This is a genomic window from Micromonospora sp. WMMD1128 (assembly GCF_027497235.1).
Taxonomy (GTDB): domain Bacteria; phylum Actinomycetota; class Actinomycetes; order Mycobacteriales; family Micromonosporaceae; genus Micromonospora.
Map to the genome: position 1 here is coordinate 5874465 of NZ_CP114902.1, position 109946 is coordinate 5984410.

The 109946-nt window shown below is 72.3% G+C and carries 128 protein-coding genes, 3 tRNA genes and 2 pseudogenes (1 of these 133 only partly in view); 41 read left to right on the forward strand and 92 right to left on the reverse strand.

Translation table 11 applies throughout. From position 1 onward, the window contains the following. Positions 1-210: the 5' portion of an HAD hydrolase-like protein gene (locus tag O7602_RS26345; RefSeq protein ID WP_281585295.1), read on the reverse strand. The gene continues 414 nt to the left of window position 1, outside the view; 210 of the gene's 624 nt are visible here — the first part of the coding sequence; its start codon is at positions 208-210; its stop codon lies off the left edge, out of view. Positions 211-247: 37 nt separating this feature from the next. Here O7602_RS26345 and O7602_RS26350 point away from each other — a divergent pair, with 37 nt between their 5' ends. After that, a complete protein-coding gene (locus O7602_RS26350) occupies positions 248-2710 on the forward strand; it encodes a helicase-associated domain-containing protein (RefSeq protein WP_281585296.1) in 2463 nt (820 codons plus the stop codon). A gap of 3 nt (positions 2711-2713) precedes the next feature. Here the strand turns inward: O7602_RS26350 and O7602_RS26355 are convergent, their stop codons facing one another. Together O7602_RS26355 and O7602_RS26360 are read right to left on the reverse strand one after the other, a co-directional pair. Next, positions 2714-2947: a hypothetical protein gene (locus tag O7602_RS26355; RefSeq protein WP_281585297.1), complete on the reverse strand. Its 234-nt coding sequence runs from the start codon at positions 2945-2947 to the stop codon at positions 2714-2716. A 136-nt stretch (positions 2948-3083) separates the two neighbouring features. Next, entirely contained in the window at positions 3084-3959 is an 876-nt protein-coding gene (locus tag O7602_RS26360; protein ID WP_281585298.1) for a L,D-transpeptidase family protein, read from the reverse strand. A 173-nt stretch (positions 3960-4132) separates the two neighbouring features. On the opposite strand from O7602_RS26360, the gene O7602_RS26365 reads away from it, so the two are divergent. The 3 genes from O7602_RS26365 to O7602_RS26375 all read left to right on the forward strand — a co-directional run bounded on the left by O7602_RS26365 (position 4133) and on the right by O7602_RS26375 (position 7220). Further along, entirely contained in the window at positions 4133-5812 is a 1680-nt protein-coding gene (locus O7602_RS26365; RefSeq protein ID WP_281585299.1) for a DNA repair helicase XPB, read from the forward strand. A gap of 78 nt (positions 5813-5890) precedes the next feature. Next, complete coding sequence (locus tag O7602_RS26370; protein ID WP_281585300.1) at positions 5891-6184, forward strand: hypothetical protein; 294 nt, start codon at positions 5891-5893, stop codon at positions 6182-6184. A 322-nt stretch (positions 6185-6506) separates the two neighbouring features. Then, positions 6507-7220, forward strand: a complete 714-nt coding sequence (locus O7602_RS26375) for a DUF3800 domain-containing protein (protein WP_281585301.1) — start codon at positions 6507-6509, stop codon at positions 7218-7220. Positions 7221-7378: 158 nt separating this feature from the next. Here the strand turns inward: O7602_RS26375 and O7602_RS26380 are convergent, their stop codons facing one another. Further along, positions 7379-7588: a winged helix-turn-helix domain-containing protein gene (locus tag O7602_RS26380; protein ID WP_281585302.1), complete on the reverse strand. Its 210-nt coding sequence runs from the start codon at positions 7586-7588 to the stop codon at positions 7379-7381. Between the two features lie 266 nt (positions 7589-7854). Between O7602_RS26380 and O7602_RS26385 the strand changes: the two genes are divergently transcribed. Further along, entirely contained in the window at positions 7855-8130 is a 276-nt protein-coding gene (locus O7602_RS26385) for a DivIVA domain-containing protein (RefSeq protein WP_281585303.1), read from the forward strand. Beyond that, the gene (locus tag O7602_RS26390; RefSeq protein ID WP_281585304.1) at positions 8127-8396 is read left to right on the forward strand and encodes a hypothetical protein; all 270 of its coding nucleotides are present in this window, start codon (positions 8127-8129) and stop codon (positions 8394-8396) included. The genes O7602_RS26385 and O7602_RS26390 overlap by 4 nt, the downstream gene beginning before the upstream one ends. Positions 8397-8657: 261 nt before the next feature. Here the strand turns inward: O7602_RS26390 and O7602_RS26395 are convergent, their stop codons facing one another. Both O7602_RS26395 and O7602_RS26400 read right to left on the reverse strand, forming a co-directional pair. Further along, a complete protein-coding gene (locus O7602_RS26395) occupies positions 8658-9374 on the reverse strand; it encodes a TIGR03089 family protein (RefSeq protein WP_281585305.1) in 717 nt (238 codons plus the stop codon). Between the two features lie 29 nt (positions 9375-9403). After that, a complete protein-coding gene (locus O7602_RS26400) occupies positions 9404-9982 on the reverse strand; it encodes a TetR/AcrR family transcriptional regulator (protein ID WP_281585306.1) in 579 nt (192 codons plus the stop codon). Positions 9983-10070: 88 nt separating this feature from the next. Here O7602_RS26400 and O7602_RS26405 point away from each other — a divergent pair, with 88 nt between their 5' ends. From O7602_RS26405 to O7602_RS26415, 3 genes are all read left to right on the forward strand, one after another. Next, complete coding sequence (locus O7602_RS26405) at positions 10071-10445, forward strand: DUF4267 domain-containing protein (protein ID WP_281585307.1); 375 nt, start codon at positions 10071-10073, stop codon at positions 10443-10445. Between the two features lie 129 nt (positions 10446-10574). After that, a complete protein-coding gene (locus tag O7602_RS26410; protein WP_281585308.1) occupies positions 10575-10739 on the forward strand; it encodes a hypothetical protein in 165 nt (54 codons plus the stop codon). 52 nt (positions 10740-10791) lie between these two features. Beyond that, complete coding sequence (locus O7602_RS26415; protein WP_281585309.1) at positions 10792-11265, forward strand: hypothetical protein; 474 nt, start codon at positions 10792-10794, stop codon at positions 11263-11265. On the opposite strand, the gene ligD (O7602_RS26420) is transcribed toward O7602_RS26415, so the two are convergent. Both ligD (O7602_RS26420) and ligD (O7602_RS26425) read right to left on the reverse strand, forming a co-directional pair. Further along, the gene (gene ligD / locus O7602_RS26420) at positions 11192-12106 is read right to left on the reverse strand and encodes a non-homologous end-joining DNA ligase (RefSeq protein ID WP_281585310.1); all 915 of its coding nucleotides are present in this window, start codon (positions 12104-12106) and stop codon (positions 11192-11194) included. The genes O7602_RS26415 and ligD (O7602_RS26420) overlap by 74 nt on opposite strands. After that, positions 12096-13034, reverse strand: a complete 939-nt coding sequence (ligD, locus tag O7602_RS26425; RefSeq protein WP_281585311.1) for a non-homologous end-joining DNA ligase — start codon at positions 13032-13034, stop codon at positions 12096-12098. The genes ligD (O7602_RS26420) and ligD (O7602_RS26425) overlap by 11 nt, the downstream gene beginning before the upstream one ends. A gap of 87 nt (positions 13035-13121) precedes the next feature. Here ligD (O7602_RS26425) and O7602_RS26430 point away from each other — a divergent pair, with 87 nt between their 5' ends. Next, positions 13122-14135: a Ku protein gene (locus O7602_RS26430; protein ID WP_281585312.1), complete on the forward strand. Its 1014-nt coding sequence runs from the start codon at positions 13122-13124 to the stop codon at positions 14133-14135. 55 nt (positions 14136-14190) lie between these two features. Here the strand turns inward: O7602_RS26430 and O7602_RS26435 are convergent, their stop codons facing one another. After that, a complete protein-coding gene (locus O7602_RS26435) occupies positions 14191-14583 on the reverse strand; it encodes a PPOX class F420-dependent oxidoreductase (protein ID WP_281585313.1) in 393 nt (130 codons plus the stop codon). Between the two features lie 285 nt (positions 14584-14868). Here O7602_RS26435 and O7602_RS26440 point away from each other — a divergent pair, with 285 nt between their 5' ends. From O7602_RS26440 to O7602_RS26450, 3 genes are all read left to right on the forward strand, one after another. Next, positions 14869-15537 (forward strand): FKBP-type peptidyl-prolyl cis-trans isomerase, encoded by a 669-nt coding sequence (locus tag O7602_RS26440; protein WP_281585314.1) that lies wholly within the window; start codon positions 14869-14871, stop codon positions 15535-15537. A gap of 137 nt (positions 15538-15674) precedes the next feature. Then, positions 15675-16523, forward strand: coding sequence for a hypothetical protein (locus O7602_RS26445; protein WP_281590540.1), 849 nt, complete (start codon positions 15675-15677; stop codon positions 16521-16523). Between the two features lie 32 nt (positions 16524-16555). Continuing rightward, on the forward strand, positions 16556-17212 hold the full coding sequence (locus O7602_RS26450; RefSeq protein ID WP_281590541.1) for an HAD family phosphatase: 657 nt from the start codon (positions 16556-16558) through the stop codon (positions 17210-17212). Positions 17213-17222: 10 nt separating this feature from the next. Here O7602_RS26450 and O7602_RS26455 read toward each other — a convergent pair whose 3' ends face one another. After that, positions 17223-17948 (reverse strand): DUF981 domain-containing protein, encoded by a 726-nt coding sequence (locus tag O7602_RS26455; RefSeq protein ID WP_281585315.1) that lies wholly within the window; start codon positions 17946-17948, stop codon positions 17223-17225. 190 nt (positions 17949-18138) lie between these two features. Here O7602_RS26455 and O7602_RS26460 point away from each other — a divergent pair, with 190 nt between their 5' ends. Further along, entirely contained in the window at positions 18139-19152 is a 1014-nt protein-coding gene (locus tag O7602_RS26460) for an NADPH:quinone reductase (protein WP_281585316.1), read from the forward strand. 189 nt (positions 19153-19341) lie between these two features. Here the strand turns inward: O7602_RS26460 and O7602_RS26465 are convergent, their stop codons facing one another. Beyond that, positions 19342-20991 carry a fatty acid--CoA ligase gene (locus O7602_RS26465; RefSeq protein ID WP_281585317.1) on the reverse strand — a complete coding sequence of 550 codons (1650 nt, stop codon included), beginning with the start codon at positions 20989-20991 and terminating at the stop codon, positions 19342-19344. An 85-nt stretch (positions 20992-21076) separates the two neighbouring features. Between O7602_RS26465 and O7602_RS26470 the strand changes: the two genes are divergently transcribed. Then, on the forward strand, positions 21077-21568 hold the full coding sequence (locus O7602_RS26470; RefSeq protein WP_281585318.1) for an NUDIX domain-containing protein: 492 nt from the start codon (positions 21077-21079) through the stop codon (positions 21566-21568). Between the two features lie 7 nt (positions 21569-21575). Here O7602_RS26470 and O7602_RS26475 read toward each other — a convergent pair whose 3' ends face one another. Continuing rightward, the gene (locus tag O7602_RS26475) at positions 21576-23249 is read right to left on the reverse strand and encodes an MDR family MFS transporter (RefSeq protein ID WP_281585319.1); all 1674 of its coding nucleotides are present in this window, start codon (positions 23247-23249) and stop codon (positions 21576-21578) included. A gap of 55 nt (positions 23250-23304) precedes the next feature. After that, on the reverse strand, positions 23305-23862 hold the full coding sequence (locus O7602_RS26480) for a type 1 glutamine amidotransferase domain-containing protein (protein WP_281585320.1): 558 nt from the start codon (positions 23860-23862) through the stop codon (positions 23305-23307). A 140-nt stretch (positions 23863-24002) separates the two neighbouring features. On the opposite strand from O7602_RS26480, the gene rfaE2 reads away from it, so the two are divergent. Together rfaE2 and O7602_RS26490 are read left to right on the forward strand one after the other, a co-directional pair. After that, positions 24003-25781: a D-glycero-beta-D-manno-heptose 1-phosphate adenylyltransferase gene (gene rfaE2, locus O7602_RS26485; protein ID WP_281585321.1), complete on the forward strand. Its 1779-nt coding sequence runs from the start codon at positions 24003-24005 to the stop codon at positions 25779-25781. Further along, positions 25778-26650 (forward strand): glycosyltransferase family A protein, encoded by an 873-nt coding sequence (locus O7602_RS26490; protein ID WP_281585322.1) that lies wholly within the window; start codon positions 25778-25780, stop codon positions 26648-26650. Before rfaE2 ends, O7602_RS26490 begins: the two co-directional genes overlap by 4 nt. Here O7602_RS26490 and O7602_RS26495 read toward each other — a convergent pair. The 3 genes from O7602_RS26495 to O7602_RS26505 are packed head-to-tail and all read right to left on the reverse strand — an operon-like array spanning position 26625 to position 28819. Beyond that, positions 26625-27788, reverse strand: a complete 1164-nt coding sequence (locus tag O7602_RS26495) for a glycosyltransferase family 9 protein (RefSeq protein WP_281585323.1) — start codon at positions 27786-27788, stop codon at positions 26625-26627. The two genes, O7602_RS26490 and O7602_RS26495, sit on opposite strands and share 26 nt — an antisense overlap. Before the next feature lie 6 nt (positions 27789-27794). After that, positions 27795-28322, reverse strand: a complete 528-nt coding sequence (locus O7602_RS26500; RefSeq protein ID WP_281585324.1) for an Hsp20/alpha crystallin family protein — start codon at positions 28320-28322, stop codon at positions 27795-27797. Continuing rightward, complete coding sequence (locus O7602_RS26505) at positions 28319-28819, reverse strand: DUF2231 domain-containing protein (protein WP_281590543.1); 501 nt, start codon at positions 28817-28819, stop codon at positions 28319-28321. The genes O7602_RS26500 and O7602_RS26505 overlap by 4 nt, the downstream gene beginning before the upstream one ends. Positions 28820-29027: 208 nt before the next feature. Here O7602_RS26505 and O7602_RS26510 point away from each other — a divergent pair, with 208 nt between their 5' ends. Together O7602_RS26510 and O7602_RS26515 are read left to right on the forward strand one after the other, a co-directional pair. Then, complete coding sequence (locus tag O7602_RS26510) at positions 29028-29591, forward strand: pyridoxamine 5'-phosphate oxidase family protein (RefSeq protein ID WP_281590545.1); 564 nt, start codon at positions 29028-29030, stop codon at positions 29589-29591. Between the two features lie 72 nt (positions 29592-29663). Then, positions 29664-30110, forward strand: a pseudogene (locus tag O7602_RS26515) (SRPBCC family protein); the annotation flags it as partial. 258 nt (positions 30111-30368) lie between these two features. Here the strand turns inward: O7602_RS26515 and O7602_RS26520 are convergent. Next, positions 30369-31022, reverse strand: coding sequence for a winged helix-turn-helix transcriptional regulator (locus O7602_RS26520; RefSeq protein WP_281585325.1), 654 nt, complete (start codon positions 31020-31022; stop codon positions 30369-30371). Positions 31023-31069: 47 nt separating this feature from the next. Here O7602_RS26520 and O7602_RS26525 point away from each other — a divergent pair, with 47 nt between their 5' ends. Next, complete coding sequence (locus O7602_RS26525; RefSeq protein WP_281585326.1) at positions 31070-31456, forward strand: VOC family protein; 387 nt, start codon at positions 31070-31072, stop codon at positions 31454-31456. Positions 31457-31539: 83 nt separating this feature from the next. Beyond that, positions 31540-32118: a GNAT family N-acetyltransferase gene (locus tag O7602_RS26530; protein WP_281585327.1), complete on the forward strand. Its 579-nt coding sequence runs from the start codon at positions 31540-31542 to the stop codon at positions 32116-32118. 255 nt (positions 32119-32373) lie between these two features. Here O7602_RS26530 and O7602_RS26535 read toward each other — a convergent pair whose 3' ends face one another. The 6 genes from O7602_RS26535 to O7602_RS26560 form a co-directional block, all read right to left on the reverse strand. Beyond that, positions 32374-32727 carry a hypothetical protein gene (locus O7602_RS26535; RefSeq protein ID WP_281585328.1) on the reverse strand — a complete coding sequence of 118 codons (354 nt, stop codon included), beginning with the start codon at positions 32725-32727 and terminating at the stop codon, positions 32374-32376. Between the two features lie 22 nt (positions 32728-32749). Continuing rightward, positions 32750-33106, reverse strand: a complete 357-nt coding sequence (locus tag O7602_RS26540; RefSeq protein ID WP_281585329.1) for a hypothetical protein — start codon at positions 33104-33106, stop codon at positions 32750-32752. A 235-nt stretch (positions 33107-33341) separates the two neighbouring features. Next, a tRNA-Thr gene (locus O7602_RS26545) sits at positions 33342-33417 on the reverse strand. Between the two features lie 106 nt (positions 33418-33523). Beyond that, positions 33524-33811, reverse strand: coding sequence for a hypothetical protein (locus tag O7602_RS26550; RefSeq protein WP_281585330.1), 288 nt, complete (start codon positions 33809-33811; stop codon positions 33524-33526). A gap of 440 nt (positions 33812-34251) precedes the next feature. Beyond that, complete coding sequence (locus O7602_RS26555; RefSeq protein WP_281585331.1) at positions 34252-34665, reverse strand: GntR family transcriptional regulator; 414 nt, start codon at positions 34663-34665, stop codon at positions 34252-34254. Positions 34666-34729: 64 nt separating this feature from the next. Continuing rightward, positions 34730-34963, reverse strand: a complete 234-nt coding sequence (locus tag O7602_RS26560; RefSeq protein ID WP_281585332.1) for a winged helix-turn-helix domain-containing protein — start codon at positions 34961-34963, stop codon at positions 34730-34732. A gap of 209 nt (positions 34964-35172) precedes the next feature. Here O7602_RS26560 and O7602_RS26565 point away from each other — a divergent pair, with 209 nt between their 5' ends. Together O7602_RS26565 and O7602_RS26570 are read left to right on the forward strand one after the other, a co-directional pair. Then, on the forward strand, positions 35173-35373 hold the full coding sequence (locus O7602_RS26565; protein ID WP_281585333.1) for a hypothetical protein: 201 nt from the start codon (positions 35173-35175) through the stop codon (positions 35371-35373). Further along, entirely contained in the window at positions 35361-35549 is a 189-nt protein-coding gene (locus O7602_RS26570) for a hypothetical protein (RefSeq protein ID WP_281585334.1), read from the forward strand. The genes O7602_RS26565 and O7602_RS26570 overlap by 13 nt, the downstream gene beginning before the upstream one ends. A 42-nt stretch (positions 35550-35591) precedes the next feature. On the opposite strand, the gene O7602_RS26575 is transcribed toward O7602_RS26570, so the two are convergent. From O7602_RS26575 to O7602_RS26610, 8 genes are all read right to left on the reverse strand, one after another. Further along, the gene (locus O7602_RS26575; protein WP_281585335.1) at positions 35592-35873 is read right to left on the reverse strand and encodes a hypothetical protein; all 282 of its coding nucleotides are present in this window, start codon (positions 35871-35873) and stop codon (positions 35592-35594) included. A 147-nt stretch (positions 35874-36020) separates the two neighbouring features. Continuing rightward, complete coding sequence (locus O7602_RS26580) at positions 36021-38141, reverse strand: cell division protein FtsK (protein ID WP_281585336.1); 2121 nt, start codon at positions 38139-38141, stop codon at positions 36021-36023. A gap of 3 nt (positions 38142-38144) precedes the next feature. Beyond that, entirely contained in the window at positions 38145-39416 is a 1272-nt protein-coding gene (locus O7602_RS26585) for a hypothetical protein (RefSeq protein ID WP_281585337.1), read from the reverse strand. Next, complete coding sequence (locus O7602_RS26590) at positions 39416-39733, reverse strand: hypothetical protein (protein WP_281585338.1); 318 nt, start codon at positions 39731-39733, stop codon at positions 39416-39418. The genes O7602_RS26585 and O7602_RS26590 overlap by 1 nt, the downstream gene beginning before the upstream one ends. Continuing rightward, positions 39733-39981: a hypothetical protein gene (locus O7602_RS26595; RefSeq protein ID WP_281585339.1), complete on the reverse strand. Its 249-nt coding sequence runs from the start codon at positions 39979-39981 to the stop codon at positions 39733-39735. The genes O7602_RS26590 and O7602_RS26595 overlap by 1 nt, the downstream gene beginning before the upstream one ends. Beyond that, a complete protein-coding gene (locus O7602_RS26600; protein WP_281585340.1) occupies positions 39978-40223 on the reverse strand; it encodes a hypothetical protein in 246 nt (81 codons plus the stop codon). Before O7602_RS26600 ends, O7602_RS26595 begins: the two co-directional genes overlap by 4 nt. Beyond that, on the reverse strand, positions 40220-40381 hold the full coding sequence (locus O7602_RS26605; RefSeq protein ID WP_281585341.1) for a hypothetical protein: 162 nt from the start codon (positions 40379-40381) through the stop codon (positions 40220-40222). The genes O7602_RS26600 and O7602_RS26605 overlap by 4 nt, the downstream gene beginning before the upstream one ends. 77 nt (positions 40382-40458) lie before the next feature. Next, positions 40459-40626 carry a hypothetical protein gene (locus O7602_RS26610; RefSeq protein WP_281585342.1) on the reverse strand — a complete coding sequence of 56 codons (168 nt, stop codon included), beginning with the start codon at positions 40624-40626 and terminating at the stop codon, positions 40459-40461. A 107-nt stretch (positions 40627-40733) separates the two neighbouring features. Between O7602_RS26610 and O7602_RS26615 the strand changes: the two genes are divergently transcribed. From O7602_RS26615 to O7602_RS26625, 3 genes are all read left to right on the forward strand, one after another. Next, positions 40734-40961, forward strand: coding sequence for a hypothetical protein (locus O7602_RS26615; RefSeq protein WP_281585343.1), 228 nt, complete (start codon positions 40734-40736; stop codon positions 40959-40961). 150 nt (positions 40962-41111) lie between these two features. Further along, positions 41112-41333 carry a hypothetical protein gene (locus O7602_RS26620; RefSeq protein ID WP_281585344.1) on the forward strand — a complete coding sequence of 74 codons (222 nt, stop codon included), beginning with the start codon at positions 41112-41114 and terminating at the stop codon, positions 41331-41333. Positions 41334-41406: 73 nt separating this feature from the next. Continuing rightward, positions 41407-41778, forward strand: a complete 372-nt coding sequence (locus O7602_RS26625) for a hypothetical protein (RefSeq protein ID WP_281585345.1) — start codon at positions 41407-41409, stop codon at positions 41776-41778. A gap of 126 nt (positions 41779-41904) precedes the next feature. Here O7602_RS26625 and O7602_RS26630 read toward each other — a convergent pair whose 3' ends face one another. Then, complete coding sequence (locus tag O7602_RS26630; protein WP_281585346.1) at positions 41905-42231, reverse strand: hypothetical protein; 327 nt, start codon at positions 42229-42231, stop codon at positions 41905-41907. A gap of 22 nt (positions 42232-42253) precedes the next feature. On the opposite strand from O7602_RS26630, the gene O7602_RS26635 reads away from it, so the two are divergent. After that, positions 42254-42448 (forward strand): hypothetical protein, encoded by a 195-nt coding sequence (locus O7602_RS26635; RefSeq protein ID WP_281585347.1) that lies wholly within the window; start codon positions 42254-42256, stop codon positions 42446-42448. Here O7602_RS26635 and O7602_RS26640 read toward each other — a convergent pair whose 3' ends face one another. The 12 genes from O7602_RS26640 to O7602_RS26695 form a co-directional block, all read right to left on the reverse strand. Beyond that, positions 42449-42688 carry a hypothetical protein gene (locus tag O7602_RS26640; RefSeq protein ID WP_281585348.1) on the reverse strand — a complete coding sequence of 80 codons (240 nt, stop codon included), beginning with the start codon at positions 42686-42688 and terminating at the stop codon, positions 42449-42451. It lies immediately after the preceding gene. Continuing rightward, entirely contained in the window at positions 42685-42984 is a 300-nt protein-coding gene (locus O7602_RS26645) for a hypothetical protein (RefSeq protein WP_281585349.1), read from the reverse strand. Before O7602_RS26645 ends, O7602_RS26640 begins: the two co-directional genes overlap by 4 nt. 60 nt (positions 42985-43044) lie before the next feature. After that, positions 43045-44628, reverse strand: coding sequence for a hypothetical protein (locus O7602_RS26650; protein ID WP_281585350.1), 1584 nt, complete (start codon positions 44626-44628; stop codon positions 43045-43047). Continuing rightward, the gene (locus O7602_RS26655; protein WP_281585351.1) at positions 44625-45446 is read right to left on the reverse strand and encodes a GDSL-type esterase/lipase family protein; all 822 of its coding nucleotides are present in this window, start codon (positions 45444-45446) and stop codon (positions 44625-44627) included. Before O7602_RS26655 ends, O7602_RS26650 begins: the two co-directional genes overlap by 4 nt. Further along, positions 45443-46093 carry a hypothetical protein gene (locus O7602_RS26660; protein ID WP_281585352.1) on the reverse strand — a complete coding sequence of 217 codons (651 nt, stop codon included), beginning with the start codon at positions 46091-46093 and terminating at the stop codon, positions 45443-45445. Before O7602_RS26660 ends, O7602_RS26655 begins: the two co-directional genes overlap by 4 nt. Before the next feature lie 15 nt (positions 46094-46108). Beyond that, entirely contained in the window at positions 46109-47389 is a 1281-nt protein-coding gene (locus tag O7602_RS26665) for a hypothetical protein (RefSeq protein ID WP_281585353.1), read from the reverse strand. Then, positions 47389-50703, reverse strand: coding sequence for a phage tail tape measure protein (locus O7602_RS26670; protein WP_281585354.1), 3315 nt, complete (start codon positions 50701-50703; stop codon positions 47389-47391). The genes O7602_RS26665 and O7602_RS26670 overlap by 1 nt, the downstream gene beginning before the upstream one ends. A gap of 4 nt (positions 50704-50707) precedes the next feature. Next, positions 50708-50974, reverse strand: coding sequence for a hypothetical protein (locus O7602_RS26675; protein ID WP_281585355.1), 267 nt, complete (start codon positions 50972-50974; stop codon positions 50708-50710). A 104-nt stretch (positions 50975-51078) separates the two neighbouring features. Next, entirely contained in the window at positions 51079-51627 is a 549-nt protein-coding gene (locus tag O7602_RS26680) for a hypothetical protein (protein ID WP_281585356.1), read from the reverse strand. Between the two features lie 73 nt (positions 51628-51700). Then, positions 51701-52180 (reverse strand): hypothetical protein, encoded by a 480-nt coding sequence (locus tag O7602_RS26685; RefSeq protein ID WP_281585357.1) that lies wholly within the window; start codon positions 52178-52180, stop codon positions 51701-51703. A gap of 1 nt (position 52181) precedes the next feature. Further along, positions 52182-52535, reverse strand: a complete 354-nt coding sequence (locus tag O7602_RS26690; RefSeq protein WP_281585358.1) for a hypothetical protein — start codon at positions 52533-52535, stop codon at positions 52182-52184. A gap of 9 nt (positions 52536-52544) precedes the next feature. After that, positions 52545-52820 carry a hypothetical protein gene (locus tag O7602_RS26695; protein WP_281585359.1) on the reverse strand — a complete coding sequence of 92 codons (276 nt, stop codon included), beginning with the start codon at positions 52818-52820 and terminating at the stop codon, positions 52545-52547. Here O7602_RS26695 and O7602_RS26700 point away from each other — a divergent pair. Continuing rightward, positions 52813-53427: a hypothetical protein gene (locus O7602_RS26700; protein WP_281585360.1), complete on the forward strand. Its 615-nt coding sequence runs from the start codon at positions 52813-52815 to the stop codon at positions 53425-53427. The two genes, O7602_RS26695 and O7602_RS26700, sit on opposite strands and share 8 nt — an antisense overlap. Here the strand turns inward: O7602_RS26700 and O7602_RS26705 are convergent. The 14 genes from O7602_RS26705 to O7602_RS26770 form a co-directional block, all read right to left on the reverse strand. Next, positions 53424-53831, reverse strand: coding sequence for a DUF3168 domain-containing protein (locus O7602_RS26705; RefSeq protein WP_281585361.1), 408 nt, complete (start codon positions 53829-53831; stop codon positions 53424-53426). The genes O7602_RS26700 and O7602_RS26705 overlap by 4 nt on opposite strands. Continuing rightward, entirely contained in the window at positions 53828-54220 is a 393-nt protein-coding gene (locus tag O7602_RS26710) for a hypothetical protein (protein ID WP_281585362.1), read from the reverse strand. Before O7602_RS26710 ends, O7602_RS26705 begins: the two co-directional genes overlap by 4 nt. Next, positions 54220-54612, reverse strand: coding sequence for a DUF6093 family protein (locus tag O7602_RS26715; RefSeq protein ID WP_281585363.1), 393 nt, complete (start codon positions 54610-54612; stop codon positions 54220-54222). The genes O7602_RS26710 and O7602_RS26715 overlap by 1 nt, the downstream gene beginning before the upstream one ends. Before the next feature lie 11 nt (positions 54613-54623). Further along, complete coding sequence (locus O7602_RS26720) at positions 54624-55976, reverse strand: hypothetical protein (RefSeq protein WP_281585364.1); 1353 nt, start codon at positions 55974-55976, stop codon at positions 54624-54626. Positions 55977-55996: 20 nt separating this feature from the next. Beyond that, positions 55997-56398 carry a hypothetical protein gene (locus tag O7602_RS26725; protein ID WP_281585365.1) on the reverse strand — a complete coding sequence of 134 codons (402 nt, stop codon included), beginning with the start codon at positions 56396-56398 and terminating at the stop codon, positions 55997-55999. An 86-nt stretch (positions 56399-56484) separates the two neighbouring features. After that, the gene (locus tag O7602_RS26730) at positions 56485-56862 is read right to left on the reverse strand and encodes a hypothetical protein (RefSeq protein ID WP_281585366.1); all 378 of its coding nucleotides are present in this window, start codon (positions 56860-56862) and stop codon (positions 56485-56487) included. A 56-nt stretch (positions 56863-56918) separates the two neighbouring features. Continuing rightward, on the reverse strand, positions 56919-57308 hold the full coding sequence (locus O7602_RS26735; protein ID WP_281585367.1) for a hypothetical protein: 390 nt from the start codon (positions 57306-57308) through the stop codon (positions 56919-56921). After that, positions 57305-58342, reverse strand: a complete 1038-nt coding sequence (locus O7602_RS26740) for a major capsid protein (RefSeq protein WP_281585368.1) — start codon at positions 58340-58342, stop codon at positions 57305-57307. The genes O7602_RS26735 and O7602_RS26740 overlap by 4 nt, the downstream gene beginning before the upstream one ends. A 13-nt stretch (positions 58343-58355) precedes the next feature. Then, complete coding sequence (locus tag O7602_RS26745; protein WP_281585369.1) at positions 58356-58745, reverse strand: head decoration protein; 390 nt, start codon at positions 58743-58745, stop codon at positions 58356-58358. Between the two features lie 12 nt (positions 58746-58757). Then, positions 58758-59498, reverse strand: coding sequence for a hypothetical protein (locus O7602_RS26750; protein ID WP_281585370.1), 741 nt, complete (start codon positions 59496-59498; stop codon positions 58758-58760). 38 nt (positions 59499-59536) lie between these two features. Continuing rightward, the gene (locus O7602_RS26755; RefSeq protein WP_281585371.1) at positions 59537-60019 is read right to left on the reverse strand and encodes a hypothetical protein; all 483 of its coding nucleotides are present in this window, start codon (positions 60017-60019) and stop codon (positions 59537-59539) included. A 579-nt stretch (positions 60020-60598) separates the two neighbouring features. After that, a complete protein-coding gene (locus O7602_RS26760; RefSeq protein WP_281590547.1) occupies positions 60599-62029 on the reverse strand; it encodes a phage portal protein in 1431 nt (476 codons plus the stop codon). A gap of 11 nt (positions 62030-62040) precedes the next feature. Continuing rightward, on the reverse strand, positions 62041-63723 hold the full coding sequence (locus O7602_RS26765) for a hypothetical protein (protein ID WP_281585372.1): 1683 nt from the start codon (positions 63721-63723) through the stop codon (positions 62041-62043). Further along, on the reverse strand, positions 63707-64192 hold the full coding sequence (locus tag O7602_RS26770) for a hypothetical protein (protein ID WP_281585373.1): 486 nt from the start codon (positions 64190-64192) through the stop codon (positions 63707-63709). Before O7602_RS26770 ends, O7602_RS26765 begins: the two co-directional genes overlap by 17 nt. Positions 64193-64429: 237 nt before the next feature. Here O7602_RS26770 and O7602_RS26775 point away from each other — a divergent pair, with 237 nt between their 5' ends. Continuing rightward, positions 64430-64591 (forward strand): hypothetical protein, encoded by a 162-nt coding sequence (locus O7602_RS26775; RefSeq protein WP_281585374.1) that lies wholly within the window; start codon positions 64430-64432, stop codon positions 64589-64591. 35 nt (positions 64592-64626) lie between these two features. Here the strand turns inward: O7602_RS26775 and O7602_RS26780 are convergent, their stop codons facing one another. The 11 genes from O7602_RS26780 to O7602_RS26830 form a co-directional block, all read right to left on the reverse strand. Then, positions 64627-64812, reverse strand: a complete 186-nt coding sequence (locus O7602_RS26780) for a hypothetical protein (RefSeq protein WP_281585375.1) — start codon at positions 64810-64812, stop codon at positions 64627-64629. Positions 64813-65323: 511 nt separating this feature from the next. Further along, positions 65324-65397, reverse strand: a tRNA-Met gene (locus tag O7602_RS26785). A gap of 153 nt (positions 65398-65550) precedes the next feature. After that, entirely contained in the window at positions 65551-65820 is a 270-nt protein-coding gene (locus tag O7602_RS26790) for a hypothetical protein (RefSeq protein WP_281585376.1), read from the reverse strand. Then, positions 65817-66158 carry a DUF6221 family protein gene (locus O7602_RS26795; protein ID WP_281585377.1) on the reverse strand — a complete coding sequence of 114 codons (342 nt, stop codon included), beginning with the start codon at positions 66156-66158 and terminating at the stop codon, positions 65817-65819. The genes O7602_RS26790 and O7602_RS26795 overlap by 4 nt, the downstream gene beginning before the upstream one ends. Next, entirely contained in the window at positions 66155-66679 is a 525-nt protein-coding gene (locus tag O7602_RS26800) for an HNH endonuclease signature motif containing protein (RefSeq protein WP_281585378.1), read from the reverse strand. The genes O7602_RS26795 and O7602_RS26800 overlap by 4 nt, the downstream gene beginning before the upstream one ends. A 199-nt stretch (positions 66680-66878) precedes the next feature. Further along, positions 66879-67244: a hypothetical protein gene (locus tag O7602_RS26805; protein ID WP_281585379.1), complete on the reverse strand. Its 366-nt coding sequence runs from the start codon at positions 67242-67244 to the stop codon at positions 66879-66881. A gap of 34 nt (positions 67245-67278) precedes the next feature. Further along, positions 67279-67653 (reverse strand): hypothetical protein, encoded by a 375-nt coding sequence (locus O7602_RS26810; RefSeq protein ID WP_281585380.1) that lies wholly within the window; start codon positions 67651-67653, stop codon positions 67279-67281. A 25-nt stretch (positions 67654-67678) separates the two neighbouring features. Next, positions 67679-68419, reverse strand: a complete 741-nt coding sequence (locus O7602_RS26815; RefSeq protein ID WP_281585381.1) for a hypothetical protein — start codon at positions 68417-68419, stop codon at positions 67679-67681. Next, entirely contained in the window at positions 68419-68808 is a 390-nt protein-coding gene (locus O7602_RS26820) for a hypothetical protein (RefSeq protein WP_281585382.1), read from the reverse strand. The genes O7602_RS26815 and O7602_RS26820 overlap by 1 nt, the downstream gene beginning before the upstream one ends. Beyond that, entirely contained in the window at positions 68805-68993 is a 189-nt protein-coding gene (locus O7602_RS26825; protein WP_281585383.1) for a hypothetical protein, read from the reverse strand. The genes O7602_RS26820 and O7602_RS26825 overlap by 4 nt, the downstream gene beginning before the upstream one ends. 3 nt (positions 68994-68996) lie before the next feature. Beyond that, entirely contained in the window at positions 68997-69476 is a 480-nt protein-coding gene (locus O7602_RS26830; protein WP_281585384.1) for a hypothetical protein, read from the reverse strand. Between the two features lie 44 nt (positions 69477-69520). Between O7602_RS26830 and O7602_RS26835 the strand changes: the two genes are divergently transcribed. Further along, positions 69521-70534 (forward strand): tyrosine-type recombinase/integrase, encoded by a 1014-nt coding sequence (locus tag O7602_RS26835; protein WP_281585385.1) that lies wholly within the window; start codon positions 69521-69523, stop codon positions 70532-70534. Positions 70535-70601: 67 nt separating this feature from the next. Here the strand turns inward: O7602_RS26835 and O7602_RS26840 are convergent. Beyond that, positions 70602-70678, reverse strand: a tRNA-Thr gene (locus tag O7602_RS26840). Positions 70679-70810: 132 nt separating this feature from the next. On the opposite strand from O7602_RS26840, the gene O7602_RS26845 reads away from it, so the two are divergent. After that, positions 70811-72553, forward strand: a complete 1743-nt coding sequence (locus O7602_RS26845) for a metallophosphoesterase (protein ID WP_281585386.1) — start codon at positions 70811-70813, stop codon at positions 72551-72553. Between the two features lie 77 nt (positions 72554-72630). Here O7602_RS26845 and ricT read toward each other — a convergent pair whose 3' ends face one another. From ricT to tmk, 6 genes are all read right to left on the reverse strand, one after another. Further along, positions 72631-73494: a regulatory iron-sulfur-containing complex subunit RicT gene (ricT, locus tag O7602_RS26850; protein WP_281585387.1), complete on the reverse strand. Its 864-nt coding sequence runs from the start codon at positions 73492-73494 to the stop codon at positions 72631-72633. 261 nt (positions 73495-73755) lie between these two features. Beyond that, positions 73756-74424 (reverse strand): hypothetical protein, encoded by a 669-nt coding sequence (locus O7602_RS26855; RefSeq protein WP_281585388.1) that lies wholly within the window; start codon positions 74422-74424, stop codon positions 73756-73758. Then, on the reverse strand, positions 74424-74729 hold the full coding sequence (locus tag O7602_RS26860) for a hypothetical protein (protein ID WP_281585389.1): 306 nt from the start codon (positions 74727-74729) through the stop codon (positions 74424-74426). The genes O7602_RS26855 and O7602_RS26860 overlap by 1 nt, the downstream gene beginning before the upstream one ends. 2 nt (positions 74730-74731) lie before the next feature. Further along, positions 74732-75061 (reverse strand): YbaB/EbfC family nucleoid-associated protein, encoded by a 330-nt coding sequence (locus O7602_RS26865; RefSeq protein ID WP_281585390.1) that lies wholly within the window; start codon positions 75059-75061, stop codon positions 74732-74734. Positions 75062-75212: 151 nt separating this feature from the next. Next, complete coding sequence (locus O7602_RS26870) at positions 75213-76448, reverse strand: DNA polymerase III subunit delta' (RefSeq protein ID WP_281585391.1); 1236 nt, start codon at positions 76446-76448, stop codon at positions 75213-75215. Beyond that, positions 76445-78511, reverse strand: coding sequence for a dTMP kinase (gene tmk, locus O7602_RS26875; RefSeq protein ID WP_281590549.1), 2067 nt, complete (start codon positions 78509-78511; stop codon positions 76445-76447). Before tmk ends, O7602_RS26870 begins: the two co-directional genes overlap by 4 nt. Before the next feature lie 305 nt (positions 78512-78816). Here tmk and O7602_RS26880 point away from each other — a divergent pair, with 305 nt between their 5' ends. Further along, positions 78817-80025 carry an amino acid deaminase/aldolase gene (locus tag O7602_RS26880; RefSeq protein ID WP_281585392.1) on the forward strand — a complete coding sequence of 403 codons (1209 nt, stop codon included), beginning with the start codon at positions 78817-78819 and terminating at the stop codon, positions 80023-80025. Between the two features lie 53 nt (positions 80026-80078). Here the strand turns inward: O7602_RS26880 and O7602_RS26885 are convergent, their stop codons facing one another. Then, positions 80079-80654, reverse strand: a complete 576-nt coding sequence (locus O7602_RS26885; RefSeq protein WP_281590551.1) for a TetR/AcrR family transcriptional regulator — start codon at positions 80652-80654, stop codon at positions 80079-80081. 228 nt (positions 80655-80882) lie between these two features. Here O7602_RS26885 and O7602_RS26890 point away from each other — a divergent pair, with 228 nt between their 5' ends. Next, a complete protein-coding gene (locus O7602_RS26890; RefSeq protein ID WP_281585393.1) occupies positions 80883-82190 on the forward strand; it encodes a D-arabinono-1,4-lactone oxidase in 1308 nt (435 codons plus the stop codon). A 66-nt stretch (positions 82191-82256) separates the two neighbouring features. Here O7602_RS26890 and O7602_RS26895 read toward each other — a convergent pair whose 3' ends face one another. The 7 genes from O7602_RS26895 to O7602_RS26925 all read right to left on the reverse strand — a co-directional run bounded on the left by O7602_RS26895 (position 82257) and on the right by O7602_RS26925 (position 91159). Continuing rightward, positions 82257-83210 carry a DUF559 domain-containing protein gene (locus tag O7602_RS26895; RefSeq protein WP_281585394.1) on the reverse strand — a complete coding sequence of 318 codons (954 nt, stop codon included), beginning with the start codon at positions 83208-83210 and terminating at the stop codon, positions 82257-82259. Positions 83211-83313: 103 nt separating this feature from the next. Continuing rightward, positions 83314-86148, reverse strand: a complete 2835-nt coding sequence (topA, locus tag O7602_RS26900; RefSeq protein WP_281585395.1) for a type I DNA topoisomerase — start codon at positions 86146-86148, stop codon at positions 83314-83316. Positions 86149-86490: 342 nt separating this feature from the next. Continuing rightward, positions 86491-87099, reverse strand: coding sequence for a hypothetical protein (locus O7602_RS26905; RefSeq protein WP_281585396.1), 609 nt, complete (start codon positions 87097-87099; stop codon positions 86491-86493). Then, positions 87090-87629 (reverse strand): hypothetical protein, encoded by a 540-nt coding sequence (locus tag O7602_RS26910; protein WP_281585397.1) that lies wholly within the window; start codon positions 87627-87629, stop codon positions 87090-87092. Before O7602_RS26910 ends, O7602_RS26905 begins: the two co-directional genes overlap by 10 nt. 96 nt (positions 87630-87725) lie before the next feature. Further along, positions 87726-90077 (reverse strand): sodium-translocating pyrophosphatase, encoded by a 2352-nt coding sequence (locus tag O7602_RS26915; RefSeq protein WP_281585398.1) that lies wholly within the window; start codon positions 90075-90077, stop codon positions 87726-87728. A gap of 294 nt (positions 90078-90371) precedes the next feature. Beyond that, positions 90372-90809 carry an ATP-binding protein gene (locus O7602_RS26920; RefSeq protein ID WP_281585399.1) on the reverse strand — a complete coding sequence of 146 codons (438 nt, stop codon included), beginning with the start codon at positions 90807-90809 and terminating at the stop codon, positions 90372-90374. Continuing rightward, entirely contained in the window at positions 90809-91159 is a 351-nt protein-coding gene (locus O7602_RS26925) for an STAS domain-containing protein (protein ID WP_281585400.1), read from the reverse strand. Before O7602_RS26925 ends, O7602_RS26920 begins: the two co-directional genes overlap by 1 nt. A gap of 134 nt (positions 91160-91293) precedes the next feature. Between O7602_RS26925 and O7602_RS26930 the strand changes: the two are divergent. The 3 genes and pseudogenes from O7602_RS26930 to O7602_RS26940 all read left to right on the forward strand — a co-directional run. Continuing rightward, positions 91294-93603: pseudogene (locus O7602_RS26930) on the forward strand (DEAD/DEAH box helicase); the annotation flags it as partial. A 728-nt stretch (positions 93604-94331) separates the two neighbouring features. After that, complete coding sequence (locus O7602_RS26935; protein WP_281585402.1) at positions 94332-94538, forward strand: hypothetical protein; 207 nt, start codon at positions 94332-94334, stop codon at positions 94536-94538. A gap of 226 nt (positions 94539-94764) precedes the next feature. Continuing rightward, complete coding sequence (locus O7602_RS26940) at positions 94765-95343, forward strand: hypothetical protein (RefSeq protein WP_281585403.1); 579 nt, start codon at positions 94765-94767, stop codon at positions 95341-95343. A gap of 219 nt (positions 95344-95562) precedes the next feature. Here O7602_RS26940 and O7602_RS26945 read toward each other — a convergent pair whose 3' ends face one another. The 7 genes from O7602_RS26945 to ssd all read right to left on the reverse strand — a co-directional run bounded on the left by O7602_RS26945 (position 95563) and on the right by ssd (position 100410). Beyond that, positions 95563-95934 carry an Rv3654c family TadE-like protein gene (locus O7602_RS26945; protein ID WP_281585404.1) on the reverse strand — a complete coding sequence of 124 codons (372 nt, stop codon included), beginning with the start codon at positions 95932-95934 and terminating at the stop codon, positions 95563-95565. After that, a complete protein-coding gene (locus O7602_RS26950) occupies positions 95931-96248 on the reverse strand; it encodes a TadE family type IV pilus minor pilin (RefSeq protein WP_281590553.1) in 318 nt (105 codons plus the stop codon). The genes O7602_RS26945 and O7602_RS26950 overlap by 4 nt, the downstream gene beginning before the upstream one ends. 122 nt (positions 96249-96370) lie before the next feature. After that, positions 96371-96538, reverse strand: coding sequence for a DUF4244 domain-containing protein (locus O7602_RS26955; protein WP_013283643.1), 168 nt, complete (start codon positions 96536-96538; stop codon positions 96371-96373). Positions 96539-96561: 23 nt separating this feature from the next. Beyond that, positions 96562-97290: a type II secretion system F family protein gene (locus O7602_RS26960; RefSeq protein WP_281585405.1), complete on the reverse strand. Its 729-nt coding sequence runs from the start codon at positions 97288-97290 to the stop codon at positions 96562-96564. Then, positions 97290-98102: a hypothetical protein gene (locus tag O7602_RS26965; protein WP_281585406.1), complete on the reverse strand. Its 813-nt coding sequence runs from the start codon at positions 98100-98102 to the stop codon at positions 97290-97292. Before O7602_RS26965 ends, O7602_RS26960 begins: the two co-directional genes overlap by 1 nt. After that, a complete protein-coding gene (locus tag O7602_RS26970) occupies positions 98099-99310 on the reverse strand; it encodes a TadA family conjugal transfer-associated ATPase (protein WP_281585407.1) in 1212 nt (403 codons plus the stop codon). Before O7602_RS26970 ends, O7602_RS26965 begins: the two co-directional genes overlap by 4 nt. Then, complete coding sequence (gene ssd / locus O7602_RS26975; RefSeq protein ID WP_281585408.1) at positions 99307-100410, reverse strand: septum site-determining protein Ssd; 1104 nt, start codon at positions 100408-100410, stop codon at positions 99307-99309. The genes O7602_RS26970 and ssd overlap by 4 nt, the downstream gene beginning before the upstream one ends. Before the next feature lie 339 nt (positions 100411-100749). Here ssd and O7602_RS26980 point away from each other — a divergent pair, with 339 nt between their 5' ends. The 3 genes from O7602_RS26980 (at position 100750) to O7602_RS26990 (ending at position 103635) form a co-directional block, all read left to right on the forward strand. Continuing rightward, entirely contained in the window at positions 100750-101439 is a 690-nt protein-coding gene (locus O7602_RS26980; RefSeq protein ID WP_281585409.1) for a hypothetical protein, read from the forward strand. A gap of 124 nt (positions 101440-101563) precedes the next feature. Then, positions 101564-102451, forward strand: a complete 888-nt coding sequence (locus O7602_RS26985) for a hypothetical protein (RefSeq protein WP_281585410.1) — start codon at positions 101564-101566, stop codon at positions 102449-102451. Between the two features lie 377 nt (positions 102452-102828). Then, positions 102829-103635, forward strand: a complete 807-nt coding sequence (locus tag O7602_RS26990) for an HAD-IB family hydrolase (protein WP_281585411.1) — start codon at positions 102829-102831, stop codon at positions 103633-103635. A 164-nt stretch (positions 103636-103799) separates the two neighbouring features. Here the strand turns inward: O7602_RS26990 and O7602_RS26995 are convergent, their stop codons facing one another. Further along, positions 103800-104546: an oxidoreductase gene (locus O7602_RS26995; RefSeq protein WP_281585412.1), complete on the reverse strand. Its 747-nt coding sequence runs from the start codon at positions 104544-104546 to the stop codon at positions 103800-103802. A 196-nt stretch (positions 104547-104742) separates the two neighbouring features. On the opposite strand from O7602_RS26995, the gene acs reads away from it, so the two are divergent. Together acs and O7602_RS27005 are read left to right on the forward strand one after the other, a co-directional pair. Then, positions 104743-106731, forward strand: coding sequence for an acetate--CoA ligase (gene acs, locus O7602_RS27000; RefSeq protein ID WP_281585413.1), 1989 nt, complete (start codon positions 104743-104745; stop codon positions 106729-106731). Positions 106732-106941: 210 nt separating this feature from the next. Continuing rightward, entirely contained in the window at positions 106942-109734 is a 2793-nt protein-coding gene (locus O7602_RS27005) for an immune inhibitor A domain-containing protein (RefSeq protein ID WP_281585414.1), read from the forward strand. Positions 109735-109946 lie beyond the last annotated feature (212 nt).

Below are 109946 nucleotides of genomic sequence, written 5' to 3' on the forward strand. Positions count from 1 at the left end.
CCGGTAGAGCGTCACCGCCTCCTCGATCCGCTCCGGCGGGAACCAGTGTGCCAGCTCGGTACGCAGCGGCGGGCCCAGCCGGGACACGGCCAGATCCGCGTCCACCGGCACGCCCGTGCGCTCGGTCAACGCCCGGTACGCGGCGGCGATGCCGGGGCGGGAGTCCACCAGGGTCATGTCAAGGTCGAAGCCGACCATCAGCGGAGGCATGCCGAGAACCTACCCAGCGGGCTAGCGTGGTACGACGATGACCACCTCACTCGCCGACCACCTGCGGGCCCTCCCCGACGAGTCCCTGGCCGCCCTGCTCCAGCTGCGACCGGACCTCGTCGTGCCGGTGCCGGCCGATGTGTCCGCCCTCGCCCTGCGCGCCCAGTCCCGGGTCTCCGTGGCCCGGGCGCTCGACGGGCTGGACCAGTTCACCCTCCAGATCCTCGACGCCGCCCGGCTCACCCAGGGCCCCGAGGGCAACACCTCCACCGACGAGATCCTGGCCATGGCCACCGCCGGGCCACACCCGCCCGCCCCGACCGCCATCCGCGCCGCGGTGGACCGGCTCCGGGCGCGGTTCCTGCTCTACGGCCCCGAACACGACCTGCACGTGGTGGGCGGCGTCGACGAGGTCTCCCCGTACCCGGCGGGGCTGGGCCGGCCGGCGGCGGAGCTGGACCCGCGCGCGGCGGCCCTGTGCGCGGACCCGGCGAAGCTGCGGCGGACGCTGCTCGCCGCGCCGCCCTCGGCCCGGGCGGTCCTGGACCGGCTCGCCGCCGGCCCACCGGTCGGCACCGTGGCTCCGGGCGCGCTGGAGGCCCCCGCCACCGGCGACCAGGACGTGCTCCCGCCCGACCTGGTCAACGGTGGCGCGCCCACCGGCTCACCGATCCGCTGGCTGGTCGAGCACCGGCTGCTGGTGCGGATGTCCGGCGGCCCCAACGGCACCGTCGAGCTGCCCCGCGAGGTGGGCCTGGTGCTGCGCCGCGACGCCGGTCCGCTCGGCCCGCTGCGCACCGGGCCGCCCGAGGTCTCCGGCCCGCCCCGGGAGGTCAAGGCCGTGGACTCGGCCGGCGCCGGGCAGACCATGGAGGTGGTCCGGCACACCGAGGCGCTGCTGGAGGCGCTTGTCGCCGAACCGGCCCCGGTGCTGCGCTCCGGCGGCGTCGGGGTACGCGACCTGCGCCGGCTCGCCCGCGGCCTCGGGCTGGACGAGCCGACCACCGCGCTGATCTTCGAGGTGGCGTATGCGGCGGGGCTGACCGGCGAGCTGGAACTGACCGGGTCGGCCACCACCCGGTACGGCGGTGACCAGCAGATCCTGCCCACCGGGGGCTACGAGGTGTGGCGCGCGGCGTCGCTCGCCCAGCGCTGGGAGCAACTCACCCGGGCCTGGCTGGCGATGACCCGCCAGGTGGGCCTGGTCGGCCAGCGGGACGACCGGGACCGCCCGATCTCGGTGCTCTCCCCGGAGGCGGAACGCGCCGGCGCGCCGGCCGCCCGACGCGCCGTGCTCGCCGTGCTGGCCGACCTGCCGCAGGCCACTGCGCCGACCCCGGACGAGGTGCTGGAGCTGCTCGACTGGCGGGCGCCCCGCCGGGCCCGGGGGCGGGAGACCGCCCACCGCGAGGTGCTGGCCGAGGCGGCCCGGCTCGGGGTGACCGGGCTGGGCGCGCTCACCACGTACGGGCGGCTGCTGCTGGCCGAGCTGACCGACGCCGACGAGCGGGGCGACGACCCGCTGGGGTTGCGCTCCGACGCCGAGTCGGGTGACCCGTCGACGGCGGTACGCGCGCTCGACGGGCTGCTGCCCGCTCCGGTCGACCACGTGCTCGTGCAGGCCGACCTGAGCGTGGTGGTGCCCGGCCCGCCCGACCCGGCGCTCGCCGCCGAACTGGACGTGGTGGCCGAGCACGAGTCGGCGGGCGGGGCCAGCGTGCACCGGGTCACCACGGCGAGCATCCGGCGGGCCCTGGACGCCGGCTACACCGCCGACGACCTGCACGCGCTGTTCCGCCGCCGGTCCCGCACCCCGGTCCCGCAGGGGCTGACCTACCTGGTCGACGACGTGGCCCGGAAGCACGGCGGGCTGCGGGTCGGCTCCGCCGGTGGGTACGTGCGCAGCGACGACGAGGCACTGCTCACCGAGGTGCAGGCGGACCGTCGACTGGAGTCGCTGGCGTTCCGCCGGCTGGCCCCGACGGTGCTTGTCACCCCGTACCAGGTCAACCGGATGCTGCTGGCCCTGCGCGACGCCGGGTACGCGCCGGTGCCCGAGGACGCCAGCGGCGCGACGGTGCTGGCCCGGCCGAAGACCCGGCGGGCGCCGGGCCGCAGCCCGGTCACCGGCCGCGCGGTGGACCCGCTGGCCACGCCGAAGCTGCCGATGCCCCGCCTGCTCGGCGTGGTGGAGCAGATCCGCCGGGGCGACATGGCGGCCCGGGTGGCGCGGCGGGCGCCGGCGGTGGTCCGTGGCGCGGCGACCACCGGCCCGACGCCGGCGCACGGGCACGGCGACGCGCTGGTCGTGCTCCAGCAGGCGGTACGGGACAAGGCGCTGGTCTGGGTGGGTTACGTCGACGCGCACGGGGCGACCGCGTCCCGGCTGGTCCGGCCGGTGTCGATCGGCGCCGGCTATCTGCGCGCCGAGGACGACCGCACCGAGATGCTGCACACGTTCGCGCTGCACCGGATCACCGCCGCCGTGCTGGAGGAGTGACCCCTATTCGCCGTTGCGCCGCAGCGTGCCGATCACCGAGACGGCCAGCAGCAGCGCGAACGCCGCACCGGCCGACTCGCCGACCGAGTCGACGAAGCCCTGCCGCTGCACGAGCAGCCCGAACAGGAACCACCCGAACACGCCCACGGCGGCGACCGCGTAACCGACCATCGCCGCTGTGGAGACCTCCTGCTGCGTCCGCTCGTCCTCGGGAAGCACGTCCTGATCGACGGTCATGGCCAGTCCCTCCCCGCCCCGTGGTGGACCCGGCTTCCACAGTGACACCGACCGGACCGCGCGGACAGGGGTTAAAACCCTGATCCGGGTGGTCCGGTCACGGGTAGGGCGGGGCCGGCTGCGGTTTCGGGGCGGCTCAGGTGCCGGGACGGTGACCGATCACCACCACGCGGGTGCCGATCGAGCCCAGCTCCCAGAGGCGTACCGCGTCGCGGTGCAGCAGGTTGACGCAGCCGTGCGAGCCGATCGCGCCGTTGTGCAGGTAGGTGGTGGTCTCGTGGAAGCCGATCCCGCCGTTGAACCGCTGCCAGTAGGGCAGCCACACCTCGTACGGGTTGGACCACTCGCGCAGGTTCCGCCCGGCCACCGAGTAGGTGCCGGCCGGCGTGGCGTACCCGGACATGCCGGTGCGGGTGACGGTCGGGCCCAGCACCACCTTGCCGCCGCGCATCGCCCACACGGTCTGCCGGGTCAGGTCGACGCAGAAGGTGAGCCGGGAACCGGCCCGGCAGCGCGACACGTCGGTGCCGGCCAGCCGCTTCGCCACGTCGTACGTGGTGGGGCCGGCGCGCCCGGAGGCGGGGCTGATGCCGTACCGGCTCTGGAATTTCTTGATCGCGGCGCAGTCGGCGGCGGACTGCGTGCCGTCCACGCTCAGCGTCCCGAAACCGCCCAGCCGACTCAGGTAGCTCTCCACGGCCTTCTGGTGCTCCCCCTGCGGGCACCCGGCGGGCTGGCTCGGGGTGGCCTTCGGCTTCGGCTTCCTGGTCGCGGTCGGTGACCGGGTGGGTTTCGGCGTGGCCGTCCGGCTCGGCTGCGCCGACGGGGACGTCGCCGACCGCTCGGGCGTGGGCGGCGCGCTCGCCCCCGATGCTCCCTCCGTCAGCCCGACCGGCGCGGGGGTGGTGCCCCCGGCGCCCTCCGCCTGCGGATCGAGCGCACACGCGCCGACGCCGACCAGCACGACCACTGCCAGGCCGACGACCCGGGCGAGAAACCGGACACGCTGCATGGGCCCTCCCTGGACAGTTGTCCCGCTTTCTAGACGTGTGGGGTGAGTATGACGTTGCCTGTCCAGCGAGACTTTTTTCCGACCTCGCCGGGCGTGCAACACTTGATGGTCCGCCTTCGGCAGGTCAGCCGCCGTGCGGGCACGGATCCCGGGCGATGCGAGGAGAACGCGGCGTGAGCGGTGGACCACTGATCGTGCAGTCGGACAAGACGCTGCTGCTGGAGATCGACCACCCGGACGCGCAGTCCTGCCGGATGGCCATCGCGCCCTTCGCGGAGCTGGAACGCTCGCCCGAGCACGTGCACACCTATCGGCTGACGCCGCTGGGCCTGTGGAACGCGCGGGCCGCCGGCCACGACGCGGAGGGCGTGGTCGACACCCTGATCAAGTATTCGCGTTATCCGGTGCCGCACGGGCTGCTCGTCGACGTGGCCGAGACGATGGACCGGTACGGCCGGCTCCAGCTCGCCAACGACCCGGCGCACGGGCTGGTGCTGCGCGCCCTGGACCGGGTGGTGCTGATCGAGGTGGCGAAGAGCAAGAAGCTCGCGGGCATGCTCGGCGCGAAGCTCGACGACGACACCATCGCAGTGCACCCGTCCGAGCGGGGCCGGCTCAAGCAGGCGCTGCTGAAGCTGGGCTGGCCGGCGGAGGACCTGGCCGGCTACGTCGACGGCGAGGCGCACCCGATCGAGCTGGCCGAGTCCGGCAAGGACGGGGGCAGGGCGTGGACGCTGCGCTCGTACCAGCGCGAGGCGGTGGAGGCGTTCTGGGCCGGCGGCTCCGGCGTGGTGGTGCTGCCCTGCGGCGCCGGCAAGACGCTCGTCGGCGCGGCGGCGATGGCCGAGGCGAAGGCGACCACGCTGATCCTGGTGACGAACACGGTGGCCGGCCGGCAGTGGAAGCGGGAGCTGATCGCCCGCACGTCGCTGACCGAGGAGGAGATCGGCGAGTATTCGGGCGAGCGCAAGGAGATCCGCCCGGTCACCATCGCCACGTACCAGGTGCTCACCTCGCGGCGCGGCGGCGCGTTCACCCACCTGGACCTGTTCGGCGCCCGCGACTGGGGCCTGGTCGTCTACGACGAGGTGCACCTGCTGCCCGCGCCGATCTTCCGCTTCACCGCGGACCTCCAGGCCCGCCGCCGGCTCGGCCTCACCGCGACGTTGGTACGCGAGGACGGCCGGGAGGGCGACGTGTTCAGCCTGATCGGCCCGAAGCGGTACGACGCGCCGTGGAAGGACATCGAGCAGCAGGGCTGGATCGCGCCGGCGGAGTGCACCGAGGTACGGGTGACGCTCACCGACGCGGAGCGGCTGGCGTACGCGACGGCGGAGGCGGAGGAGCGCTACCGGATGGCCGCGAGCGCCCGCACGAAGCTGCCCGTGGTGCGGGCCCTGGTGGAGCGGCACCCGTCCGAGCAGGTGCTCGTCATCGGCGGCTTCCTGGACCAGTTGCACCAGCTCGGCGAATATCTGGACGCGCCGATCGTGCAGGGTTCCACCACGAACAAGGAACGCGAGCGGCTGTTCGACGCGTTCCGGGCCGGCTCGTTGCGAACCCTGGTGATCTCAAAGGTGGGCAACTTCTCCATCGACCTGCCGGAGGCGGCGGTGGCGATCCAGGTGTCCGGCACGTTCGGGTCGCGGCAGGAGGAGGCGCAGCGGCTGGGCCGGGTGCTCCGCCCGAAGGCCGACGGCCGGCAGGCGCACTTCTACACCGTGGTCTCCCGGGACACCATCGACACCGAGTACGCCGCGCACCGGCAGCGGTTCCTCGCCGAGCAGGGGTACGCGTACACCATCGTGGACGCCGACGACGTCCTCGGCCCGCCGCTGCCGACGGTCGAGTAGCCCGGCTTCCGGTGTTCCCGGCGTCCGTCCACAGTGGCAGAATCGGGCACCGTCACTGGAACACCGGAAGGGGCCCGAGTGAAACGCCGCATCCTGTCCGCACTGACGCTCGCCACCGTCGGCCTTGCCGGCGCGGCCGTGGCGCCCACGCCGGCCTCGGCGAGCGACGCGCCCGGTTTCGTCTGCAACCTCACCCAGAACACCTGGCTGCGGGACCAACCGCACGGCGGCGTGCTGCGCACCCTGACCGCCGGGCGCGGGTTCCGCGCCCACGGGGGCTGGGCCGAGGACAACGACGCCTGGGTGTACGGCCACGGCGCCGAGTACCCGTCGATCGACGGCTGGGTGCCGCTGGGCAACACCACCTGCTGATTCGGGCTGCTGATCAGGGCAGCGGAGGGGACGACCGAGGTGCGAGACGGCCGTCCCCTCCGAGGCGCGTCAGCCGCGAGGTTGCAAAGCTGCGGGTCGATGACGTCGTCGTCTCGACAAAAGCCACGTCAACGGCGTGCGCAGCAGCCCCGACGGCCCGGACGGGGCTGCCTTCCGGTCCCTGCAAACTTGATGGCGTGGATGGCTCAGCGGATGCCGATCAGGCGGCGCCCAGTGTTCGCAGCACTTACTGACGCGCCGCGCATCCAGGTTAGACGGTCAGTTACCGCCCTCTCACCGTTGGGTTGAGTACGCTGCCTCGGTGCTGCTCGGCTATCTCGATGAGTCCTACAGTGCGGATTGGTACTACATGGCTGCCCTGCTGTGTGACGGCACAGGAGCGCAAGCGATCACTACCGCGCTGGACGATGTCATCATCAAAGCCGTCAAGAGCCACGGCGTCGCCGAGGACGCCGAGCTGCACGGATATGAGCTGTTCCAGGGTGAAGGTTGGTGGCAGGATCTTGCTCCCCGCGCCCGGCTCGGTGTCTACAACGACGCGTTCCAGGCGATCGGTCAACATGCAAGAGCGATCATCCTTCGCGGGGTCCATTCCGCAGGGCTGCGGCAGCGATACCTCACACCGGAACCGCCGCACTCGATTGTTCTCCTGCATCTACTGGAGCGGATTGACGACTACGCCAGATCCCAGGGAGAACATGTCCTGGTCATCGCCGACGAGGTCGGTGAACAGGCAAAACACCGGTCAGACATGGCGATGTACCGCAGGTCTGGCACCTGGGGATACCGGGCGAAGAGGCTGACGCAAATCGTTGACACATTGCACTTCGCTCCATCGAGCGCTTCTCGCCTCGTCCAAGCGATCGATCTGGTCACCTTCCTGTACCGCCGCATGGAGTGCCACACGGAGACCACCTTGAGAGCCACCCGGGCCAACGACAACCTGTGGGCGCGCATAGAACCCAAGGTGCGGCATCGCCAGTGCTGGCATCCCGTCGCCCAGCAGCAGCGATAGATGCACGAAGGCCCCGCGTAAGCGGGGCCCAAGGCGGGTTCGGAAGAGAACTTCCTGCACCCATCATAGCGAGCCCCGACGAGGACAGACAGCTTTCCCTGAGTCCGAACCTCGCGCCTCACCCGATGGACGCCCTCTGCCTGATCTTCTACCGGCGCTCAGCTTCGAGGCAGATCGGCGACGAAGACGCCACGGCCGGGACGCCCCACCAGCAGGCCCTGCTCCCGCAGCCGCGCGACGGCTCGGCTGATCGTGGACTGCGACACGTCATAGTCGTCCGCGAGCTTTCGTCCGGAGGGAAGCTGAGAACCCGGCGGATAGGTGCCGTCCTTGATCTTCTTTGACAGGTCAGCGAGCAGCTCATCCATGGTGGGCGGGATAGGCACGTCGGGCCCCTTGCAGTCGGTTGGCCCGGCCAGTATCGATCAAGACGCTCGACAGAGGCAACGCATGTAGCACGGGTGACATAGGTGGGTAGATAACTCGGAGACGTGCTTGACATAGGTGACTCGGTAGCAATACCGTCGCTCTCGGTGATGCGGTGCTGTTGCGGTCGGTTGGCGCCTCTCGTACCGGTCTCGCATCGCCGTCGGGACCCCACGCATCCGCGACCCTCTCGAAGGGCGGTCACCTCGTGCGCAACCTGTTCCGCCGGCCGACCCGCCGGCCCGACGAACCCCCACCGCCGTACCGCTCTCCGCTCCGTCCCGCGCAGGTGCGGGAACGCTGCTTCACCGTGCGCCGGCGCGGGCTCGACCCGGTCGAGACCCGCGCCTTCCTGCACCGCGTCGCCGACGAACTGGCCGTCGCGCAGGCCACCGTGGTCGCGTTGCGGGAGGAGAACGTACGCGTCAAGAACGCGCTCCGCGCCTGGCAGAGCGCCCAGTCGGCGCGGCACCGCTACCGATGACCGAACGTTGGGTGATCCACCTGCCGGTGACCGCGCCGGACCTGCACCGGGCGCGCATCTTCGCGCGTACCGCCGCCCGGGTGCTGGCCCAGATCAGCGCCCGGGTCGAGCCGGGCGGGGTGACCGTGTCAGCGGAGGACGCGCAGTGCGTACGCCATTGGGTCTTCTGCGATCGGCCGTTGACGGACGGCGGTGGGCGATGTGCGCTGCCGGTGGACCACGTCTCGGCGTGCGCCCGACGCGCGCCCTGGCTCCGACGACGCTGATCCATCCGCACCATCAAGTTTCTAGTCAACCGACCGCATACCAACCTCGGGTTGAAGAGAGGGAGGCGCAGATGAGGTACACGGCCACTTGCGTGCGCTCGGGCGGCTGGTGGGCGATCACCGTCCCCGAGGTCACCGGCGTGTTCTCCCAGGCACGGCGTCTCGACCAGGTCGAGGGGATGGCCCGCGAAGCCATCGCTCTGCTCCTCGACGTCGACCTGGGGAGCGCAAGGGTCGAGGTGCGGCCCGAGATGCCCGTCGTCAGAGGCGGTGGGTGTGCGGCGGGGCCGGGTGCGCGGGGTTGGCGTGGATGAGGATCCGGGCGCCGGCGGATAGCGGCGCGAGCAGCCACTTCAACGGCTGCTCGTGCTCGGCCGGGTCGACGAGCAGGCGGTTACCGGCGCGCAGGTCGAGTTGCCCGGCGATCTCCGCGGCCAGTCGCCGCCACGCGCCGAAGCTGGTGCCGTCCGCGGTGGCCGGGTCGGCCGGGTCGACGGCGGTGTAGTCCGGCGGGTCGGCGGGGTGCCGCGACACCTCGGCCGACCAGTCCAGCCAGCCCGCCGGCACCGCGTCGAGCGCGCCGGGGCCGGTGCCGACCAGGTAGCGGTGCGTCCCCTCGGGTACGTCCTCCAGCCAGTCGTCGAGGCGGTCCGGGGTCACGAACACCGCGTCGTAGGGCCGGTCCGCGCCCGGCTCCAGCACCGGCAGCCCGGCCAGCGCCCGGGGCCGGAAGGAGACCGTGAGCCCGACCGACCAGGCCCCGAGCAGCACCGCCGCGGCGCGCCAGTGCGGCGGCAGCAGCACCGCCACCCGGTCGCCGGGGCGTAGCCCGCAGCCGTCGCGCAGCAACCCGGCGCTGCGGGCCGTCCAGGCGCCCAGCTCCGACGCGGTCAGCTCGGCGCGCTCGCCGGTGGCGTCGTCGAGGTAGCTGAGCAACGGCTCGTCGGTGGTGACGGGGGTGGGCGCGGGCGCTGTCATCGGACGTGCTCCTCCCTGGCGGGGTCGCCTCACCCTAGCCGGGCGAATCGGTCCACCAGGAGAGCCAGGCGTCGCTCGTGGTCGGCCCGCCGGAGCCGCCCGTTGCGCATCAGCGTGATCAGGCCGTGCAATCCACTCCAGAACGTCTCGGTGAATGTCCCCAGGTCGTTGTCCCCGGCGAACGGGCGCAGGGTCTCGGCCAGTTGGGCGAAGCCCCGGGCCAGGTCGACCGGGACGTCCTGGGTGGCGAAGGGCAACTCGACGGCGAGGGTGAACATCGCGTCGTAGAGGGCGGGCCGGCGCTCGGCGAACGCGACGTACGCCCGGGCGACGTCGGCCACCGCGCGGCGCGGGTCGGTCGCGGCGGTCCGGACGGCGGTGAGGTCGTCGGCGAGGTCCCCGAAGCCTTCCACGGCGACCGCCGCCATGATGGCGTCCTTGCCCTTGAAGTGGCTGTAGAGGACGGGCTGGCTGTATTCGATCTCGGCGGCGAGCCGGCGGGTGGTGACCGCGTCCCAGCCCTCCGACTCGGCCAGCTCGCGGGCCGTGGCGACGATCGCCCGCTCGCGCTCCGCCCGCTCCCGCTCCCGGCGCGCCTGAATCGACATGACCGAGACTCTAGCACCGCTAGCCAGACTGCCGATGCTCTGCTAGCGTCGCCTTCACATCTAGCAGCGCTAGCTTTTGGAGTCGGTCATGCTCAGCTCCCTCGCCTACGGGCTCGCCATCGTCCTCAACCTGTTCATCGTCTTCATCGGCGCGCGTTTCCTCGTGGCGCCCCGGGCCTCCGCCGCCGGCTACGGCGTCCCGGCGGCGGAGGGCGGAGGCGACCCCGCCTACCTCACGATCAAGGGCGTGCGCGACCTCACCTACGGCCTGGTCGGCCTCGCCCTGATCGCCTTCACCAACGCCGAAGCGGTCGCCTGGTTCATGCTCGTCGTCACGCTGGCCCCGCTCGCCGACACCGTCATCGTGCTCCGGCACGGCGGCACCCGCGCCACCGCCTTCGGCATCCACTTCGCCACCGCCGTGGTCATGCTCCTCGACACCGCCCTGCTGTTCGCCCTCTAGACGCCGGCCGCCCAGCGGCGTCGGCCACCGAAGAGAGCGCCCCCGGGTCCGCGAACGTCGACTTTGGTCGCGGACCCGGGCGGCCGATGGCCGTATCGGCGAGCCGGGCGGCTACGGCACGGTGCGGGCATGACGACCGAACCCCTGCGCCGCCGGCTCCTCCCGGCGATCGCGCTGCTGCTGCTCGCGCCCTGGTCGAGTCGTACCTCGGTGCGGGTCGCCGGTCGCGGCCCTGGCTGGGCCGCCCGGGGCTGGCCGTGGCCGCGCTGCTCTGGCTCGGCGGCAGCCTGCTGATCTTCGCCGACGACGGAGGCCGCAAGGGTTTCAGGCCTCGCCGGTCCAGCTCGTGTTCGCCGCCGGGGTGGCGCTGGCCCTGATCGCCGCCGCCCTGCTGCGCCGCCGTGGCCACGTCGACACCGGTGCCGCGACCGCGCCCCGGCCGGTGTGGGCGGGGCTGCTGGTCGCGGTCGCGTACGCCGGGGCAAGCACCCTGTCGGGCTGGCCGGGGATCGGGGTCGCGCTCGCCCTCGCCGCAGTCACCGCCGTCCTGCTCACGCGCTGGTCCCGGCGGCCCGGCTGGGGACAACTGCACGTACTCGCCGCCGGCTCGGCGAGCGTGCTCGCCGCGGCCGTCTCCGCGTACGACGTGCCGACCTACTCCCCGTCGAGCCCGGCCGCGGACCTGACGGGTGACGTGGCGATCAGCGTGATCGTGCTGCTCCTGGTGGGCGGCGCGTGGTGGCGGATCAGCGGGCGGGCAGCTCGGGACCGCCGTCGAGCAGCGGAGCCAGCAGGTCACCCTGCTTCGCCACCCGCGTGAGCACCTCGGCGGCGGTGTAGGGGCGGGTCGACGGCCGCTTCCCGGCCGCGCCGGCCTCCACCTCGTCCCAGGTCAACGGCGTGGACACGGCCGGCACCGGCTGGGCGCGCAGCGAGTACGGCGCCACAGTCGTCTTCGCCGCGTTGTTCTGACTCCAGTCGATGAAGATCTTGCCGGGGCGCAGGTTCTTCGCCATCTTCGACACGACCAGCTTCGGGTGCGCCTGCTCCAGCTCCCGGGCGACGCCCCGGGCGTAACCGGAGACGACCTCCGCGTCCTGCGTGCCGGCGATCGGGCAGCAGAGTTGCATGCCCTTCTTCCCGGACGTCTTCGGGTAGGCGTCGATGCCGTCAGCGGCCAGCCGGTCACGCATCAGCAACGCCACCTGGCAGCACTGCTTCAACGCGGCCGGGGCGCCCGGGTCCAGGTCGACCACCATCACGTCCGGGTGCGCGCCGATCTTCCACTGCGGCGTGTGCAGCTCCAACGCGGCCAGGTTCGCCAACCAGACCAGGGTGGGCAACTCGTCGCAGACCACGTAGTCGATGGTCTCCCGCCCCTTGCTCGACCCGGGGGCGGGCAGGTTCTCCGTGCGTACCCAACCGGGGGTCGCGGCGGGTGCGTTCTTCTCGAAGAACGAGCCGCCCTCGACGCCGTTGGGAAAGCGGATCCGGGTGAGCGCGCGGTCGCGCAGGTGTGGCAGCAGCACCGGGGCGATCCGGGTGTAGTAGTCGACCACCTCGCCCTTGGTGAAACCCGCCTTCGGGAAGAGCACCTTGTCCAGGTTCGAAAGCTCCAGCGCGCGTCCCTCGACGTCGACCCTGAACCGGTCAGTCGGCATCGTCGACCTCCTCGGGCGGCTTGTCCGGGCGCAGGCGCAGGACCCGCGGAAAGCGCAGCCGGCCGTCCGGGGTGCGCTGGCCGTACTTGACCTCCACCACGACCCGGGGTGATACCCAGATCGCGCCCCGCGCATCCTCGCGCGGCACTCCGGCGGCGAACGGCGAACCGGCGGCACGCAGCGGTTCCAACTCGCGTAGCAGCTCCCGCTCGATCGCCGCGCCGATCCCGCCGCCGACCCGCCCCCGGTAGACCAGCCGCCCGTCCGGCCCCGGCACGCCGACGAGCAGCCCGCCGATCCGGCGCGCGCCGGGCCGCCAACCGCCGACCACGAAGTCGCCGGTTACCTCCAACTTGACCTTCACCCAGTCCGGCGAGCGCACCCCGGGCCGGTAGACGGAGTCGGCCCGCTTGGCCATCACCCCCTCCAGCCCGTGCTCGCCCGCCGCCGCGTAGGTGGCCGGGCCGTCGGTGAAGACCGGCGGCACCGCCCACCGGGCGGCGCCCAACCCGAGCGACTCCAGCGCCGCCCGCCGCTCCCGCCACGGCCGGGGGGTCAGATCCACGCCGTCGAGCCGCAACAGGTCGAAGATCATGTACGTGACGGGTACGGTCGCCGCGAGCCGCGCCGCTTTCGCCGCATTACGCACGTGCATCCGCTCGGCCAGCGCGGTGAACGACGGCTGCCCGTCGGTGAAGAGCACCACCTCGCCGTCGAGCAGCGCGTCGTCGACCTGCTCGGCCAGGTTGAGCAGTTCCGGGTACGCGGTGGTGATCTCGACCCCGGACCGGGCGTAGAAGTGCCGGTCGCCGTGGGAGATGTCGGCGAGCGCGCGGACCCCGTCCCACTTGAACTCGTACGCCCACGCGGCACCCGCCGGGAGCTGCCCGGTCATCGCGAGCATCGGCTTCAACGGCGCGCCGGGCACCTCCTGACTGTAGTTGCACGCCGAAGGGCGTGCGCCTCGTTCGATCGTTTGCGATTCTGGTCTTCAGCCGGGGAGAGGAGCACGGGGATGCGGGCGATCTGGAAGGGAGCGGTGTCGTTCGGCCTGGTGTCGATCGGGGTGAAGGTCTACTCGGCCACCGAGGAGAAGGACATCCGGTTCCATCAGGTGCACCGCGAGGACGGCGGTCGCATCCGGTACAAGCGCACCTGCTCGGTCTGCGGCGAGGAGGTCACCTACGACGACATCGCCAAGGGATACGACATCGGCGGCGGCGAGATGGTCATCCTGACCGACTCCGACTTCGCCGACCTGCCGCTGAGCACCTCGCACGCGATCGACGTGCTGGAGTTCGTGCCGGCCGAGCAGGTCGACCCGATCCTCTACAACAAGGCCTACTTCCTCGAACCGGAGGGCACCGCCACCAAGCCGTACGTGCTGCTGCGCGACGCGCTCACCGACTCGGAGCGGGTCGCGATCGTCAAGGTGGCGCTGCGCCAGCGCGAGCAGTTGGCCACGCTACGGGTCCGTGAGGGCGTGCTGCTGCTCAACACCATGCTCTGGCCGGACGAGATCCGCCAGCCCGACTTCGGCTTCCTCGACGAGGACCTGAAGGTACGCCCGCCGGAGCTGGCGATGGCCAGCTCGTTGATCGACTCGATGGCCGGCGAGTTCGAGCCGGACGCCTTCACCGACGACTACCGGGCCGCGTTGCAGGAGGTCATCGATGCGAAGGTCGAGGGCCGCGAGGTGGTGCAGCCGGAGGAGGAAGAGGCCGCCCCGGCCGCCGCGGTGGACCTGATGGCCGCGCTGAAGGCGTCGGTCGAGCGGGCCCGGGCGGCCCGGGGCGAGGCGCCGTCCGGCGGCGGCGCCGAGCCGACCCCGATCTCGTCGGCCCGCTCGGCGAAGAAGACCGCCGCCAAGAAGACCCCGGCCAAGAAGACCGAGCCGGCGAAGAGGACGCCGGCAAAGAAGACCGCCGAGAAGAAGACCCCGGCCAGGAATACTGCGGCGAAGAAGGCCGAGCCGGCAAAGAAGGCCCCGTCGGCGAAGAAGGCCCCCGCGAAGAAAAAAACCGCCTGAGGTGTAAGGAGGGGCCCCCGCTTAACGCTTCCGGTATAGGCGGGGCCCCTTCTTATCACCCGCGGCCGAGCTTCTCCGTCGGCGTGACGCGGACGATGACACGTTCCTCGCCGGGGCGGCGCCACGGATAGGTGTCCTGGCCGAGATACTTCTTCGCCATCCGGTCGATGTGCTCGTCGGCGCCCTCGGTGACGAACTCGGCGGTGCCCTTGACCCAGAGGGTGCGGAAATCGTCAGCCTTGTCCACCACCGACACCGCGACCACCGGGTTGCGGGCCATGTTCAGGTACTTCTGCCGACCCTTGGCCGTGTTGAACACGATGTGTTCGCCGTCGGTGTCGACCCAGACCGGGGTGACGTGCGGGGTGCCGTCGGACTCGACCGTGGCCACGTGCGCGAGCTGCGGCTCGCCGAGCAGGGCCAGGTCTTCTTCGGTGAGGATCGCCATGGTCGAGACCGTACCGCGACCAGTTGTCGGCCATCGCCGGTTCGCGCCGGCGGCCCTCGGCCAGCGGCCTGACCTCGAGGGGTCTTCCGCGTCGAGGGCGGAGAGGCGCGAACGGTCGGATCGCGAGGTTCGTCACCGATTTCGCGGCGGGGCCCACCGAGGGTTGAGCTGTTAAGAAGGGGCCCCGCCTATACCAAATGCGTTAAGAAGGGCCCCCGCCTTTACTCGGTGTGGGGGTGTGGGCGGGTACCGTGTGCGCGCACCCACCCACTGCAGGGAGTCGACGTGAGCGAGCGTGTGGAGAACCGGTCGGAGGAGCAGGCCGCCCCGGCCACCAAGGCAGGGCGGCGGCTGGCTGCCCAACTGGCCGAGAAGAAGGCCGCCGAGGCGCGACGGCGACGGCAGTCGATGCTTGGCGCCGCCGCCGGTGTGCTCGCCGTGGTGGCCCTGGTCGGCGGCCTGGTCTGGTTGAACAGCGGGGACGACGACAAGCCGGCCACCGCTTCCTCGGCGAGCCCGAGCGCTCCCACCGACCAGGTCGAGCCCACCGCGCCGCCCGCCCCGGAACTGCCCGCCGACATCGACCCGGCGCTGAAGACCAAGCCGACCGTCAAGGCCGGCTCGGGCGAGCTGACCAAGCTGAAGGTCACCACGCTGGTCAAGGGCAAGGGCGCGCCGGTGAAGGCCGGGCAGACGATCACCACGAACTACGTGGGTGTCTTCTACAAGGACGGCAAGCAGTTCGACGCGTCCTGGGACAACGGCCAGCCGGCCACCTTCCCGATCGGCGTCGGTCAGGTCATCAAGGGCTGGGACCAGGGCCTGGTCGGCGTGCCGGTGGGCAGCCGGGTGCAGCTGGACCTCCCGGCCGATCTGGCGTACGGCGACAATGCCGAGGGCGGCCGTCCGGCCGGGCCGCTGCGCTTCGTCGTCGACGTGCTGGCTGCGCAGTAGATCACTCCAGGCTTCCGCCCGGTCACCAAGCGGCAGTAGGTTCGTGTCACCGTGGGCGGTCCACCGCCCACGGTGACCTGTTCACCCACGCGGAGGTGCACGTGGCGGCGCTGGACGACAACGGAACGGCTCGGCAGATGTGGACGCTCTTCGAGCCGGTCCACGCGGTGACCTACTTCCATCCTCGGGCCCGGGCCGCGTTCGAGGCGGTCGGGCTGCGCGGCTACTGGCGTGGCTACTTCGCCGGCCGGGCCGCGCCGCTCGGGCCGGTTGACGCGCCGACGGTGACGGCCGCGTTCTTCAGCTTCGCGCCGCCGATGGTGGCCCGGGCGCTGCCGTCGGTGTGGCAGCTGGCTTCGCCGGAGGAGGCGCTGCGGGCCCGGCTCACCGGGGCGGTGCAGGCGCTCGCCGAGTTCACCTACGAGCTGCCCGAGGCGCACCTGGCCGAGGCCGCCGGTCTGCTGGAGGAGGCGGCCGACCGGGTGGACACCGCCGGGCGGGTGCTCGGCGCGGTCAACGCCGCCCTGCCGCGCGGTGAATACCCGTTGGCCCGGCTCTGGCAGGCCGCCGCCACGCTGCGCGAGCACCGGGGCGACGGGCATGTCGCGGCGCTTGTCGGCACCGGCCTGGACCCGATCGAGGTGGTGGCCTGGCGGTGCCGGGTCGACCAGTCGCGCGAGTTCCACCAGCCGGCCCGGGGCTGGACCGACGAGGAGTGGTCCGCCGCCGAGGAGCGGCTTGTCGACAAGGGTTGGCTGACCGCCGACCGGGGTGCGACCGCGCATGCCACCGCCACGTTCCGGGCCGTGGAGGAGGCCACCGACCGGGCCGCCTCGGGGCCGTGGCGGGAGCTGGGCGCGGAGCGTACCGGGCGGTTGCGGGAGCTGCTCGAACCGATCGCGACCCGCTGTCGCACGATCATCCCGCCGCTGGCCCCGATCGGCCTGCCGGCGCAGCGGTCCACCGGGGCCACGCTGCCGGGGTGAGCCGGGCCGCCGGCTGGGGCAGGATGGGCGGCATGGTGGACGCGGTGCTCTTCGACCTGGACGGCGTGATCGTGGACTCGGAACCGGTCTGGGAGGAGGTCCGCCGGGCGTACGTGGCCGCGCACGGAGGCGCCTGGCAGCCCGACACGCAGCGCCGGTTGATGGGCATGAGCACCGGCGAGTGGGCCGACTACCTGAGCGGCGAGCTGGGCGTCGACAGGTCGGCCGAGCAGGTCGCCGCCGAGGTGGTGGCCGAGATGACCCGGCGGTACGCGCAGCGCGTACCACTGATCGACGGGGCCGACGCGGTGGTGCGCCGCATGGCCGCGCGGTGGCCGCTGGGGCTGGCCAGTTCCTCGCCGACCCGGCTGATCGCGGCGGCGCTGGATGCGACGGGCCTGGCCGACGCGTTCGGCGCGACGCTGTCGACCGAGGAGACCGCCCGGGGCAAGCCGGCGCCGGACGTGTGGTTGGCGGTGGCGGCGCGGCTGGGTGTCGACCCGGCGCGGTGCGTGGCGGTGGAGGACTCGTCGAACGGGGTGCGTTCGGCGGCGGCTGCCGGGTGCCGGGTGGTGGCGGTGCCGCACGTGTCGTACCCGCTGGATCCGGACGCCGCGGCTCTCACCGCGGTGTCGCTTCCCTCGATCGGCGCGCTCACCCCCGAGGTGGTCGAGGGGTTGTTGGGCTGAGGCGGGTGGCCTACTGGGTGTGCACGATCAGGCCGATGTGGGTGAAGTAGTTCAACGCGCCGAACAGCATGAACGCGAGGCCGGCCAGGGTCCAGGCGACGCCGGTCACGACGAGCAGCGGCCGGCGCATCTGGCGCAGCGCGAACGGAAAGAGCACCGCGCCGATGCCGACCAGGACGTACAGCCCCGAGATGAAGGTCGCCTCGATCCACGGGTAGTCGGCGAACTGCCCGCTGATCGGCTCCTCGGGCGGGGCGGCGAAGAGGGTGAACGCCCAGCCCGCCGCGGCGATGGCGAAGCAGCAGAGTCCGAGCGCGAAGACGAACAGCGAGATCGGCGCGGCCAGTTTCCGGATGAGTTCGAGTCGTCGGTCCACGGCGCCGTCGGCGGTGGTCGTGAAGAGTGGCGCGCGTCGCCACAGCACGAGGGCCGAGCCGAGCAGCAGCACGCCGAAGGCGAGCGCCGGCTCCCCGAAGATGATGTTGTCGAAGGCGAACCCGCCGCTGGCCAGCGGCCACGTCAGGGTCATGTGCAGGCCCGTGGCGGTGAGCAGCGCGCCGAGCACCGCGAAGGCCATCGACCAGCCTTCCGGCGCGATCTCCCGGCCGTCGACCAACTGACGGCCCAGCGCCACCACCAGCAGCAGCCCGACCCCGGCGGCGACCGACATGATCGTGTTGTAGGTGGGCATCTCCACCCAATTGATCTTCAAGCCGTCCTGCGCCAGAACGAACACGGTCGTCACCCTTTCGCGAGTTCGTGCCTGGTGCGGGTCCCCCGCCCCAGCCGGCTCAAACCGCGCCGGCGGCCATCCCGCGGGCAGGCTGAGCTGCGCGAATCAAAGCGGCCCGCCCGCTACCGGAGCGTCGAGCGGGGACCCTCCTTAGGGTGGGGGTAGCGCACGCGACGACGGCGGAGGGACGGCGATGAAGGCGATCGTGTACGAGCGCAGCGGTGACGCCTCGGTGCTCCAGCTGGTGGAGCGACCGGTGCCGGAGCCGGGTCCCGGCGAGGTGCTGGTGCGGATGGCCGTGTCCGGGGTGAACCCGACCGACTGGAAGGCCCGCCAGGCGTGGCCGCTGCCGGCCGGCTGGCAGATCCCGCACCAGGACGGCGCCGGGGTGGTCGAGGCGGTCGGCGAGGGCGTCGACCAGATCATGATCGGCGAGCGGGTCTGGGTCTGGGAGGCGGCCTGGCAGCGTCCCTGGGGGACGGCCGCCGAATACACGGTGGTCCCGGTCCGGCACGCGGTGTCGCTGGGCTCGGCCCCGTTCGACCTGGGCGCGGCGCTGGGCATCCCGTTCATGACCGCGCACCGCTGCCTGACCGCCGGCGAGTTCGTGCCGGACAAGTTGCACGCCGGCGCGTTGAGCGACCACGTGGTGCTGGTGCAGGGCGGGGCGGGAGCGGTCGGCAACGCGGCGATCCAGCTCGCTCGCTGGGCCGACGCCTGCGTGATCACCACGGTCAGCACTCCGGAGAAGGCGCAGCTCGCCGCCGCGGCCGGGGCCGATTTCGTGATCAACTATCGCGAGCAGGACGTGGTCGAGGAGGTCCGCAAGGTCGCGCCCGACGGGGTGCACACGATCGTCGAGGTGTCCGCCGCCCGCAACGCCGCCGCCGACGTACGGATCCTGCGCCCCGGCGGCGCGGTCTGCGTCTACGCCGACGACGGCGGCGACGAGGTGACGCTGCCGATCCGGCCGCTCATGGGTCCGAACGCGCGCTGGCAGTTCGTGCTCGTCTACACCGCGCCGAAGGTGGCGAAGGCGCAGGCGGTGACCGACATCGCGGCGGCGGTGGAGCAGGGCGCGATCCGGGTCGGCGAGGAGGCCGGCCTGCCGCTGCACCGGCACCCGTTGGCGGAGACCGCGGCGGCTCAGCAGGCGGTACGCGACGGCGCGGTGGGCAAGGTGCTGGTCACCACCGCGGACGAGTAGGAACGCGGATCAGATTTCCCCGACATCGGGACAGAGGCGAACAAGTTTCGCAAGAATGGACGGAGCGGGGCCACCCCGTAACGGACGGGCGGCCCCGGCGCGGTGCGAACGCCGGGGCCGCCCTCTGGGAGGAATGTCCGTTCGGAAAACATGTTCCTACCCGTGTTGGCGACGGTACGCCGGAAAGTGTTACGGCGCGGTCAGTTCCCGCACCTCAAGCCCGCCGTCGGCGTACCGCGAGCGCACCACCTTCTTGTCGAACTTGCCGACGCTCGTCTTCGGCACCGCGTCGATGAACGCCCAGCGTTCCGGCAACTGCCAACGGGCCACCGACCCGGCCAGGAAGTCCCGCAGCTCCTCCGCGGTCACCGAGACGCCCTCCCGGACCACCACCGTGGCCAGCGGGCGCTCGTCCCACCGTTCGTCCGGTACGCCCACCACGCACGCCTCCAGCACCGCCGGGTGCGCCATCAGCGCGTTCTCCAGCTCGACCGAGGAGATCCACTCCCCGCCCGACTTGATCACGTCCTTGGCACGGTCGGTGAGCGTGATGTACCCGTCCGGCGAGAGCGTGCCCACGTCCCCGGTCCGCAGCCAGCCGTCCCGGAACTTCTCCGGGTCCGGGACCTCGTCCCCGACGTACCGGGCGGTCACCCACGGCCCACGGACCTCCAGCTCGCCCACGGACGTCCCGTCGGCGGGCAGCGGCTCACCGAGCGGGCCGACGATCCGCGCGGCCACGCCCGCCGGAACCCGGCCCTGGGTGTAGCGGTAGCGCCAGGCGTCGTCGCCGGTGGCGCCGGCCGGTGCTCGCGACACCGAGCCGAGCGGCGACATCTCGGTCATCCCCCAGGCGTGGATGACCTCGATCCCGTGCCGGTCGTGGAAGGCGTGCATCAGCGCCGGCGGGCAGGCCGAACCGCCCACGATCACCTCGGTCAGCGAGGAGATGTCCACGTCGTGGCCGTCCAGGTAGGCCAGCAGGTCGGTCCAGATGGTCGGCACCGCGCCGGCCAGGGTAGGTCGCTCGGCGGCGATCATCGCGGCGATCGGCTCGGCCTGGAGGAACCGGTCCGGCATGATCAGCGAGGCGCCGGAGAGGAACGCCGCGTAGGGCAGGCCCCACGACATGGCGTGGAACATCGGCACGATGGCCAACTCCCGGTCCTTCGGACCGAGGCCGAAGCCCTCCGGCATGCAGACCTGGAGCGAGTGCAGATAGATCGAGCGGTGCGAGTAGGCCACGCCCTTGGGGTGGCCGGTGGTCCCGGACGTGTAGCAGAGCGCCGCCGCGTCCCGTTCGTCCACCTCCGGCCAGTCGAAGTGGTCCGGCCGGTCGGCCAGCAGCGCGTCCCAGTGGTGCACGGTGATCCGGTCGCCGGCCGCCGCCACCAGCGGGGCCGGGTCGCCGCCGCCGACCACCACCACGTGCCGCACCGAGCCCATCTCGCCGATCACCCGGGCCAGCAGCGGGATGAGCGTGCTGTCGACGAGCACCACCCGGTCCTGCGCGTGGTTGGCGATGTAGGCGACCTGGTCGGGGAAGAGCCGGAGGTTGAGCGTGTGCAGCACCGCGCCCATGCTCGGCACGGCGAAGTAGGCCACCAGGTGCTCGCTGTTGTTCCACATGAAGGTGGCGACCCGCTCGTCGCCGGTCACCCCGCACTCGTCGCGCAGCGCGTTGGCCAGCCGGGCGGCGGCGCGGCCCACCTCCGCGTACGTCATCCGGCGCGGTTCGGCACCGGTCCACGTCACCACCTCCGCCGTGCCGTGCACGGTGGCGCCGTGTTCGAGGATCCGGGAGACCTGGAGGGGGGCGTCCATCATCGTGCTACGCATGGGTGACAACGTAGTGTCGCCGTTCACACCAGCGGAACCCCCCGGAAAGACCGAGCCGGCCGGAATTGATGCGTAGATTGTCCGGGTGAGCATCTCGTGGGCGGACTCGTACGTCGGACAGCTCCGCGCCCTGGCCGGTGACCGGACCCTGATGTTCGTCGGCGCCCGCGCCGTGGTGCGCGACAACGCCGCCCGGGTGCTGCTGATCCGGCGCTCCGACAACGGCCAGTGGGCGTTGCCGGCCGGCGCGATGGAACTCGGCGAGTCGATCGCCGACTGCGCGGTCCGGGAGGTGCGCGAGGAGACCGGCCTGCGCGCGCTGCGGGTGAGCGCATTCGCGCTCTACACCGGGCCGGACCGCACCCACACCAACATGTACGGGCACACCTACCAGGTGTTCACCGCCGCGTTCCGGGTCGACGAGTGGGACGGCACGCTGTCCCGGTTCACCGACGAGACCACCGACGCCGGCTTCTTCCACCGGGCGGAGTTTCCCACCCCGCTCTCGTCCAGCGTGCCCGAGACACTCGCCGACCTGGACGTCTTCGAGCAGACCAACCGCCTGATCCTGAAGTAGGCGAGCCTCAGAGCATCGTCTGCGACTTCGCCTCCATCTCGGCGGCGGCCTCGTCCTTCGACTCCTTGGGGAGCGGCTTGCCGCCCGGGGCGGCGGCCTGACCGCCCAGCGGGTCGGCGCCGCCGGTGACGCCCCGCGGTCCGGCACCGCGTAGCTGGTGGTTCGGCATGGCCAGGGTGACCAGCACCGCCAGCACGGCGACCAGCCCGGTGGTCAGGAAGACCACGTGCAGCGCGTCGACGAACGACGCCTGGATCGCGGCGCGTACCGGGGCGGGCAGGGCGAGGATGGTCGCCGGGTCGTTGATCGAGATGTTCCCGGCGCCGCCGGCCGCCACCGCCGCCCGCTGCTGCGGCGGGAGCTGGGCGACCGCGCCGGGCAGCCGGTCGCCGAGCGCGGCGGCGAGCCGCGTCGACAGCACCGCGCCCAGGATCGCCACCCCGAACGACCCGCCGAGCGACCGGAAGAAGGTGGCCGAGGAGGTGCCCGCGCCCAGGTCGCGGACGTCCACCGCGTTCTGCACGGCCAGGATGAGGGACTGCATGCACAGGCCCAGCCCGACGCCGATCACCACCATGTAGCCGAACGCCACCCAGAGCGACGTGGTCACCTGAAGTTGCCGGAACAGCAGCATGCCGGCCACCAGCACGGCGGAACCGGCCACCGGGAACCACTTGTACCTGCCGATCCGGCTCATCGCCCGGCCGGTGAGGATCGACGTGACGATGATGCCGGCCATCATCGGCAGCATCAGCAGACCGCTGCGGGTCGGCGAGGCGCCCTTGACGATCTGGAGGTAGAGCGGAATGAAGATGATCGACCCGAACATCACCAGGCCGAGCACGAAACCGGCGGAGTTCGCGAGCGCGAACGTCCGGCTGCGGAACAGCCGCAGCGGCAGGATCGGCTCCCGGGTCCGGGCCTCCTGGACCAGGAACGCCGCGCCCAGCACCGCGCCGGCCACGAACAACCCGACGATCAACCCGGAACCCCAGGCGTACGAGTTGCCGCCCCAGCTCAACGCCAGCAGCAGGCAGCTCACGCCGGCGACGAGCAACGCCGCGCCGATCCAGTCGACCGTGTGCTCGCGGCGCTGGAACGGCACCAGCCGCATGACATGCCAGCAGACCACGATGGCGAGGATCGCCAGCGGCACGTTGAGATAGAAGATCCACCGCCAGTTGGTCTCCGCGAAGTAGCCACCGACGAGCGGGCCGGCCACCGACGACAGGCCGAACACGGCACCGAACAGGCCCTGGTAGCGGCCCCGCTCCCGGGGTGGCACCACGTCCGAGATGATGACGAACGCCAGCGTCATCAGGCCGCCCGCGCCGAGGCCCTGCACACCCCTGGTGACGATCAACTGGGTCATGTCCCGGGACAACCCGGCCAGCAGCGAGCCGACCAGGAACGCGCCGATGGAGAACAGGAACACCGGGCGGCGACCGTACAGGTCGGCCATCTTGCCGTAGAGCGGCGTCGAGGCGGTCGACGCCAGCAGGTACGCCGTGACGACCCACGAGTAGTGGTCGATCCCGCCCAGCTCACCGACGATGGTGGGCAGCGCGGTGCCGACGATGGTCTGGTCGAGCGCCGCCAGCAGCATGCCGGTCATCAGCCCGAACATCAGCAGGCGGATCTGGCGGGCGGGCAACGAGGGACGAGCGGCCTGGGCGGTCATCCCGCTTCCTATCCCACCGGGGGCGGATCATGCCCCCGGTGGGCGGGCGAGTTTCCTAGCCGGCGGTGTGCCGGCCCTCGGCGAACTCTTCGACGATCTTGGCGCAGAACGCCGGCAGGTCGTCCGGCTTGCGGCTGCTGACCAGCCCGTTGTCGGTGACGACCTCCTGGTCCACCCAGTTGGCGCCGGCGTTGGTGAGGTCGGTGCGCAGGCTCGGCCAGGAGGTGATCGTGCGGCCCCGCACCACGTCCGCCTCGACGAGCGTCCACGGGCCGTGGCAGATCACCCCGACCGGCTTGCCGGCGTCGAAGAACGACTTCACGAACCGGACCGCCTCCGGGTCGGTCCGCAGGAAGTCCGGGTTCGCCACCCCGCCGGGCAGCACCAGACCGTCGTACGCCCCGGCGTCCGCTTCCTTCGTGGTCACGTCGACCTGGTACTGCTTGCCGTGGTCCAGGTGGTTGAACGCCTGGATCGAGCCGGACTCGATGGAGACCAGCTCCACCTGGGCCCCGGCGTTCTCCACCGCCTCGCGCGGCTTGGTGTACTCGACCTCCTCGACGCCGTCGGCGGCCAGGAAGGCGATGCGCTTGCCCTGAAGTGTCGCTGCCATGCTGCTTCTCCTCTCCGGGGTGTGTCTGCACGGTTCCCCCGGCCGATGCCCCGAAACCGGGCGCATCGGGTGGCCGGCGTCGCACCCGGACCGCCGGGCGGCCAGGTTTGGCCGGTCGCCCCACGGGGACCCGGAGGGGCATGGCAGGAGCAGCGGCGGAAGAGCGCCGGCTGGCCACCGTCGTGGCGAGCTGGCAGGAACGTCCTGTGCTGGTCGTCGGCGACGCCATGCTCGACGAGTGGCGGTTCGCCGAGTCGGAGCGGCTCTGCCGGGAGGCGCCCGCGCCGGTCCTCACCCTGCGCCGCCGGATCTCCGCCGCTGGCGGGGCCGCGAACACCGCGGTGAACGTGGCCGCGCTCGGCGGCCGGGCCGTGCTCGTCGCCCCGGTCGGCGCCGATGTCGCCGGGGACGAGCTGCACGACTGCCTGGACCGGGCGACGGTCTGGGACCGTACGGTGAGCCAGCCCGGCCGGCCCACCCCGGTCAAGCGGCGGATGCTCGCCGGCAACCAGATCCTGCTCCGGGAGGACTCCGGCGGCCCGGAGGACACGCTCGACGAGGACGCGGTGGCCCGCCTGCTGACCGCGCTGCACTGCGCCACCGAGGAGCTGCGCGCGGTGGCCGCCGGACGGCCACTCACGCTCGTGGTCTGCGACTACGGCCTGGGCGGGCTGCCCTCGACGGTCCGCGCCTGGCTGGTCGCCAACCGCGACCGGTACGGCACGGTGGCGCTCGACGCGCACGACCTGGCCGACTGGCGCGGGCTCAACCCGACCGTGGTCACCCCCAGTTTCGCCGAGGCCACCCGGCTGCTGGCCCGCGCCGCGGCCGGTTTCGCCCACCCCGGACGGAACACCGTCCCCACCGGCGGTGACCTGCACCTGGACCACGCGGCGGACGACGACGGCCCGTCCGAGCTGGTGGTCGGCGCCGCGCCCGGCGGAGCCGGCGAACGGGAGGCGGACGCCCCGTCCGGGCCGACCGGCGAGCCGACGCCCGGCGAGGGGCGGGTGGCGTTGACCGGCAACGGGCTCAGTGTCACCGGCACCGGGGTGACCGTGAACGCGACGGCCGGTGCGGGCGTGGACCGGGCCGTGCTGGCCGAGTCGCGCCTGTCCGAGCTGCGCGCGCACACCGGCGCGGACGTGGTGGCGGTGACCCTGGACACCGAGGGCGCGGTGGTCGGCGGCGCCGACGGCTCACCCCGGCGCAGCCACAGCACCCCGGTCCCGGCCAGCCACGCCGTCGGCGCCGGGGACGCGTACCTGGCGGCCATGACGCTGGCGCTGGCCGCCGAGGCGGGCCTGCCGACCGCCGCGCAACTCGCCCAACTCGCCGCCACCATCACGGTCGCCGACACCGGCACCTGCGTGTGCCGGCGGGAGGACCTGCTCGCCGCGCTCGGCACCGCCGGCGGGGACGCCGGGCACCCGGCGCTCGTCGACGCCGGGGAGTTGGCCGCGATCGTCGCCGAACACCGCGCGGCGGGCCGGTCGGTGGTGTTCACCAACGGCTGCTTCGACGTGCTGCACCCGGGGCACGTCCGCTACCTGACCCAGGCCCGCGCGCTCGGCGACCTGCTCGTCGTGGCGGTCAACTCGGACGGCAGCGTCCGCCGGCTCAAGGGCCCGGACCGGCCGGTCAACCCGGTCGAGGACCGCACCGCCCTGCTGGCGGCGCTCGCCTGCGTCGACCACGTGGTGGTCTTCGAGGAGGACTCGCCGGTCCGGCTGATCGAGGCGGTCCGCCCCGACGTCTACGTCAAGGGCGGCGACTACCCGCCGGAGATGGTGCCCGAGGCGCCGCTGGTGCGCCGCCTCGGCGGGCAGGTGCGCACGCTCGGATACGTGCCGGACCGCTCCACCTCGGCGATCATCGACCGGATCCGGGCCCAGGCGGTCGAGAGCAGGCCGGCGTGACCCGACCGCTCGACCCGGGCACGCCCGAGCAGTTCCGCCGACCCCGGCGCGTCGACGTGCTGATCCCCACCCGCAACCGGCCCGCCGAGCTGGCGGTCACCCTCGCCGGGCTGGCCGCCCAGGAGGGCGTACCCGGTTTCGGGGTGGTGGTCAGCGACCAGTCCGACGGCGATCCCGCGTACGCCCACCCGGCGGCGGCCACCATGATCCGCGCCCTGCGGCACCGGGGGCACCCGGTGTTGCTGACCCGGCGGCTGCCCCGGCGCGGGCTGGCCGAGCACCGGTCCTACCTGCTGGCCCGGTCGGCGGCCGACGCGGTGCTCTGCCTCGACGACGACGTGTGGCTGGAGCCGGGCAGCCTGTCCCGGCTGGTCACCGCGCTGGCGGAGCTGGGCTGCGGGTTCGTCGGCAACGCGGTGCACGGGCTGTCCTACGTCGACGACGTGCGCCCGGACACCCACCGACACTACGAGGAGTGGCCGGGCCCACCGGAGCCCGAGCGGATCCGCCCGGGCACGCCGGAGTGGCAGCGGGCGTCGATCCACCCGGCGGCGAACCTGCTGCACGTCACCGAGAAACTGGCGCTGCCGGCGGACGCCTGGCGGGCGTACAAGGTGTCCTGGATCGGCGGCTGCGTGCTCTACGACCGGGCGAAGCTGGTCGACTCCGGCGGCTTCGACTTCTGGGACCGGCTGCCCGAGCGGCACCAGGGCGAGGACGTGGCCGCCCAGCTCGCGGTGCTGGAGCGCCACGGCGGCGCCGGCGTGCTGCCGAGCGGCGCCTACCACCTGGAGTCGCCGACCACTGTCACCGAGCGGGACGTGGAGGCGTGGGAGGTCGTGCTCAACGAGCCGGTGGCGGAGGTGTGAGCAGGTCACGGGCCGCCTCGATCACCTCGACGGCCGGCACGTCGGCGACGAACGACACCCGGTGCGGGCAGTTCCCGTCGCCGGGGCGGTGCGGATAGATCCCGGGCGTGCAGTCGACGCCGCAGACCGGGCAGCGGATGGTCCAGGCGGCGATCGGGCGGTGCCGGCCACGCAGCGGCGACGCCCCGTTGATCAGGTTGCCGATCCAGAAGATCCCGACGGTCGGTGCGCCCACGGCGGCGGCCAGGTGCAGCGGGCCGGTGTCGTTGGAGACCACCAGCGCGCAGTCCGCGTAGGCGGCGGCGAGCGCGCCGAGCCCCAGCGTGCCGACCTGCGGACGCACCGGCACGCCGGCCGCCGCGACCACCGCGTCGACCGTCTCCCGCTCGGCCGGGGTGCCGGTGACAAGCACCTCGTACCCGTCCCCGGCCAGCGCCCGGGCGACCTCGGCGAAGCTCTCCGGCGGCCAGCGCCGCCGGGTGTCGGTGGCCCCCGGGTGCAGCGCCACCCGGGGTCGGGTCGGCGCGCCGAGCACCACGGACGCCTCGGCCCGGTCGGCGTCGGTCACCGCCAGCACCGGGGTGATCGTGGTGGCCGGCGCCCCGACCAGGGCCACCACCTCCAGGTAGCGGACCACCTCGTGCTGGTAATAGACGTAGCGCAGCCAGCGGTCGAGCGGCGGCGCGTCCTCGGCCCGCAGGCCGGCGGTGACCCGGGCGCCGAGCCGCGCCACGAACGGGTTGGAGTTGGCGCCACCGCCGTGCACCTGCAACGCCAGGTCGAACCGTTCGGCGCGGGCGGCGGCCAGGAAGTCCGCCGGCTCGACCGGCGACTCGTCCGGCCCGGGCTCGCGGATGCCCGGCGTCGGCGGCACCACCAGCACCCGGTCCACCGGGCCGGGCCGGTCGCGCCAGAACGCCGCGTGCCACGGCGCGCCGAGCAGCACGATCTCCGCCGACGGGTACGCCATCCGCAGCGCGTCAAGCGCGGGGAGCAGGAAGATGAAGTCGCCGAGCGCGTTGGCCCGCAGCACGGCGATCCGTTCGACGTCCGGTATGCGCTCGCCGGTCGGGCCGAGCGCCGACGACGGCTCCCGGCCGCAGCGCGCCGAGCTGGAGCCGTCGGACGGGGTGGTCACCCGGACCTACGGCCGGTCGGTCTCGTCGAGCGCGGTGTCCGGGTGGTGCAGCTCCCGGTCCGCGGCCGGGTCGGCCCAGGTCGGCGTACGGTCAACGGTGGCGCGCGGGCCGGTGCGGCCGACGGTGATGGTGCGCGTCGCGGGCCGGGCCGCCCGGGGCAGTCGCACCCGCAGCAGGCCGTGGTCCATGACCGCGTCGATCCGCTCCGGGTCGACGCGCGCCGGCAGGTCCACCCGGTATTCGAAGCCGCGGGTGGTGAACCCGCCCGGGATGCCCTGGTCGGCGTTGACCTCGGCCTCCGACCGGGCCCGTACGCACAGCTCCCGGTCGTCCAGCTCGACGGCCACCTCCTCCGGCGCCACGCCGGGCAGCCGGACCACCACCTCCCAGCCGTCGGCCACCTCGGCCATCTCCACGTCGGGGGTGCCGGCCCGACCGCTGACCAGCCGGCTCAGCTCGGCGCGCAGCGACTGCAACTCGCCCATCGGGTCCCAGCCCTGCTGGCGACCCCGCCAGCCCTTCGGGTCCGTCATCGTGCGTCGCCGATCCGCTGCGGGCCGGGTCGCAACGAGCTGGGGGCGTCGAGGTCGTGCTCCGGGTCGACGCCGACGCCCAGCCGGTCCACCAGCTCACCGCCGAGCCAGGCGCTGATCCCGAGGATCGCCACGGCGACCACCTCGATGGCGATCAGGGCGCCCCCGGCCGCGCGCGAGTCGGCGTTGAGCCGGACCACCCAGACCGCGGCGAAGAGCAGGATCACCGCCACGTTGGCGCCGGCGTGGGTGAGCCCGACCCGCTTGGCGCGGGTGCCGGCCGGCAGGGCGAGCAGGTCGAAGGCCCCGGCCGCGGCGGCCAGCAGGCCGCCGATCAGGCCCACCGTGATGTTCCAGTACGCGACCTCGCCGAGGAAGTCCGGCCCGCCCACGGTGTCGACCAGGTCGAAGATCACCGCGGTGACCAGCAGGCCCAGCGGGAACATCACGAGCATCGGGTGCACGGGATGGCCGAGTACCTTCAGCCGGCTCTCCATCTCGGTCTCCATCCGTTGCTGCGTTTCGGTCCGTAACCGCCGCCGTCCGGGACAAACCCGACGGCCGACAGGCTCCTACACTCACGATGGCGGATCCCGACCCGCTCCGGGCCGGAACCGTCGTCGAGGTCAACGGACGGGGGAGGAAGACGTGACGACGCAGGAGATCACCAACGCGGAGGAACTACGCGAGCTGCTCGGCGCACCGATGCCGCGGGCGGTCGCGAAGGAGCGCCGCACGCTGCACCAACGAGACCGGGAATGGCTTGCCGCCTCGCCGTTCTGCCTGGTCGCCACCGCCGGGGCGGACGGCAGTTGCGACGTCTCCCCGAAGGGTGACCCGCCCGGCTTCGCGCTGGTGCTCGACGACACCACCGTGGCCATCCCGGAACGCCCCGGCAACCGGCGCGCCGACGGCTACCGCAACATCCTGGAGAACCCGCACGTGGGCCTGCTCTTCCTGATCCCCGGGCGCACCGACACGCTGCGGATCAACGGCCGGGCGCGGCTGCTCCGCGACGCGCCGTGGTTCGCCGACATGGAGGTCAAGGGCCACCGGCCGGTGCTCGCCGTCGAGGTGGCCGTCGAGCAGATCTTCTACCACTGCGCGAAGGCGTTCCTCCGCTCCGAGCTGTGGGCGCCGGAGACCTGGCAGCCGGACGTGCTGCCGTCCCGGCCCCGGCTCGTCAAGGAGGTGGAGGCGCCGGCGGAGAGCCTGGCCGACCTGGAACGGCACTACGGCCCGGACTACGCGAAGAAGCTCTACGTCTGACCGACGGTCGATTAGGCCGGGGCCGCCGGGGTACCGATTCCGGTGCAGACGACGGGACGACAAGGAGTGGTCATGACCAGGAAGGTCGAGAGGTCCATCGACGTCGACGTGCCGGTCACCACCGCGTACAACCAGTGGACCCAGTTCGAGGACTTCCCGCGGTTCATGGGCGGCGTGCGGGAGGTGCGCCAGCTCGACGACAAGCGGATGCACTGGGTGGCCGAGATCGCCGGCGTGCAACGCGAGTGGGACGCCACGATCGTCGAGCAGGTGCCGGACCGGTCGGTGGCGTGGGCGGCGACCGGCGGCACGCCGAACGCCGGCATGGTCCGGTTCGCGCCGCTCGGCGCCGGCCGCACCCAGGTCCAGCTCCTGCTGGAGTACGAGCCGGAGGGCTTGGTCGAGCAGGCCGGCGACCGGCTGCACCTGGTGGACCGGCAGGCCGAGTCCGACCTGGAGCGGTTCAAGGACTACATCGAGGGCCGGCAGGTGGAGTCGGGCGGCTGGCGCGGGACCATCGCCCCCGGCGGCCTCCCCGACCCGTCTCCGCAGGATCCGGTGGCCCGGCACCGCGCGGACTCCGACGAGGAGCCGCCGCCACCGGAGACCGAACCGGAGTACGCCCCGGCGCGCTCGGCGGGCATCCTTCCGCCCCGATAGACCCTCCTCCGCCCTGCCGGAGTGAGCCCGGTGGACCGGCCGACGTGGCCGCCCACCGGGCTCCCTCCGCTACGCCGCCCGGGCCGGCGGGCCCTGTCCGAGGAGTGTGCGGCTGTCCTACGGGTGCGCGGCTGTCCCAGAATCGGCGGCGGTGAAGAGTCGGCGTAGTCCGGCCTCGTCGCCGCTGACGGTCGCGTTTCCGGCGGCGAGCGCGGCCGGGAGCGAACCGGAGCCGTCGAGCAGGGCGTTGAGCGTGGTGGGGTCGGTGCGCAGGCAGGCGTCCGCGCGCGCCGGCTCGCCCGGCTCGACGTCGATCCGGCCGTCCCGAACGCGCACCGTCCACACATGGTCGTCAAGCTCGACGCGATAGGTGGCCGGGAGCCTGTCGGGGGGCCGGGAACCGCGCAGGAACAGGAGCACCGAGGTCGCGCTGAGGTGGACCGGGGCCGGTGGCGGCGGGAAGCGCAGGCCCCAGCCGCCGAGCGCGAGCAGGACCGGCTCCAACTCGCGCCCGGAGCCGGTCAGCTCGTACACCGTCGAGGCCGCCGGGGCCGGAAGCCGACGCCTGCGGATCACCTCATGATTCTCCAGCTCGCGCAGCCGGTCGGTGAGCATGTTCGAGCTGGCCCCGGGCAGCGCCCGGTGGAGGTCGGAGAAGCGTTGCGGCCCGAAAAGCAGCTCGCGGACGACGAGGAGTGCCCAGCGCTCGCCGACGACATCGAGGGCGCGGGCGATCCCGCAGGCGTCACCGTAGGTGCGGCTGGTCGGCATGCGAAAACACTACCACTTGGTTGTTAATAACAAGTACGCTCGCTGTCATGAGCCAGCCAGTGGTGCACTTCGAAATCATCGGGACTGATCCCCAACGGCTACGCGGCTACTACAGCACCCTGTTCGGGTGGGAGTTCGACGTCGGCGGCCCGGTCGCGGAGTCGGTCTCCCGACCCGGTGAGTACGGCTTCACCGACCCCGCCGCCGGCAGCGACCAGTCCGGCATTCCGGGCGGCGTCGGCGGCGGAGCCGACCACCGGCCGCACGTCGTCTTCTACGTCGGCGTCCCCGACGTGGAGGCCGCGCTCCGGCGCGCCGAGCAGTTGGGCGGCAGCCGCGCCATGGGCCCCGAGCGGGCGCCCGGGCGGGACCTGGTGGTCGCCCACTTCACCGACCCCGAGGGCAACCTCGTCGGCCTCGCCGGACCGGCATAGTTCTCACTCGCCACCGTTTGCCGGCGGCCCCACCCGCCCTACTGAGCGAGCGGTCGGGGCGCGGACCGGGCTAGGTTGACGCCGTGACCGCACCTGAGATCGCCGTCGCCGCGCCGGAAGACCGTGAGCAGGTCCTCGCCTCGTTGGTCGCCGCATTCACCAAGGACCCGGTCCTGCGACACCTGTTCCCCGACGACCCGACCTATCCGCGGTACGCGACCGCCTTCTTCGGGCACCTCTTCGACAAGCGGGTGCACAAGGGAACGATCTGGACGATCGAACATGGCAGGTCGGTTGCGATCTGGGAGCCGCCCTCGGCCGACGACGGGTGGCCCGACGACAGACTCGCCGCCCAACTCCCGGCTGACGCGTTGACCCGCGTCCGCGCCTACGACGAGGCCGTGCACGCCGCACTGCCGGCTGCCCCCTTCTGGTATCTCGGGGTGTTGGGCACGCACCCGGACAGCGCCGGCCGCAGATGGGGCCACGCGGTCATGCGGGCGGGGCTCGACCGGGCCGCCGCCGACGGCCTGCCGGCCGTCCTGGAGACGAGCAACACCGACAACGTCGAGGTGTACCGGCGCGCCGGCTGGGAGGTGGTGGACCGCTTCGCGGAGCCGTTACCCACCTGGATCATGCGGCTGCCAGCGCGGGTGCGGTGAAGGCCAAGTCAAGCGCACCGTACTCAGCCGGAGGTTCGACGAGTTCCCGGATGCCGGTCAATCCGACTTGGGGGCAAAGGGATGCCAGCGGGGTTGTCGTAGCTCCCCGTCGACAGGCGGCCAGGAGGCGCAGAACGACGCCGGATCGGTGAGACCGAGTTGCTCGCAGTCGTATGCGCTGCCGGCGCCTTCGGGTCGGCCCCCGCCCAGTCCTTCACGCGCTTGACACTGCCGAAGGCCACGCCCTTCGGCAGCTCAGCAGTAGGTCCAGTCGCCCCACTGATCCGTCGGGACGTTGCAGTTGCTGCCCCTGGCGAAAGTCCCGTTGGAGTTGTAGAACTTCACGGTCACGCTTCCCCGCCACCACCAGCCGTCGAGCTGGCCGTAGCCGTAATAGTCGAGCTGGATCGACGGGGAGTAGACCCAGTTTCCGTCCTGGTTCCACCCCTCCAGGTACACGAAACCGTACGACGGCCCGTTGTAGTTGAATGCGATCTGCTGGCCGTTCGACCCGGCGAAAGCCGGTGCCGCGGCGGCCGTCACGACGACCGGAACGGTGGCCGTGACCATGGCCACGCCGACCGCGAGCTTGCCAATCCTCGTCCGCATGTTCACGTCTGTCGACCCTTCCCTAGCAGCCGTACCAGTCGCTGCCGCCCTGGTTCTCCGGCACCTGGCATTTCCAGTAGTCCCGACTGGTGCCGTCCAGGTTGTAGTAGGCGATCTCCACCTCGCCCTTCCACCACCAGCCGCTCAGCGAGCCGTATCCGGTGCCGCCGAGCTGGATCGACGGGGAGTGCACGTACTGCCCGTCCTGGTTGAACCCGTCAATCGTGGCCCGTCCCCAGGCGGGTCCCCAGGAGACATAGATCTGTTGCCCGTTCGAGCCGGCGAAGGCCGGCGCCGCGGCGAACAGGCTGCCGCCCGCGCTCAGTGCCAGTACCGCGGTGGTCGCGGTAACCAGCCGACCCAGCCTGGTCCGACCCACTCCTGCTGCTTTCATGGCATCGCCCTTCGGTGGATGTCATGGCCGATCCCGCGTCACCCAGAGTGTGTGAGGCGTTCGTATCCGTAGGGTATCGATCGGCGGTCACGCTTCCCACCCCTGATCGCCCACCTTCGCGCCGCGGCGGTTGTGCGGCACGAAGGCGCTGTCGAACGCCGCTGTCGTCGACCTCGAAAAACGGCGAAGCCCAGGCCATGTGACCTGGGCTTCCGTGCCGAGCCGCCTGACGGAATCGAACCGTCGACCTACGCATTACGAGTTGATCGGTGTGCCTGGTTACCTCTGGCACGGGCTGGCACCGTTGGCCGCCTCTCCCCTGCAAGAGGCGGTTTCGCCAGCCATTGCCAGTCAGTGCCATCTGCGGTACTGCAACGCATAGTGCAACGGCGTGTGCAACGGTCAGGGCTCGATGTCGGCGCCCGGGGCGGAGTCGTCGCCGCGATCCTTGTAGCCCCGCCAATACTGCTCCCGGGGTGCCCGGGCCACCGCGACGGCCAGGCCGCCGGCGACCTGGCGGGTGTTCACGACAACCGCGACGGTGGCGAGGATCAGGCCGACCACCGTGGCGGCGAAGGCGCGACCGCTGACGCGGCCGTCGACAAGGCCCAGGGCGCCGGCGACGGCGAACGCAGCACCGGCGGCGGTCAGCAGGATGTTGGCGGTGCGGGTCTTGCAGTGGTGTTGCACGGGGGTGCTCCGATCTGTCGAGCAGGTTTGGTGATCGGAGGTCGGGGGCCCTCCAGCCGGCGGGACGAGCGGGCCGGCATCACCCTCCGCTATCCAGTGTGGCGCTTGATGATCGGCTCAGGCGGGAGGCGAGGTCGGGCGTGTCGGCACGGCTGGCTGCGATCAGGCGTGCACACCGCCCCTCCCCCCTGGTGGGTCGATCCCCCGGTTCCGTAGACGGGACCGGGAGGGGGTCCATGGTGGCGCAGTCGTCGATCTGGCGCGACCCTCACGCATCGATATCCTGCAATTTGCATGTCGGATCCGTGCAGCTTTGGGTCGGTAATTGCGGTCCGGTAGGTGATCACTATTCGCTATATGCGAAATGCGGCGCGTGACATTCCCGATTCAGGTGGCCCGTCCGTACGCGGACACCTGGCCGATCATCCCAAGATCGTCGATCACGAGAGCGTCAGCACCACCCGATCGGCCGCGTACACACCCCTCACCCGGCCACCCAGGCTGACCACCAGGACCGGCACCACCGCCCCCGGCTCGATGCCCAGCTCGGCCCGCTCCGCCTCGGTCGGCATCCGCGACCGGACCTGCGCGCCGCGCGGCACGGCCACCCGGGTCAGCTCCTGCTCGACGGCCACGCGCGTACCGTAGCCGCGCTCCGTGACGACCAGGCCCTCGTTGCGCAGGATGCCAACGGCGGCCTGGACTGCTGCCTTGCCCACGCCGTAGTCGTACCCGATCCGGGACTGCGCCGGCAGCAGCCCGCCCGCCGGCCACTCCCCGGCGGCGATCCGGGCCCGCAGCGCGGCGGCCAACTGCCGATGCAGGGGCACCCCTGAGTGCGGGTCGAGGCTCACGGGTCGGACGGTAGGGAGGGTCACCCGGACCACCGGATCACCGGTTAACCGGTTGGCCGGTGATCTACTCGCCGTCGCCTGTCCGACGGCGGACATACATACCCCGGCCCTGCCACGTCTCGATCAGGCCAGCCTCCTCGAGCACGCGCATCGCGAACTTCACCGGCGTCGGCGACACCTGGTACTGCTCGCAGAACTGGGCGATCGTGGGCAGCCGGTCGCCGGGCTTGAGCTGGCCGGTCTCGATCGCGGTGCGGATGTCGCTGATGATCTCCCGGTACACGGGTGGTCTGGGCATGAGCTACCTCGGTCTCGTTGGCACCTCCGAGCCTGCCACCGTCGATCACGCAGCGTGTGTCCTAGGTTGACTTGGTGTACCAAGAGTCCTAGCGTCGGACGTGGCTGGGTCTCGTTGGCGCGGGCCGGGCCGTACCGCCGGGCCGGGTTGGACCCCCCGTGCCACCTCGGCCCGGCACCCTCGCCGCACCACCGGCTGGAGGCACCGCGATGATCGAGCGCCCGCACGACGGCCCACTCCCACTCGCCCACCCCGTAGCGCACGGCCGGCCGCCGACGGCCGACGGGGACCGCGTCCCCCAGCCACCCCGCCCGCAACCGCCGGCCCGCCGGCACCTGCTCGCCGGCGGGATCGCCGCCGCCGTCGTCCTGGCGCTGATGGTCGCCGGGATCGCCGGATGGTGGGCGTGACCGCCATGTGCGACGACCTCGGCCAGCGGGGCGACGTCGCGGTGGGGGCGATGATCCTGGAGGCGCACCGCGAGTGCGGGGCGTGCCGGGCCGGGACGTGCGAGACCGGCGCCTACGCGGCCGAGCTGCTCGCCGAGCACCGCCGGGAACGGGCCGAGGCGCTCGGCCGCCGCTGAACGCGAAGACGCCCCCGACCGGTAGTCGGGGGCGTCGCTGCGTCAGGATGCCGCCTTGCGGACCCGGGCGAACCGGTTCCACACCTTCCGGCCGAACCGCAGCCGCGACCCCGTGCCCTTGCACCGGCGGCACGGCCGGCGGACCTTCCGGCCCTTCGGCTGGAACTTGCCGCGGCCCTCGCACTTGCGGCAGTCGGTGATCGGCCACCACCGGCACTCGGCGAGGTAGTAGAGGCCGCCGCCGAGCCCGAGCAAGGCGAGCCACAGCCACCAGGGCAGGCCGCCGGGTGAGGGGGTAGCGGTAGCGGCGCGAAGGGCGTCCATGTGGCCTCCAGGGCGGTTTTCGGGGGTGTACGCGGGCCTGCCGTCACCCGCTACCGGGCTGGCGTTTCCGCAGGTCTTGACGTGTGGGGCAGGTAGCGAAACGAGGTAGCGGGTCCGCTACCTGTAGCGGCAGGTCCGCTACCTCGTTCATCGAGAATCCTTGGCGTTCCGGGCCTCCAGAGCACGCCGCAGATTCGCCAGATACACGCCGCGGGGACGCTCCCCGGGCCGGTCCTTCTCAGCGCCGGACTTCGACTCGATGCCCAGCTTCATCTCCCGCAGCGTCTTCGACAGGGCGTCGCCGGACGTCTTCGCGTACCGCTCCGGCTGCTGCTCACCCATCCGGGTGGCCAGCGTCCCCCAGGACAGGAACGTCTCGTCCCCGCGGAAGGCGTCGAGCGCGTCGGTCAGCGGGTCGCGGGCCTGCGCGGCGACCTCGGCGCCGGCCGCCATTCCCTCCAGCGTGCCGGCTCGCTCCCGGTACCGGCGGGCGGCCTGGAGGATCTTCTCCGCGTCCTGGCCGTCGGCGAAGTAGGTGCGCACCGTGGCGTTCGGCACCGGCGCGTCGTACAGGATGCCGATGCCACGGAAGTCGGGGCCGCCGTCGGAGCCGTCACCCACCGGCAGGGCCGACGAGTCGAAGCCCTCCGAGTAGGCGCCGGATCCGAGCACGGCGTCGCTGACCTGCCACGATCCGGTCTTGAGGGCGAAGCGGGTCAGGTGGTTGTCCCGGTAGTCGGTGAACCGCTTCCCCACCTTGCTGGTGGAACCCAGTCCGGACGGCTTCTGCGTGCTGGACAGCATGATGACGCCGACGCTCGGGCCGACCTTGACGCAGAACACCAGCAGCTCGGCGATCTCCTCGTCGAATTCGGTGTCGCCGGTGTTCAGGTACTCCTGGAACTCGTCCAGGATGATTACCCAGACGGGCATGCCGAACCGGGGATCGCGGGCGATGTCCCTGGTCAGCTTGCCTTCCGGGCAGATGCTCGACGGCAGCTCCGACAGTTTCGCGTTGCGCTGGAGGATGTCCTGCTTCGCGCCGCGCAGCGTGGACCGCAGATTCTCCAGCGGGTCACCCTGCATCCGGTCGGGCAGCAGCCCGAAGCCGTAGGTGTAGGCGACCAGGGCGAAGTTGCGCCAGTCCGGGGAGCCCTTGCCGTCGAACACCGACAGCCGCACGTACGGGTCGAGGGCGGCGAACAGGCCCAGGGAGCGGGCCGTGAACGTCTTGCCCTTGCGGGGCTGCGCGCCGACCAGGATCGACGTCCACATCATCGGCAGCATCACCCGGCGGGCGCGCTTGTCGAGGCCGAGGGGGCATGCCCGCCAGATGTCGCGGGGCTTGCAGTCCAGCAGCGGTGTGCGGCCAGCGGGGATGGACAGCGGGTCGACGTAGCCAACCCACAGCTGGTGCCGCCGGTTCGACGACGGGTCGAGCGTCATGTCGACCTGCGACATGGCGACGTCGAGGCCGCTGGCGAGCTTCTCCCGCCGCGCGACGACCTCGGAGAACGTGACGCCGTGTGGCAGGTCGACAAGCACCTGCATGCCGGTGGCGGTGTTGTCCTCGCCCATCCGTCCCGCGAAGGTGATCTGCTGGCCCGGCTTGTCGGGGTGCCCGAGGCCGGCGACGTAGTAGGCGGCGGCGACGACATCCGGGTTGAGCTTGCGGTGTCGGGGCACGACAACCGCAGCAGGAATGATGCGCTTGTCGGCGGGCCGCCCGATACGCGCCAGCGGCGGGATCAGGATCAGTGCGACGACGATGAGCACCCACCGCGGCGCGAAGGCCAGCAGCACGCCAGCCAGCACCATGGTGGCGACCAGCTCGATGGCGAGCACGACCGCGCGGTTGGTGCGGCGGCTGGCGAGCTGCTGCTCGATGGTGCGTCCCTCTTTGAGGTCGCCCTTGGTGGCGGCTTCCTGGAGCAGGGACGACAGCTCGGCGTGCCAGGCCCAACGCAGTTGCCGGCCGATGAGGACAAGCAGCCCCCAGCACGCCCAGAAGACGCCTTCGACCAGATACCAGGGGGATCGGATGGCATGGGCGCCAGCACGGTAGGCGGTGCGATAGCTGACGGCCTTGGTCCACCGCTTGGTGCCCTCCCAGGTGCGGAACTGGGTGGGGATGATGGGTATCTGGAGCGGCTGCTTGTCGACGGTGTCGACGTAGACAGGCGGCGCGGCGCCGGGGCTCTCGTCCAGCTCGACGTCGAAGTGAACGGACTCGGCGGGGCTGGTGTCGCGGGGCGTCAGCTCGGTCATGGGTCAGTCCTTGCTGTTCTGGCTGGCGGGCTTGGGCCAGTACCGCTGTACGGTGCGCTCGCTGACGCGCAGTTTCGCGGCGGCCTTCTTCTGCGTCATGTCGGGTTGCTTGGCGAGCGCGGCGACCCGCTCGGCGGTCGTGGCGGGTCGGGTGGCGACTCGCCGGGTGATGCGCGTGGCGGGTGCGGTGGCGGCCACCGTGGCGGGTCGGATGTCGGGCTCCGGGGCCGCCACGATGGCGTCCGGTGGCGGGTCGGGCTGTCGGGGCGATGGCGGGTTGATGGCGGCCGGCGTGGCGGGTACGGAGGTCGCCACGACGAGCGCCTCCAGGTCGTCACCGTGTCGGGTTAAAGGCGGGTCCAGGTACGCCCGCTCGGTCGCCATCAACGCCCGCAGCCGTGGCCCCGCCGTACGTGCCTGAGCGAGCGCGTCCTCCACCAACTCCCGCTCCCGGTCGGTCATCTCTCCCGGCCGGGCCACCGACACCTCCGCCGCCATTGGCTCGGCCGCCGGCGGCGGCGTCAGGTCCAGCTCCGCCAGGCGCGGCGCCCCCTCCCACGGGTTCGCCTCCGACACGTACGACACGAACAGGCCGATGAGGAACGCCGTCCCGGCGGCACCGATCGGGCCGACCGAGTGGGCGAGCGCACCAGCGGCGGCCTCCCAACCGTCGCCCGCCCAGCCACCGGCCATGTTCAGGGCCACCGACGTCGACAGGGCCACCCACTCGGCGAGCGTGGCCCGCCAGTCCGTCGCGCCGCCGGAAGACCGCAGAACGGCCCGGCCGATGATAATGAGCGCGACGATCGCGATGAGGGCGGGCTCGACCGCCCACGCCGCCGTCCAGCTCGCTGAGCCGGTGTCGAGGCTGAACACCCTGACCATGCCAGCCTGCACGCCGGCCGTGGACCAGAGGCCGAATGCGGCGAGCACCGGCACGCCGGCGAGCAGGGTCGCCGAGCGGACCCGGGCAATGCGCAGGGCGCGCATTTCAGCTGACCGGTCGATGTCGGTGCGTATACGGGCGCGGGCGCCGGATCGGGCGGCCCTCCGGTACAGCTCGGCCAGGGCGGTGGACTCCTCGCCGTCGCGGGCGCGCTCGCGACGGGCCCGGTCGAGGGTGCTGGTCTGCTCGGTGACCTCGGCGAGGGCGTTGCGGTACTGCGCGTCGAGCTGCCGGCGGATCCGGTCGTCGTCGCGGCGCACGGTGATGAGGGCTCGCTCTTCGGCGAGCTGTTCGGCCAGCTCGCGGGCGGTGAGCTTCGGCGTGTTCATCAGACGTTGGCCTCCTTCTTCAGTCGGAGGTCGACGAGGGTCGGCTCGGTCGGCTGCTGCGGCAGCCCGGCGGGTGGCTGCCGGTCGAGCACCACCGGGCGGGTCGCCCAGCGGTGCCGGGCCGACCGGTAGCCGCGGCGGGCCAGCCGATAGGCGCGCGGCGTCGCCCACTTCCCGGCGAGGATCAGCAGGACCAGGGCGAGGAGCAGCGCGTGGGCGGCGGCCTTGACCAGCCACAGCAGCATCTGGCCGCCGAGGGCGAGCAGGAAGGTGCCGGTGCCGCGGTCGCAGCCGCACGTGCCGGAGATCGTGCACATCAGCGGGCCACCCCCTCGTCGGAGACGACACCGAGGACGTGCGGGCCGTCCAGGGTGGCCAGCTCGGCGCACAGCTCCGGCCATGACCACGGCTGGACGCCCGTGCCCTGGCCGTACTGGTGGGCCTCGATCCAGCGGCGTCCGTCGGAGGTGCACGTGTCGTCGCGCCACCACACCTGCCACGGCCGGCGGTAGACCGGGCAGAACCACACGACGAGCGTGTGCTCCGGCGGCTCGGGCGGGATCATCGGGCCAGTTCCTTCCGCGTCGGCTGCGGCCGGCGCTGCTGCTGCGGCACCGGGGCCGGCTCCGAGCGGCGCTGCGAATCCGCGCCCGCCAGCAGCGAGATACCGGCGACCAGGAACGGGGCGACACCGGCGGCCTGCAACAGCAGCCCCGGCTCCCCGGCGGGCATGTTCACGGCGACCTCCCACACGACGGTGGTCAGGCCAGCGACCACCACGTGGGCGGCGATCGTGCCGGCGTTCACGCGGCACCGCCGATCTGGGTCGGGACGCACATGCCGGCGGCACCGACGCTGGCACCGGTGCACGGGTGGTCGTGGTGGTTGACGCCGACGGCGACGGGGAGGAACGCGGCGCACACGAGGACGGTGCGCACAACGAACTTCTGGATCATCATGGACATGGGTCGGGCCTCCTGGGGTCCGGTCAAGGCCCCCGGCCGGCGGTGGAGTCGCCTTGGCCGGGGGCCGCCTACGTTGGTCAGCTCTGGTTGGCCTTGCCCTGCTGCGCCTGAGACGCCTTGCGCTGGCGGATGGCCTTGGCGGTGAACATCTGCGGGTTGGCCTTCTGCGCCCGGCGGGACAGGTCGGCCATCTGCTTGCCGCTGATCGTGTTCGGGACGCTCGACTTGCTGCTGAACAGGCCCATCTGGGTGCCCCTCCTTCGCGTCTTGCAGTTATCGTCTCTGGTTGACACACTAACCCCATGCGTCAGAGAGTGTCAACATGAAACAGGAGAGTGATACCGTGACCACCGTGATCAGGCCGACCTTCAACGCCACCGACGAGCAGCGCGCCGCCATCGAGCGCACCCGCGCCACCTGGGACCAGCGCGACGAGCTGGAGGAGCGGGCGTGGCGGGACACGCAGGCGCTGCGCGACCTGGGCGTGCCGGACCTGGTGATCTGCGAGCTGATCCCGCAGGTGAGCAAGCCGACGCTCAACCGCGAACTCGGCCCCCGGAAGGCACCGAAGCGGCGCTGACCCCTGGACGCACGAAGCGGCCCCGACCTCCGAAGAGGCCGGGGCCGCACTGCGTCTGAGCTGGGAACAACTTCTTTACTGTCTCAGGTTGACACACACCCGGGAGGGCATTAAAGTATCAGATAGATACAGCGAGCGAGGGAGACGGAAATGGCCACCAGCACCATCGAGCGGATGATCGAAGAGGTCGAGGCGCTGACCGACAAGGCGGACTGCACCTACTGCAAGGGTCGCAAGCAGGGCCGGATCCCCTGCCCCGCCCACCTGGTCGAGGGTGAGTGCGAGATCGACCCGGCGACCGGGCTGGCCTGGTGCTGGAACTGCGACACCGCCGAGGTGGTCGCGCCGACGATCATCTGCCCCTGCTGGTGAGGGGCGCGGGGGCCGGGCAATCGGCCCCCAAGGTCAGCTTCCCTCCCCTCGACCCGGACCTCTGGAGGCAACCATGGCCATCGTCGGCATCCAGTTCATCAGCCCCGACGGCAGCGTCTACGACCCCGACAGCGACGACCGGCACGCCGCGTGGCTCGCCGAGCACCGGCCCGACCGGGTCGCCCAGTTCGCCGAACTGCGCGCCGCGTACGCCGACCGCCCCGCCTGGCGGAGTGTCCGCCGCACCGGCTACGCCTCCCACGCCATCACCATCCGCCGCGAGCACGTCGCCATCGTCATCGGCGAGCACAGCGGCTGGTGGTGGCAGGTTTACCGCGTCGGCGGGAGCCGGCCGGTACGCGACATCCATGGCACCCCGGCCGCGACCGCCGCCGAGGCGATGCGCCTGGCCGATGAGGTCATCGACCGCCGCCGCGCCCGCTGACTCCCCCTCCCGCAAGGTCAACTTCTCGGACCCGATCCCGCACACACAGAAGCGCCCCCACCCGGCCGGAGCCGAGCGGGGGCGCTTCGTCGTGCGCGGGATCAGCCGCCGAGGTGCGACGGCCGGTCACCCGCCGGTTGTCGGCTCCACCTGCGGCCGGATGCCGAACAACGCGAACCCGGCCAGCACCGCCGCGCTCACGGCCCCGGTGACACCGTCCGGGACGTTCATGCCGTACTCGGCCACCAAGGCGGCACCGGCCGCCACCACCCCGGTGAACAGGGCCGGCGCGACCGGCCGAGTCGTCACGGCGATGATCAGCGCCGCGACGAACGCGGTGATCGCCGCCGCCGCTCCGGCGTCGATGCCGGGCACGTTGAGGGACGCCAGCACCGTCAGGGCAGCGCCGACGGCGCCGATGACGAGAGCCGGCTCACGACCGAAGATCTCCACGGGGGCTCCTATGGTGAGAGGTGTGCAGCGGTACGAACGGACGCCAGCCGGGCTGGCGGAGATCCCCGAGCCCTGCCCGGACGGGCACACCGGCACCACCCCGGCGTGGGGCGCGTGCCCGGTCGAGGGCTGTCGGGAGATGGGCCGGCAGTGGCGCTGCCGGGAGGACGGCTGCGGACGGGTGACGCAGCACCAGCACGAACACCGGGGGCGGTAGCTACCGGGCCGGCGGGCAGCCGAAGTCGGCGCGCAGCCTGGCCAGCGCGTCAGCGACGTTCTGGCCCGCCGGAGTGGACGGCGGCAACTCCCGGTACGCATCGTCCTGGGCCACGACGATCCCGCACCACCGGCGCTCCGAGTCGCGAGCGACCCGGTTCGCGTACGCCATAGCGGTGCCCGCCGAAACGACCGCCGCGACCAGGCCCACCACCAGCACCTGCCAACCGCGGAACGTCACGGCGGATCACCCGCCCCGGACGGCGCCGGCGACGGCGATGATGATGCTGGCGGCGGTGAGGCCGGCCCCGGAGACGGCGATGGCGGTCCGGTTGTACCGCTCCCGCCACTGGTGCGCAGCGAGAGCAACCCCACCCCCGCCGGGATGCCGAGGATCGCGACGAACGTAGCCAGCAGCGACTCCGACGCCTGCCCCGGCGCGACGATGACCGTCTGGTGCACGATCCCGCCCAGGCCCACGAGGATGCATCCCACGTCGAGACCGATCCGGATGACCCGCTCTGCTTTCATCGCCACGCACAGGCCCTAACCTTCCCGCCGTCAGCCCCGCCGAACCTGTCCGGCTCACCCCTGCGGTCACTCCCGCAGCCGGGCGGTCAGCTCGTCGACGACCTGGCGGGCCACCTCCGGCGGGATGGCCGCGGCGATGCGCTCCGGCGGCAGGCCGGCGAGGACCCCGGCGACGATGGCCTGCTCGTCGACGTCGACCCCGCTGCCGGTGATGACCTTCTCGAACACGCGGGCCCACAGCGTCCACGGGGCGATGTCCGGGCCGTAGGAGGAGCCGAGCTGCCCCATCCGGGTGCCGATCGCCCCGGGCAGGGTCATCCGCTCCTGCAACGCCTCGCGCACGGCGGCCTTGACGTCGTCCCTGGTCATGTCGTCCTCCTCGGTGGCGATGACGCCGATGGTGGTCAGGTAGCGGCGGAACACGCCGGTCTGGTCCCGGCCCGCCTTGATCGCGTCCCGGTGGAACGAGATGTGCGTGTGCCAGCGGTGCGAACTGTCCCCGGTGCGGCGCCGGCCGAGCCGGTCCCATCGGACCACCGTCGACCCGTCCAGCGAGTAGATGACCTCCCGGATGTCCCGGGTGTCCGGCGCGTCCTTCGCGCACTCGGAGACCAGCCAGGCGGACAGGTGTGGCAGGTCGTACCGTCGGCCGCCGACGACCACCTCGAAGCCGCCGACGTCGAGCGCGCACGCCCACCGCGCCAGGCCGGTCCGGTCCCGGGACGACTCCACCACGGAGTAGTCGTTGCTGACGACCCGGTCCGACCCGCAGTGATAGCCGCCGCGGTGGGCCGGGTCACCGACGATGCCGACGGCCGCCCCGGACAGGCCGTGCTCACCGAGGTGGTCGAGCAGCAGCCGCCGCGCGGCGAGCAGGTTCTCGGGTGCGGTCGTGGCCACCGGTGCCTCCTCCAGGGTGATCGTCTGCCAGGTCCGCCGGCCCGTCTCGGCGCCGGCGGCGAGGAGGTCCCAGCCCTCCTTGTGGTACCAGCACACGGTCAGCGCCCCGTCCGCCCGAGCGGCGTCGACCATGGCGCGCATCCACGCCGCCTGGCCGGTGCCGTCGGTGTCGGTAGGGAGCCGCTGCGCGCCCAGCTCGGCGACGAGGTACGGCACGCCGAGCTTCTCGGCCACGGCCCGAGGGATGCTCAGCAGGTCGTCGGGGGTGCGGTAGGTGGCGCCGTTGTTGTAGACGTCCCAGCCGACGAAGTCGACGGGCTGACGGGGCATCCACCGGGTATCGCCCGGGTTGGCCTGCCACCAGTAGCGGGTGAACGTCGGCCCCAACCAGATCTCGTCGCGCGTCGGATGCCCGTCGAACGCCGACACCAGCTCGGCCTGGCCAGCGTGGAACTCCTCGACGGTCGGGTCGCCGTCCTTCTGCTGCTCCGGCTCGTGGTTCTTGGTCAACTTCAGGCGCAGCCCGGCCGGCTTCCGGCCGACCCATGCGAGCACCTCGCCGATCAGGTTGGTCTTGTACGACAGGTGCACCACCACACCGGCGTCGACCAGCGGGGCGAGGACCGGACCGTCCCACGGTGGCAAGGCCTTACGCGGCTGGACGAAGATCCGACCCGCGCCGGTGCCCTCGTACGTCTTCAGCATCTCCGCGACGGTGCGCCCACCCGGACACCACCCGACCAGCGTCATGACAGCACCTTCAGCGGATCCGGGCCCGGCGCCCACGGGTGCCGCACCGGCACCAGCCACCGGCCCTGCGCGCCCATCCACGGCCGCAGCGCCTGGTAGATCGCATACGCCATCCGCTGGTAGCCGCCGTCGGTGGGGTGGACGCCCGCGCTGTTGATGTCGCCCTGGTCCAGCAGCGAGGTGCGCGCCAGCACCACCCGGTCCGCCCGCGCCTCGACCAGGCCGGGAAGCAGCTCGTTGAGCTGCTGGCCTTGCCGGGAGCGGCCGGTCAGCACCGAGCTGACGTAGCTGCTCATGAGCACCGCCTCGCACAGCACCACGCCCGACCCGGGCGCGGCGGCGAGCACCGCGTCGACGAGCTGCTCCAGGCCCGCCAGCACGCCTGCCGGATCCGCCCCGGCCCCGAAGTCGTTCGCACCGGCCATCACGATCAGCAGGTTCGGCTTGCCCTGCGCGTAGTTGAGGCCGCCGCCGGTGACCAGGTTGAGTAGCTGGGTGGTCGTCCACCCGGGCCGGCCCTCGTGCGGCAGGCTGATGGTGTACCCGAACCCGCCGGCCGTGCCCGTGCTCGCCCGCGACCCGACGCAGCGGACGTCGCGGCGCTCGTTGTTGCGGATCAGCCAGTCCAGCAGCGCCTTCCGCGCGCCGCAGCCGTCCGTCGAGTCCGACCCGGCCATGTACGAGTCGCCGAGAAAACACAGGTTGAACATGCCGTCCGGGCCCGGCTGCACCGGGGCCGGCGCCGCGCCGGCCGCCGACGGCAGCAACGACCCGGCCACACCCACACCCGCCGCGGCGAGCACCGTCCGTCGGTTCATGCCACTCTCCTCAACCACAGTGAGCTGCCCGTTTTGATGATCGCGGAGGTTGATGCCGCCGCCGACTGCTGCGCGAACCGAAACTGGAGGCTCCCCGCCGACCCACCGGTCGAGAGCGTGCCCTTGATCAGCGCCAGCAACGTGTTGGACAGGCCAGCCGCGCCGAGCACGAACCCCGAGCCGGACGCCCCGGCGGAGATACCCGCACCGGACGCCTCGCCGGTGTAGGTGGTCACGGACGGGGCCAGCGACGAGATCCCCCACGACATGGTTCCGCTGGGGAACGTGAAGTCCACACCGACGTCGTTCGCGGCGAACCCCTGGTAGAGGATCGTGCCCTCCACCGCGTAGACCGCGTTGGCTTGCACCGGCAGCACCAGGTCCGCGTCGTTGGCCTTGGTCGTCGAGTTGGTGACCTGCTGGTCGCCCGTCTTGTACGCGAACTGCGGCTGCGTGTAGCCGATCACCACCCACGCCGACCCGGACCACACCCGGATCAGCTCAGTGTCCGTCTCCACGATCGTCATGCCCTCCACCGGCGACGACGGCCGCGACCCGGAGGTGCACACGATGTTGCCCTGCTGCATCAGCGAGTTGAAGTACGTGGCGCTGGGGACATCCCCGTTGGCGAGCAACTGATAGGCCACCTGGCCCGACCTCCCCTAGTAGGCGATGGCGTTGGACCCGACCACGCCGAGCACCGGGTCGCCGACGACGAAGAACGAATAGCGGGCCGCGGACTGGAGGACGAGCGCCGACGTCCACGACTCCCCGTCGGAGGTGTGCTCCACCCCGCGCACGAAGCAGTCCCTAACGATCGGATCCCCGCCGCCCGGCGGCCGGCGCCGCACGGTGACGCGGTCGCCGAACTCGCGGCCCAGCACGGCCGGCCACACCGCCGGCGCCACCTCCGGCCGCGGGGTCCGGAACGAAACCTGCGCGAACCGGCGGGCCGGGCTGGCGAACTGGTAGAGCACCGCGCGCCCGTACTGCTCCGCCTCCGCGTCCGATTCGAGCAACAGCCCCTGCGCGGTGAACGTCTTCGTCAGATAGCGGCTGACCGACACCGCGTCGAGGACGGTCTGCGCCGTGCCGCCCTCCCGGGTGACCGTGACCGTGTTGGCCATGCCCTCGTCGGAGGTCGACGGCTTCGCGTCGGCGTACGGCAGCTCACCGGTCGCTGCGTACCCGCCGTCACCGAACACCGCTTGGGCGACCCGCGACCGGGCCTCGGTCAGGACGGCCTTGCGGTTGCGGAACACCACCCGCCCCACCGGATCGACGTACAGCTCACCCAGCTCGGTGTCTTGGACGAGCTGCATTTCCGTGAGCTGGTTTCCGGCCAGCGTGGTCGCCTGGAGCGTGGTGTCGCCGGTCGCAACCTGCCGGTCCGCCGACGGCCACCCCGAAGCGTCGAGGATCCGGGTGATCCGCGCCCCCGAGTCCTCCCCGGCGCCGGCCGGCGCCGACTCGCCGCGGTCGTTCGCCGCGAAGACCTTGGTGGCGTCGGTGGCGGTCAGGGTGACGTACGTCCACGAGTTGCCCTGATAGTCGGGCTGGAAGTCGTCGGCGAAGCCCTGGAAGATCGGGTAGGTGATGCCGTTCCAGACGGCCCGGATCCGCACCATGCGCATCGGCTCGACCTGCGACCGGCCGGCCGCCACGTACGGTCCGGCCAGGTTCTCCGGGTCAAACCGGCGATCCGGGTCGTGGAGCACGATCGTGGCGGTGCCCGGCTCATACCGGACCTGCGGGGCGTCACCCCGAGACGCGCCACGGCGTACCGACCAGGACCGCACCCACGGACTCAGGTTCGTCCACAGGCCATCGCCGCCGATGGGCACGAACCCGACCCGACCACGAACCGGATCGCCGACAACGAACACGTCACCGACGGTCGGCGAACCGAACCCGACATCGACGATGACCTGCGGCAACACCATCAGGACCCCGCCTTCACCCGGACTCGGCCACCCCGGTCGACGTACGCGCCGAGCGCGTCAGCAATCTCCCGACCCACCTCGGCCTTGTTGGCGGTCGGCGCGACCTGCACGGTCACGTTGACGTTGGTCACCGACGCGCCGCCGGTCACGGCGCCGTCGGGGATCACCCACTCCGGGCCGCGCTCGGCGAACGAGTAGGAGCTGCCCGTGTTGAGCCCGACGCCGACGACCGGCTCACCGATCCGGCCGCCGTTGGCCATGGCGATGTGCACGTGGTTGCGGTGCGCCTCCATCAACGCCTCGTTGAACGAGCCCATGTTCCGGCCGCGCGTGTAGGCGTAGTCGCGGCTGATGGTGCGGTGGATCAGCTCCAAGGGCCGCTTGCCAGCGAAGAACGTCGCAAGTCGATCCTGGTTGTAGCCCATCAGGTCATCCGCACGACCACTGCCGTGCCACAACGGGTCGCCCGGCCGGTAGCCGTTGCCGAACGTGAAAGGGATGCCCGCAGCCCGGATCATCGTCAGGATGCCCCGCCACACCCCCGAGTCGCCGCGCTGCGCGCTCGGGCTCGACGGCCACGCCCCGAACGCCGGCATCACCGCGTCGGCCACCTCGGCACGCGACGGGATCCGCGCCCGCGCCGCCGTCGTCGAGTACGGCCACCGCACCGCACCGCCGCCCGCATACCCGGCGACCTGACCGGTCGCGTTCATCTCGTCCAGCAGCCCCGGATGCCGCTGCTCGATCTGCTGCCGGGACTCCTTCTTGATGACGAACTCGTCGGCGTGCACCACACCAGCCGGCTGATACTTGGCGCCCGGGCCCGTCCAGCCGCCGGCGTGGTAGTCCTTGCCCTGAACCGGGCCCTGGAAGTTCGCCGGGATCGTGCCCTTCTTCAGCGCCTGCTGGTAGGTGCTGAGGCGCTTCAGCCGGTCCAGCGCCATCGGGTATCCGACCAGCTCCACTGCCGCCTTGTACGAGCCGTCGAACGCATCCGCACGGCCCTTGGCGTTCTTCAGCTGCTTGTCCGCCTCGGTCACGCCCGGCGCCGAGGCGTTGGCCTTGTAGTTCCCGTCGTACTTCTCCGCGTCGGCCTTGGCCTGCCGGAACTGGGCGGCCACGTTGGCGATCTGCCGGTCGGTCAGGCCGGCAGCCTGCAACGTGGTTCGCAGCGCCGGAGTCATCTTCCCGTCGAACGTTCCCGCCAGCCCGCCCGCCTTCTCTTGCAGCTCGATGGCCGCGAGCGCCAACTTCCGGGTGGCCTCCTTGGCCTCGTCGCTGTTGCGGCCATGCTCTTTGACCGCCTTCGCGGCTTCCTTCTCCGCCGCGGTCAGCTCGCCCTGGGCCTCCAGCAGACCGAACACCGGGTCGACCTCGGCCGTCATCTTGGCCGACAGGTCAACCAGGGCGTCCCGCTGACCGCGAGCCGCCGCAGCAGCGGCGTCGGCGGAGGTCTTGTACTCCTTCGTCACGCCGGTCAGCGAGCTGGTCGGCGACACCGCCTCGGCCGCCGCAGCGCCCGTGGTTTCCAACGCCGCCGCATACTGCGGGAACATCTTCCGCAGCTCGTCGACCGTCACCCCGTACGTCGCCTGGCTGGCGGCGAGCCGGTCGAATGCTGCTTTCGCCGCATCCGGCTTGCCACCCTGCACCATCTGCGCGAACGCCTGGTCCATCGCCGTGACCCGTTCCCGGGTGCGGGTCAGGCTGGTGTTCGTCTGGTCGAGGCCAGGCACGAGGCCCTCGAGGAGGTCCTGCCCCCAGCGGGCGAACTTGCGGCGGTCGTTGTCGGTGTCCGCGAGGAACTTCAGGCCCACGTTCAGGTCGTCCATGTTCCCGCCGAGCAGCCGGGCCGCCTCGCCCGCCAGCCGCCCGGAGCTGCCCCACCTCTCCAGGCCGAGCGCGAGCGCGTCGACCTGCGGGTTGAGGTCGTCGACCATCGCGTCGATGGCCATGCCCGCCACCTGCAAGGCGGCAAACGCGCCCGCTGCTCGGCCCGCCCACTTCGTGGTCGATGCCAGGCCGCGGCTGGCCCGTTCGCCGGCTGGCCCTACCGACTCCAGCTCCGTCCGGAACTCGGCGATCGCCCGGCGGCCCTTCACCCATCCAGCGCCGAGCAGGGCCGTCGCCCCGCCCAGTCCGGCCAACACGGTGATGGTGTTGCCCACCGCCGGAGGCATCCCCGCCAGCCCGTTGACGATCCCGTCGAGGGCCTGGACCAGCGTCCGCAGGCCGCCGTTGGCCCCCGAACCCGACTCGATGGCCAGCGTCTCCAGGGATCCGGTGAGTCGCTCCACGTCACCGGCGAGGTTGTCGGTCTGGATCCGGGCGGTCTCGGCCGCGAAGCCTTGGTCGTTGACCTTGTCGATCCAGTCCTGGATACCGTCCTGGCCTTGCTGGTAGAGCACGTTCGCCGCGCGGATCGCATCCGAGCCGAAGATCTGCGCCATGGCGGCGTCGCGCTGCGCCTGCGTCAGCCCGCCCAACTTCGTGCGAAGCTGCTCGGCCAGGTTCGTCACCCCGACGAACTGGCCGCCGGCGTCGTACGCCTCGATGCCAAGGTCCTCCATGAGTTCCTTGGTCTCCTTGGCCGGGTTCGCCAGCGCCAGCAGCATGGTCTTGAAGCTGGTGCCGGCATCCGATCCGGTCAGACCGGCCGACGCGAACGCCGCCAGGGTGCCGGTGGTGTCCTCGATCGACAGCCCGAACTGCGCCGCGACCAGACCGGACTGCTGCAACGCGAAACCCATGTCGTGCACGGAGCCCTGAGCCTTGCCGGCTGCGGCGGCGAGGAGGTCCGCGATGTGCGGCACCTTGTCACCCGACAGCCGGAACTGCGTCATCGCGCTGGCCGCCGTCTCGGCCGCCTCACCCACGTCGAGTTGACCGGCCGCGGCGAGGTCCAGCGCGCCGGCCAAGCCGCCGTTGAGCACGTCGGCGGTGGACACGCCGGCCTTGGACAGCTCGGTGATGCCGTCGGCCGCCTGCGTCGCCGAGAACGACGTGTCCTTGCCGGCCTGGAGCGCGGCACCCCGCAGCCGCTCGATGTCGGCGGTGCTGGCATGCGTCGCCGCCCGCACTCCGGACATCGCCTTCTCGAAATCGGCGGCGGACTTGACCGCGTATCCGGCCATGCCGACCAGGCTCAGGCCGACCGCGCCGGCCTGGTTCGCCACGTGGTCGAGGTGGCCAGCCTTCGCGGCTTTGTCCATCTCGCTGACGAGCTGCTTGGTGTCCACGCCGGCCTGGCGCATGTTGCGGCTGTACTGGGAGATCTCGGCGGTCAGCTTCACCCCGACGGTACGCAGCGCCACCAGTTCACCCCCGCCTCTTGACCGTCCACAACCGCGCGCCCGCGTACGGGCTGGGTTTCTTGCCGTCGTCGGCGGCCCGCTGCGCCTCGATCAGCGTCAGCCGGGCCCGGCACGTTGACCTCTCCGCGCTGAACTGGGCGCCGGTCTCCTCCGGCGACGTGCACTCGTCCAGCGGCCCACCGTGCAGCGGGCACAGTCGCGACCGGTACAGGGCGAGGGCGAGGATCTCGGCGCGGTCCTGCTCCGTCCACGCCGGCTCTCGCACCGTCACCGACCGGACCAGCCGGCCGCGCCGGCTGTAGTGGTGCCGGGTTTCCTCGGCTGGCTCTCGGCCGTCGAACCGGCTGGGCGGGATACCGAGGCGTTCGGCCGCCTCTACTCGGGCGCGGAACCCTGGGTCATCCTGGAGGCGGCGGGCGAGAAAGGGACATCGACCTCCCGACGGTTCACCGACCACGCGGCCTCCGCCAGGTCGGAGAACTGCCGGTCCGTGAGGACCCCGCCGTCGCCGAGCAGCGCCGCCCAGTCGTCGTCGTCCAGTACCGGGTCGATCACGGACACGCGGATCAGCGCCTCGTAGAACGTCTCCGTGTTGACCCCGAGCAGCCGGTCGCGGGCGTCGATGTTCCCCTCGTCGTCCTTGCGGGGCGGATGCTCGGCGCAGAACGCCCGCCACCGCGGCGGCGGCATCGCCCGCACCCGGAACGTCGTGGTCTCGTCGCGCATCTGCCGGCGTAGCTCTTCCATCCGCTCCGCGATAGCGCCGGACCCGTCGCCCTCCAGCGAGGTCGCGGGAATCCGCAGCGCCTCTTCGAGTTGCCGCTCCAACTCCTCGAACTCGGCGTTGAGGTCCCCGCGCAGGCAGATCGGCACGGTCCGTTCCGGCAGTCGCGCCGCCTTGATCCGGTCCTTGATGCTGCTCATGGCTCTCCCGTCCCGGGTCCCGGATGGGTGCCCGGCCGGCTCCGGGACAGGACCGGCCGGGCACGATCAGGGATCAGGCGACAGCCGCGCGCAGAGCCGGCGACGACGTGATCTTCAGGGGGATCTCGTACCGCTCGACGGTGTTCGGCTCCGGGTCGACCCGCGCCACCTCACCGCACAGCGCCGGATACACCTCGACCTTCTGCGCGCTGGCCCACGCCGTGCTCGCGGCCACCGACCGGCGAACCACCACGTAGCCGGCGGCGTCCCGCACCAGCGTGTCGAAGATCGTGTCCGTCCCGGACTGCTTCTTCAGCCGCAACATCGTGCCGCTGAAGCTGGTGCGCCCGTTGACGGTGGTGGAGAACGTCGAGTCCAGCGCGGAGGTGTCCACGTCGGCGGTCTCCGGACGCAGACCCACCAGCCCGTCCGCCGTCAGCGTGCTCTGGAGCAGCATGCCGGCGTTCAGCTCGGTCGTGGTCGGCGCGTTGATGTTGCTGATCGACGGCACCCAGGCGACCCGGGTCTTACCGTCAGCGGTGATGTCCGGCACGTCACTTCCCCTTCGCGTTGCCGCTGGCGGCGGTCTCGGTGTTGGTGGTGCTCTCCGCTGCCGGCCCACCCGGGACCGGGGCGATGTCGACGAGCTGCGCGTCGTGCAGCACGTCCACGGGCTCGGGCGGCGCCGACGGCTCCCAGCCCAGCGCCACCCACTGCTCGATCACGCCGGCCGCGAACCGCTGCCGCCCGCCGGTCTGTGGGTGGTGCATCCACACCATCTCCGTGCCGGACGGCTCGTCAGCCTCGGACCAGCCGCGCGGTACCCACCGGTCCCGCTCGGCGGCACCCTCGACGAACGCCGCGTTGCCGTAGCCGTCGCCCAGCCAGTACGTCTTCTTCTCAGCCATCGGTGCTCCTCAGCAGCGGATCAGCTTGTAGGTCACCGACGTCGCCGACGACAGGGTGACCGTCGCGACTCCGGTGGACGGGTTCACGTGGGCCGGGGACAGCCGGAACCAGCGGTCCGAGCCGTTCGGTACGGCCTGCGCGACCGCCGTTCCGGCGTTCCCCACCGCGGTGAGGTTCGGGTCGACCAGAGTCACGTTGACGGGCGACCCGGCGCCGTTGAGCACCTGGAGCAGGGCACCGTTCTGGCCGATGTCGGACCCCGACACCGTGTCGGACGTGGTCATGGATGCAGCGGTGACGGTGGTCGCCGCGCTGGTGACCGAGGTTGCGGTGAGCAGCGCCATCCGGCGCACCCCCTTCTGCTTGATCGGATATCCGCCACCAGGGCGGGGCATCTGGCGCGCGGCCGATACGGTGCGCGGCATGGCAGCGGAGGACACGAGCCGGGACGAACTCGTCGCGGCATACGCGGACGGCACTCCCATCGAGGAGCTGGAGCAGCGCTACGGGCTCGCCCGCGCTGACATCGAGCGGCTAATCGCCGACGAGGTGCGCACACCGGAACCGCCGGCCCGCCGGGCACCAGCTGCTATCGTCGCCGCCGCGCTCCTCGTCGCCGGCGCCGGTTTGGCAGCCGCGCTGCGGCTGACCGACCTCATGGACGGGTGGGTGCTTGCCGTCGCCGCGGTGATCGCGCTGGGCCTCTACGCGCTCATCGCCTACGGGCTGTGGCGCGGGCACCGCGTCGCTCAGATTCTCGCCGTCCTCGGCGGCGCCGGAGCGGTCCTCGGCGGGCTGAACGGCCAGATGCTGTCCCTGGCGGTCGGTGCCGCCGTCATCGCCCTCGTGCTCGTGCCCGAGTCCGCGCGGGATTGGTTCGCCCGGCACTAAGCCGGGACACTCTCCAGGCGGTACACGTCAACTCGATCCATGACCAGCGTCCCGGTGGACTCGTCACGCTGCGGCGGGCTCCCGTCCTCCCGCCGGATCGGCCAGCACGCCCGATCCGCGATCGTCGGCGTCACGTCCAGCAGCGCCGCCCGCACCCGCTCACCGAGCGCCCGCGCCGCCGCCGCGTTCCCGCCCACACAGTGCGCGTAGACCCGCAACACGAACCGCTCCGACCCGCCCCCCAGCGGCCGAGAGTCGACCAGCTCCGGGTCGGAGTCCGCGAAGTAGAGCAGCACGTACGGCGGGGCAGTCTCCTTCGGCACCGCACCGTCCAGCACCCGCAGCGACCCCGGAGCGGCGGCCAGCAACCCGATCACCGCATCAGCGTGCGCCCGGACCGTCATGACCCCTCCAGCAGCCGCACCGCCAGGTCTTCCAGCGCCCGCTCGAACCGCGGCGCCTCAGCCTGACCAGCCGGCAGCATGTGCGGGTGCGGCGCCGACGTCGGCGACCCGTTCTCCAAGATGTCGCCCAACGAGCCCTGGCCCTTGCCGACCTCGGGGCCGATCTCCGCCGTGATGTTGTTGACGTGCCGCCGCGTCTCGTAGGTGATCATGTACGGATAGCGGTGCACATGCTGGCCGATCTGCTTCGCCCGGGCCTGCGCATCCTTCTTGATGTTGAGCGCGCCCTTGCCGACCACCTTGGCCACCTCGTCCGGCGCGTCCATGACCGCCTGGTCGAGCTGCTTCACCCACCGGCGAACCTCGGCGTCATCCACGTCAACGGCCATCAGCTCGTCCGCTCCGTCACACCCAGCCGGCGGGCCGTCGCATGACTCTTGTGGGCCAAGTCCCGCACCACGAACCGCCGGCCCGGCAGGTCCGGGTCATGCACGGACGCCGTCACCTCCACCTCGTCGCCGGTCTCTACCCCGACCACCGACATCGGCACATGCACCTCCAGCCGCAGCAGCAACTGGAAGTCCTCGCCGGCGTCCTCCTGCGTGGCCTGCGCGTTCGTCTGCTGGATCCGACACCTCCCGGCGTACACGTCGGCATAGGTGACCACCACGTTGCCGTCGTCGTCCGACCCTTCACCGGTCGGCCGGCGGATCACGCACTCGTCCACCAGCAACGCCTCGGCGGCGGCACGACCTCGGGCCAGCAGAGCATCCAGCACCACGCCACCCCTCTCTACGGTCGGACCACCACACCCGACGACGGCCGGGACACCACCGCGAGCGGCCGGGACACCACGCCCGCGTACGGGCGCACCACAGGACCACCACGGGCCGACGCAGCCACTAAATCCGCCCCGGCGTCCAAGCCGGCCGAGGCGAGCAGCACCACCACACCCGGCCCAGCCAGCGAGCCGTCAGCAGCAATCGACGCACCGCCTGCGGCCAGGACCACCCCGGGCGCCGACAGGGCGGAGGAAGCCGCCACCAACGCCGACCCGGGAGCGACCCGAGCACCAGCCGCACCCAGCGCACCCGCAGCCGACAGCGACGCGGCGCCGCGAACCACCACCACACCCACGGCGGCCAGAGCGCCAGCAGCGGCCAGAGCACCGCCGACCAGCGCCTGCGCAGACCCGGAAGCGGTCAGCGAACCACCGGCAGCCAGGACCGCACCGCCGGGCACCCGCACCTGGCCGGCAGCCGACACCGCCCCCGCCGCGGCGAGCGAACCGCCGCGCGGCACCCGCACCACACCGGCCGCCGACAGCACACCCGACGCCGGCAGCGCACCGACGGCGGACGCCAGCACGGTGCTCGACACCGAGACGGCAGCACCAGCCGACAGCGACCCGCCGCCCGACTGTCCGACAACGGCGTCCACAGACACCGCGCCGGCAGCGGCCAGCGACCCGCCGCCGTCCACCACGGCCGCGCCCTGCAACACCTCCACCAGCACGCCGACCATCGACGCGCTGACCGAGTTGTTGACGGCGACCGTCTCACCGCCGTAGCTGCCGGCCGAGCTGATCAGCCGGTACGCGGCCGAGTTGCGGACGTTCGCCGCCGACGTCGCCCGGCTCGTCGAGATATCCGTGACCTCGGTGTACGCCGGATCCCAGTCGATGCCGCTCGGCAGCGTCCCCGAGGCGACCCGGGTGTGGGCGATACCGACGAGCGCCGAGCCGGCCGACACCCCGGTCAGCGGCGATAGAGCCAGGGACGTCGACGACGCGGTCGAGGAAGCGCCGACCTGACCGACCGGGCTCGCCGCGGCGTCCCGCAGGATGACCATCTCCCAGCCGCCGGTAATCGCACCCGACCCGCTGATCGTCGGCGCGCTATCACCCGCCTGGAGCCGGCGTTGCCACAGGTAGAGCCGAGAGTTCGCGCCCTGGTCGATGGGGTTGGTGAGACCGTCAACGGGATCCCAGCCAGCACCAGGGTTCATGGTGAGGTTGGTGCCGGACACGTGCCCGGCGAGGATCACCAGGTCACCCGCAGCCCACCCGGCCGGAAACGACGTCGGGAAGCTGGACGCTGTGGTGACGCTGGTGTCGGAGGTCGCGCCAACGTACGAGACAGCCACCGCGCCTCCCCGAGATCAGGTCACCCCAGACTGACGCCCAACGCGCCGGCCGAAATCTGGAAGATGTTCCCGGCCGCGACGCTGATCGGCTGTCCGGTGAACGTGCCGTACCACCAGCGCAGCGGCGTACCGGCCGAGTCCCAGATCTCGACGCCGACGATCGACCACGTGCCACCGGAGCCGTTCGTCCACTGGAGCGTCGACGTCGGCCCGGTGGTCGCGCCGGCCGACGCCGCGCTGAACGTGATCGCGCTGCCGCCGGCGGTGTAGCCGGTCCCGGTCAGCTCAGTCCCCGCCGCCGTCGCCGTCGGCGCGGTCGTGGTCAGCCGGACCTTCGCCGCCCCCGTGAACATCGTCGGGCTGCTGGTCCCCAGCGTCAGATCCAGGATCTTGTTCGCCTGCGCCTGCACGATCGCCGGCATGCTCCACCTCTTCCTGCTCGCCGGCGCCGGCCGCCGCGCACAGCGTCACCGGCCCGGAGTCGATGATCTCGGGCATGCCGCCCTCCTCAACACGCCGGCGCGGGCCGACAGCCCGCCGGTCTGATCGTGAACGCGCCCCCCGACGGGATACCCGCCGCGGCGCGAACCAGCGCCCGCTCCGCCTCGGTCAACACGGCGCCGCCGACGAACTCCGTCGCATACGTCACCGAGTAGTCATCCACCTGCTCCGACCGCACCCCACCCGGGTTCAGCAGGGCGCGCCGGGCCACCTCGAGAGCCACCGGCAGGAACGGCGACAGGCCGACCATCGCATCGAAGCGGGCCGCGCCGACCTCGGCCCGGATCAGTGACGTCGCCAGCGATCGGGCCAGCTCCGCCGAAGCCTGGTCCAGGTCACTCTGCATGTACGAGGCGAGCTGCTCCAGCTCGAACAGGTCAGCCACTGCTCACCTCCACCTTGGTGGGCCGGACGGCAGCCGTACGCCGTCCGGCCCGACCATCACTCGGTCCGGACGCCCGCCGCTTCGAGCGCGGCGACGACGATCTCGCGGGAGGCGTCAGCCGGCACCTCGACCTGCTTGCTGGCGGCGTACTCCCGCCACGCCGGCGCACCAGACCCCGGCCCACCCTTCGGCGGCGGACCGTCACGCGGTGGTTCTTCGCCACCGCCCACGGTCTGCGCCTCCAGTTCGGCGAGACGAGCCCGCAGCCGGGCCGCCTCCTCCTGCGGCTCCTCGATGGCGGACGGAACCTTGCCGCCCACCCAGGCGTCCGGGTTGGTGATCTTCTTTGCCGCCCACGCCGGAACGGCGCTGTCGGGGCCGAAGACGTGCATCTGGTCGTGCTCGTCCGCCACGTGCACGTACGTGGCCAGCCGCAGCCCGCTCACGCCACGTCCGCCATGAAGCTCAGGTCCGGGTTCGCCTCCACCGGCAGGCCGATCCCGGCCGCCTTCGTCCAGATGGCGATCGGGTCCTCGGTGGAGTAGGCACCGGCGACGATGCCGGGGCGGTCGCCCTCCTCCAGCCCGTACCGCGGGTCCAGCGACTCCGCGGTGGTGCCCAGCAAGGTCGCGCCGAGCTGACTGGCCTCGCCGTCGTTCGGGTCGACCGGCGCCGGCAAGTACAGGAACCGATCGACGGGGATCGGCCGGGTGGCCACCCCGTTGACGTTGATCTGCTCGTCCACGATGTACCACGGCGGCAGGCCGTGGTCGTCGAGGATGCCCCGCAGCGCGGCCTGCGACACTCGCGACGGCGCGCCCAGCGTCGACCCGACGAGGGCGCGGATCTCGGCGTTGCGCAGCAGGTAGCCCAGCACCGTGCTGGACATGACCATCGCGCCCGGCGCCTCACCGTTGCTGGTGCGGTAGGTCAGCTGCCAGGACAGCATGTCCGCCAGCGGCGTGGCCGTCGCGATCGTCGACCACAGCGTGCCCGGCGCCACCGAGTGGCTGCCCGAACGGCCGAAGCTCACGGTGGCGATCACGCCGTTCTCGTTGATCGTGACAGAGCCGTTGACCAGGGCGTCACCGCGGGCCAACTCCAGGCGGGCCGCGACCGCGCGGGTCATCCGCTCCGCGTCGGTGAGGATGCTGTTGCGGATCGCGTCGGCGTTCGCCGACCGCTGGCGCAGCCGGTCGTACTCGCCGAGCCGGATCTTCCGGCTGATCGGCGGCAGCTCACCCGACACCCGGGTCAGGCCCGGCCGGGAGCCGATCGGCGACTCGGCGTCGTACGCCCGGAACGTAGCGGCCTCGATCAGGCCCTCCCCGCCGCGGGTGAACCGGTACTCCAGGTCGTCGATCGGCCGGTTCGGCAGCCACTGCGCGAGGGTGAACTGGTTGTCCGGCAGGTTCGCCGCGGCCTCGCGGACGTAGCCGGTCAGCTCGACCGGCTCGATGTAGTCGGCGTTGAGCAGCATGAGCTACCCCCTCTCAGACGAATCGGATGCGGCCGGCGACGTCGGCCTTGCCGTTGGTGTCGACCGCGATCGGCAGGCGGGCCTCAACGACCTTGCCGTGCCAGAACAGCGCGCCCTGCGGGTCCTGGGTGTTGACGCTCGGCGCGTCGACGGTGCACAGCAGGAACCCGACGAGGGTCTGCCGGCCGTCGGATGCGGCGTCGTCGTACGGGCCGTACAGCCCGGTGGCGGTGATCTTCCCGAGCGGCAGTCCGGACGGGAAGTAGCCGTTGGGGTAGTGGGTGCCGGCGGTGAACGTGCTCGTGTCGAGCGTGATGCTGTCGCCGGCGCTGGTGCCGTGGGCCGACCCCAGCCACCGCTGGTCCTCGTTCTGGAAGGTCTCGGTCACGGGGTTGAGGTTCATGCCCTCGCGCTCCTAGGTTGTCGTGGTCTTCGTCTTGTTGTGCCGCTCGGCGTACAGGGACCGACCCGAGTCCAGGGATGACGTCTTCTGCCCGGGCCTCGCGCCCTGAGCAGGATCGGGGCGCATGCCGCGACGTTGACCGCCGCCCTGCCCGTCGTCCTGGGTGCCGCCGCCGCCGAACGCGGCGAGCAGCTCGTCGGCGTCCTTGGTCAGCTCATCCTTGGTGGAGCCGACCAGCCGGGCGGCCTGCGCCGCGGTGAGCTTCTTGTCCGCCTGGACCTCGGCCCGCCAGCGGGCGACCCGCTCGTCCGCGATGGCCTTCTCCTGCGCGGCGAGCCGCTCGGTCAGCTGCTCGACCTCGGTCTGCCCCTTGCTGGCGTCCCCACCACCGAGGGCCTCGGCGAGCTTCTCCAGCGGCGCCAGGGCGGCGATGCGCTTCTCTAGCGCCTTGCGGGCTTCCCGCTCCTCCCGGAGCGCCTTCTCGCCGCCCGGGCCGAGTGGCTTGTCACCCTCGCCGCCGGGCTTCCCGGACTCACCCTCCGGCTTGTCGCCTTCGGGCCCGCCGGAGTCCCCACCACCCTCGCCTTCGCTTCCGTCGTCCGGAGCGGCGCCGAGGACCGGCCAGATCGCCTGACCGTTGCGGCGCATGCCGAGCGCCCGGATCGGGGCGCCGGTCTTCGGGTGGGTGAGAGTGGGGTGCATCGGCAGGTCGCCTGCAGCCCGCAGCCCCGGCTTGGTGCTGGTGAGGGTCATCGCGACCTTCCAGGTTGGGACCGGGCGTCGCGCCCGCGTCACGTGATGTATCCGAACCTCCGCAGGAGGCGGACAGCCTCATCGCGGTTCCCGCCGGCGGCGGAGAGGATGCTCTCTGGCATCAGCCGGGGTGTCTTCGCCGATCGGTACCGGCCGCCGGGCAGCTTCACGCCCGTCTCGCGGGCGCCGAGGCGGATGCCCGCCTGGCCGCGTACCGTCGTTCCCTCGGTGGTCGTGAACACCTGCCGACCGAACACGTCGCGGCTCTGAAGGCGTCCCAGGTCGCGGCCACCGCGCAGCATCCGCGCTTCCTCGGCGGTGATCCGCGCGCCGGCCGGCGTCAACCCCAGGGCCCCGCGCCGCGCGTTGACGACCTGACTGATGTCCGCACCGAGCCGGATCGCCTCCGCCCCGGCCGCCGTGAACGCCTTGTCCTGCTCTGCCCTCGACAGCGAGTCGAAGTACGCCCGCGGGTTCGTCTGCACCGCCTCCGCGGTGTCCTCCCGGGCCGGCACGTGCACGCAGTCGCCCCGGGTCTACAACGCGGGTGTCTGTCGAACCCCGCGTTGTAGGCGTACCACCTCCCCGCCAGCACCACGCACCGCGAGCAGGACCGGCCCACCAGCATCCGCCGATAGCCGGACACGCCCGGTCGGACCGTCATCGCCACCGCATCGGCCGCCCGACCGGCGTCCGCGATCTGCGTCCGCACAATCATGTCGAGGGTCGCCGCGCCCCCGGCCAGCGCCCGGTCTACGCCCGCGCCCCGCCCGATGCCTTCCAGCGCGGTAATCACCGGCTGGTACAGCAACCCGTCCAGACCTCGGCCGTCCGACGCGACGCCAGCCAGCGCCGCCGGCTGCACCTCCCCGACCGGCGAGGCCCGGATGCCTTGCACGTCGAGCACCTCGCCCAGGTACCCGTCCGCCCGGGTCGCGACCGCTTGCTGCGCCCCGGTCACCAGAGTCAGCAGTCGGGCCAACAGGCCCAGCCACGACTCAGCAATCCGCCCCGGATCGACCCGCGACCACATCTGTCCAGCCTCGCCCGCGGCGATGACCGCCAGGCGTCGCCGGTGCTCAGCATGCGCGACGGCGACCTCAGCCGGCGTCGCCAACGTCCCCACCATCGGTCGGTCCGCCGCCGGCCAGGCCGAGGGCGATCTCGCGCACCGGGTCGGCGGCACGTTCGGCGGCGTCTTCTTCCTCCATGCGCCGGATCTCCTCGGGCGCATAGCCGAGGTCGATGCGGGTCTGCCGCAGCGTGGTGATGCCTTGCTGCCGCTTCTTCACCGCAGCGTCCGCCGCCTGCGCAACGGTCGGGGTGGAAGCGTCGCGCCACACCACCTTCATGCGCCGTGCCCGCGCGTCCCAGCCCTCCCCGTCGCGGATCCGCAGCGCGATCGCCATCACCCGCCGCCAGTCCGCCCCGAGGCCGGTCTGCTTCCGTTCAACCCGCTTCACCATCTGCGCCTCGGACGACCGGATCGCGTCCGCGCTGGCCGGATTGTCGGTCGTGAACGACATGTAGTGCGGCGGCAGGGCCGCCAACTGAGCGGCGATCTGCGCCAGCACCCGGATGGTGTTGTGGAAGACCGCCAGGTCCGACTCGGGGAACTGGCCGACCGCGACCTCGCCGGGCTTCTTCGAGTGCGCCCACACCCGGCCGGCGATCTGCTCGAACGGCGAAATCTCGTTGCCGTCCTCGTCCTCGAAGTCCTCACGCGCCATGCCCAGCGCCCACCGGCGCGGCATCGCGTGGAACTCCCCGGACACCATCATGTCCGTTGCCATCTTGTTCGCCGCGTCCGCGATCGGAATCACCGACGCGAACTCTGACCGGCCGTCGTGCTTCAGCATCCGACCCCGGTTCACCAGCGGCACCACCGGCACCACACCCAGCCGGTGCTCGTCCCGGCCGGCCTCCACCCACCGCCGCGCCCGGTAGAAGTGCCGCGTCGAATCCGGCAGGTACAGCGTCGCCCGCTGCACGTTGTCGGAGTCCTTCCACCGCTTCAGGGCGCTCACCGGCTGCCGGGTCCGCGGGTCCTGCTCCGTGATGCACTGCGTCGGATGCTCCACCGTGATCAGCGGCGAATCGGTGTCCTCGTCGAACGGATCCGGCACATCAACGGCCGGCCCCTCGTCGAGGACGCCGCGGGCACCGACGATCGCGTACGAACGGCCCAGCGCGATGGACTCCAAGTGCGCCTGGGGGGCCTGGCGATCCATGTCGTTGTCCTGCCAGATACCCCACACGTCCGCGTCGGCCTCGTCGACGTCGACGCCGTTGGAGATGGACCCGGGGAACCGGAAGCCGGTCAGGTCCAGCCGCGCCTCATAGGCGTCGGCGACCATCTCCGGCCAGTTGATGACCAGCTCCGCCAGGCGTTCCCCGAACTCCTGCTTCAGCTCCAGCGCCAGGAACCGCAGCGGCTGCTCACCCTCGTAGTAGGCGTCCAGCTTCCGCAGGCTCCGCTGAGCCTTCAGCAGCTTCGCGTCGAGGTAGGAGACGGTCTCCTCCGGGGTCATCGCCACGCCGCCTACCTCCTTCCCGCCCTGCTCCGGTTACGGAAGACGACCATCTTCGAGGCGACCTCCGGCTGCGGCCACAGCCCGGCTGCCGTCACATCGCCGGCCGCTTCGTGGGCGAGGATGCTCGTGACCGCCATGTCGATCTTCCGGCCGTCCTCCGGCTTCGCCAGCTTGTACCGCCGGCCCGGCCGGGGCTCCTTCACCACGGCGCCGACGTGCGCGGCGGTGATCTCACACCCGTCGTGGGTCAAGGTGCTTCCGGACTTCGTCACGTCGGTGTGCAGCCGGTCCGCAGCGGCCTGCATCTGCACCGGACGGGCCGTCGCCCACCGGATGATCCGCCGCTCCCCGTACTCGGCCGCCGCCTCGTCGATCTCCGTCGACCAGTACGGCGGGTCCATGTACGCCCGCACCACCTGGTATCGGGTCATCAGCTCGGCCAGCGCCGCCTTGACCTCCAGACGAGGCACCTGACCGCCCCAGTCCGCCGGGTTCCAGATCGTCGGCAGCTTCGCCCCGCCCGGCCCGTACGTGGGCGTGAACTGGTATCCATCCTCGGTCTCCGCCCGGAAGCCGGTCCAGTCGTCCAGGTCCGAGCCGTCGAACCCGAGCACGATCGGCGTGCCGTCGGGAACCTCGCGGCGCTTCGCGCGGCGCTTCCACTTCGCCGCGTCCAGCCACACCCCCGAGCCAGCCGCGTTGCGGTTGCCGAAGAACCGTTCCGCCTGGGCCAGCTCGCCCTTCGCGATCAACCGCTCGGCGTCCGCGTCGATCGTCTCGATGCGCACGTGCCGGGACCCGCGGTACACGTACTCGTGGATCTTCCGCCGATGAGCCCGAATCTCGTACTTCAGGTTCGCCGGCGGCGGCCGGTGGAAGCGGAACTCGTCCTTGGTCTTCGACTGGTGGGTCATCTGCGCGACCGACTTCTGCGTCGGGTCGTACCCGTTGGTCGTCTCCTGACCGCGGCCCTGCATGCCGGCCAGGCCGCGCCGCTGGGTGTCCGCGACCCCGACCATCTTGTTCTCTTTGGTCCAGATTCCCGTCTCGTCTTGCGGCACGTACGTCACCGGGGCGCCCAGCCGGGCCTGCGCCGAGCTGGTAACTACGTCAATGCGGCCCTCTTCGACATCGACGACGCGGGTGAACTTCTCGCCGACCTTCAGCAGATCCGACAGCGGCCCCTGCCGGATCATCGACCGCAGCGGCCGGTAAATGTTCTCCGTCTGATCCTCGGCGAACGCAGTGATCTGGATCAGCGGCGTCGGCCAGCGCATCCCCATCGGCTCACCCGGCCGATACTCGTACTCCCAGCCACACCCGCACCCGTGATCCGAGCACGCCCACCCGTCACCCCGCCCCGCCCAGCCAGCGAAAAGCGCCGGGCCGGCCGCCTCGAGCGCCACCCCGCACGCAGACCAGGGACCCTTGCCCGTCTTCTGCGGGGCGATGATCTGCGACCACCGGTACACGAACGCCGTCGACAGCAGCGGGTCGTCCGGCTGCCACTCGGCGTCCTCACGGACCCGGTAGTGGTTGAGCGTGCACCACGCCTGCCAGTCGTACAGCTCCATCCGCTGACCAGTACGGAAGCTGTCCGGCACCGGGCAGTGCTGCTCGATCCAATCGACGGTGATGAACAGGGTTGGGAAGTCGACGACGAACGCGCCAGGGTCAACCCGCCGCGCCATCGATGACCTGGAACCGATCCCGCGCCGACTTCCGCACCGGCTCGACCGGCCCGGACCTGCGCGCCCTGGTCGACGACCCTGGCTCCGCGATCTTCCACCGGTTCGTGCGCAACCCCGGGATCGTCAACCCGAGCGCGTCGGCCATCTGCCGGACCAGCGTGGCCAGGTTCGCCCGCGCACCCGGCTGCTCCGCCTCCACCAGCCGCCGCACATACAGCGCGACCTCCAGTTCCTGGCCCTGCCGCTCCCATTCCACGGCCTGCGGCCTCGACCACAGCCGGCGCCACAGCTCCGTCTCCCGATCACCCCAGCCCGGATCCTCATGCTCCGACAGCGGCCATGCCGGCGGATCACCCGGCCGGCCGGCCGCCGGCAGGATCGTCCACTCGCCGTCGGTCTTCCGGTCCCGTCGCAGCGCCTTCGGATCCGGCGGCGGCCCCGAACGAGTCCGAGCTCCACCACTGGGCATGTCGACCATCCCCTCCGCCGCGTCGCGCGGCATCGGTCGGCCGTCACATCGCGTGACCGGCCCGAAGTTTTGAACCCGGCCAACCGGACAGAGCCCTCCCCGGCGGTCCGCTGACCTGGGGGTATAGGGGGGCACCCCCCACCCCTCCGTCACTGAGAGTGAGCACTAGCCCTGTTCGTCTCGGCTGATCCAGTGCCGGAGTCGGGTGGATGCGTACTCGCAGAGGCCGAGTGCTCGATGGGTTGGGACGTTGCCGTCTCGGAACAGCAGGCCGACGGCTGTGATGCCGTCGCCGTCATCGTCGAATCGCTGCTGCGAGGTGACCACGACGTACTCGGTGAGGATGTACGCCTGCTCGGTGCCGTACGCCTAGAGCACTCGCTCGACCGCGGCGGTTAACTCCTGGTCGGCGGCGATCTGCTCAGGTGTGCGGCTCACGTCGTCTCCGGCGAGGCGACGTACTGGCTGTGCTCCTCGTCCCAGGCGATCCGCATGACGGTGTCCTCGTCGACGCGAACGTCGGCTGGCCCGTATGCCCCGATGGTGACGCCGTGCGTGGTGCTGGCCTCGTTGACAGCGGCGAGGAAGTCAGCGAATCGGCGGAGGTCGTCGCTGGTCATCGCGTCTCCAGCCTCGGTTGCATGCTGCGTGTTCGGGTCCGCGCCATGTGCTGCGGTCGTCGGTGTGGCCGAGATCCCACGGCTGTCCGGGTTGGATGCGCCGGCTCGGCATGACGCAGGTCGGTGCGGCGCAGTCCACCTGGCCCGCTTCGACGGTCGGGCGCCACCGTTCCCGCTCCCGCTCGTGGGCGGCGTCGTAGCCGCGGGCTTGGCGGCTGCCTCGGGCGCGGTCTGCGGTGGTGGCGCAACGGGCGCATCGGCCTGTGGCGACGAGCTCGGGGCAGCTACCGGAGTGGGCGGCGCAGCCGGTGCAGGGGCAGACCTTGAGCGCGCGCGGCATGGCCGCTCCGTGGTGGTTAGCTGGCGAGTCCTGGTCCCCAGCCGCATTGGATGATGGCGAGGGCGAGGGCGGCGAGGACGAGCAGCAGCGGGATGAGTGCGTGGCGTACGCGGCGGGGTGGTATGCGCATCAGGCCATCGTGGACCGGCAGGTCAACCTCGGCCTGCGTAGTTGCGACGGCAGGATTTGAACCTGCGACCTCTGGGTTATGAGCCCAGCGAGCTACCGAGCTGCTCTACGTCGCGTCGGGAAAGCGGGCCGGCCATCCGCCGCGGTGACCGGCCCGCTTTCCCCACGCCCCAGCGTCCCGACCCAGGACGCACGTCAGCCCGGCGGGACCTGGGGGGGTCGACCTGCCGGGCTGAGGGGACACTCCACCTGCGTGGCGTGTGATCAAATCATGCGGCGGCGGCCAGGGTGGCGTCAAGCTGACGGGGTCGACCCTTCCCGGTTTCCTCCTTCGACTTGCGCTTGGCGGACTCCATGGCGGCGGCTTCGTCGAGCGGGTAGTAGACGCCGCGGCGGTCGTAGCGGCGGCTGAGCGGGTTGGCTTCGCGTTTGGGGTTGGCCCAGTTGCGGATCATCGCGACGGTGATGTCGGGGCCGAGGCGGGCCGCGAGTTGGGCGGCGGTGCCCCACTCGCGGCCGGTGCGCGGGTCGCGGATCACGGTCGCCACTCGTCGCGGTAGCCGGCTCGGTCGGCGTACGGCAGGGCGAGGAGGCGCACGGTCGGGCAGGGCCACTCGACGGGGCTGTCGTCCACGCTGCCGCACGTCGAGCACGCCAGGATCTCGCCCGTCGCCATCCGCTGCGGCTGCGGGTAGGGCTCGTGTTCGTCGATGATGCGCCGCTTGGCGTCCACCTCGGCGAGCACCCGCGCCGGGTCATGGCGGGCGATGTGCTCGCGGTCAGCGGCGGTGGGGTTGCCGAGGGGCAGCCACGCCCGCGCGGCCCGCTCGTCGTCGTCGAGCTGCGCCCGCAGCCAGGTCACCAGGTCGTCGGTCACGGGGTCTCCTGCGTGTGCTGATCGCGGAGCTTCGAGTAGTAGCGGCGCGTTGCCTCACGTGCCTGCCGCCGGTGGCGGTCCGGATCTTGCGCCCTGTGTGCTGCCCTAGCCAGGCGGGCGCATGCCTGGCACCGGCGCGCGCCGTTCGGGCTGATGTAGAGGTTTCCTCCAGCGTACGGGTGGCCCTTCGGGCAGTGGGTCTTCGCCGAGCAGGCCGCAACGATGGTCTCGCCCCGCATGACATTCTCTAGGATCGTCACCGGCTCCAAGTGGGCCGGGTTGACGCAGTTGCGGACCCGGCAGAGGTGGTCCAGGACGAGGCCATCGGGAATGGGCCCGATCAGCCCTTCGTATGCAACTCGGTGCGCGGCGCGGTTCGCCTGGCGCGTCACCATGAATCGGCCGTAGCCATCGACGAGGCCGGCGGTCCACAACCAGCATCCGGTTTCGGCTGGGTCAACCTTCGCCCAGAACCGGGCCGGAAGGCAGGGGTCTCCGAACGGGCGGATAGCATCGGCCACGTCGACTCCTTCATAGTCGGCCACGCCCCGGGGGTGTTACAGCACCCGCCGGGGTCCTTCATGTTCATGATCCCACTCGGGTGCGACAGGTTGGGTGAAGCGTGCCGTGCACCTACACCAGCTTGAGCCATTACGCGCCTCACATCGGACAGCCGGTGGCCCGAGACGCGCGTCTGAGGCGCGTCTCGGGCCGGGCTGGTCACACGGCGGTGAGTCGCCCCAGCGACAGGCTGCACATGTCGTCGCCGCTGTCGAAGTCGACCGGGTACACGCCTGCGGGCAGCTCCAGGTCGCCGGCCGCCTCGTCGAGCTGGTCGTTGTCGCGAACGAAGCAGTCCTCGGTCCGGACCATCCATCGCTCGTCCATGTAGCGGTGCTCGACGCCGTGCACGATCTGCTGGTCCTCGTCCTCGTCGAGGTCGTAGGACAGCGACTCGCACTGCTTGCAATCGCGCCACATCCGGCAGTGGTCGGTGACGCCGGGGCATTCGATGGCGTACTCCTGCTCGGTGATGCCGCCCTCGGTGGTCTCGGTGATGGTCAGGATGTGCGGCGGGTACTTCACGGTGCTCTCCTTCGAGTCGGTCGGGTCGAGCCGGTCAGTTGGCGGTCCGCATCGGGGCGACCGCCGGCCGCTCCAGGTAGCCGACAGGCTTGCCAGTCCGGTGGGCGTAGGCGATCTCGGCGCGCGTCGAGTCGCCGATGTAGCCATTCGGATTGACCACGATCACCTCGTCGGCGAGGTCGATCTTCCGCAGGTGCAGGGCGTCGAGAGCGGTCTTCTGCTCGGCGGTGAGCTGGGTGCCGTCGGCGTGGCCGAAGACGCCAGGGGCGAGCACGATGTGGCCGCCGAGGGTGAGCCGGTGGTTGACCTCGTGGAAGGCGTCGCGGAAGCGGGTGGATCCGCAGAGGACGATGACGCGCGGCGCGGTCGGGGTGTCGAGCTGGTGGGTATGCGGGTTGAGGTAGCCCATGGTGCTCTCCTTCGGTCGGGTCGGGTCAGTTGGTCTGGGTCGGTGCGGCCCCCGCGACCGCACGGAGCACGTGGTCGCGCCGCCAGATGTGCGCGACGCCCTCCACCGCCCCGGGCATCCCGCAGCCGCACTCGGCACCGAGGCAGAGGCATGGGTTGTGCTGGTTGTCCTCCCAGCGGCCGACGCAGACGACGGTCCACGCCGTCTTGGGTCCGGCGGTCTGGACGGTGAGCACCTCGCGGCGATCGCATCCGGGGCAGGTCGCGCCGATGAGGAGCTGGGTGGGTCGGCGCTGGCCGATGGCGGGACGGACCCACGCCTCTTCGGCGAGCAGGTGCCGGAGGACGGCGGCGGCGGTGCCGGGCAGTGCGTACCGCAGCGCCACGATGAGCCAGTCGAGCGGGTCGTCTTCGCCTTCGGGGCCGAGGACGCCCTCGGTGAGCATGCGGTCGAGGACCGGCGGCGCGTCGATGGTCCGTAGCTGGCGGGCGAGCCACGTCACCTTGGTCGTGCACCGCTCGGCCATCTCGGCCCACCGGTTGCGCCGTTCGGGTCGGTCGGCGACGGCGATCATGCGGGGCGTGGGGTCGCTGTGGCTGCCGCTGCCCGGCCTGCCGCCGTAGACGGTGCTCCGGAGCAGGGATGGCGCTTCGAGGCGCTCAGCGGCGATCTGGGCGGCTTCATCGCGGGCGAGGTCGTCGAGGGTCTGCCGGGCGTCGTGGAGGGACCATGCGGCGGCCAGGGCGTGGAGGTGGTGCGGGTGCATCAACGGCCTCTCGCGGAGAAGTGGGGGCCACAGGTGGCACAGGCGTTGCGGTCGTGGCGGCGGGTCGGGTCCGGCGGTCGAACGGACGTCCAGTGCGGGTCGAAGTCACGCGCCCAGGCGGGCCACTGGTTGCGGTGGGCGCAGGGCATATTGACGGTGTGGGGGTCGCAGCAGCCGTGTTCGCGCTCGATCTTGTAGCTGTTGATCTCGACGCCGCCGCAGATGCAGCACAGCCAGGCGGGGATGACCGTGCCGGGCGGCGTGAAGTCGGCGAGGTGGCGCGGGAGAGTGATCCAGCCGCGCCGGTGCTGCTCCGGAGCGAGGGTGTGGCGCACGCCGATGATGCGGGCGCCGGCGAGGACGTCGAGGGCGAGCTGCTGAACGGTCACCGGGTCCTCCGGGTGTGCACGATGGCGAGGGTGAGCGCGGTGGGCAGCCACACGGCGGCCAACGCGAGCAGGAGTGCGGCGGCGGGGTTGCCCCAGGTGCGGGCGGCGGCGTCGAGGCCGAGGGTGGCCGCCACCCCGGCCACGAGGGCCGAGGCGGCGGCGACGGCCACGGTGCGGATGGGCACCGGTCAGCCCTCGACCTGGTCGCGTGCCTCAGCCGACACCGCCACACCCCACGGCCCGACAGCCTCCAGGTAGTCCGCCAGATGCCGACGCACCGGACCGTCCGGCTGCACGCCGGTCGAGGACCACCACGCCCGGTACCGGTCGTCGTCCCGCAGCACCTTCACCGCCTGGTCGTAGCCGGCGTCGCCCGCCCGAATCACGGCGCTCTGCACGGCGGACATCAGCGTGCGGATGCCGACGGGCACCGGTACGCCGAGTTGGTCGAGCCAGGCACGGACCGCGTCGTCACGGATGGGTAGTCCGGCGGCGACGACGTAGCGGTCGGCCAGTTCGATGCTGTCGACCCGGGGGTCCTGCGCGCCGGGCTCGGCGGAACCGGGGAGCGGCGGCGTAGTGCCGGCGGGTCGGGGCTCGATGGCCCCACGGAGCACCTGGTCGGCCCAGAAGCGGAGGTTGGTGGCGGTGCCCCGGTCGGCGCACATGGTGATGTCGTGTTGCTCGTCGAGGGGTGTGGGGCGGGTGTCGGATGTTGAGCAAGGCCTTCAAGGACGCGGTGAGGCGCGGCAAGGCGTCGCGCAACGTGTGCAGCAGCGAGCTGATGGACCCGCCTGCGTACCGGCGTGGGAAGGTCGCTGCGCTGACGCTCGCCGAGACCGAGGCGGTCATCAAGGCGGCTATCGCTGACGACATGGCCGCCCGGTGGTTGCTGGGGCTGCTGCTCGGTCCCCGGCAGGGGGAGACGCTGGGGATCCGGTGGAATCGCGTGCACCTCGATCCGTCGCCCGACGAGGAGCCACACGTCGAGCTAGAGACGCAGATCCAGCGGCGGACGTGGGAGCACGGCTGCGACGACCCGGTCGCGTGCGCGGCCGAGCGGCATCGCAAGCCGTGCCCGCCGAGCTGGGAGCATGGCTGCGCCGACCCGGCTGCGTGCCGGATCCAGGCGTTCCGCTGCCCGACCCGCCGGCGCCGGCCGGGCTGCCGGCTGCACGTCCGGCCATGCCCGCCGCCGTGCCCACCCGACTGCGACGCCCACGCCCAGCACTGCCCGAAGCGTCACGGCGGCGGCCTGGTCGAGGTCGATCTGAAGACCGAGAAGAGCGTTCGCCCCCTCGCGTTGCCTGCCGTGCTGGTGGAGCTGCTGCGCGCGCACCGGGCCCGGCAGCAGCGCGAGCGGGAACGGCTCGGCCTGGAGTGGGATCCGGCAGGGCTGGTGTTCACCACGGCAGCCGGTGGGCCGATCGACGCCAGCGCGGACCACGCCGCGTGGGAGGAACTGCTCCGCCGGGCAGGTGTGGCGGACGCGAAGTTGCACGCCGCCCGGCATACCGCCGGCACCATGCTCGTCGCCTCCGGCACGGACATCAGCGTGGTGCAGGACATCCTCGGCCACACGCAGATCTCGACCGCGAGGATCTACGTCGACGTGGCGCAGAAGACCAAGCGGGAGGCGGTCGACCGGGCGGTCTCTGCGCTGATGGACGGCAACCTCGCGGCCCTACTGCAACGCGATGGTGCAACGGAGCGGCGCGCGAGCTGATCGCGTCGAGTATGAGAAAGGCCCCGTGACCTTGGCTTATCGCCTGGTCACGGGGCCTTTCCCGTGGTGGAGCCGCCTGACGGAATCGAACCGTCGACCTACGCATTACGAGTGCGTCGCTCTAGCCGACTGAGCTAAGGCGGCAACGGTGCTCAAGTGTACGGCACCCCCGGCCGACAGCCGAACCGGATCCCCCGGGTCCGGAACCGGACAGCGGGGCACGGGCAGCCCCGCGCGGGAGAGACTTCCCGGCCGGCGCGGACTACCCTGCGGCGGGTGAACGACGATCACGTACCGCCGCCGCAGCAGCAGCCGGACCCCGAGGCGCGCCCGGGTGAGCGGGCCAGCCGTCGACCCCACCGCATCGACCCGCTGGAGCTGGGCTTCACCCCGCGCCGGCCGGTGCCCTGGCTCGCGCCGCTGCTGCTGATCACCACCGGCCTGCGGACGCTGCTGGCCATGCTGTTCGGGGCGTACCTGGACAAGCGCGAGTTACAGAACGCCTTCGGCGACGACACGTTCCGGCAGGTCGGGCCGGACGGCGGGCTCTGGCTGGACTACGTGGCCGACCTGGGCGACGGCTTCGACGCCACGTACTCGGTGGCGTACCTGCTCGCCCAGCCGGAGCTGACCGTGGACGGCCACCGCCTGCCCCGGGCGCAGACGCTGGTGATGGGCGGCGACCAGGTGTATCCGTCGGCCGGCTACGAGGCGTACGAGGACCGCTGCAAGGGGCCGTACCAGGCGGCGCTGCCGGTCGCCCCGCCGGAGCGGCCGACGCTCTTCGCGGTGCCCGGGAACCACGACTGGTACGACGGGTTGACCGCGTTCCTGCGACTGTTCGTCAGGTCCCGGGACCGGCACTTCGCCGGCTGGGGCACCGGCCAGTCCCGCTCGTACTTCGCGGTCGAGCTGCCGGCCGGCTGGTGGCTGCTGGGCCTCGACGACCAGTCCGGGTCCTACCTGGACGATCCGCAGCTCACCTACTTCGACGAGGTCGCCCGCAAGCTCACTCCGCAATCCAAGGTGATCCTGGCGGTGCCGGCACCGACGTGGGTCAAGGCCGCCGACCATCCCAACGCGTACGACTCGATCGACTACTTCATCCGTACCATCGTCGCGCCCACCGGGGCGCAGGTCCGGGTGCTGGTCTCCGGCGACCTGCACCACTACGCCCGGTACGCCGGCCCGGAACGGCAGCTCATCACCTGCGGTGGCGGCGGCGCCTACCTTTACCCCACCCACCGGTTGCCGGAGCGGCTGGAGGTGCCGCCGCGGGACACGTTGACCCGGCGGGCCAGCCGCACCCGCGAGTACGAGCTGACCGCCCGGTATCCGGACAAGGCCCGTTCCCGCCGGTACGGCTGGGGCATCTTCGGCCGACTGCCGTACCGCAATCCGGGTTTCGCCACGCTGCTCGGCACCCTGCACACGCTGCTGATGCTGGCCATGGCCGGGGTGGCGGCGCAGCGGGCCGACTCGACCGCGCAGCGGCTGTTCAGCGTCCCGTTGGTGGCGATGCTCGTGGTGACGCTGCTGGGCGCGGTGTTCTTCGCCAAGCCGCCGAGCGCGGACGGCAAGCGGCACGCCCGGCACTGGATCCTCGGGGTGGCGCACGGGGCGGCCCATGTGGCGCTTGCCGCCGGCGGGACCTGGCTGTGGCTGCACCTGCCGTTCTACGACTGGCCGTGGCCGTTGCCGGCGGTCGCGGCGGTGGTGCTCTACGGCCCGGCGAGTGGGCTGGTCGGCAGTCAGCTCGTGGCGCTCTATCTGCTGGTGGCGGGCGCGTTCGGGGTGAACCTGAACGAGCTTTTCGCCGGCCAGGGCATCGAGGACTCGAAGGCGTTCCTCCGGTTCCGCTTCGACCCCGACGGCACGCTGACGATCTATCCCATCGCCCTGGACAGGGTCTCCCACGCCTGGAGCCTAAACCCGGACGATTCCCCAACAGCCCCCTGGCTGACCCCGAAGACCCCCTTGACCCCCCGCCTGGCCGAACCCCCCATAACCCTCCGCTGACCCACCCGCCCGCACCATCGCGGTGATCATGAAGTTGACGACACCGGAAGAGATCAACTTCGCCGTCAACTTCATGATCACCGCGGGGAGGCGGGAGGGCGGGTGGGGTTGTAGTGCTGGTCGTGGGACTGGCGGGGGGCGCAGACCGAGGCGCGGCTGCACTGGCAGCGGGAGCCGTCGGCGTCCAGGCGGACCGTCACCGCGTCGCGCGGGACGCTGTGACCGACCACCTTGCCCTCGCCCTGGGGGGTGTCGACGCGGGTGCCGACCGCCGGGGCGGACTCCTGGAATTTCTGGTACAGCGGATGCTCGTATTTCAGGCAGCACATCAGGCGTCCGCACGCGCCGGAGATGCGCAGCGGGTTGAGCGGCAGGTCCTGGTCCTTCGCCATCCGGATCGTCACCGGCTCGAAGTCGGTGAGGAACGTGGCGCAGCACAGGTCACGCCCGCAGGAGCCGATGCCGCCCTGCACCCGCGCCGAGTCGCGGGCGGAGAGCTGCCGCAGCTCGACCCGGCAGTGCAGCGTCGCGCCCAGGTCACGGACCAGGGAACGGAAGTCCACCCGGTGCGGCGCGGTGAAATAGATGGTGGTGCGGTCGCTGCCGGTCTCCGGCGTGCCGAGGACGTGGTCGACGGCGACCACCTTCATCGGCAGGCCGTGCTCGCGGATGAGCCGCTTGGCGGCCACCTTCGCGTCGGCCTTGCGCCGGCGTAGCGCCTCGTCCCGGCGCAGGTCGTCGTCGTCGGCCGGCCCGGCCAACTTCGGGAAACCCGCGGTCTCCTCGTCGACCCACTGCGCGGCCCAGACGCACTCGGCCACCTCGGGACCGTCGTCGGTGGGCACCAGCACCCGGTCGCCGACCTGCGGGCGCAGCTCACCCGGGTCGAGGTAGTAGAGACGCCCGTACCGGTTGAAGCTGACCGCGCAGAGCATGCCCATGCGCCCTACCCTACGCGGCTCCGCTCGACCGGACGGCTCGCCGGTCGCCGTCCGGTCACACCGCGCAGCGATCCATCCCGGTCGAACCGACCAAGCGGCCCCCATACGTCGCCCGGACGGTTGAAACCTGGGCCGGTCCCGGGACAAACGCCAGCCGTTCGCGTTGAGTGAAGGCATACCTGCGGGGGGTGCAGGGGAAGACCACGGCGTCGCACGCCGATGCCCGGCCACGGCCGGATCGACGTGCGACGCCGTGAGTCGTCAGGAGCCGATCCGGGTGGTGCCGCCGTAGCGCGGCGCGGTGCCGGCGCGGTCCCGCCAGGTCGTCTCGGCCAGGCTCGGCCCCCACTGACGCAGCAACGTCTCGGCCCCGTCGTAGGCCACCCCGAGCACGCCCAGCACCCGGGTGGCGATCTCCGCCGCCGCCGACGCGCCGGCCGGGCCGGCCTCGACCCCCGGCCGGACGGCGGCGTGCACGGTGACCGCCTCGGTCGAGCCGAGCACCTCGGCGAGTGCCCGCGCCAGCGCGGCCCGGCTGCTCTCCACCCAGGCGGCGAGCGCGTCCGCGTAGCCGGCGGTCGACTCCAGCCGCCCGACCAGGCTCTCCGGCCCCTCGTCGAGGTGGCGGAGCAGGGCGCCACGCGCCTCGTCGTAGGCCCCGGCGGCCGACCCGGACCAGGCGACCGGGTCGGCGAGGACGGCGCAGGTGTCGTCGTACCCCCGGACGAGCCGGCGCACGGCGTGGCCGGCGCCGGTCAGCGGCGCGGGGTGCAGTTCGAGGAATTCGCGCACCGCCACGCCGGGGAGGACCTGCATCCGGCGCAGCAGCGGCCAGAGGCGGTGCCCCTCGGGCGCGCCGGCGGCGAGCAGCGTGTCGACCCGGGTGAGCAGGTCGAGACCCGGCTCGGCGAGGCGGTCCAACGCGTCCATCAGGCCTCCCGGGCCAGCCGGCCCGCGACCGCGTCGTCGGCTGCCGCGTAGCGGTCGGCGGCGCTGCGCAACGCCGCCGCGGCGGCGGCCAGCCGGTTGGCGGCGGCCTGCGCCTCGCGCGCCCGGTCGTTGGTGGCGGTGGTCCACTGCCGGTGCAGGGCGCGCCCCACCTCGCCGGGCCGGCCGGCGGCGTGGGCGCCGAAGGCGGGGTGCGGCGGGTCGGCGGCGGTCACGGTGCGGGCCAGCGTGGCGAGGGTCGCGCCGGCCTCGTCGAGGCGGGCGGCCAGGGTGCGCAGCGATTCCATTGTCAGGCTCCCGCCAGCGGCCGGTATGCCGCGAAGGTCTCGTTGTGCAGCTTCTCCCGGGCCCACTGCGCGGCGTCGGCGGCGGCGGTCACCGCGGCCTGCACCGAGCCGGCCACGTCGCGCGGGCTGCGCTGGTGCAGTGGACCGAGGAAGCGCACGTCGGTGATCCGCCCGCCGGCCGTGACCACCACCTCGACCAGCCCGTCGGGTGAGCGGACGGTGACCTCCACCGTGGCGATCGCCTGGTCGAACTCGGCCTGCAGGGCCTCGATGCGGCGATAGCGCCGCACCGCCTCCTCGATCCAGGCCTCGTCGATCTCCCCCCGCGCCATCGGCGCACTCCTCCCGGCTGGTCGGCGCCGCCGGCCCCACCCCGACGCCATCCTCACTGAGCGTGCCGCCCTCGTCACCACGGCATCACCGGACCGTACCGCACGTCAATCGCGCGTGTCGATGCCCTGTGGACAGCGCGGGACGAGCGCCTCAACCCCGCCAGAGGGAGAGCATCATCGCCTCGACCGCGATCCGCGGTTTGACGTTCGCCCCGATCGCCGCCCGGCACTCGAGCACGGCCTCCAGGCGGCGCAACGAGCCCTCCGCGTCCCACTTCTGCGCGCCGGCCCCGGCCAGCGTCGCGGTGTCGGTGTGCACCGGCGCGACAGGTGCCCGCAGCGCCATGGTGAGCGCGTCCCGGTAGAAGCCGGCCAGGTCGACGAGCGCCCGGTCGAGCGCGTCCCGCTGGGCCCGGGTGGCCCGCGACTTCTGCCGCTTCTCCAGCTCCTTGAGCTGGCCGGCGGCGCCCCGCATGGCGCCGGCCGCGCCCCGGCCGGTGCCGCCCGCGCCGAGCGCGGTCTGCAACGCCGACCGTTCCGCCTCGTCGGCCTCCGCGACCGAGGCTGCGGCCTCCGCCTCGGCCGCCTCGATCAGCGCCGAGGCGGCGTCGAACGCCGCGCCCACGCCGGTGAGCCGGCGCGGTACGGCCAGCACGGCGTCCCGCCGCTGCCGGGCCTCCGGGTCGCGGGCCAGCCGCCGGGCCCGGCCGACGTGCCCCTGCGCCGCCGCGGCGGCCCACTGCGCCACGTCCGGGTCGATGCCGTCCCGGCGGACCAGCACCTCGGCCACCGCGCCGGCCGGCGGCTGGCGCAGCGGTACGACCCGGCACCGCGACCGGATGGTCACCGACACGTCGTCCGGGTGGGTGGACGGGGCGCAGAGCAGGAAGATGGTACGCGGTGGCGGCTCCTCGACGGCCTTGAGCAGCGCGTTTCCGGCGGCCTCGGTGAGCCGGTCGGCGTCCTCGATGATGACGACCTGCCAACGGCCGCCGGAGGGCGTGCTCGCCGCCCGCAGCACCAGCGCGCGCATCTCCCCGACGCCGATGGAGAGCCCGTCCGGCACCACGAGCCGCACGTCGGCGTGGGTGCCGGCGAGCGTGGTGTGGCAGCCGGGGCAGTGCCCGCACCCGGCGCCGTGCACGCACTGGAGCGCGGCGGCGAAGGCGCGGGCGGCCACCGACCGGCCGGAACCGGGCGGGCCGGTGAAGATCCACGCATGTGTCATCCCGGCACCGGGATCGACGTCGGTCGGCCCGGCCCCGCCCGCGTCGCCGGCCGGCGCGGCCTCGCCGGCCCGCAGCAGCGCGGCGGCGGAGGCGGCGGCCCGCCGCAGCGTGACCACCGCCTCGTCCTGCCCGACCAGATCGCCGAAGACGTCCGTCATCGTCGGCGTTGCTCCATCGTCACCAGCTCCGATTCGGATAACTCGGGCTGGACCGAGGTGTCCGGGCCCTGCGCCGGGCGTGGGTGCACGATCCCGGCCGGGTTGACGAGGAACTCGTCCACCCGGCGGGCGACCGCGTCGGCGATCTCCTTCACCGGGCGGGAAGCGTCGAGCACCAGGTAGCGCTTCGGGTCGCCGGAGGCCAGGTCGAGGAAGGCGTACCGGACCCGCTCGTGGAACGCCAGCGACTCGGCCTCCAGCCGGTCGGCGCCCTCGCTGCGGGCCTCCACCCGCCTCAACCCGGTGTGCGGCTCGACGTCGAGCAGGACCACCAGGTCGGGCTTGAGCCCGCCGGTGGCCCAGGAGGAGAGCCAGGAGACCTCGTCGACCGGCAGCGTCCGGCCGGCGCCCTGGTAGGCCAGGGACGAGTCGACGTACCTGTCGCTGATCACCACCGCGCCGCGGGTGAGCGCCGGGCGCACCACGGTCGCCACATGGTGGGCCCGGTCGGCGGCGTAGAGCAGCGCCTCGGCGCGCGGCGACGGCGCGTCGTCGGTCGCGGTGTCGAGCACCAGCGAGCGGATCCGCGCGCCGACCCCGGTGGCGCCCGGCTCACGGGTGACCACCACGTCCCGCCCTCCGCCGCGCAGCCGCTCGGCCAGCGCGGCGAGCTGGGTGGACTTGCCGGCGCCCTCGCCGCCCTCGAAGACCACGAACAGGCCGGCGGAGACGAACGGCTCGGCCGGCATCAGCGGGCGACCCCGGATCGAGCCCCAGAGGTCGGCCAGGACCGGCACGCCCTTCTTGTCGTCCATCTGGCCGAACGCGCTGATCCCGGCGAAGATGCCGGCCGCGCCGGCGGCGAGCAGCAGCAGTCGGGTCGAGGAGATGGAGATGCCCAGGTCGGCGATGGTGAGCTGGCGGGAGCCGCCGACGCCGACCAGGAGGCTGCTCAGCGCGATGGCCAGGATCAGCACCAGTCGGGTGCCGATCTGCACCACCGCGAAGACCCGGCCGCGCACCTCGTCGGCCACCTCGCCGCCGAGCAGCGTGGTGCCGGCCAGGAACGCCATGCCGGCGCCGGCGCCGACCAGGATCGCGCCGAGGATGGCCATGGACAGGTGGATGGCGAACGCCAGCACCAGCACGGAGGCGCTTGCGAGCACGATGCTCATGCCGAACCAGCGACGCCGGGACAGGTCCCGCACGAGGATCGGGCCGAGCCCGATGCCGAGCGCCAGGCCGACGAAGATCGCACCGAAGAGCAGCGAGAACGCGGCGTCACCGGCGCCGAGCGAGTTGGCGAAGAACTTGGCCGTGCCGACCACGATGCCGCCGCCGGCGAACGCGCCGAAGATGCCCAGCACCAGGCCGCGCACGAGCGGCGTCTGCCCGATGAACTTCCAGCCGTCGGCGAACTGGCGGAACATGCTCTGCTCGGTGCGTTCCCCCTCACCGCGCTGGGCCTCGCTGATCTCCTTGATCCCGAAGGCCACCACGAGCGCGGTGGCCAGCCGGGAGAAGGCGTTGAACCAGAGCGCGAGCTGGGCCGGCTCGGCCCAGCTCGGCAGGTCGCCGCCGATCGCGCCGCGTACGCCCCGGTCCAGCACGGCCAGGGCGATGGCGGCGGCCACCGGGGTCAGGCCGTACGTGGTGATCAGGGTGAGCTGGTTGGCCGTCTCCAGCCGGGTGCGCGGGATCAGGTTGGGGACCGCCGCCTCCTTGGCCGGGATCCACATCAGGGTGATCGACTCGATCAGGAAGGTGGCGATCAGGGCCCAGCCGACCACCAGGCCGCCCGCCGCGCCGGTCAGCGCGTAGAGCGGGATGGAGGCGAAGAGCACGAAGCGCAGCAGGTCGCAGATGACCATCGTCCACCGGCGGTCGAACCGGTCGGCGAAGACGCCCGCCACCGGGCCGAGCACCAGCGCCGGCAGCAGCCGGATCGCGGTCACGCCACCGAAGGCCGCGCCCTGGGCGGTGCTGCCGGACACCTGGGAGGCGGCGAAGAGCGCGGTGGCGAGCAGGCCGAGCCAGTCGCCGAAGGAGGCCGCGCTGAGCACGATCCACAGCCTGCGGAACGGCCGGATGCGCAGCACCGAGCGGATGGCGGCGAGGCCCGACCGGTCGGCCTGTGTGCCGGGCGACGACACGCCGGACGACTCGCCGTTCTTCTGGCTTTCGATGGCCGTACCTCCACGTGCCGGCCCAGGTCTGGGCATCCCCGGTGGAACACTCTAGCCGCGCGGAGGGGGTCTCCTCCGGTGACATCGCCTGATCGTCGAGCCTAGGCCGCCGGGACCACCGCCCGCAGCCGGACAGACGCGAGGGTATTTCGCATTGCCGTTCCGACAGTTAGCGTGCAGACGTGGCCATCGACCGTGCCGAACTTCGCGATCGTCTCGACCGGGCGACCGCCCACCTCGACCCGCCGTACGCGGTGGTCGACCTCTCCGCGTTCGACGCCAACGCCGACGCCCTGGCCGGGCGGGCCGGCGGCAAGCCGCTGCGGGTGGCGAGCAAGTCCGTGCGGGTCCGCGAGCTGCTCACCCGCGCGCTCAAGCGGCCCGGCTGGCACGGCGTGATGGCCTTCACCCTGCCCGAGGCGCTCTGGCTGGCCCGGGGCGGCGTCGCCGACGACGTGCTGGTCGCGTACCCGACCGCGCACCGGGGGGCGCTCACCGAGCTGGCCGCCGACCCGGCGCTCGCCGACGCGGTCACCCTGATGATCGACGACGCCGGGCAGCTCGACCTGATCGACCGGGTGTGCCCGCCCGGGGGGCGGCCCGCGCTGCGGGTCTGCCTCGACCTGGACGCCTCGTGGCGACCGCTGCGGGGTCGGGTGCACGTCGGGGTGCGCCGCTCGCCCGTGCACAGCGCCCGGGCGGCCGGCGCGCTCGCCGCCACCGTCGCCGGCCGGCCGGGCTTCCGGCTGGTCGGCCTGATGTCGTACGAGGCACAGATCGCCGGCCTCGGCGACGCACCGCCCGGGCAGGCGCTGGTCGGCTCCGCGATCCGGGTCGCCCAGCGCCGGTCGTACCGGGAACTGCTGGCCCGCCGGTCCGCCGCGGTCGCCGCCGTGCGCGAGCACGCCGACCTGGAGTTCGTCAACGGCGGCGGCACCGGCAGCGTGGCCGCCACCAGCGCCGACCCGGCGGTCACCGAGGTCACCGCCGGCTCCGGGCTCTTCGGGCCCACGCTGTTCGACGCGTACCGTGCCTGGCGGCCGACCCCGGCGGCGTTCTACGCCTGCGCGGTGGTCCGCCGGCCGGCGGCCGGGCTGGCCACCGTGCTCGGCGGCGGCTGGATCGCCTCCGGCCCGGCGGCGGAGAGCCGGCTGCCCCGGCCGTGGCTGCCGGCCGGGCTGAAGCTCCTCGGCGCGGAGGGGGCGGGCGAGGTGCAGACCCCGCTCGCCGGCGAGGCCGCGGACGGGCTGCGGGTCGGTGACCGGGTGTGGTTCCGTCACGCCAAGGCGGGCGAGGTGTGCGAGCACGTCAACGAGGTGCACCTGGTCGAGGGCGACACCGTGGTCGGGACCGTGCCCACCTACCGGGGCGAGGGCCAGGCGTTCCTCTGACGTGACGACGGCGGGCCCGGGCGCACGCTCCGAACCCGCCGCTCGTGTGCCGCTCAGCCCTGCTGGACGGCCTCGGTCGGGGCGTCGACCTGCCGGTGCAGGTATTCCCGGATGAGCGCCTTCGCCTCGACAAGCACCCGCTCGTCGCCGTCGGCACGGCGGCGGAACGCCAGCTTGATCAGGGCGTCCGCGGCCTCCACCGCGACCTCCAGATGGAACCGCAGGTCAGGCACGCCGGCCAGGCCGAAACGCTCGGTGAGTACGCGGGCGAGCTGCTCCGCGATGACGCCGTTGTTGTCCCGCGCGTCGTCAAGCAGGTGCAGGTCGACCACGTCGCCGAAGTGCAGGGTACGGAAACCGGGGACGGTGCGGTGCATCGAGATGTACTCGTCGATCGCCGCGTCGACCCCGTCCCACCAGTGGGTCAGATCGTCCGAGGCGAACCGTTCGTCGAGTCGCTGGAGGTAGGACTCCATGGTGCGCAGGGTCAGCGCCTGCACGATCGCCCGCTTGTCCGGAAAGAACTGGTAGACCGACCCGATCGCCACCTCGGCGCGCTCGGCGAGCAGGGTCGTGGTCAAGCCCTCGTACCCCACCTCGTCGACGAGCTCGGCGCAGGCGTCCAGCATCCGCTGGACCCGCGCCACACTTCGACCCTGCACCGGTACCCGACGCAGCGGCCCGGTCGTGGCGGCTGGTGTGGACACTCGGCGCCACCCCCCTTCGACGGATGAAACATATCTGCACGTCACGAGTCTGTGACTACCGGTACAACGAGCCGGGCTCGATTACGGTATTTACCAGGCACAACGTTCCTGATATGAATTCAGTTCATATTCATGTCGAGGAGTTTCACCATGGCCGGTCCCCCCGCCGCCTGGTCCAACTGGGCCGGCAACCAGCACAGCACGGCGCTTGCCACCGTGCGCCCGCGTACCGTCTCCGAGGTCGCCGACGCGGTCCGGCAGGCGGGCGCCGCCGGCCGGACGATCCGGGCGGTCGGCAGCGGCCACTCCTTCACCGCCACCGCCGTCGCCGACGGGCACCGGCTCGACCTCGCCGACCTGGCCACCGACGTCACCGTCGACGTGGCACGTCGCCTGGTCACCGTACCGGCCGGGATGACCCTGAACACGCTCAACGCGCTGCTCGTCGGGTACGGGCTGGCGATGCCCAACCTCGGCGACATCGACGCGCAGACCATCGCCGGCGCGCTCTCCACCGGCACCCACGGCACCGGCGCGAAACTCGGCTGCCTCTCCACCTTCGTGGCCGGGCTGACGCTCGTCACCGGCACCGGCGAGGTGCTGCGCTGCTCCGCCGACGAGCACCCCGACGTGTTCGCCGCCGCCCGGGTCGGTCTCGGCGCGGTCGGCGTGGTCGTCGAGGTCACCCTCCGCTGCGTCGACGCCTTCATGCTTCGCGCGCACGAGCGGCCGGCCGCGCTCGCCGAGGTGCTCGACGACCTGCCCGGCCTCTACGAGCGGCACGACCACGCCGAGTTCTACTGGTTTCCCTACACCGACCGGGTGCAGGTCAAGGCCAACGACCGGGTGCCCGCCGACGACCGTCCGCTGCCCCGCTGGCGCGGCTGGCTGGACGACGACTTCCTGTCCAACACCGTCTTCGCCGGGGCCTGCCGGCTGGGTCGCGCCGTGCCCGCCCTCGCCCCCAGAATCAGCGCCGTCTCCGCCCGGGCGCTCACCGAACGCATCTACACCGGCCGCTCCGACCTGGTGTTCTGCACCCCGCGCCGGGTCCGCTTCGTGGAAATGGAGTACGGGCTGCCGCGCGACGCGCTGCCCACCGCGCTTGCGGAGCTGCGCCGGATCGTCGACCGGCTGCCGTTCAAGGTGCTCTTCCCGGTCGAGGTGCGGTTCACCGCCGCCGACGACATCTGGCTGTCCCACTCCTACGGGCGGGACTCCGCCTACATCGCGGTCCACCAGTACGTCGGGATGCCGTACGAGCCGTACTTCCGCGCGTTCGAGCAGGTGGCGACCGAGCTGGGCGGCCGGCCGCACTGGGGCAAGCTGCACTGGCGCGACGCGGACTCGCTGGCCACCGCCTATCCGAAGTTCGCCGATTTCCAGACCGTCCGCACCCGCTTGGACCCCGAAAACCTCTTCAAAAACCCGTATCTGCAGCAGGTGCTGGGAACCTGACCCGAGATCTTGGAAGATGAGGGCCCTTCCGGGGGCCGTTTGCTTCCAAGATCTCGGCCCTGGTCGTCATCCTCGCCAGCCGGCGGCCCGAAGAGCGGCAGGGATCTGGGCGATGACCGCCTCCGGTTCCGTGCGAAGGGCCCAGGAGGGGAACCGGAGGATGCGGTCGCCCTCGACCCAGAGCTCGTTCTGCCGGCGCATGTCCGCCCACGCGTGCGCCGGGTCGAGATGCTGCCCGCCGTCCACCTCGACGTGCACCCGCCACTCCTCGAAGTAGGCGTCGAGGTAGCGTCGCCGGCCCGCGGCGTCCCGCCGGACCAACTGGCGGGTCGGTTCGGGCAGACCGGCACTGCGCACCAGACGGAGCAGGTCAAGCTCGCCCAGAGAGTGCGCACCGCCGGTCGCATCGGTGGCGGTGGACAGAATCAGCCGACGCCGGCGGACCCGCGGCATCCGGTCGAGCACCTCATGCAGGTCGTCACCGCCCACCAGCCGCTGCTGGAACGCCGCCGCCACGATGGCCCGGGCCTGGCCGTCCGAAGGCGCCCACTGGGCCGCGTCGACCACCGACCGCGCAGCCGCAGTGCGGGGCGGCTGGCCGACGTACACCACGTCCTCGTCGAGCAGGTGAGTCGTCCGGTGTGCTCGCACCCCGGCCGGCAGCGGGGCGCGCCGGCAGGTGGCCGGCAGGAGCAGGTGGACGACGCGATCCGGGAACCCGCGTAGACCACCCGCCTGGGCGGCGGTGATCCCGCCGAGCAACGCGGTCGGCCCGGCGGCCAGCACCGCGATCCAGCGGAGCTGAGCGGAACCGACCGGACCGTTGTGTGCGACGAGAACGGCACGGTGGGCTTGGCGCCAACGACCGGTGGCAACCCGGTGGCGGATCGCCTTGCGGGTGAGGTGCGCCAGCGCCTGACCGAGGCTCAGCACGTCGTCCTGCCGGAACAGCAGCCAGGTCAACTCGTCCGCGTCATCCGCCGGAAGCCTCCGACGCATGCCCGCCCACGAATCCCCCACCCGTCCAACCCTGCCCGCTCGGGTGCCGGCTGCGCCGCCCCTGTGGACAACCGCGAGATCTTGGAAGTTACCGGCCCCTCTGAGGGCCGGTAACTTCCAAGATTCACTCCTTCGGGGTTGAGGTCGCCTTCTTCGGAGGCGCCTTCTTGGCGGGGGCCTTCTTCGCCGTCGCCTTCGTGGCCTTGGCCGCCGTGGTCTTCTTCGCGGCGGTGGTCTTCTTGGCGGGGGCGGCCTTCTTGGTGGCCTTCTTCTTGGGGGCGGGGCCCTTCGCGCGCTTCTCGGCGAGCATCTCGGACGCCTCCGCCAACGTCAGCTCCTCCGGCGTCTGCCCGCGCCGCAGCGACGCGTTGAACTCCCCGTCCGTCACGTACGGTCCGAAGCGCCCATCCTTGATCACCAGCGGCTTCTCGGTGAGCGGGTCGGCGCCCATCTCCCGCAGCGGCGGGGCGGCGGCCCGGCGCTGGCGGGTCTTCGGGGCGGCCAGCAGCGCCAGCGCCTCGTCGAGCGTGACGGTGAACATCTTGTCTTCCGAGTCCAGCGAGCGGAACTCGTCACCGCGCTTGACGTACGGGCCGTAGCGGCCGTTGTTGGCGAAGACCTCGACGCCGTCCGGGGCCACGCCCACCAGCCGGGGCAGGCTGAGCAGCCGCAACGCCTGTTCCAGGGTGAGGCTGTCCGGCGACTGCGAGCGCAGCAACGACGACTTCCGCTCGCCGCTCGCCACGTACGGGCCGAAGCGGCCGGACTTGAGCAGGATCGGCTCGCCGGTCGACGGGTCGTCGCCGAGCTTGCGCTCGCCCCCGCCACCGAGGAACAGCTCGTGCACCTTCTCCGGGGTCAGCTCGTCGGGGGCCAGGCCCTCCGGGATCGGCGCCCGGTCGCCCTGCGAGCCGCCCTCCTCACCCTCGCCCTCCCCGGAGGCCGAGCCGGACGCCGACGCCGAGCCCGAGCCCGACGCCGAGCCGGGCAACGCCCGTTGCAGGTAGGGCCCGTACCGGCCGACCCGGACGACGACCTCGCGCCCCTCGTCGTCGGTGTGCAGCGGGATCGAGTTGACGCTGCGCGCGTCGATCTCGCTGAGGTTCTCGGTGACCAGCTTCTTCAGCCCGCCGGCGTGCGCGATGGCCTGGTCGCCGGCACCGTTGGCGCTGCCGAAGTAGAAGGAGGTGAGGAAGTCGACCGCGGCGTGGTCACCGCCGGCGATCTCGTCCAGCTCGTTCTCCATGCTCGCGGTGAAGTCATAGTCGATCAGGCGCGGGTAGTGCCGTTCCATCAGCCCGATCACGGCGAACGCGAGGAACGTGGGGATCATCGCCTGGCCGCGCTTGTTGACGTACCCGCGGTCCTGGATGGTCTGCATGATCGAGGCGTACGTGGACGGGCGGCCGATGCCCAGCTCTTCAAGCGCCTTGACCAGCGACGCCTCGGTGTAGCGCGACGGCGGCTGGGTGTGGTGGCCCTGCGCGGCCAGCTCGTCGGCGGTCAGCGGCTGGTCCTTGACCAGCGTGGGCAGCCGCCGCTCGGCGTCCTCCGCCTCGGCGTTCTCGTCGTCGCTCGACTCGACGTACGCGCGCAGGAAGCCCGGGTCGGTGATGGTCTTGCCGGTGGCGCCGAAGTCGGCCTCCTCCTGCGCCGACGAGACCGCGCGGATGCGCACGGACACGCTGGAGCCGACCGCGTCGGTCATCTGCGAGGCGATGGTGCGCCGCCAGATCAGCTCGTAGAGCTTGAACTCGTCGCCGGACAGCTCCCGGGCCACGTCGCCGGGGGTGCGGAAGTTGTCGCCGGCCGGACGGATCGCCTCGTGCGCCTCCTGCGCGTTCTTCACCTTGCCGGTGTAGCGGCGCGGCTCCGGCGGCACGCTGCGCTCGCCGTACAGCTCGACGATCTGCCGGCGGGCCGCGGCGATGGCGGTCTCCGACAGGTTCACCGAGTCGGTACGCATGTAGGTGATGTAGCCGTTCTCGTAGAGCCGCTGCGCGGTGCGCATCGTCTGCTGGGACGAGAACCGCAGCTTGCGGGCCGCCTCCTGCTGGAGCGTGGAGGTGATGAACGGCGCGTACGGGCGGCGGCGGTAGGGCTTCTCCTCGACCCGGGTGACGGTGAACGGCCGGTCCGCCAGGCGGGCCGCCAGCCCCCTGGCCCCGCCCTCGTCGAGGTGCACCACACCCGCGCCGGCCCTGACCCGACCCGTGGTCGGCTCGAAGTCCTTGCCGGTGGCGATCCGGTCGCCGTTCAGCGCGACGAGCGTGGCGTTGAACGTGCGCGGGCCCTCGCCCGGCTTCGCCACCGCCAGGGTGGCCAGGATGTCCCAGTATTCGGCGGTGCGGAACGCCATCCGCTGGCGTTCCCGCTCGACCACGATCCGGGTCGCCACGGACTGCACCCGGCCCGCCGAGAGCTTCGGCATGACCTTCTTCCACAGCACCGGGGAGACCTCGTAGCCGTAGAGCCGGTCCAGGATGCGCCGGGCCTCCTGGGCGTCGACCAGGTCACGGTCGATCTCCCGCGGGTTGGCGACCGCGGCCTGGATGGCCGGCTTGGTGATCTCGTGGAAGACCATCCGCTTGACCGGCACCTTGGGCTTGAGCGTCTCCACCAGGTGCCAGGCGATCGCCTCGCCCTCGCGGTCCTCATCCGTGGCCAGGAAGATCTCGTCGACCTCCTTGGCCAGCTTCACCAGCTTGCTGATCTGCTGGCGGCGGTCGGCGGAGACCACGTAGAGGGCGTGGAAGCCGTTGTCGACGTCGACGCCGAGCCGCGCCCACGGCTCGCCCTTGTACTTCGCCGGCACGTCGGCGGCGTTACGGGGCAGGTCCCGGACGTGGCCGAAGCTGGCCTCCACGACGTACCCCGGGCCGAGGTAGCCCGAGATCGTCTTGGCCTTCGCCGGTGACTCGACGATGACCAGACGGGTGGTTCCAGCGTTGCTCGGCACGTCTCTCCCCGACCTCACTCCTACGCCATGCCCGCTTCGGGCCGTGCTGCACCGTCCGGACCGCCGATGGCCCGGACGTCCAACGTAACGCGCCGCCCGCGTTCCGGGTTTCGTGGGCGGCAGACGGGCCGCCTTCCGGGCGACAGTCGGCCGAACCCTGCCGGACGGCGCCACCGTACACCGTGGGTAGGGCGCCAGGCGTGTCACTGTGACGATCACGGACCCCCGGCGGAGGTGACGCCCGTCGTTTTCCTGCGCAAATCGCCGCCCGGCCGGTCCGCGATCGGACAGTCGGTGGTCAACCGTGCGGGCCCGGCCGGTCCGCGACCGGACAGTCGGTGGTCAACCGTGCGGGCCCGGCCAGGTCGCGACCGGCGCGGCCGGGGGCCGCTCCCCGACCAACTCGGCGAGCCGGGTCATCCGCCGGCCACCGATCCGGTACGCGGGCCCGCCGTCCTCGGGCTCGACGAACGCGGCCGGCAGCCCCACCGCGGCCAGCGCGGCGCGCACCGCCGGCCAGCACTGCTCGTCGGCCGGGCCGAGCCGGAGCCGGAACCCGGCCGGCTCGGCGGCACCGGCGGCGGCGACCCAGAGCCGCAGCCGCCGCCCGTCGAGGTGGAACCGGGCCGGTGGCCGCTTCGCCGTGCCGCGCAGCCAGGCCCGGGCCAGCGGGGCCAGCGTGGTCGCGTACGCGGTGCGCACCCGGTGCCGGCCGTCCGCGGTCGGCTCCCAGCTCGCCGGCACGCCCCGGGCGGCCATCTCGGCCACCAGCACGTGCACCCGCCAGGCGGCGTCCACCACCACGGAGAGCCGGGCCGTGCCGCCCATCCGCACCACCTCCCCCGGCCCGGCGAGCAGGCCGGCGAGGTCCGCCAGCGAGGGATCGGCCGCCTCGGTGGAGAACAGCGAGGGCTGGCGGGCCGGGTTCGGGGTGGGAGGGGTCAGCGACACTCCGGGACCTCGTCGAAGGCCTCTTTGAGCTCGGGTGAGTTGAGCTTGCTGGTGTCCAGCGCGCTCGCGTCGTACTCCTTGTTCAGCGTGTCCACGGCGGCGCGCACGCCGTCGTAGAACGGGCCGGCCTGGGCGGTGTCGAGCCCGTCGATGGTGGTCCGGGCCCGCCCGTACGCGTCGCGCATCTTGCCGAGCGAACCCTGGAACCCGGCGGAGACGTCGCTGCCGCGCTCCACCTCGGGCACGCCCGCCTCCTCGACCTTGCGCCGGGCCGTCTCGCTCGCCTGCTCGGCGCCGGAGAAGAGCCGCACCAGGTTCTCCTTGGCCTGCGCCGGGGTGGTCTGCGCGGTCATCTGCTGCTGGGTGCTGCTGGTCAGCTTGGAGATCTCCGCGCGCCACGGCGTGAGCGCCTGGCAGACCGAGGCGGCCCAGGCCCGCGGGCTGGGGCCGCCGCACCCGGCGACGACGAGGACCAGCGTGGCCAGGACCACCGTGAGCTTTCCGGCGGTTGCCGCCCGGCACGTACGCATGCGTTGCAGCGTACGACCTCCGGGTGGAACCGCCACCGGTCAGGTTTCGTGCGGTTCCCGGCCGACCTGCGGGCCGGCCGGGAACCGTCACGTCGATCAGGCGCTCACCGTCTCCGGGTGCTGGTCCGGGGTGCCCGCGCCGGTGTCGTCCGAGTCGGACATGGCCACGCCCTTGCGCTTGCTGAACACCACCGCGGCGGCGATGACGAGCGCGGCCACCACGGCGATCGTGATGCGCAGCGGGGTGTTCTTGTCGTCGCCCACGCTCCAGGCCACCACGGCCGGCGCGATCAGCAGCGAGACCAGGTTCATCACCTTGATCAGCGGGTTGATCGCCGGGCCGGCGGTGTCCTTGAACGGGTCACCGACGGTGTCACCGATGACGGTGGCGGAGTGCGCGTCGGAGCCCTTGCCGCCGTACGCGCCGTCCTCCACCAGCTTCTTGCCGTTGTCCCAGGCGCCGCCGGAGTTGGCCAGGAAGACCGCCATCAGCGTGCCCGCGCCGATCGCACCGGCCAGGTACGCGGCCAGCGCGCCCGGGCCGAGGCCGAAGCCGACCGCGATCGGGGCCAGGATGGCCAGCAGGCCGGGGGTCATCAGCTCGCGCTGCGCGTCCCGGGTGCAGATGTCCACGACCTTGCCGTACTCGGGCCGCTGGGTGCGGTCCATGATGCCTGGCAGCTCGCGGAACTGCCGGCGTACCTCCATCACCACGGCGCCGGCCGAGCGGGAGACCGCGTTGATGGCCAGGCCGGAGAAGAGGAAGACCACCGCCGCGCCGATGATCAGGCCGACCAGGTTGCGCGGGTTGGCCACGTTCAGCGAGTTGAGGATCTCGGTGCCGACGTCGCCCACACCCGCGTCGGAGTACGAGGTCCGCAGCGTGTCGGTGTACGAGCCGAACAGCGCGGTGGCGGCCAGCACCGCGGTGGCGATCGCGATGCCCTTGGTGATCGCCTTGGTGGTGTTGCCGACCGCGTCCAGCTCGGTGAGCGTCCGCGCGCCGTGCTCGTCGATGTCGCCGGACATCTCGGCCACGCCCTGCGCGTTGTCGGAGATCGGGCCGAACGTGTCCATCGCGACGATGACGCCGACGGTGGTGAGCAGGCCGGTGCCGGCAAGCGCGACCGCGAACAGCGACAGCGTGATCGAGCTGCCGCCGAGCAGGAACGCGCCGAAGACGCCGGCGCCGATCAGCAGCGCCGAGTAGACCGCCGACTCCAGGCCGATGCTGATGCCGGCCAGGATGACGGTGGCGGCGCCGGTCTGCGAGCTCTTGCCGATGTCCTGTACCGGGCGCCTGTTGGTCTCGGTGAAGTAGCCGGTGAGCGCCTGGATCGCGGCGGCCAGCACGATGCCGATCACGACCGCGCCGATGGCCACCAGCCGCGGGTTGCGGTCGACGTCGGTCAGCCCGCCCTCCAGCTCGCCGAACGTCGCCGGCAGGTACGCGAACGCCGCGACCGCCACGAGCACCGCGGCGATCACCGCGGAGAGGTAGAAGGCCCGGTTGATCGCGGTGAGGCCGTTGCGGTCGCTGGTGCGCAGCCGGGTGATGAAGACACCGACGATCGCGACGAGCACGCCGATGGTGGAGATGATCAGCGGGAAGACCAGGCCGTCCTCGCCGAACGCGGCCCGGCCCAGGATCAGCGCCGCGACGAGCGTGACCGCGTACGACTCGAAGAGGTCGGCGGCCATGCCGGCGCAGTCGCCGACGTTGTCGCCCACGTTGTCGGCGATGGTGGCGGCGTTGCGCGGGTCGTCCTCCGGGATGCCCTGCTCGACCTTGCCGACCAGGTCGGCGCCGACGTCGGCGGCCTTGGTGAAGATGCCGCCGCCGACCCGCATGAACATGGCGAGCAGCGCGGCGCCGAAGCCGAAGCCCTCCAGCACGGTCGGCGCGTCACCCCGGAACAGGATGACGACGAGCGCCGCGCCGAACAGGCCGAGGCCGACGGTGAGGAAGCCGACCACGCCGCCGGTGCGGAAGGCGATCTTCATGGCGCCCTCGCGCCCGCCTTCCCGCTCCCGGGCGGCGGCGGCGACCCGCAGGTTGGCGCGGGTGGCCAGCCACATGCCGGCGCCGCCGATGAACGCGCTGAACAGCGCACCCACCACGAAGAACGCCGACCGGCCGATCTTCACCAGCGTCTGGTTGCCGTCGGTGTCGTGCACCGGCAGCAGGAACAGCAGCACGACGGCGATCACCACGAAGATCGCCAGGGTGCGGAACTGCCGCAGCAGGTACGCCGACGCGCCCTCCTGCACCGCCCCGGAGATCTCCTGCATGTTTGTGGTTCCCGTACCGGCTGCCAGTACCGCCTTGGTCAAGGCGGCGGCGAAGACGAGCGCCACCAGCGCGATGACCGCGGCGATGACGACGTACGTCACGTTGGCTCCGGTAAGGGACAGTGCGCCGCCGTCGGCGGCCAAGGTCCCGGACATCTGTGTCCTCCTGTACCGAACACTCGCGTCGGCTCGTGGAGACGCACGGGCCGACGCCTGGAAGCGAACTCGCCAGCGCGCGCCATCCACCCGGTCCCGCTGGCTGCGGGGAGCGACCACTTGCTGACAACCCGGGTACTGTAGCCCTCCGGCGTGGTGAGGGTCACATCGAGGGGCCACCCGCCGCCGATGATCTTCGTAACTGTGTTAGGCGAGGAAATCTGATATATGGGCCGGTCAACACGACGAGGCCGCGCCCCCCCGGGCGGGGAACGCGGCCTGCGGGAGGAACGGTCAGAGGCGGCCGGCCGGCCAGGCCATCCGGACCTCGGTGCCGACGCCCTCGTCCACCGGGCGGACCTGAAGATCCTCCACGAAACCGGCGAGCAGGGCGAACCCCACGCCGGTGGTGAGCGCGTCCTCGCTGAGCGATTCCTTGGCCAACTCGTCCGGGCCGAGCGCGGCCAGCCCGAGACCCGCCTCGATCGGGGCCCGGTCCACCACCCGCACCGTGTACGGCCCGCCGTCGGACATCTCCACGTACACCGGCTCCGCCAACCCGTACTGCCGGTGCAGCGCGACCGCCCGGGTGCACGCCTCACCGATGGCCAGGCGCACCTCGTCGAGCAGATCCTCCCGTACGCCGGCCCGCCGGGCCACCGCGACGCCGACCAGACGGGCGGTGCGCACGTGGACCGGCGCCGGAGAGAAGGAAAGCTTGACGGTGGCCATCACGCGCCGGTGGAGTCGGCGGCGATGGCCGCGTCGACCGTCGGGTGCAGCGGGAAGACCTGGTCCAGGGCGGTGATCCGGAAAATCTTGAGCAGCGGCTCCTTGTCGCAGACCAGGCCGAACGAGCCACCGGCCGCGCGGAGCCGCTTCAACGCGCCGACAAGCACACCGAGCCCGGTCGAGTCGAGGAAGTCCACCCGACCCAGGTCCACCACCACGTGGCGGGCCCCGCCGTCGATCAGCTCGATGAGCCGTTCCCGCAGGCGGGGGGCGGTGTAGACATCCACCTCACCGCCGACCTCAAGCACCGTGTGCTCTCCCACGGTGCTGGTCGCCAGCGACAGCTCCATCGACTCCTCCTCGGTAAACTCTCCTGGGCATCTAACCATCCCGGCGTGCGACCACTTCGGGTCACCGGCCCGACCCTCCCCATACCCCCACCCTGCGGTTCCCAATTCCGAACACCAGTGCGAGAGTGCAGGACGTGACCGACGACAGGCCCGGCCCGACGCGCGCGCCGGCCGAGCTGCTGCGTCGGCTGCGGCTGCGCCACGCCACCGACCCGGTCACCCACGTCGAGCGGGTGCCGGCCCGCGCGGGCGAACCCGCGCCGTGGCCCGGCTGGGCGCCGGACGACCTGCGGGCGGCGTTCGCGCGACGCGGCGTGGTCGCGCCGTGGCGGCACCAGACCGAGGCCGCCGAGCTGGCGTACGCGGGACAGCACGTCGTGGTGGCCACCGGCACGGCGTCCGGCAAGTCCCTGGCATACCAGCTCCCGGCACTGAGCACCCTGCTCACCGACCCGCGCGCCACAGTGCTCTACCTGGCCCCGACCAAGGCGCTCGCCGCCGACCAGCTCCGCGCCGTCGCCGGCCTGGAACTCGACGGGGTACGCCCCGCCACCTACGACGGGGACACACCGCGCGCCGAACGGGAGTGGATCCGCCGGCACGCCCGCTTCGTGCTGACCAACCCGGACATGCTGCACCACGGCATCCTGCCCGGGCACGCGCACTGGTCCGGCTTCCTGCGCCGGCTCGCGTACGTGGTGGTCGACGAGTGTCACACCTACCGGGGCGTGTTCGGCTCACACGTCGCCCACGTGCTGCGACGGTTACGCCGGCAGTGCGCCCGCTTCGGTCGTACCCCCGTGTTTCTGCTGGCCTCGGCCACGTCGGGCGACCCGGCGGCGGCGGCCGGGCGGCTCACCGGCCTGCCCGTCACCGCCGTCACCGAGGACACCTCCCCGCGCGGCGGCGTGACGTTCGCGCTCTGGGAGCCGCCGCTGCTGCCCTCTTCGGAGGGCGAGGTCGCCGACCTGGTGTCGGTCCGGCGCTCGGCGCTGCGGGAGACCGCCGACCTGCTCACCGACAGCGTCGTCGAGGGGGTACGCACGCTCGCCTTCGTCAGGTCCCGCCGGGGCGCCGAGGTGGTCGCCGCGAACGCCAGGCGGGCGCTCGACGAGGCGGTGCCCGGGCTGGGCGACCGGGTGGCCGCCTACCGGGCCGGCTACCTGCGCGAGGAACGCCGCGAGCTGGAACGGGCGCTGCTGCGCGGCGACCTGCTCGGGCTCGCCTCCACCAACGCGCTCGAACTCGGCGTCGACCTGGTCGGGCTGGACGCGGTGCTGATCTGCGGCTGGCCCGGCACCCGCGCCTCGCTGTGGCAACAGGCCGGACGGGCCGGGCGCGGCGGGGACGAGGCCCTGGCGGTGCTGGTGGCCCGCGACGACCCGCTCGACACCTACCTCGTGCACCACCCGGAGGCGCTGTTCGGGCGTCCCGTCGAAGCCACCGTGCTCGACCCGGCCAATCCGTACGTGCTCGCGCCGCAACTCGCCTGCGCCGCCCACGAGGCCCCGCTCACCCCGGCCGACCTGGACCTCTTCGGCGAGGGCGCGAAGGAGGCGGTGGACTCCCTCGTCGAGGCGGGCGCGCTGCGGCAACGGCCCACCGGCTGGTACTGGCGGCACCGGGAACGCCCCGAGGTCGACCTGCGCGGCGAGGGCGGCGCCCCGGTCTGCGTGGTGGAGGAGTCCACCGGCCGGCTACTCGGCACCGTCGACGGCGGCTCCGCGCACTTCCTGCTCCACACCGGCGCGGTCTACCTGCACCAGGGCGTCTCCTACCTGGTCGACGCGCTCGACCTGGCCGACGGGTGCGCGCTCGTGCACGCCGAGGAGCCGGACTGGTCCACCCACGCCCGCGACGTCACCTCGCTCTCCGTGGTCTCCGTCCGCTCGTACACCGACGCCGGCCCGGTCGGGCTCTTCCTCGGCGAGGTGGACGTGACCAGCCAGGTGGTGTCGTACCAGCGGCGGCGCATCGCCACCGGCGAGGTGATCGACACCCGCCCGCTGGACCTGCCGGCGCGGGAACTGCGTACCGTCGCGGTCTGGTTCACGCTCTCCCCGGAGTCGCTGGCCCGCGCCGGCGTGGACGCGGCGGACGTCCCCGGGGCGCTGCACGCCGCCGAACACGCCGCGATCGGCCTGCTGCCGCTGATCGCGACCTGCGACAGGTGGGACATCGGCGGGCTGTCCACCGCCCTGCATCCCGACACCGAGGCCCCGACCGTCTTCGTCTACGACGGTCACCCCGGCGGGGCGGGCTTCGCCGAGCGGGCGTACGGGACGGCCGCCGCCTGGCTGCGCGCCACCCGGGACGCGATCGTCGAGTGCGGGTGCGAGACCGGGTGCCCGTCCTGCGTCCAGTCCCCGAAGTGCGGAAATGGCAACAACCCGCTGGCCAAGCCGGAAGCGGTGCAGATCCTCGACGTGGTGCTGGCCCACCTCGCCGGATGCTCGCCCGGTGCCTCCGGGGCTGGCGACGCTTCCGACAGTTGCGGGGTTGGCGACGCTTCCGACGGTCCCGGGGTTGGCGACGCTTCCGACAGTCCCGGGGTTGGCGACGCTTCCGACAGTTGCGGGGTTGGCGACGCTTCCGACGGTCCCGGGATTGGCGGCGGTGTGGCGGGCGGTCCCGGTACGGGTGGCGTTGCCGACGGTACCGGGGCGGGCGGTGGGGTTGCTCCGGGCGCGGGACGCGGCGGAGCGCTGCCGCGGCAGGACGACCGGACGGCGCGACGGTCGACGGCCGGCGGCCCGACGGACTGACCCCGGCGGCCCTCCCGCCGCTCGTTCCTGACTCGGGTCCTTGCCGCTCGTCCCTGCCCCTCGCCTTTGCCCCTCGCCTTTGCCCCTCGCCTTTGCCCCTCGCCTTTGCTGCTCGTCGCCTGCCGTTCGCCCCGGCCCGTGCCCGTACGCCGTCTCCCGTGCCCGCACGCCGTCTCGCTCGCCAGTTCGGCGAAGTGGTGGCATCGGCGGGTGCCGGACCCCGCCACATCGCCGAAATGGCGGCCCCGAGTGCTGGTCGAGGCTCGATCGGTGGGGTGCCGGCGTCTGATGGATGGGACGGGTGCATGAGGTCGGCGGCGTCGGGGCATTGATACATGGGAGCGCTTCCATGCATCATTCCGGTAGCGCAGACGTGACCCCGAGACCCGTCCGCCGGAGGTGCCGCCGTGGCCGACACTATCGCCGAGACCGTCGAGCTGCTCTATGCCATCGACCAGGAGAACCTGACCGCGGACCAGCAGATCGCGCTGGGCACCGCGCTGGCGCACCTGGCCCAGGCGGAGCGGCTGGAGCAGATCAACGAACGTCTGCGCGGCATCCACCAGGTGCTCAACACCTGGGCGTTGAAGGCGACGGTGGACGGCGGACGCTGATCCGCACGCCACCGCCGCTCAAGCCGCCGGACCGGTTCTCGTTCGAGCTGCCGGCCGGGGAGCGGTATCGGTTGGCGGTCGACACCGCCACCGCGGCGAACTGGAGCCGATCACGCATCCGCTGCGACGGAGACGAGGCGACGTCGGAGCTGCCCGGAAGCACTGTGCGAGCGCGCGACGGTGGCGCCGCTGTGCAAGACTCCGGCGACCCCTCAAAGGAGATCAGATGTCGCTCGACAACCTGCAGGCTCAGCACCGGTTCATCGTCCGGCAGCGGATTCGGATGATGGTCAACCAGTACGAGGTGCATGCCGTGGCACCGGACGGCTCCGAGGGTGGGCTGCTCGCATTCGCGCAGCAGAAGCGGCTCGCCTTCAAGGAACAGGTCACCATCTACACCGATGACACCAAGCAGTACCCTCTCCTCGGCTTCAAGGCCCGTCAGCGGCTCGACCTCGGTGCCACCTATGACGTGACCGACCACGCCGGCAACCCGATCGGCCTGTTCCGTAAGGACTTCGCCCAGTCGCTGCTGCGTTCGACCTGGCACGTCGAGCAGCCCGGCCTGCCCCCGGCGGTCGGGCAGGAGCGCAGCATGCCGGTGGCGCTGCTACGACGCTTCGTGGATTCGCTCTCCTGGTTGCCGTACCACTTCGACTTCGTGGCCGGCGGTCAGCCGGTGTTCTCCGTCGACAAGAAGTGGGGCCTGCGCGACCGGTACGTCGTCGACATCCAGCACCCGCACATCGACCGCCGGTTGGTCATCGCCATGGCCGTGGGTCTGGACGCCCTCCAGTCCCGCTGACCGTGAGGCCGGCCGGCGACGCCCGTACGTCCGGTATCGCCGGCCGGCCAGGCGACGACCTGACTGCGGTTCGTACTCGCGCACCGGGGTCCGCACAACGCTGCAAGCGGCCCGGTGGGTGGAGGGCCGATGGCTTTGGGTGCGGTTATGGTCGCCCCCAGCGACAACAACCGCACCCAAAGCCGCCGGCGGGGACCCGCTGGACGCGCCACGCTGACGTCAGGGGTCGCCGACGCGGGCCGGGCCGGCGCGCGAGGTCGCGGTGGCGACGCGGGCCAGCCCGGGCAACGGCGCGACCCGCACCTCCGCCGTGACGATCAGGTCGAGGCCGTCGACCCGGCAGCCGGTCAGCCGACCGTCATTGGCCGACACCAGCGCGGCGGCCGACGCACATGCGGTATCCGTCCCGTCGAGCACACGGCCCGCGCCCGCCAACGCGCCGAAGTCGGCCGCGACCCGGGCCTGATGACGCGCGCACCGGGCAGCGCCGATCCCGGCGCCGAACAGCCCGACGAGCACGAACACCAGGCCGATCGCGAGCAGACACACCGTCGCGCCACCCCGCTCGGCCGGCTCCCGGCCCGGCGTCACGGCACCGGGCCGGGAGCGCCGGGTTCCACGGCGGCCACCGCCACGCCCGACACGGTCGTCCGGGGCAGCCGCGCACCGACCGTCCGGACCGGCGCCCGGACGCTCGCGGTCACCCGGTCGCCGGCCACCGTCACCGTCACCTCCGCGCCCGCGGGGGCGTACCGGGCGCCGGCAGCCGTGCCCGGCTCGCCCCGGGCGGCGGCGAGCGCCGCCTCCCGGGCCGCGTCGACGCAGCCCGCCCGCGTGGTCACCGCGTCGACCGCGGTGAGCCCGGCGACCAGGAGGAGCATCAACGCCGGCAGGCCGGCCGCCAACTCGGCCGTGAACGACCCCCGCTCCCCCGGGCGCCGCCGGACGACACCGCCCCGGTGGACCGCACCGTCGACCCCCGGGGCCGGGTGGAGGCGGGTGCACCGGCCGGCCCACCGGCGTCCGGTCACTTCAGGGCCCGGTCGATGACGGCGGTCAACGCGGACTGCACGTTTCCGGAGGTGAGCACCTTCAGCAGGATTCCGGCGAAGGCGACCGCCGCGAGGGTGCCCACCGCGTACTCCGCCGTGTTCATGCCGGCGTCGCCGCGGAGGCGGGTGAGGAGCTTGCGCATGTCGTACGTCCCTTCTCGATGGTTCACAGGACGTCGCCGAGAACGGCGACGATCACCGGCACCAGACCGGCGAGAATGAAGGCGGGCAGGAAGCACAGCCCGAGCGGCAACACGATGAGCACGCCCGCGCGCCGGGCGGTGGCCTCGGCCGCCGTCGAGCGTTCGGCCCGCAGGTCGTCGGCGAGCCGGGTGAGCGCGCCCGCCAGCGCGGCTCCGCTGTTCGACGAGCGGACCGCGGCGGCGACCAAACTCCCCGCACCGGGCACGGGTCGCAGGTGCTCCCACGCCTCGATCGCCGTACCGCCCAGGCCCAGCGTGCGGCCCACCCGGCCGAGCCGGTCCGCGAGTGGCCCGCCGAGCGCCTCCGCGACCGCGAGCGCCGAGCGGTCGACAGGCGCGCCGGCCCGCAGCGCCGCGGCCAGCAGGTCCGCGGCGAGCGGCAGGTCGGCGGTCTCGCGCAGCCGCCGGTCGCGCACGGCACGCGGCTCGATCCGGCGTAGCAGCCGGTCGGCGACCACGCCGGCGAGCGGCCCGGCGACCAGGCCGGCCCACCCGCCGACGACCACCGCCACGGCCACGCCGGCCAGGCCGGCACCCCACCGGACCCGGTCCGGCCACCAGCTGGGACGGCCACGCCGAGGGGTGGACGCGAGCCGGCGCAGTCGCCGGGCCGGGCGGACGACCGGGCCGGCGACGACGAGGAGCGACGCGGCGGCGCTGAGGCAGGCGGCGGCCATCGCCTGGCGGGACATCAGACCGCCCGCCCCGGCCCCGCACCGAGCCGCTCCGCCCAGAGCAACCCACCGATCTGCAGGGCGACTGCCGCCAGGGCGCTACCGCCGCCGACCGGCGTGTGCAGGAGCACCTCCACCGGATCGACCCCGATGGCGTAGCCGAGGCCGATCCCACCGAGCGGCAGGGCGGCGAGCAGCCAGGCGGTCGCCCGAGCGCCGGCAGCCTGGGCAGCGGCAGCGGCGAGACCTCGATCGGCCGTACGTGCGTCGGCCTCGATCCGCTCAAGCAGATCGGCCAGTGGCGCCCCGGTCCGGTCGGCGAGCCGCACCGCGGCCCGGGCCAGCCGGACCATCCGGCCGGTGCCGCTGTCGAACACCCCGTCGACGGGCAGGCCGGCCCGCAGGTCGGCGGCGGCGGCACCGAGCCGGTCGAGGTCGTGGCGGTGAGCCAGGTCGGCCGCCCGGCGGGTACGCCGACGCAGCGCGGCACGGGCCGCGAGCGTCCCGTAGGCGGCCAGCGCCAGCGCGGCCACCGGACCACCGAGGACTGCTCCGGCCCCACCGCCGAGCAGCGCGGCCGTCGGCAGGGCACGCCGCGCGGGCAGCGCCGGGCGTGCATCGCCCCGGCCACCCGTGGAAGGCGGACCGCCGAGATCCGGCCCCGAAACAGGCGGACCGCCGAGATGGGGCCTCGAACCAGGCAGACGGCCGACATCTCGCCCGGGGTCGAGGACCGAGCGGCGTCGGGCGCGGCCGGCGCGTACCGGCCAGGCAACCGCCACCGCGGCACCGGCCAGGAGCACGACCACGAGCCAGAGTTGACCGGTCACGACGGGCCCGCCGAGCCCGGCCAGACCACGCGGAGGACCGGCGGCACGGGCACTCCACGCTCGCGCAGCAGGTTGCCGAGCGGCCGGGCGGCCAGGCCGAGACCACGGCCGCGTATCCAGGCCGGAACCACCGTCACCAGCCGGTCGCTCCCTTCCGGCAGGAGCAGGCCGATCGAGTCGAGGACCCGCCCCTCGCCGGTCCGGCGGACCTGGAGGACGACCTGCAACGCGGCGGCGACCTGGGCGTGCAGCGCGGCCCGTGGCAGCCCGCCGAGCATGCCCAGCGCCTCCAGCCGGGCGGGCACGTCCGTCGGCGCGTTGGCGTGCAGCGTCCCCGCCCCGCCGTCGTGGCCGGTGTTCAACGCGGCCAGCAGGTCGACCACCTCGGCGCCCCGGCACTCGCCCACCACCAGCCGGTCCGGTCGCATCCGCAGCGCCTGCCGGACCAGGTCGCCGAGCCCGACCACGCCGGCGCCCTCGACGTTCGCGGTACGCGCCTGCAACCCGATCACGTGCGGGTGCACCGGGCGCAGCTCCGCGGCATCCTCCACAAGCACGATCCGCTCGGTGCCGGGCACCAGGCCGAGCAACGTGTTGAGCAGCGTCGTCTTGCCGGACCCGGTGCCGCCGGTGACCAGGTATGCCAGCCGGGCGGCCACCACCGCGTCGAGCAGCGGGGCCACCGGCCGGGGCACGGTGCCGTGGTCGACCAGCTCGTCCAGGGTGAACGGACGCTGCCGGAAGGTACGCAGGGACAGGTAGGGACCGTCGGTCGCCACCGGTGGCAGCACGGCGTGCAGCCGGGTGCCGTCGGGCAGTCGCGCGTCGGCGTAGGGCGAGGCGTCGTCCAGCCGGCGACCGGCGGCGGCGGTCAGCCGCTGCGCCAACCGGCGTACGTCGTCGACCGTGCCGAGCGGCACGGCCACCTGGTGCAGCCCCCGCCCCCGGTCGACCCAGACCCGGACGCCGTTCACCAGCACGTCGGTGACCTCCGGGTCGGCCAGGAAGGGCGCGAGCGGGCCGGCACCGACCAGGTCGTCGTGCACCCGGTCGGCGATCCGCAGCAGGGTGGTGTCGCCGAGCACGCCGGCGGCCGGCTCGGCGCGTACCGCGGAGACGACCGCGGCGGAGGTGACCGGGGTGGCGTCGGCGGCGAACCGGTGCCGGACCCGGACGGCCAGCTCGCCCGGGCTCGTCGGCCCGCTCACGCCGCACCCGCCGCGGATCGGCCGGTCAACTCGTCCACGAGCCGCTGGCACAGCACGGCGAGTGGACCCTTGCCGGTGGCGCCCGGCGCCTCGCCGCGTTCCAACCCTCGGCACAGGCCGGGCTCGGGGCGGAGCGTGCCGGCCAGCGGAAGGCCGAGCGCGCGGGACACCTCGGCGGCCCGGAGCCGCCCGGGAGCCGGGCCGCGCACGATCACCGACAGGTCTTCGCAGTGCGGGGCCACCACGGCGGCCACCCGGGCCGCGGCGGCGGTGGCCCGCAGCTCCGCGGGCACCACGAGGAACGCCCGGTCGGCGGCCTGGAGCGCGATCACGGCCGCGTCGTCGAGGTGGCGGGGCAGGTCGAGCACGACCAGGTCGCGACCTCGCCGGCCGGCGTCGACCGTGGCGGCCATCGCCTCGGCCGGCAGGTGCCGCAGGTCGCCCCGGTCCCACGAGAGCACGACCAGGTCACCCCGGCTGGGCAGGGCGCGGACAAGCGACGGCGGGTCGACGCGACCGTCGGCGCCGGCCAGCTCGGGCCAGCGCAGCCCGTCGAGCTGCTCCCAGCCGAGCACCAGGTCGAGGCCGCCGCCGAGCGGGTCGGCGTCCACGAGCAGCGTACGCAGCCGGGCTCGGGCCGCGCTGACGGCGAGCCCACCGGCGAGCACGCTGGCCCCGGCGCCGCCGCGCCCGCCGAGCACCGCCACGATCCGCCCCGGGCCCGCGCCGACCGGCCCGGCCGCACACTCGCCGAAGCGGTCGACCAGCCAGGGCTCCGCCGCGGGCAGGGTGGCCACGTGCTCGGCGCCGATCAGCTCGGCCAGCTCCGTACCCGGATCAAGCTGGCCGGAGCGTCCGACCAGGACGGTGCGGGAACGTCGGGGGAGGCGGGCCCGCAGGCAGGCCGCCGCCTGGTCGACGCCGACAAGCACCAGCGGCGCCGGCCCCCAGCGGGCGCGGGCGGCGGCCGGGTCGGCCGCCAGCTCGACCTCGACGCCGCCGGCCGCGGCGAGCCGCAACAGCTCGTCGAGCAGGTCGTCGTCGGCCGTGACGAGCAGGGGCAGTCGAGGGTACGGCGGGAGCGGGGTGCGGGGCGGCATGCGGCCTCCAACGGTCGGACTCGGACGTGCCGCGATCGAGCCTGCCCACTCAGCCGGCCGGACGGAGGGATCGCAGCCACCCGCCTGTGGATAACGAGGCGGTTGTGGACAGACCTCGGCGATCGAATCGATCTGCTATGGGGCCCGACCGGCCGGCGAACGGCGGCATCCGCGCGGTGGTGACGACCGTTCGGAGCGGCTGACCAGGCAGTTGACCCATCCGGGCCCACCGGATCGAACCGGTTGGACCGTCAGCCATTGACGAAAGGGATCATCCATCCCGCATAATCGGATCCTCTCGCCGCGAAACGGACGGCACCGGCTCGTGAAATCGAGGCCATGACCGAGTCATCACACGGCACCGGAACGCCGCCCGTCCGACGTCACGCCCGCACCGGTTCACCTGACGACCAGGTTCTGCTCCGCGACCCGTCACCGGCCACGCTCGCCTCGGTGGCGCTCGGGATCGTGATCGTGGTGCTGGTCGGTACGCTCAGTTTCTTCGCCATGCCCCGCCGCCCCGACCTGCCGCCGCCGATCGGCAGCGAAGCGATCCTGGCGTCCCCGGCATACGCCTCGCCGACCGCGGAGGTGGCGGCCGAGTCGTACTCCCCGGCGCCCGTGTCGCTCTCCGCCCGCGCCGCGCCGCGTACCCGTCCGCCCGCGCCGCCGCGTCGCACCACGCCGGCCGCCCGGCCCAGCCCGAAACCGACGGCTACCCGGACGAAGCGGCCCGCGCCCCGGACCGACGAGCTCACCCCGCTCCCGGCGTCCTGGGAGTGGCGGTTGCGGTCCGGTGGTGGCGGGCCGTCGACCTTCATCGACTTCGTCAACGCCCGGACCAGGCCGGTGGTCATCTACTGGTTGGACTACCACGGCCGCCGCCAGCGGTACGCGGTGCTCCAGGCCGGTCGGTCCCACCGGCAGCAGACGTACGTGGGCCACCCGTGGGTGGTGACCGACGAGCGCGGCCGGGCACTTGTCTGCTTCCGGCCCGAGCCGCGCACCATGCGCGCGGTGATCCGCTGACAATCGTCCTCTGTGCACATCTCTGCCGGCACGGCCGAGCAGTGTCACACCTCTGTGCGGTAATTGACCGACGGCGATCTTCGGGCGTGGCAGCGCCCAGCCGTCTCAGCAGAGAGGAGCGGGGATGCACAAATCCTGGCGGAGGGCGGCCCTGGCGGCCGGCCTGACGCTCACGGGGGCGCTCGGCGGGCTGGTCGCCGCCGCGCCGGCACAGGCGCAACCGGTGACGTCCGGATCGGTCACCTTCGGCGGCGACCCGGGCGACTACATCACCGGCGGCCGGTCGTACGCCTACTCGGTCGCCGACGGCGACCAGCTCACCACCTCAGCGTCGGCCGACACGAGCCACGTGTCGGTAGGCGTCAACGGCTACCAGGGCGACTGGTGGTCCGTGGACTTCGACGCCCCGGGCAGCACGCCGCTGGCCCCGGGCACCTACCAGAACGCGACGCGCTACCCGTTCAACGGGGCCGGTCCGGGCCTCAGCCTGGACGGGAACGGGCGCGGCTGCAACGAGCTGACCGGCACGTTCACGGTGCTCAACGCCGTCTTCGGGCCGAACGGCTACGTCCAGACGTTCGACGCGACCTTCGAGCAGCACTGCGAGGGCGGCACCGCGGCGGCCCGCGGCGAGGTGCACATCGCCAACCCGCCGGCGCCGGCGCCGCTTGACCTCGCGCTGGCGGTGGCCACCGACGGCACGGCCAGCTCGGTGAGCGGCAAGGCCGTCGTGCACGGCACGGTGACCTGCAACCAGCCGACCTCCGTGTCGCTCAACGGCACGGTCACGGAGATCGTCAAGAAGACCATCGTCCGGGGCGACTTCAGCACCCGGGTGAACTGCGTTCCGGGTACGCCGGCGGCCTGGACCGCCACCGCCGTACCGATCGGCACCGTGCCGTTCGTCAAGGGCAGGGTAGAGGTCGACACCAGGGCCCAGGGGTACGACAGCGAGTACGACAAGTACGTCGAGGTGAACGACACCACGGTCGTCAAGCTGGTCAAGTCCTGACCTGCTGAGCGGAGCGGCCGGCCCGGCAACGGGTCGGCCGCTCCACCGCTCCGGGAGCGCTCCCCCGGAAAGGGACGACCCCCGTCGGGGGGAGACGGGGGTCGTCGTGTGGTTCGGCTCCGGGGGGGTCGAGCCGAACCGACTCAGCGGTCACGGGGGGTGCAACCGCCGAGGGTCTGAGCAGCGACCGAAGGCGAACTCCCGTCGCGAGGACAAGCATGCCGCAGCCGACCCTTATACGTCGAGTGTTGTTCACTCCACGCAAAGCTAATTTCTCGCACTGCTATGTGACCGCCGTCACTCCGGCGGGTGCACTGCGGCTTCCGGACCCCGGGGTGGGCGGCCGTTGGCGGTCCGTCCGGCTAGACTTTCGCGCCGTGGGCCGTGGTGCCGCTTTCTTCGATCTCGACAAGACCGTCATCGCCAAGTCGAGCGCTCTGGCGTTCGGTCGGCCGTTCTACCGGGACGGGCTGATCACCCGGCGTGACGTGGTCAAGTCGGCGTACGCGCAGCTGATGTTCCGGCTGGGCGGCACCGACGAGCAGACCATGGCCCGCACCCGGGACTATCTGGCCGCGCTCTGCAAGGGCTGGCCGGTGGAACAGGTCCGCCAGATCGTCGCGGAGACGCTCCACGAGCTGATCAACCCTTATGTGTACGCCGAGGCAGCCGCCCTCATCGAGGAGCACCAGGCCGCCGGGCGGGACGTGGTGCTGGTTTCCGCCTCGGGCGACGAGATGGTCCGGCCGATCGGCGAGCTGCTCGGGGTGACCGACGTGATCGCCACCCGGATGGCTGTGGTCGACGGGCGGTACAGCGGCGAGGTCGAGTTCTACGCGGCCGGGCCGAGCAAGGTCGACGGCGTGGGCGAGCTGGCCCGGGAGCGCGGCTACGACCTGGCCGACTCGTACGCGTACTCCGATTCCTACAGTGATCGGCCGCTGCTGGAGTGCGTGGGGCACCCGAGTGTGGTCAACCCGGATCGGGCGTTGCGCAAGCTGGCGGTGGAGAACGGCTGGCCGGTGCTGGAGTTCCGGCATCCGATCCCGCTGGGGCGCCGGCTGCGCGAGCGGCCGGCGGTGCCGGTCGCGGCGGCGGCGCTCGGCGTGGGTGTCGGGGTCGCCATCGGCATCGCCTGGTACGGGCGGCACCGCCGCACCCGGACCGCCGCGCCCACCGCCTGACGGCCGACAACCAACGGCCGGCTCACTGCGAAAATCCTCGGCCAACGCGCTGGCGGCAGGGCGGCAGGGCGGCAGGGCGGCAGGGCGGCAGGGCGGCAGGGCGGCAGGGCGGCAGGGCGGCAGGGCGGCAGGGCGGCAGGGCGAGCTAAACCCAGGCGGTGGGCTCAGGAGGCGGCGAGGATCTCGTCGCCGATGAGCGTGATCTGCTCCGCGCCGACCTCCACCGCGCTCATGTAGTGCCGTAGCCAGGAGCGCAGGCCGTCGGGGGTGCCGGTGGCGAAGGCGCCGGCCGCGCCGACGTACTCCGGTTCCCGCTCCTGGTGCCCGACGTCCACCGCGACCAACCCGCGGGGGTCGAGCCCGGTGGAGATCAGCACCAGCCGCGCGGCGGCCCGGGCCACCACGCCGGAGGGGCCGGGGAACGGGCGCAGGTTCAGCAGTTCGCCGTGCACCACGGCGGCCAACACCAGCGGTGGCACCTTCGTGCCGCCGGCCACCAGGCCGGACAGGCTGTCGAGGCGGGCCGCCACCACCGGGTCGGCCACCGGCCGGCCCAGTTCCTCCTCGGTCACCACGTCGCGGGCGGCGAGCACGTGCAGCCGGGCGAGCACCTGGCGGGGGGCCTTCGGCCAGAGGTCGCTCAGCCCGGGCAGCGCGCCGGCCACCCGCAGCGCGCCCTGGAGCACCGGGTCGGTGACCGTGCCGGCGCGTACCTCCTCGCGGTCGTGCTTCCGGCCTTCGAGCGCGGCGCTGGCCACGGCCGAGCGGAGGCTTACCTCGGCGGCGAGTTGGCCGCCGTGGCGGCGCAGCGCCCGGTGCCGGTGGGCCTGGTCGACCAGGTCGCGGGCCTGCTCGGCGGCGGGCGCGACGTCGGCGAGCGCGAGGAGCGGCGCGAGCGGATCGGTGGTCACCCTGACACGGTACGGGGTGTTAAGCGGGGCCCCTTCCTATACCGGATGCGTTAAGCGGGGCCCCCGCCTTACACCTCAGCGCGGTGGGGGTGCCGCTGGGCGCGGCGGGGCGGCGGCGCGGTCGCGGGTGTCCGGCGGCGGGGCTAACCTTCCCCGGAGTAGGGAGACGCAGGTCACGCGACGAAGGAGTCACCGTATGAGCGAGGCATTGGCCAATCTGCTGAACGAGACGCGCCAGTTCCCGCCACCGGCCGAACTCGCCGCTAACGCCAACGTGACCGCGGCGGCGTACGACGAGGCGGCCGGTGACCGGCTCGCCTTCTGGGAGCGCCAGGCCGGCCGGCTGGCCTGGGCGCAGCCGTGGGAGCAGGTGCTCGACTGGTCGAACGCGCCGTTCGCGAAGTGGTTCACCGGCGGCCGGCTCAACGTGGCGTACAACTGCCTGGACCGGCACGTGGAGGCGGGCCACGGGGACAAGGTGGCGATCCACTGGGAGGGCGAGCCGGGTGACACCCGCACGGTCACCTACGCGGACCTGCACCGGCTCACCTGCCAGGCGGCCAACGCGCTCACCGAGTTGGGCGTGACGGCGGGCGACCGGGTGGCGATCTACCTGCCGATGATCCCGGAGGCGGCGGTGGCGATGCTCGCCTGCGCCCGGATCGGCGCCACCCACAGCGTGGTGTTCGGCGGCTTCTCCGCGGACGCGTTGACCAACCGGATCCAGGACGCCAGCGCCAAGGTGGTGATCACCGCGGACGGCGGATTCCGGCGGGGCAAGCCGTCCGCGCTCAAGCCGACCGTGGACGAGGCGGTGGCGAACTGCCCGTCGGTGGAGCACGTGCTCGTGGTCCGCCGCACCGGCGAGGAGGTCGCCTGGTCGGCGAAGGACCACTGGTGGCACGAGGCGGTGGAGGCCGCGTCGCCGGAGCACGAGGCGCAGCCGTTCGACGCCGAGCACCCGCTGTTCATCCTCTACACCAGCGGCACCACCGCCCGCCCGAAGGGCATCCTGCACACCACCGGCGGCTACCTGACCCAGGCGTCGTACACCACGCACGCGGTCTTCGACCTGAAGCCGGAGACGGACGTCTACTGGTGCACGGCCGACATCGGTTGGGTGACCGGGCACTCCTACATCGTCTACGGCCCGCTGTCGAACGGCGCCACCCAGGTCATGTACGAGGGCACGCCGGACACCCCGCACAAGGGCCGGTTCTGGGAGATCGTCGACAAGTACGGGGTGACGATCCTGTACACCGCGCCGACGCTGATCCGCACCATGATGAAGTGGGGCGAGGACGTCCCGGCCGGGTACGACCTGTCGTCGCTGCGCCTGCTCGGCAGCGTCGGTGAGCCGATCAACCCGGAGGCGTGGATCTGGTACCGGCAGTTCGTGGGCCGGGGTGAGCTGCCGGTCGTGGACACGTGGTGGCAGACCGAGACCGGGGCGATGATGATCTCGCCGTTGCCGGGCGTGACCGAGGCGAAGCCCGGTTCGGCGATGGCGCCGCTGCCAGGTGTCGTGGCCGACGTGGTCGACGACCAGGGTGAGTCGGTGCCCAACGGGGGCGGTGGCTACCTGGTGCTCACCGAGCCGTGGCCGTCGATGCTGCGCACCATCTGGGGCGACGACAACCGGTTCCTGGAGACGTACTGGTCGCGGTTCGGCGCGGGTGCCAACATGGGCGACAAGTGGGTCTACTTCGCCGGTGACGGCGCCAAGAAGGACGACGACGGGCACATCTGGTTGCTCGGCCGGGTCGACGACGTGATGCTGGTGTCCGGGCACAACATCTCCACCACGGAGGTCGAGTCGGCGCTCGTCAGCCACCCGTCGGTGGCGGAGGCGGCGGTGGTCGGCGCGACCGACCCGACGACCGGGCAGGCGATCGTGGCGTTCGCCATCCCGCGTCGCAGCGCGGAGACCTCCGGGGACGCGGGCGAGCAGCTCATCGCGGAGCTGCGCAACCACGTGGCGAAGACGCTCGGCCCGATCGCCAAGCCGCGGCAGATCATGCTGGTCCCGGAGCTGCCGAAGACCCGGTCCGGCAAGATCATGCGCCGGTTGCTGCGGGATGTCGCGGAGAACCGGTCGCTCGGCGACGTGACCACGTTGCAGGACTCCTCGGTGATGGAGTTGATCTCCTCGGGGATGAGTGGCGGCAAGTCCGACGAGGACTGACCACATCGGTACGAAAGGGGGCGGGTCGCGCGGCGGCCCGCCCCCTTCGGCGTACGCGGGGATCATGCCGGTCGATCGGCGGAGGAGGCACTAACCAGTTCGCCCCTGTCGATGGCACGTCCGGTCGGCTACCTTCAGCCGGAACCGGCGGATTTCGACAAGCGTCACTGAGACGGCCGGCCCTTCACCATTCCCTACGAACGGAGTGGCATGCTCCCCGTTTCGCAGTCCAGGGCGCGCCGACGCCTACTCGTCGCGCTGCCCGCCATCGCCCTCGCGGCCTCGTCACTGACCGTGACAGGCAGCGCGGCTGCCCAACCGTCCCGGCCCGCGTCGGCCACGATCGGGGCGGACGAGTACTACATCAACTATGCCGAGCCCGAGGTGCAGCCGGACACCGGCGGCAAGGAGACCCGGGGCCGGGACGGGGTCTTCTCGTCACCCGCGGACGAGGCGCGCGCCTACGACCGCAAGTACGCCGGGGGCAACCCGGCCACGGCGCGGGAGTTGGCCAAACTGGAGGCGAAGTCCATCCGGACCGGCCAGAGCCCGCGCAAGATCAAGAAGGCGAAGAGCACCCAGACGGCCAAGCTGCTGACGCTGCTCGTCGAGTTCAACGACAACGCCAACGACGACTTCACGAACGTGATGGTCCCGAAGACGGTCTTCGAGGACCGCACCTGCGTGCCCGGCACGGTGCAGAACGGGCCACGGCACAACACCATCCCCAACCCGGCCACGCTGCCGCACAAGGACAACAACTCGATGTGGGTGCCGGACTTCTCCCCGGCCCACTACGACAAGATGCTCTACACCAAGAAGGGCATCACCGAGCGGGTCCGCAAGGACCTCAAGGGGCCGGACGGCAGGCCGGGCATCAGCCTGGCCGGGCGGACCATGCACAACATGTACCTGGAGATGTCCAAGGGCGCGTACACGGTGGACGGGCAGGCGAGCCCGTGGATCACGGTGCCGCACTCGGAGGGCTGGTACGCGGCGTCGCGCTGCTTCCAGGACGAGAACGGCGACTGGGTCGCCGGGCGTGAGCAGTCGATGAACGGCCACCCGGACAACCCGCAGGGCGCCGGCCGGCTCGCCACCGACGCGATCGACGCGCTGGCCGCCGCCGACCCGAACTTCCCGTGGGCCGACTACGACATCGAGGACCAGAGCGACCGCGACGGCGACGGCAACTTCCACGAGCCGGACGGCGTGATCGACCACCTGGTGCTGGTGCACGCCAACCAGGGCAAGTCCCGTGGCGGCGGCGACATCGGCGTCTACTCGGTCTGGGCGCACTCCTCCACGGTGGCCGGCGGCTACACCATCCCCGGCACCAACCTGAAGGTGTCCAACTACATCGTGCAGCCGGAGGACGCCGGCGTCGGCGTCTTCGCCCACGAGTTCGGGCACGACCTCGGCCTGCCCGACCTCTACGACACCTCGGGCAACGCCGACTCCGACGTGGACTTCTGGGACCTGATGGCGTCCGGCTCGCACTCCGGCGAGATCTTCCAGGCGCTCCCCACCCACATGGGCATCTGGGACAAGTGGGTGCTCGGCTGGGCCGAGCCCAAGACGTTCGGGCCGGGCGACCGGGCCAAGCTGGTCAAGCTCGGGCAGAGCTCGCGTACGCCGGTCGGCACCGAGGACGGCATCAAGATCGACCTGCCGGACAAGGTGATCGCGCTGGCCGAGCCGCACAGCGGCGGGAACATGTGGTACTCCGGCGCCGACCAGAACTGGGCCGACGTCAAGCTGAGCCGCACGGTGGAGGTCCCGGACGCCGCCGACGCGAAGTTCTGGATGTGGAACGACTACGTCATCGAGGAGGACTGGGACTACGGCTTCGTCGAGGTCTCCACCGACGGCGGCGCCACCTGGACCGAGCGCAAGGTGTACGACGAGTCCGGCGCGCTGGTCTCCACCGACGACGGTTACAACGACCCGAACGGGCGGATGGTCGACTTCGGCAACAAGAAGTACGGCCTGACCGGCAGCACCGGCGGCTGGCGGCACGACTACGTCGACCTGTCGCCGTACGCCGGGCAGACCGTGCAGGTGCGGCTGCGGTACGCCACCGACGAGGCGTTCGTGGAGCGCGGCTGGTTCGCCGACGACTTCTCGGTGACCGGCGGCGGCGCGACCACGTGGAGCGACGACGTCGAGGGCGGCACGGCCGGCTGGACCCAGACCGGCGGCACGTTCACCGACACCAGCGGCGCGGGCTGGCACGTCGACTCGGGCACCCAGGTCAAGTCGCACTACTACCTGGCCGAGTGGCGGAATTTCGACGGCTTCGACAAGGGCCTGAAGTACGCCTACGACACGGTCTACTCGCACGAGGCGTGGAAGGTCGACCGGATCGCGTACAACGCGCCCGGCATGCTGGTGTGGTACCGGGACACCCAGCTCGGCGACGTCAACCACGTCACCGGGCAGATGACCGCGCTGCCCAGCTACGGCGCCAAGGGCGGGCTGCTGATCGTCGACTCGCACAACGACCCACTGCGCCGCAAGGGCACCGCGGCGGAGAAGGACCCGTCGGTGCTGGACAACCTGCCCAGCCGCCCGCAGTCGTCGAACGCCGCCTTCGGGTTGAAGCCGACGTACCCGTTCAAGGAGTGCCTGGAGGCGGCCGACGAGCCGTACAGCGAGTACTGCACGAAGTTCAAGGCCCAGGCGCCGGTGAAGGGCTTCACCGACAGCAAGGGTTGGTACCCGGGCATCGAGATCCGCGACGGTTCGCCGTACGCGCGGGACAACGACGCCTCGGTGGTGGTCCCGTCGAAGGGGAACCAGCAGTACACCACCCGGGTGGTGAACCCGGACGGCACGCCGGCGACCGACTACTACGGCACCGAGCTGAGTGGCGGCGCGATCGTGTTGGGCACCGGCAACCCGCGGGACGCGGGTGTCGCGTACGGCACCTCGATCGTGATCAAGTGGGCCCCCCGGGACAACGCGTACGCCATGGTGTACGTGGTCCCGCCGAGGAGCTGAACGACAGCGCGAAACCGGAACCGGAATGACCGGAAAATGGGCTGAAGGGACCGGATGAGGTAAGGGTCGGGAGCCACCGCGCTCCCGACCCTTACGCATATCCATCGGTGTCGCTACATTCGGATACGGGAACGTCCGCACTGGTCAACGACTCGGCGGCGGTCCGGGGTGTGACGGGGAAAGACCTGTCCAACAAAAAGTTGCAACAAATC

Bases quoted from the DNA above. Each gene is read 5' to 3' on its own strand.
- O7602_RS26855 (WP_281585388.1), bottom strand. From the start codon at position 74,424: ATGGACGCGTTGGACCGCCTCGCCGAGCCGGGTCTCGACCTGCTCACC.
- O7602_RS26955 (WP_013283643.1), bottom strand. From the start codon at position 96,538: ATGCGCAAGCTCCTCACCCGCCTCCGCGGCGACGCCGGCATGAACACG.
- O7602_RS26915 (WP_281585398.1), bottom strand. From the start codon at position 90,077: ATGTCCGGGACCTTGGCCGCCGACGGCGGCGCACTGTCCCTTACCGGA.
- O7602_RS26565 (WP_281585333.1), top strand. From the start codon at position 35,173: ATGATCGAGCGCCCGCACGACGGCCCACTCCCACTCGCCCACCCCGTA.
- ssd (WP_281585408.1), bottom strand. From the start codon at position 100,410: ATGCCGCCCCGCACCCCGCTCCCGCCGTACCCTCGACTGCCCCTGCTC.
- rfaE2 (WP_281585321.1), top strand. From the start codon at position 24,003: ATGGCAGGAGCAGCGGCGGAAGAGCGCCGGCTGGCCACCGTCGTGGCG.
- O7602_RS26590 (WP_281585338.1), bottom strand. From the start codon at position 39,733: ATGTGCACGATCTCCGGCACGTGCGGCTGCGACCGCGGCACCGGCACC.
- O7602_RS26400 (WP_281585306.1), bottom strand. From the start codon at position 9,982: ATGTCGATTCAGGCGCGCCGGGAGCGGGAGCGGGCGGAGCGCGAGCGG.
- O7602_RS26835 (WP_281585385.1), top strand. From the start codon at position 69,521: ATGTTGAGCAAGGCCTTCAAGGACGCGGTGAGGCGCGGCAAGGCGTCG.
- O7602_RS26765 (WP_281585372.1), bottom strand. From the start codon at position 63,723: ATGGCGCGGCGGGTTGACCCTGGCGCGTTCGTCGTCGACTTCCCAACC.
- O7602_RS26680 (WP_281585356.1), bottom strand. From the start codon at position 51,627: ATGAGCAGCATCAAGGACCGGATCAAGGCGGCGCGACTGCCGGAACGG.
- O7602_RS26745 (WP_281585369.1), bottom strand. From the start codon at position 58,745: ATGAACCTCAACCCCGTGACCGAGACCTTCCAGAACGAGGACCAGCGG.
- O7602_RS26430 (WP_281585312.1), top strand. From the start codon at position 13,122: ATGCGGGCGATCTGGAAGGGAGCGGTGTCGTTCGGCCTGGTGTCGATC.
- O7602_RS26980 (WP_281585409.1), top strand. From the start codon at position 100,750: ATGACCGAGTCATCACACGGCACCGGAACGCCGCCCGTCCGACGTCAC.
- O7602_RS26985 (WP_281585410.1), top strand. From the start codon at position 101,564: ATGCACAAATCCTGGCGGAGGGCGGCCCTGGCGGCCGGCCTGACGCTC.
- O7602_RS26940 (WP_281585403.1), top strand. From the start codon at position 94,765: ATGTCGCTCGACAACCTGCAGGCTCAGCACCGGTTCATCGTCCGGCAG.
- O7602_RS26355 (WP_281585297.1), bottom strand. From the start codon at position 2,947: ATGACCGTCGATCAGGACGTGCTTCCCGAGGACGAGCGGACGCAGCAG.
- O7602_RS26605 (WP_281585341.1), bottom strand. From the start codon at position 40,381: ATGTCCATGATGATCCAGAAGTTCGTTGTGCGCACCGTCCTCGTGTGC.
- O7602_RS26475 (WP_281585319.1), bottom strand. From the start codon at position 23,249: ATGACCGCCCAGGCCGCTCGTCCCTCGTTGCCCGCCCGCCAGATCCGC.
- O7602_RS26610 (WP_281585342.1), bottom strand. From the start codon at position 40,626: ATGGGCCTGTTCAGCAGCAAGTCGAGCGTCCCGAACACGATCAGCGGC.
- O7602_RS27005 (WP_281585414.1), top strand. From the start codon at position 106,942: ATGCTCCCCGTTTCGCAGTCCAGGGCGCGCCGACGCCTACTCGTCGCG.
- O7602_RS26535 (WP_281585328.1), bottom strand. From the start codon at position 32,727: ATGCGGACGAGGATTGGCAAGCTCGCGGTCGGCGTGGCCATGGTCACG.
- O7602_RS26380 (WP_281585302.1), bottom strand. From the start codon at position 7,588: ATGGATGAGCTGCTCGCTGACCTGTCAAAGAAGATCAAGGACGGCACC.
- O7602_RS26570 (WP_281585334.1), top strand. From the start codon at position 35,361: ATGGTGGGCGTGACCGCCATGTGCGACGACCTCGGCCAGCGGGGCGAC.
- O7602_RS26665 (WP_281585353.1), bottom strand. From the start codon at position 47,389: ATGGTGTTGCCGCAGGTCATCGTCGATGTCGGGTTCGGTTCGCCGACC.
- O7602_RS26480 (WP_281585320.1), bottom strand. From the start codon at position 23,862: ATGGCAGCGACACTTCAGGGCAAGCGCATCGCCTTCCTGGCCGCCGAC.
- O7602_RS26750 (WP_281585370.1), bottom strand. From the start codon at position 59,498: ATGACCCTCACCAGCACCAAGCCGGGGCTGCGGGCTGCAGGCGACCTG.
- O7602_RS26595 (WP_281585339.1), bottom strand. From the start codon at position 39,981: ATGATCCCGCCCGAGCCGCCGGAGCACACGCTCGTCGTGTGGTTCTGC.
- O7602_RS26815 (WP_281585381.1), bottom strand. From the start codon at position 68,419: ATGCACCCGCACCACCTCCACGCCCTGGCCGCCGCATGGTCCCTCCAC.
- O7602_RS26705 (WP_281585361.1), bottom strand. From the start codon at position 53,831: ATGACGGTCCGGGCGCACGCTGATGCGGTGATCGGGTTGCTGGCCGCC.
- O7602_RS26585 (WP_281585337.1), bottom strand. From the start codon at position 39,416: ATGAACACGCCGAAGCTCACCGCCCGCGAGCTGGCCGAACAGCTCGCC.
- O7602_RS26760 (WP_281590547.1), bottom strand. From the start codon at position 62,029: ATGACCCCGGAGGAGACCGTCTCCTACCTCGACGCGAAGCTGCTGAAG.
- O7602_RS26575 (WP_281585335.1), bottom strand. From the start codon at position 35,873: ATGGACGCCCTTCGCGCCGCTACCGCTACCCCCTCACCCGGCGGCCTG.
- acs (WP_281585413.1), top strand. From the start codon at position 104,743: ATGAGCGAGGCATTGGCCAATCTGCTGAACGAGACGCGCCAGTTCCCG.
- O7602_RS26690 (WP_281585358.1), bottom strand. From the start codon at position 52,535: ATGGCTGAGAAGAAGACGTACTGGCTGGGCGACGGCTACGGCAACGCG.
- ligD (WP_281585310.1), bottom strand. From the start codon at position 12,106: ATGCCGACTGACCGGTTCAGGGTCGACGTCGAGGGACGCGCGCTGGAG.
- O7602_RS26695 (WP_281585359.1), bottom strand. From the start codon at position 52,820: ATGACCACGTCCGACACGGTGTCGGGGTCCGACATCGGCCAGAACGGT.
- O7602_RS26520 (WP_281585325.1), bottom strand. From the start codon at position 31,022: ATGCCGACCAGCCGCACCTACGGTGACGCCTGCGGGATCGCCCGCGCC.
- O7602_RS26890 (WP_281585393.1), top strand. From the start codon at position 80,883: ATGGCCGGTCCCCCCGCCGCCTGGTCCAACTGGGCCGGCAACCAGCAC.
- O7602_RS26650 (WP_281585350.1), bottom strand. From the start codon at position 44,628: ATGACGCTGGTCGGGTGGTGTCCGGGTGGGCGCACCGTCGCGGAGATG.
- O7602_RS26885 (WP_281590551.1), bottom strand. From the start codon at position 80,654: ATGCTGGACGCCTGCGCCGAGCTCGTCGACGAGGTGGGGTACGAGGGC.
- O7602_RS26770 (WP_281585373.1), bottom strand. From the start codon at position 64,192: ATGCCCAGTGGTGGAGCTCGGACTCGTTCGGGGCCGCCGCCGGATCCG.
- O7602_RS26780 (WP_281585375.1), bottom strand. From the start codon at position 64,812: ATGACCAGCGACGACCTCCGCCGATTCGCTGACTTCCTCGCCGCTGTC.
- O7602_RS26910 (WP_281585397.1), bottom strand. From the start codon at position 87,629: ATGCGTACGTGCCGGGCGGCAACCGCCGGAAAGCTCACGGTGGTCCTG.
- O7602_RS26865 (WP_281585390.1), bottom strand. From the start codon at position 75,061: ATGGCGCGGGGGGAGATCGACGAGGCCTGGATCGAGGAGGCGGTGCGG.
- ricT (WP_281585387.1), bottom strand. From the start codon at position 73,494: ATGGGCATGCTCTGCGCGGTCAGCTTCAACCGGTACGGGCGTCTCTAC.
- O7602_RS26510 (WP_281590545.1), top strand. From the start codon at position 29,028: ATGCCGCGGGCGGTCGCGAAGGAGCGCCGCACGCTGCACCAACGAGAC.
- O7602_RS26655 (WP_281585351.1), bottom strand. From the start codon at position 45,446: ATGAACCGACGGACGGTGCTCGCCGCGGCGGGTGTGGGTGTGGCCGGG.
- O7602_RS26620 (WP_281585344.1), top strand. From the start codon at position 41,112: ATGGCCACCAGCACCATCGAGCGGATGATCGAAGAGGTCGAGGCGCTG.
- O7602_RS26775 (WP_281585374.1), top strand. From the start codon at position 64,430: ATGGGTTGGGACGTTGCCGTCTCGGAACAGCAGGCCGACGGCTGTGAT.
- O7602_RS26860 (WP_281585389.1), bottom strand. From the start codon at position 74,729: ATGGAATCGCTGCGCACCCTGGCCGCCCGCCTCGACGAGGCCGGCGCG.
- O7602_RS26920 (WP_281585399.1), bottom strand. From the start codon at position 90,809: ATGGCCACCGTCAAGCTTTCCTTCTCTCCGGCGCCGGTCCACGTGCGC.
- O7602_RS26450 (WP_281590541.1), top strand. From the start codon at position 16,556: ATGGTGGACGCGGTGCTCTTCGACCTGGACGGCGTGATCGTGGACTCG.
- O7602_RS26360 (WP_281585298.1), bottom strand. From the start codon at position 3,959: ATGCAGCGTGTCCGGTTTCTCGCCCGGGTCGTCGGCCTGGCAGTGGTC.
- O7602_RS26390 (WP_281585304.1), top strand. From the start codon at position 8,127: ATGACCGAACGTTGGGTGATCCACCTGCCGGTGACCGCGCCGGACCTG.
- O7602_RS26505 (WP_281590543.1), bottom strand. From the start codon at position 28,819: ATGGAGAGCCGGCTGAAGGTACTCGGCCATCCCGTGCACCCGATGCTC.
- O7602_RS26810 (WP_281585380.1), bottom strand. From the start codon at position 67,653: ATGGGCTACCTCAACCCGCATACCCACCAGCTCGACACCCCGACCGCG.
- O7602_RS26560 (WP_281585332.1), bottom strand. From the start codon at position 34,963: ATGCCCAGACCACCCGTGTACCGGGAGATCATCAGCGACATCCGCACC.
- O7602_RS26740 (WP_281585368.1), bottom strand. From the start codon at position 58,342: ATGCTGCTCAACGCCGACTACATCGAGCCGGTCGAGCTGACCGGCTAC.
- O7602_RS26395 (WP_281585305.1), bottom strand. From the start codon at position 9,374: ATGACAGCGCCCGCGCCCACCCCCGTCACCACCGACGAGCCGTTGCTC.
- O7602_RS26580 (WP_281585336.1), bottom strand. From the start codon at position 38,141: ATGACCGAGCTGACGCCCCGCGACACCAGCCCCGCCGAGTCCGTTCAC.
- O7602_RS26500 (WP_281585324.1), bottom strand. From the start codon at position 28,322: ATGACGGACCCGAAGGGCTGGCGGGGTCGCCAGCAGGGCTGGGACCCG.
- O7602_RS26445 (WP_281590540.1), top strand. From the start codon at position 15,675: ATGTGGACGCTCTTCGAGCCGGTCCACGCGGTGACCTACTTCCATCCT.
- O7602_RS26625 (WP_281585345.1), top strand. From the start codon at position 41,407: ATGGCCATCGTCGGCATCCAGTTCATCAGCCCCGACGGCAGCGTCTAC.
- O7602_RS26830 (WP_281585384.1), bottom strand. From the start codon at position 69,476: ATGTGCGCCGACCGGGGCACCGCCACCAACCTCCGCTTCTGGGCCGAC.
- O7602_RS26435 (WP_281585313.1), bottom strand. From the start codon at position 14,583: ATGGCGATCCTCACCGAAGAAGACCTGGCCCTGCTCGGCGAGCCGCAG.
- O7602_RS26460 (WP_281585316.1), top strand. From the start codon at position 18,139: ATGAAGGCGATCGTGTACGAGCGCAGCGGTGACGCCTCGGTGCTCCAG.
- O7602_RS26725 (WP_281585365.1), bottom strand. From the start codon at position 56,398: ATGCCGGCGATCGTGCAGGCGCAGGCGAACAAGATCCTGGATCTGACG.
- O7602_RS26350 (WP_281585296.1), top strand. From the start codon at position 248: ATGACCACCTCACTCGCCGACCACCTGCGGGCCCTCCCCGACGAGTCC.
- O7602_RS26525 (WP_281585326.1), top strand. From the start codon at position 31,070: ATGAGCCAGCCAGTGGTGCACTTCGAAATCATCGGGACTGATCCCCAA.
- O7602_RS26405 (WP_281585307.1), top strand. From the start codon at position 10,071: ATGCTCAGCTCCCTCGCCTACGGGCTCGCCATCGTCCTCAACCTGTTC.
- O7602_RS26960 (WP_281585405.1), bottom strand. From the start codon at position 97,290: ATGTCCCGCCAGGCGATGGCCGCCGCCTGCCTCAGCGCCGCCGCGTCG.
- O7602_RS26925 (WP_281585400.1), bottom strand. From the start codon at position 91,159: ATGGAGCTGTCGCTGGCGACCAGCACCGTGGGAGAGCACACGGTGCTT.
- O7602_RS26465 (WP_281585317.1), bottom strand. From the start codon at position 20,991: ATGCGTAGCACGATGATGGACGCCCCCCTCCAGGTCTCCCGGATCCTC.
- O7602_RS26710 (WP_281585362.1), bottom strand. From the start codon at position 54,220: ATGGCCGTTGACGTGGATGACGCCGAGGTTCGCCGGTGGGTGAAGCAG.
- O7602_RS26870 (WP_281585391.1), bottom strand. From the start codon at position 76,448: ATGACGGACGTCTTCGGCGATCTGGTCGGGCAGGACGAGGCGGTGGTC.
- O7602_RS26410 (WP_281585308.1), top strand. From the start codon at position 10,575: ATGACGACCGAACCCCTGCGCCGCCGGCTCCTCCCGGCGATCGCGCTG.